Here is a 114,441-nt window from a genome sequence, read left to right on the forward strand (position 1 = left end):
CGCTCGTCGATGACGACACCTTCAATAACTGGATCCTCGGGCGCACGCCTGCTGGTCGTTGGGGCACTCCCGCCGACCTCGGTGGCCCCGCCGTCTGGCTCGCCTCCAGCGGGTCGGACTACGTCAACGGCCAAGTCATCTTTATCGATGGCGGCATGACGGTCGTCGTCTAACAACCTTTCGAAACACGGGAGCGTCGTGCAGCATTGCGGCGCTCCCGTTTTCTTTTCAACACCGAATAGAAACGAAGCTCATGACTCTCGAACTCCCCACCGACACCCTCGCTGTTGTTGTCCACGCAGTAGATGATTTGCGGGTCGACACGATTCCGCTCGCTGCGGCGTCGGCTGATGAGGCTGTCGTTCAGGTCGCGTTCGGCGGTGTGTGTGGGTCTGACCTTCACTACTGGACTCACGGTGCCGCGGGGGAGTCGATTCTCAAGGCCCCGATGATTTTGGGCCACGAAGTCGTTGGCACTGTTATTCAGCAGGCTGCCGACGGAACCGGCCCCGCTGCCGGAACCACGGTGGCCGTGCATCCGGCAACCCCCGGTGGCACTGAGCCGCGCTGGCCAGAAGACCGCCCCAACCTTTCCCCAGGCTGCACCTACCTCGGCAGTGCGGCGCGATTCCCTCACACCGAGGGCGCGTTCGCTGAATTTGTGACTTTGCCGAGCCGGATGCTGCGAGCACTGCCCGCCTCGCTCAGCCTGCGTGACGCGGCTCTCGTGGAACCCGCCAGTGTTGCATGGCACGCGGTATCTCGCGCCGGAGACGTTCGCGGAAAACGTGCTCTCGTTATCGGCGCTGGCCCGATTGGTGCTCTCATCGTTGCGGTGCTCAAGCGCGCCGGTGCCAGCGAGATTGTGGCCGTCGATATGTTCGCTGGGCCGCTCGCGATCGCGCAAGAGGTCGGGGCGACAGAAATTCTCCACGCCACGGATGTGGATGCCATCGCCGCAGTCGACGCCGACATCGTCTTTGAATCCTCGGGCAGCTACCGCGGGCTCGAGTCTGCCGTGCGAGGGGCAACTCGTGGTGGTCGCGTCGTCATGGTCGGGCTCTTGCCTTCAGGACAGCAGCCGGCGCTCATCTCGCTCGCGATTACGCGTGAACTTGAGCTCGTCGGTTCGTTCCGCTTCAACGACGAAATCGATGAGGTTATTGCGGCGCTCGCCGACGGCAGCCTCTTCGTTGAGCCCGTCGTAACGCACGAGTTTGCGGCATCCGAGGCTCTCGAAGCGTTCGCTATGGCGAAAGACTCCGAGCACAGCGGCAAAGTTCTGCTGCGCTTCTAGCAGCAACGCCGCACGCGAGTCGCTCGGTGACTTGCCCCTCAGCGCTAGTCGAGGAAGATGCGTGCTTCGCCGGCCCAGATCGGCTCGACTTCTTCACTCGTGCGCGTCATGATGCGTTCCATGGACGCGAAGGCGTCGGCGGGACGTTTGCCCTGAATGGCATCGGCAACATCTACATGCAGTTGTAGTGCCTCTTCGTGCGGTGTTGCCGGCATGAGACCGCGGTGCGTGCGACCGGTCAGCACTTCGGCGATTACGCGGTCGAGGCGGGCGAACATTTCGTTACCGCTCGCCGCAAGAACCAGCGAGTGAAAGCGGATGTCGAGCTCAAGAAAGAGTTCGAGGTCGCCCGACCGCCCGACAGAACGCATTCGCGCGGCCAACGCCAGCAGCTCGGCGCTCGTCTCTTCAGAAGCAAAAGTTGCGGCAAGTTGGGCTGCCTGCGGCTCGATCGCAGCACGCAATTCAGTAAGAGAGCGCAACTGCTTACCGTTTTCGGCCTGCTCCAAACGCCAGCGGATGACGAGCGGATCGTAAAGACTCCACTGCGCCATTGGTTGCACGCGCATGCCGACCCGTTTCACCGAGGCGACCATTCCGAGTGACTGAAGCACCCGCACAGCTTCACGAACTACCGAACGGGAGACGCCGTAACGCTCCTCAAGCTGTTCCGCGAGAATTGTGGATTCGGGGCTGATCTCGCCCGAAACGATGTGGAGCCCGAGCTCATTGAGCACGCGTGCGTGAAGACTTCCGGGCATGCTTCTAGAGTACTGGTCGTGTCGTCGTGGGCACGTTAGCTACGCAGGCAAGCGGAACGTGTCAATGGGCCGCGTCGATACAAGCGCGACCGCGATCTCGAGGGCGGATTCTTCGGTGATCTGGTGCTGCGCCACGAGTGAAGCAAGATAGGCAGCGTCGACCCGTCGAGACATATCGTGGCGGGCAGGGATAGAGCAGAATGCCCGCGTGTCGTCAATGAAGCCAGATGTCTTCGTGAAACCAGCGGTCTCGGTGACGGCTTCGCGGTACCGACGCATCGCTGCCGGACTGTCCAGGAACCACCACGGAGCTCCTGCGAAAACAGCAGGGTAGAAGCCTGCTAACGGCGCGATTTCTCGGGAGAAAGCGGACTCATCCACGGTGAAGAGCACGAGATGAAAGCCCGGCGCCGTGCCGAAGTCGCGCAGCAGCGGCTCAAGGGGGCGAGTGAACGAGACGCGATCAGGAAGGTCATGCCCCGTATCCGGGCCGTAGGAATCAAAGGTGGGCTTGTGGTGATTGCGTATGACGCCGGCATGGAGTTGCATCACGAGACCGTCATCCACTGACATAGCCGCGAATTGATAGAGCATGTTGTGGCGGTAGGCGACGGCATCGCCTGCGGTGAGCGTTCCGGCGAGGCCAGCGGCGTGCAATCGTTCGGCAGCCTCGGGACTCAGGGGCTCTGCCCCGGCATCGACTACTCCGGTGTCCGTGGCGGTCGCGCCGTGCGCGATGAAGTACTCGCGCCGGGAACGCAGCGCTGACAGCAAGCCGGCATAGCTGCCGCAGTCGATGTTCGCTGCGGCCGATAGCGAGGCGAGTTTCGCTGCCCACTGCGGCCCTAGCGGATTCATATAGACATCGGCGCGCAGGGTGGGCAACACATGCCCGGCGAAAGTGGGGTCAGCGGCTAAGGCTGCGTGAGCCGCGAGGTCATCGGCGGGGTCGTCGGTGGTCGCAAGAACGCGGATGCCAAAGCGGTCAAAGAGCGCGCGGGGCCGCATCGCGGGGGTTGCTATTGCCGCAGAAAGTTGGTCGTAGATCGCATCTGAATTCTCAGAAGAGGGAGTTTCGGCGACCCCGAAAACATCGCTGAGTTCGGTTTCGAACCAGGCCATCACAGGCGTTCCTTGAAAAAGGTTCCAGTTTTCGCTGAACCGGCGCCAGATTTCGCGACCGCTGTGGTCCGAGGGGATGCCGTGCTGCGCAAGGCCTAGCTTGTTCAGCGAAACGCCGTTGGCGTGAAGCAACCGGGTGACGTAGTGGTCGGGTGTTATCAGTAAGGCCGCAGGATCGGCAAAGGGCTCGTCCGCGAGCAGCATTGCAGCTTCGACGTGACCATGAGGTGAGTAAATCGGTGCATGCTGCACCTCGCTGTAGAGCCGCCGGGCAATGTCGCGTTCCTCGGGATTGCTGGAGAAAAGTCGATCGGGGTGAGGAAGCAGGATCGTCATCATTCCTTCTTGTGGGAGGGGGAGGGGCCAGTGGAGTCGCGCACGGTGAGATGAGTAGGGAGGACTACCGAGCGCCGCGGGTTGTGTTGAGGCTCATTGGAAAGATTTGCCAACAGCATCGAGACGGCAACACGTCCTGCCTTTTCGATTGGAGCGGTCAGTGTGGTGAGCGGTGGGTTGCAGAAGTCGGCACCAAAAATATCGTCACAGCCCACGATGCTCACATCGTGGGGCACTTGTACCCCTCGGTCGTGGAGCCGTGCGAGCATGCCGATTGCGAGCAAGTCGTTGAAGGCGACACACGCTGATGCCCCGCTATTGATGACCGCGTCCGCGGCGGCTGCCCCGCCGACCTGTTTCGGCGAGAAGGGGCCTAACCGTCGCGCGGTAAGCCCGTGCCGCCCCATTGCTTTAGCGAACGCACGCCAACGCCCTTCGTTGGACCACGAGGTCTCTGGCCCAGAGGCGTACACGATGTCTCGATGGCCAAGTGAGATGAGGTGCTCTACTGCCTGATCGATCCCGAAGGGGGAATCGATAAACACGCTCGGTACGCCGGCCGTTTGCCGGTTGATCGCGACGAGGGGCATGGCTGTCGACATTTCGGTCAGCTCACGATCAGTGAGTCGAGAGGCGGCGATAATTGCCCCGTCGAAGGAGCCGCGAAGGCTCTGAAGCATTGATTGCTCGAGTTCAGGAGATTCTTCGGTGTCGATAAGAAGCTGAGAGTAACCCGCCGCGCGTGCTTGCAGTTGAGTACCCCGGATGATGTCGAAATAGAACGGATTGCTAATATCGGCAACGAGTAACGCCACCGACTTTCCGCGCGTGCCGACGACCTCGTTGTTGCCGCCTTTGCGGGCGCTCGACGGAGCAACGTAACCGAGCTCACGGGCCGCTTGCTCGATGCGACTGCGCGTGCTGGCGTTCACGCGACTTGGAGTCGAGAGGGCGCGGGACGCGGTCGAGGTCGCGACACCGCTGCGCTCGGCGACATCTTTGAGTGTCGCGGGCCGATCTGAGCTCCGCGACGATGTGGTGTTCATAGGTCGAGATAATCAGACCTTCCATATTTTGGCAATATTTGGCAAATTATTGCGCCCAAATTGCCACATTGCTTAGAGTTCGAGGCACGCCGTTGGAAATCTCCCGTTATGGGGCCGGTTGCCCGGTGTCCCGTCGCACCACTCAAAGAGGAGTCTCGATGAATAACAAGAAAATGCTCGCAACGATGGCTGGCTTTGCCGTCGTCGCCCTTAGCCTTCAGGCCTGCTCCGCCACAGGCGGTGAGAATAATGGCGATGCTGTCGACGGCAGCGGTAAGTCCCTCAACGTGTTGATCGCCGCAAACACGCTTTACCCGACAGAGCAGCAATCGTGGTTCGACGATGTCTCTGCAAAGTTCGAGGAAGAGACCGGCGCGACCGTAGAGTTCGAGACGTTCGCCTCCGCGAACGATGAGCTCACTCGCATCCAAACGTCGGTACTGTCTGGGCAGGGACCGGATGTTTATTCATTGGGGACCACGTTCACGCCCACGGCGTATTCAACGGGCGCATTCGTGACACTCGGTGACGAGGAGTGGGAGAAAGTGGGCGGCCGCGACAAGTTCGTTCCCGCTTCACTCGGCATCTCCGGCCCCGACGAGGCGAACGAAATCGGCGTGCCATTGGCAAGCCGACCGTTTGCTCTCGCCTACAACACTGAATTGCTTGCTGAAGCAGGGTTCGATGCCCCCGCCGACAGTTGGGACGGACTCCTCGAGCAAGCTAAAGCAATGACCCATGACGACCAGTACGGCATGGCGGTTGCCTACGCCGACAACTTCAACCCGTGGAAGTTCATTTGGACTATGTCGCTCCAGGCTGGCAACCCGCTCGTCGTAGACGGCGAAGCTACTCTTGACGACCCCACCACCGTGGAGGCGTACCGCACCTATTTCGAGTGGATGACCGTCGATAAGGTCGTCGACCCGTCGTCTGTTGGATGGCAAACAGCGCAGGCCGTTGCCGCATTCGCTGATGGCAATGCCGCGTTCCTGCCCATGACCTCGGCAACTTCTGCCGTCACTTTCGATAAGTCCGCTGTGGCAGGAAAGTATGCCTACGCCACGATGCCGCTGATCGCGCCGGGGGAAACATCCGCTCCTCAAGGGGCGATCGAAGCAGCAACGATCATCTCAGGTGACAACATCGTGGTCGCGAACTACTCGCCCAATCAGGATCTTGCATTTGCATTCATCAAAATGTTGACCGATCCAGAACAGCAGGAGATTTACTTCAATACTTTCGGCGAAATGCCGACAAACGCCGAGGCCGCGGAGACGATCCAGAGTGAGAACGAGTTGCTCGCACCGCTTCTCGACGCTGGCGCTCAGTCAGTCGGCACACCCTTCAGTGGCGCGTGGGGAGACGTGCAGCTCGCGCTGGGCAACGTGGTTGTTCAGCTGATCCCCGCTATCGCATCCGGAGCTGTCTCCGACGCTCAAATCGAAGATCAGCTCAAGTCAGCTCAAGAATCGGCCCAGTCAGCTCTGGACCGCGCAAAGTAATCGGAAGTACACCCACTCATGACAGTGACTACTGCTCAATCCGACCGTCGCATCGATCCGGAAACGGACGATGCGGCGGGCGGAGGCACACAGCTTCGCCGGAAGAAGACACGGGGCTTAGACAAGCGCAACCGGCCGCTCTGGATGCTCGCGCCAGGCGGAGTGCTCATGGTGCTCGTGATCGTGATCCCCGTGCTGCTCGCGGTTTTCATATCGCTTCTCGACCTCGACCAATACTCACTGCGAGAGTGGATTCGGGCGCCGTTTATTGGCGTTCAGAACTACGTAGAAGCGGCAACGCGGTCGTCAATGTTCCATGCGGTCTGGCTGAGCGTTTCATACTCGGTTCTCGTCGCAATCATCACGTTGCCGGTTGGTGTGGCTGCAGCGCTCGCTGCTCAAAATCGCTTCCGGGGGCGCGGGTTTGTTCGCTCAGTTTTCCTTATCCCGTACATTCTTCCCGCCTTTGTCGTTGGCACTGTCTGGCGCACGATGTTGCAGCCAGGCGGGGTGGTCAACAGTCTGCTTGAAACGGTCGGAATCGATGGCGGTCTTTGGCTCAACGGCCCTCAGAGCTATTGGGCTCTTGTGCTCGTGCAGGCCTGGTCGTCGTGGCCGTTCTTCTACCTATTGGTGCTGTCTGGGTTGCAAGCGGTAGAAGCTGAAGTTCACGAAGCAGCAGCACTCGACGGCGCGGAATGGTGGACCAAGCTGCGCTACGTTGTGTTCCCGTATCTCAAGGGTCCTGTTGCGTTGGCGGCAATCATCTCGTTCCTTCACAACATCAACAGCTTTACGTTGCCTTTTGTTTTGTTTGGGGTTCCGACGCCGTACGACGTTGAAGTGCTGCCCCTCCTTACGTACCTCTCCAGCTTCCAGAGCTTCCGATTTGGGTTAAGCGCGGCTATGGCCGTGTTCTCGCTCGCACTCATCGCAATCCCTCTGGCCATCTATCTCCGTGCCGTCAAACTCGACACGGGGGATGAAGGGCATAAGAAATGAGTCTCGCCATCCGTTCGACAAGAGCTCGAACACGCCGGTCTCGCGAAGATGTAGTGATGCGGTTGCTGCCGCGACCGCTCATGGTGTCGATCGTGGTTTTTCTGCTGCTCGTTGTGCTCATCCCGATCCTGTATATCTTTATGGCGTCGATCAACTCAGACGTCAGTATCGTTCGTGGTGACTTTTGGCCGAGAGACATCTCATTCACGAACTATGTCGACATCTGGAGCACCGTTCAATTAGGTAAGGGCCTGATTAACAGTGTTCTGGTGGCGGGCTCGGTTGCCATCGTCAGCGCCTTCCTCGCGGTAGCGATGGCGTACGTCCTTGTGCGCTATCAATTCTTCGGGCGCCTCACGATTCTCCGCGCGCTATTGGCGTTGCAGTCCATTCCGGGAACTCTCATCCTGCTGCCTGTCTTCGTACTGTTCTCCAGTATTTCCACCATTATCGGTGTGCAAATCATTGGTACCCGCGGAGCACTCTTCGTGACTTACCTGACGTTCGCGCTTCCGTTCTCGACCTGGGTGATGGTGACCTATCTGCGAGGACTGCCACGCGAGCTGGAAGAAGCGGCCCGCATCGACGGAGCGTCGTCGTGGACAATTCTTACCCGGATCATCGTTCCTTTGAGCTGGCCAGGCATCGTCGTCTCCGGAATATTCGCATTCTTGCTTGGCTGGAATGACGTGCTTTTCGCTTCCGTCATTACCAACCCGAGCACTCGAACGGTGGCGGTGTCGCTCCAAATTTTCGGGGCAACCGCAGAAGGCGGCGCCGTTCCTATCTACGGGCAAATGATGGCGGCTTCCCTCGTCTGTGCGGTCCCCGTTGTCGTTTTGTATCTCGTATTCCAGCGCTACCTCGTCGGTGGCCTCACTGCAGGAGGAGTCAAATGAGTAATGGTGAATGGCTGCTCTCAGGGTTCGGCGATGAAATAGCGGAGGATCCGCACGTTCAGATTTCAGTTCTTCAAGCACTGGGGGCGAATTTCATTGAGGTGCGAAGCGCTTGGGGAATCAACATCGTCGATCTCGACACAGCTGACCTCGCGCGACTGAGGGCGATCCTTGGCGAACGTCACATGAAAGTTTCGGCGATCGCGAGCCCTGTGGGCAAGGTCGACGTCACTGTTCCGGTCGAAGCAGAAGTTGCACGCCTCAAGCGTGCCATCGCGGCGGCTCACCTTCTCGAGAGCCGCTACATCCGCATATTTTCATTCTTTCGTTCGCCCGATGTCACTGTTGAGAGCACCCGTGATGCCGTGCTCGAACGCATGAGCGCCCTCGCTGCTGAGGCAGAGCGCGAGGGGGTGGTTCTCGTTCACGAGAACGAGAAAGACATTTACGGAGACACCCCAGACCGGGTGCTGGACATCATTGAATCTGTCGGTTCAGCGTCGTTAAAAGTCGCTTGGGATAACGCGAACTTTGTGCAGGTCGGAGTGAAGCCGTTCACCGATGGATACGCGCAACTCCGGCCACACCTCGAGTATCTGCAAGTGAAAGATGCGATTGCGACGACCGGCGAGGTTGTCCCTGCCGGCGAAGGCGATGGTCAGCTTCACGAAACAATCGCCGCCCTGCACGACGACGGCTACGCGGGCTTCGCGTCGCTCGAGCCGCATCTCGGCTCCCAACACGTCCTGGGCGGATTCTCCGGTCCTCACGAATTTGGACGCGCAGCCCGCGCCTTCGCTCAACTGACCTCAACCATTGGAGTAAAGATCGTATGACCGCGCTCAACGTTGCCATCGTCGGAAACGGCATCATCGGTTACAACCACGCCAAAGCGATAGTCGCGCACGGCGGCCTCGACATCACCGTCCTTATCGATGCCGCGCCGAAAGCCAGCGCTGCGCTTGCCGATTTCATCGAAAACGATCTTCATCGGGAGCGGCCAACAATCGCATCCTCGATCGCTGAAGCGCCGCGGGTCGATATCGTCGTCATCTGCACACCGAGCGGGCTTCACGTGGCTCTCGCAGAGGAAGCTATCGCTGCAGGGAGCAATGTCGTCATCGAGAAGCCGCTCGACAGCAACCTGCCCCGAGCGCGGCGTATTGCTGAGCTAGCGCTCGCGGCAGAATCCAGTGGCCTCGTTGTCTCAGTGATTAGCCAGCATCGATTCGACCCCGCGAGCGTTGTGGTCCGCGAAGCGGTAGAGGGAGGGCTTTTCGGGCGCATCACCTCTGCTGTTGCATCTGTGCCGTGGTGGCGGTCGCAGGAATATTACGACTCCGGAACATGGCGTGGCACGTGGGAACTCGACGGTGGGGGCGCGGTGATGAATCAGGGCGTGCACACGGTTGACTTGCTTCGCTGGTTTTTAGGGACCCCTGTCACTGTGAGCGCCGAGACTGCGTGCCTTGCTCATGACAGCATCGAGGTCGAAGACACCGCTGTCGCGACAATTCGCTTCGAGTCCGGTGCGCTTGCGGTCGTTCACGCAACGACGGCGGCGTTCCCCGGGATGAGCGTCAGCCTGCATGTTCACGGATCTCGTGGCTCCGCGATCATCCAAGACGACCAACTCGCATATTTTCATGTTGCCGATGCGGGCGACGATAGCGAGGTTCTCAATCAGGCTGCGTCCGTGGTTGATCCCGAAGAGATTTTCGGGGCGCCCAAGGATGAAGAGTGGTTCATGATCGGTCACCGTCGACAATACGAAGACATCGTGCACGCTATCGAAACGAGGTCAATGCCCAGTGTGCGCGTTGACGATGCGTTGCTTTCGCTCGCCCTTGTCGACGCGATTTACATCTCGGCGACCCGCCATTCCCCCGTGCTCTTTGCCGACGTACTCGCGGGAAAATACGACAACTCAACTCGCGTAACAGGTGGTGCTCTGTGAAATTCTCGGTGTTCACCGCCTCGACACCGGACTGGGAACCCGAAGAAGCTGCACGAGTTCTCGCTAAACAGGGCTGGGATGGTGTGGAATGGCGCATCACTGACCAGAAACCGGCCGCTGAGCCGGGCTTTTGGCAAGGCAATCGCGCGACCTGGCCACTCACCGGCTTAGAGGCGTCGCTGCCCCATATCGCCGCGGTCACCCGTGAGGCGGGGCTCGAATTCTCGGGAATCGGTGGCTACGCGCGCTGTGACAACCAGGTTGATGTCGAACGCATGCTCGCGGCCACGGCCGAGCTCGGCGCTCGGCAGGTGCGGGTAACTGTTCCCAAGCGAGGCGACGGCGATTACCGCGATGCTTTTGCTCAGGCCCGCACTGACTTCGAGTGGGTAGCGTCGCGTGCTGAAGCGCATGGCGTTAAAGCGCTCGTGGAACTGCATCATGAAACGCTGACGGCGTCAGCATCCGCTGCTTTGCGTCTCGTTGACGGTCTCGACCCCGCCCACGTCGGGATCATTCACGACCTGGGGAATTTGCTGATCGAGGGTTACGAAGAGCACCTGTCGGCCTTTCAGATGCTGGGGGACTACCTCGCGCACATTCATGTAAAGAACTTGGCATGGCACGCTGAACCGGAAGCCGACGGCGTAACGGGGTGGGCCCACAAGTGGGCTCCGTTGGCGACCGGTCAGGCAGATGTTCGCGCATATTTTAGGGACCTCGCCACTATCGGCTATGACGGTTGGGTTACCCTCGAAGACTTTTCGACCGAGGTTCCTCTTGAGCAGCGAACGCAGGAGAATCTGAACTTCGTGCGTGACGCCGCCTATCGAGCTGCCCACACCGTGGAGAAATCGCCGGGCGATGAGTGACGTACGAGCGCCTGTGAGAATGGCGCACTTGGGCTTGGGGGCGTTTCATCGCGCCCACCAGGCGTGGTACACCCAGCGCGCGAACGACCTCAGCGACCTAGCGTGGGGCATCGAAGCCTTCAGCGGCCAACGTCGAGAGCTCGTTGATGCGCTGAACGCCCAGGGCAATAGGTACACCCTCATCATTCGCAACTCCGCGCGCGACGTGCCGCTCACGATCTCCAGCGTGGTCCGTGCTTCTGCGGGCACAGACGGCGAGCGGTGGCGGACGGTGCTTGCGGATCCGGCGGTCAGCGTTCTCACCCTCACCATCACGGAATCGGGGTACTCTCTCGACGCTGCCATCGACGCGGACGAACTGGCTCTAAGCTCCGATAACGATGCGGCCATGTCCAGCGCTCCGGGGCGAATCGTCGACGGCCTCCGCGCTCGCCGCCGGGCTGGCTCCGGTGCGCTTGCGATCATCAGTTGCGACAACCTCCCTCGCAACGGAGAGGTTACTCGCTCTTCGGTGCTTGGGCTCGCTGCGCGCTGTGATCCGCAGCTCGCTAAGTGGATCGATGAGAACGTCTCGTTCGTCTCGAGCATGGTCGATCGGATCACGCCAGCAACAACCGAGGACGATCTGGCTGCCGTGCTTTCCCTCACCGGGCGCCACGACCGTGTTCCTGTCATCACTGAGCCGTTCACTGAGTGGATTCTCAGTGGGGAATTCCCGGCCGGCCGGCCGGCGTGGGAGAAGGGAGGAGCCCGATTCGTCGATGATCTCGCCCCTTTCGAAAACCGCAAACTTTGGCTCCTTAACGCTGCCCACTCGCTGTTGGCCTATGTGGGCATCTTTCGAGGGCACGAGACGATCGATGAAGCTATGGCCGACTCGTGGTGCGCCGCTCATGTTGAAGTGCTATGGGGCGAAGCGCGAGCAATTCTTGACCTTCCGGATGTCGAGATCGACGCCACACTCTCCGCGCTCCGATCGCGCTTCAGTAACGTCCGCATCCGGCACCGCCTCGCACAGGTTGCCGTCGATGGCTCCCACAAGCTGCCGCAGCGCGTCGTCGATGTTCAGCGTCGTCGTATTGAGTCGCAATTACCTGTCGGCTCGGCCGGTGCCCTTGTGATCGCCGGATGGCTGGTGCACTTGCGCGACTACCCGTCGATGGTGTCAGACGCGAGAGTTGGTGAACTGTCCGAGAGTCTTCCGGGGCTGACAGCATCCGAACAGATCGACGCGGTGCTGCACCTCGTCGCGCCCGACCTCGTCGGTGAGCTTGCGCCGCCCGTTGCTGAAGCATTGCAATCTCTCGAACTATCTCGAAAGGACCAACCGTGATTATCCACTCTGCCGAGGTCATTGTTACAAGCCCGGATCGAAATTTTGTCACTCTCAGACTGACGACCGATGATGGGCTCGTCGGGCTGGGCGACGCAACGCTTAACGGCAGAGAGCTCGCGGTGGTGTCCTATCTTCGCGATCATGTCGTTCCACTTCTTATCGGCCGAGACGCCCACACGATCGAAGACACGTGGCAGTTTCTCTATCGAAGCGCGTACTGGCGTCGTGGTCCGGTCACGATGGCAGCGATTGCGGCCGTTGACGTCGCGCTCTGGGACATTAAGGCCCAGGCGGCAGGTATGCCTCTTTACCAGCTCCTCGGAGGAGCATCCCGAACCGGGCTGTTGGCGTATGGGCATGCGTCGGGCAAGACAACGAGTGAATTATTCGACAGCGTGCGAGAGCACCAAGAAGCCGGGTACCAGGCGATTCGCATCCAAACGGGAGTGCCTGGCCTTCGGTCGATTTATGGAATTGCTTCGAACGAGACCTTCGACGGAAATAGTGGTGTGCGCTACGACCATGAGCCGGCTCAACGCGGCGCATTCCCCGCCGAAGAAGACTGGGACACTCGCAGCTACTTGCGTCACGTTCCGACAGTCTTTGAAGCAGTGCGCAATGAGTTTGGCCCCGAGCTTCCCTTGCTGCACGATGGCCACCACCGGATGACGCCCATACAGGCTGCACAGCTGGGCAAGTCGCTCGAACCCTATGACCTCTTCTGGCTCGAGGACTGCACTCCTGCCGAGAACCAGGAGGCGCTGCGACTTGTGCGTCAGCACACCACGACGCCGCTGGCTATCGGCGAGATCTTCAATAGTGTCTGGGACTACCAGCAGATCATTCGGGAACAGCTCATCGACTATGTACGGAGTGCTGTTACTCACACCGGCGGAATCTCTCACTTGAAGAAGATTCTTGACTATGCCGGCCAATACCAGATCAAGTCCGGGATGCATGGGCCTACCGACATCTCACCGGTGGGCATGGCTGCTGCAATGCACCTCGGTATGGCTATTCACAACTTTGGCATTCAGGAGTACATGAAGCACGGAGAGAAGACGAATGCTGTCTTCAATCAGTCGTTCACTTGGAACAACGGAATGCTTCACCCGGGCAACAAGCCAGGGCTCGGAGTCACGCTCGACGTCGACGAGGCCGGCAAGTACCCCTACGAACAGGCTTACCTTCCTTACAATCGACTTGCCGACGGCACCGTCCACGATTGGTAGAGCAGACTGCGACTTCCGAACGGATGCTAGTTAGGTAACGTGTATCATTGGCCGTTGAACTTCGGCGAGGGAACCATCCGGTTCCGTTATCGACGCGGCGGGCAAGTCACAGGGCTTTTCCTCACGTGGCAGATCACCGATCTGCCGGCGTTCGAGTTGAACAACAGACACTGATCTGGGCACTACTCCACAGGACACAATTGCACTGGGGACGACTGCCCATTACGGACCACTGGTCCTCTAGGAGATAACAATGGCTAAGCCAGGCGTTAACCACGTAGTCACGGATGCCCGTGAATCCTTCGGCAAGGGTGCTGCTCGCAAGCTCCGTGCCCTGGGCAAGATCCCCGCCGTCATCTACGGTCACGGCACCGACCCCATCCACGTTGCCCTCCCGGGTCACGAAATCGGACTCATCCTGCGCAAGTCGAACCAGATCTTGGACCTCGACATCAACGGCAAGAGCCAGCTCGCGCTGGTCAAGGATGTTCAGAAAGACCCCGTTCGCCAGATCATCGAGCACATCGACCTCGTCGTCATCCGCAAGGGTGAGAAGGTCATCGTTGATGTACCGATCCACGTCACTGGTGAGCCCGCGCCCGGTACCATCTACAACCTCGACGCACCGACCATCTCGGTTGAGGCTGAAGCAACTCACATTCCTGAGTACTTCACCGTTGACATCGATGGCAACGAAGAGGGCGACCACGTCTACGCCAAGGACGTCACCCTCATCGAGGGCTCGAACCTGCTTTCCGACCCCGACCTTCTCGTGGTCCTCGTGAGCATGCCTCGTTCGTCGGTTGAAGCTGAAGCTGCTGAAGAAGTAGCCGCAGCCGTTGCTGCCGACGCCGCTGCAGAGGCTGCTGAATAATTCGTTTCTTTCGTAAGCGAGAAATCGTGGATGACCAATGGTTAGTAGTCGGGCTCGGTAACCCCGGGCCCGGCTACGCCGGTAATCGCCACAACGTGGGCCACATGGTGCTGGCCCATTTGGCAGACGAGTCGTCTGCCACTTTCAAGAACCACAAATCCAATGCTGCGGTCGCTGAAGGCCGCAGCTTTGGTGCTGGCCCCAAGCTGATTCTGGCTAAGCCCAATTCATTCATGAATCTTTCGGGTGGCCCCGTTGCTGCCCTCATGCGGTTCTACAAGATTCCCGTTGAACGCCTCATCGTCGTGCACGATGAGCTCGACATCGACTTCGACACTGTGAAGCTCAAGACTGGTGGCGGTCACGGCGGTCACAACGGCATCCGTGATATCGCTGCTGCCGCTGGCTCGCCAGATTTCACCCGTGTTCGAGTGGGCATCGGTCGCCCGCCCGGTCGCCAACCCGCCGCCGACTTTGTGCTGCGTGACTTTTCGGGCGAAGAACGCAAAGCCTTGCCCAATCTTCTGAGTGATGCTGCGGATGCGGTCACCATGGTCGCGAGCGAAGGCCTCGAAGCCGCGCAACAGCGTTTCCATAGCCCGCGCTAGCTGCCTCTGGTGCCCTAGCGACGCCGCTTGACCGCTGCGCTGTGGGTGAACTCGCACTGTGCTGTCGGTAGCCGCGAGTAGACTCCTCCGGTGACTCTTGACGGACTTATCTCAGCACTTTCGCGCGCCAAAACTGTGCAGAACGCGCTGCGATTTTCGCAGCACAGCGCAGACTTCTCCCTCGTCGAAGGTCTGAGAGCCCCTTTATTGGGCGGGCTATTAACGCAGTCGAAGGCGCCGCGCTCGCTGCTTGCGATCACAGCGACTGGCCGCGAATCAGAATCTTTGCGTCGTTCGCTGACCAGCTATCTTCCTGATGCGCAGGTTGTCGAGTTTCCGGCGTGGGAGACGCTTCCCCATGAACGGTTGAGCCCCAGTGCCGAAACTGTCGGCAAGCGCATGCAGGCGCTGCGCGATCTTGCGCGCTGGCAAGAGAACCCTGTCGGCCAATTTGTGTTGGTGGCTTCGGTGCGGGCAGCGCTGCAGCCCATCGCCGACAATCTCACAGCGATTGAGCCCATCGAGCTGAAGGCTGGCGGCCGCAACTACGATCTTTCGGCGCTGTCCGAGCGCCTTGTTGCATTGGCATATTCTCGCGTCGACATGGTGACCCGGCGCGGCGAGTTCGCGGTGCGCGGCGGAATTCTCGACGTGTTTGCGCCCAACCACGAGCATCCATTGCGGCTTGAATTCTTTGGCGACGAGCTTGAGCAGTTGCGCGAATTCTCGGTTGCCGATCAGCGGTCCATCGATGGAGACATTCTGACCGCCGAGCTGGTGCCGAGCCGCGAGGTGCTGCTGAGTGATTCTGTCCGCCAACGTGCGCGCGAAATGCAGCACGAGTTTCCGAGCCTCTCGACGATGCTCGCAAAAATCGCCGAGGGCATCCCCGTTGATGGAATGGAGTCGCTCGCGCCGGCGCTCGTCGACAAGCTCGTGCCCCTCACTCATTACTTGCCTGCGGATGCCGCAATCGCGGTGTTGTCGCCAGAAAAGGTGTCCTCCCGGGCCGTGAACCTCGCCGAAACGAACCGTGAATTTCTGAGCGCTGCGTGGAATGCGGCAACGGCGGGAGCCGAAGCCCCCATTGATTTGGATGCCGGAGACTTTCTCACCCTTAATTCACTTCGAGAGTCTGCGGGTTCGCGCCCGTGGTGGACTCTCAGCACGTTCGACTCGGGGGAGGCGGATGCCGAAAGCTTGCTCGATTCAGCGGAGGAAGCATCCGAATATGTGCGCATTGATGCCGCAGCAATGCCGACCTTTGCGGGAACCGTCGATGGCGCTCTCGATCATGTCGCACAGCTGCTGAACGACGGGTGGACGGTCGGAATCATTGCCGAGGGCGCTGGGCTTGTGGAGCGCACCGCCAACCTGCTCGCTGAGCGTGAGCTCGCGGGGCGTGCTGTTGAGACGTTCCCGGCCGAGACTGAGCCGGGCGTTGCCTACCTGCTGCGGGCATCCGTGGATCATGGTTTTGCCGTTGAGAGCCTCAAGCTTGCGGTGCTCAGTGAAGGCGAGTTCTTTGGGCGTTCGGTGGGCTACGGCGCGCGCCCCACGCGCAAGTTGGCGACACGACGCAAGAACGTTGTTGACCCGATTCAGCTCAAGAGTGGCGACTTTGTGGTGCATCACACGCACGGCATCGGCAAATTCCTCGAGCTGGTGACGCGTGAAGTGAGCACTGGTGGCCGCAATGCGGTCAAGACTCAGCGCGAATTTTTGGTGCTCGAGTATGCGCCAAACAAGCGCGGTTACCCCGGCGACAAACTGTATGTGCCCACCGATCAGCTCGACTTGCTGTCGCGCTATGTTGGCGGCGAAGCGCCAACCCTCAACAAGATGGGCGGCAGCGACTGGTCGGCCGCTAAGACCAAAGCGCGCAAGGCTGTGCGCGACATTGCTGTTGAGCTTGTGAAGCTCTACAGCGCCCGCATGGCCAGCAGAGGACATGCTTTTGGGGCCGATACCCCCTGGCAGCGCGAGCTCGAAGAAGCGTTTGCCTTTGCCGAAACCCCCGATCAGCTCACCACGATCGATGAGGTCAAGGCCGACATGCAGAGCCCGGTCCCCATGGACCGGCTGCTGAGCGGTGACGTGGGATACGGCAAGACTGAGGTTGCGGTTCGGGCCGCCTTCAAGGCTGTTCAGGATGGCAAGCAAGTCGCCATGATCGTGCCAACTACTCTGCTCGTGCGTCAGCACATCGAGACCTTCGCTGATCGTTTTGCCGGATTCCCGGTGCATTTGCGAGCCCTCAGTCGCTTCCAGACCGACAAAGAATCGCGCGAAACCATCGCCGGCCTCGCCGACGGAACCGTGGATGTCGTTATCGGCACCCACCGTTTGCTGTCGAAAAATATTGCTTTCAAAGATCTCGGGCTCGTCATCATCGACGAAGAGCAACGCTTCGGTGTTGAGCACAAAGACGCTCTCAAGAAGCTCAAAACCAACGTTGATATTTTGGCGATGACGGCAACCCCCATTCCCCGAACTCTTGAAATGGCGGTGACGGGCATCCGCGAAATGTCGACACTGGCCACCCCGCCAGAAGACCGGCACCCCATCCTCAGCTTCGTTGGCCCTTACTCGGAGCGCCAAGTTTCGGCAGCAATTCGCCGGGAATTGCTTCGCGAAGGGCAAATCTTCTACGTACACAACCGGGTTAGTTCCATCAACCGGGTGGCAGCGAAGCTTGCCGAGCTGGTTCCGGATGCTCGAATCGCTGTTGCGCACGGCCAACTACCCGAAGCCGTACTCGAGCAAGTGATGGTCGACTTCTGGGAGCGAAAATTTGATGTGCTCGTCTCGACCACGATCATTGAAACCGGGCTCGACATTGCTAACGCCAACACTCTGATCATCGACCGTGCCGACAAGTATGGGCTCAGTCAGCTTCATCAGCTGCGTGGCCGCGTCGGTCGTGGTCGCGAACGGGCCTACGCCTACTTCCTCTATGACGAAGAAAAGCCGCTCAGCGAAACGGCTCACGAACGCCTCGACACCATAGCTGCCAACAACGAGCTGGGTGCTGGAATGCAGATCGCGCTCAAAGACCTAGAGATTCGTGGTGCCGGAAATTTGCTCGGTGGCGAACAGTCGGGACATATCGCTGGCGTCGGATTCGACCTCTATTTGCGGATGATCGGCGAAGCAGTCTCAACATTCCGCGGCGACGTAGCCGAAGGGCAAACCGAGCTGCGTCTTGAGCTGCCGATTGATGCCAACATTCCCGAAGACTATGTCGAAAGCGAACGACTGCGGCTCGAGGCATACCAAAAGCTCTCGACGGCCAGCGCGCCCGCGGCATCCGCCGACAGCATTGATCGCGTGCTCGAAGAACTCACCGACCGCTACGGCGAGCCGCCCGAGCAGGTTCAACACCTTATTGCCGTCTCACGGCTTCGCCGCATGGCGCAGAAGATTGGTTTGAGCGAAGTCGTCGTCATGGGCGACAAGCTGCGGGTGGCCCCCGCCGACTTGCTCGACTCGAAACAGGTTCGGCTGCAGCGCATGTATCCGGGATCGAAATATCACTCAGCGGCGGCCGCAGCGATTATTCCGCTGCCAACGGGGGCAAGCGACGGCCGACTCGTCGAGTGGACCAACGACCTCCTGATCTCCGTGTTTGGAGCAAAAGACACCGTGACCGAACTTGCCGAACTGGCTGAAGCCGAGAAAGTTGCCGCAGCCGAGGCTGCGACGGTAGCGCCCGCAGCGGCGAAGGCGGCGGGCACGAAGAAGGCTTAGCTCTCGGGCACCGTTACCTCGGGAACAACGGGGGTGCGTTTGGGCGGAAACGCGAGTGGATTGAGCCGCCCGTCGATGCGGTGCACGTGACCAATCGCCATCGGGATGACGACGAGCGACCGCAGGTCGAGCACGGCATGCGCGATGATGGCGACCAGGATGCTGCCGCTCAGCACGTAGAGCGCCATGAAGATCATCCCGATCACCGTCGTCACGACAATTCCCGCAACGCCCTGATACGAATGCATAAGCCCGAAGAGCAGCAAACTGCCCACGACAGCAACAATGGCGTTGCCGGTGGTAGCAAAAAGCAGTGCGGGCAAGGCGAGTCTGAACAGCAGTTCTTCGACAACACCGGCGTTGATCGAAAGTAGCCCGCCGAGAACCAACTCTTGACGGTTACGGGGCAGGATGGCCTGAATATCGCCGACGGCAATGATCTCGTCGCCCTCTTTACGCACCGCGATGACGCCGGCAATCGTGAGACCCACAATCCCGATGATGATGCCGACAATGATGCCGACCGTTACCGAAGGTCGCGCAGCGAGTACAGACAGCAGCCAGGACACCCACGACCAGCCCTGCACCTCGGTGAGCAGGTCAGGGGCAAACTGCCCGCTGGCGAGCAGGGTGACCAATGACATTCCGCCGAAGAGGGTGAACGAAATGATGAGCCACCGGCGCAACATGAGTTGGCGACGTTTTGTGGTGCGAAACCGCTTGAAGCGTCGGTACTCCCGCTGATCCCGACGGAAGGTGCGCAGCGCGAGTGCAGTCAGCACCCCGACGAGGGTGAGCCACAAAAGCGCGAGCATGACGGGATTGGTGGGGTCGAGCATCCACCAATCGTGCCATGCGTTCGCTGGGAAGCTCGGGAACCCATACCGGGCTCGTTGACCAGCGGCGCCGCGCAAGAACTCTAACCCCACCAGTGTGGACGCTTTGGGTAATGCGCGTTCTAGCAGCGGCCCCACATGCCGAGTTTGGCCGTGGCAGCGTCATCTTCGGCGCTACGCAGCTCAGTCCAATAGCGGTCGTTGAGGCCAACTTTGAGCGCTTCGGCAGCACCGAGTTCGATCATGGCGAGGTTCACAAAAGTTCCATCGTCGAGGTGCACATAAAGCAGTGAACGACCGTAGTGATCTTCTGGTTCGCGATCCTCAGAGGCCCACACGTGGGTGCCTTCGGGCAGAAAGTCTCGCAACAGTTCCCGAGCCTCTTCGCCGTAGCATTCGCCGGCATCGGGGCGCTGGGTGCTATCGAGTTCTGGAGTATCAATTCCGATCAATCGCACCTTCAGTTCGGTGCTTCCATCGTCGAGATAAAGCGTGTCTCCGTCGTGCACATAGTTGACGGTCGCCCCGAAAGCGTCAGCCGGGATGCCCGCAGCGCCAGCACCCGCAGTCGAGGCTGGCTCCTCGCTGCCACTTTCTGCCGCCACAGTCGAGTCTGCCGGTGTCGCTGGGGCACTCGATGAATCACTACTCGCCGACTCAAAGCCGGGTAACGAGGCTCCTGCGTACACGGCGACGGCGACAGCGCCAACGACCGCAACAGTAATGGCGGTGCCGAGAATGCGGGGGCGTCTGTTCTGGTCGACCACCCGACAATCTTTGCATGACGCTTAGTTAGTCAACGTTTCTGGGCGAATGGCATTGGCGATTGTCGCACCGAGTTGTCGCCCCCATGCCGAATGGATGGTTCGCCACGTGTGCACCTCTGGAATGAAACTGCCGAACGCATCCAATCGAGGAAATGGCGAATAACTCACAGTGGGGTGAGCCGCCGCAAGCTCAATGGTCGTCTGGTTGAGGCGAAGAATCTGCAGCGCCAAAATTCGTTTCACAAACGTGGGCATGCTCCTAAACCGATACATCGGCGGAACAGCGGCGAAAACTATCGCACAATCTGGGCGCGGGCCCTGGCGAACGAGCTCCACGATGCGTTCGAGGCTAGCCGACCACTCGTTGACAGTGGTTCCCGTCAGCACGTCAGGGGGGCCGACGATGACGACAATCGCGTCCACGTCAAGGGAAGTTTTAGTGAGTTGCGTCGCGGCGCGAGTGACGGTGAGTTCTGGGCCCGTCATGGTCGTCCACGAGCATCCGATGCTGTGCTCTCGGGCGGTATAGCGGGCGCTTTGCGACACAACGCCGAGCCCATGGTTGAGCACTCCGTAGCCGGATGCTGCAGAGTCTCCGAGAAAAAGGAGTCGTGCGGGGGTGGGCCCGGCAACTTCACCATCGGCGACGCCGGTCGGAAAGAGAGCGTTCGCGACATCGAGGCGATAGGCCACCATGTTTACTCTCAGGAGCGGGCGAAAGGCGCGGACGACAGTGCCGGTGAGACGACGTCGAAATCGAGTGCCGAGGTGGAGGGCTGTGGCAGTTAATGGACGCGTGTTCGTCTCTGTCACAAGCTACATAGTGGACGACGGTGAGCCAGACTTCAGGCTAGACATACCCAAACTTCATTCGTGATCTTCACTTAGTTTTGGTAGTGGGAGGATGGGGATATGACCGAGCCTGCTGCGCCCCATCCTGAACTCGACAAATTGATCGACACTCTCGAGCGGCTGCGTGCGCCGGGTGGTTGTGCGTGGGATCGTGACCAAACCCACGAGTCGCTGGTGCAACACCTCGTCGAAGAGACGTACGAACTCATCGAGGCGATCGAAGCGGGTGAACCGGCAGACATGGTCGAAGAGTTGGGCGATGTGCTCTATCAGGTGCTCTTTCACTCCGACATTGCTGCCGAAGCTGGCCGGTTCACTCTCGAAGATGTTGCCGCAAATATGACAGCCAAAATGATTGGCCGTCACCCTCACGTGTTTGGGGACGCGACGGCGGAGACGGCGGATGACGTCATTGCGGTGTGGGATGACCTCAAGAAAACTGAGAAGCCGCATCGCACCAGCGTGGTTGACGGTATTCCCCAGGGGATGCCAGCGCTGGCGCTCGCCGACAAACTATTGGGGCGTGCGCACAAAATTGGGCTTCTTGATGCCACAGTGCCCGGCGCGATCAATGTCACTCAGGAAGACGAACTCGGTCCGTTGTTGCTGGCCATTGTGGCGTCTGCCAAAGCGAATGGCCTCGACTCCGAGCGGGCATTGCGCACCGCGCTGCGCAGCTTGACCGCCGAAATACAGGCGCACGAAGCACAGTCAGCCGCAACTGAAGAGTCAGTTGCCGCCGAGACAATGGGCTCAGAGACCAACGGCAACTAGCGGCCGTGGGGAGAAATGGGTGGTGCCCTCTCTAACCCGAATAGAGAGGGCACCGGCGTAATGTCAGTAGATGAGACATGTGATCGCACGTCGATCATCTAGTAGAAGACATCACGCGTTTAAGGATCGGTGGGATTACCCGGCCGACCGATCCAGCGTAGGAGAAGCCCCTGGTGAGGGGGATTCACGTTGAGTTGGTGCCATTAACAGGGTTAAGGCACAAGGAGAAATCATAACCCTTGCTGACGCCATTAGCAAACAACCGTTATGTTAATCAACATGGCTCGCACACCTGACCCGACCCGCAAGCCGGCACTGATCCAACAGGCACTCTATTTTCTTGTTGATAAGCCGCTGTCTAGTCTCACTTTTCGCTCTCTAGCGAAAGCGCTCGACGTGAGCACTTTCACGCTCGTTTACCATTTCGGCACCCGTGCAGAACTGATCCGGGAGATTGTTCATGCCAACGCGCGTGGTGTTAGCCCCGAAGCAGCTGCCGCCATGCCCGCCGGTACTTTAGAAGAGTACTTTTCGAGCCTGTATCTTTCTTGGCAATGGGCACAATCGCCCGAGAATCTTCATCGGGTTCGCCTCGAGTTTGAAGCGGGTTTGCTCGAAGCTGTGGCGCGCGATCAACTAACCGTGACTCGCAACTTTTTTGAGCAGTGGATCATTCTGGGAACAGCGGCGCTCGTTTCGCTCGGCGTCGAACAAAAACAAGCCGAAATCGAATCCCGACTCCTCATCAACACCTTCCACGGTGTGCAATTCGATCTCGTTCTTAACCAGAACCTCGAAGTATCAACAGCCGTCTTCGAAACTGCGGTACGGCACCATCGCAGTCGAATCGAGGCTCTCGTCGGCGACGCAGCGCACTAAGCGCACCTGGCAGTATCCGTGACGAAGCGCCCCGAAGTTCCATTGCGTGCCAGAGACGCCGGTTGCGTGCGAGAGAATAGGAATTATGGCGTCAACTGTTAATCCTCCCCGCGGAATGCGCGACTTTCTTCCGACTGACAAGGCTCGGCGCGAACGCGTGCTCGGCGTGATTCGCGACAGCTACCGGGCTCATGGTTTCGATGAGATCGAAACCCCCGTAATGGAAGACAGTGCACGCCTGCATGCCGGTTTGGGCGGCGACAACGAGAAGCTCGCGTTCGCTGTCATGAAGCGGGGGCTCACTACAGAGAAGCTGCAGGCTGCATCCGAAGTTCTTGATCTCGCCGATTTGGGATTGCGGTTCGACCTCACCGTTCCTCTGGCGCGGTTTTATGCCACCCACCGCGCGGAGCTTCCCAAGGTTTTTCGGGCGATTCAGATGGCGCCTGTGTGGCGCGCCGAGCGTCCGCAGAAGGGACGCTACCGCCAGTTCGTCCAGTGCGACATCGACATCATTGGCGAGGCCGGTGCCAGCGCAGAGATCGAATTGATCACCGCTACCGCCGCCACGCTTGACGCTCTTGGCATTGAGGGCTGCACAATTCGGGTGAACGACCGGCGCCTTCTTACGAGTGCGCTGACGGTGCTCGGGTTTCCGGCCAAAGAACACGAATCGGTGCTCATTACCGTCGACAAGCTCGACAAGCTCGGGGCCGACGGCGTGATTGCCGAACTCCGCGAGCGTGCCTTCCCCGATGCTCCCGTTGCTGCGCTCGCCCAATTTCTACAACGCCCCCAGGCTGAGTCAAAGTCCGAGTTCACGGCGGACACCATTCGCGCCGCACTTCCCGCTGGTGTCAATGACGACGTAGTTGCTGAACTGGCAGCCATTGGTCAGGCAGTTGAAGCCGGTCGCGGCACTTCTGGCGCGCTCATCGAGTTCGACCCGTGGTTGGTGCGCGGAATGGGGTACTACACCGGAGCAATTTTTGAGGTCGCTCACCCCGCTCTCGGCTATTCCTTGGGTGGCGGCGGCCGTTACGACGGCATGATTGGGCGTTTCCTGGGCAGCGATGTGCCCGCTGTCGGTTTCTCTCTTGGCTTTGAGCGACTCGTTGATCTTGTTCAGGTGGATGACGCAGCGAATGACGATCAACTAGCTCTCGTCTATGACGCTGATGTTGACCCGTCTCAACTCGTGCGTTTGCAAGCGGAGCTCATCCGGTCGGGCAAGCGAGTGCGCCTAGAGCTGCGTCCCCGCAAATTGCCCCAGTTGCTTGATCAGTTGGCTCAGAGCGGCTTCACGAGTTTTGCGACAGTCCGTGCAGATTCGACCAGTGTTGCTAGCCTAGATTTCAAGCCGCTCAGCGGAGAGTAGCTCGGCAGCGAATCCTCCGTGCGACGATGCATCCGGATGGGCGCTCGCGTCGTCGGGCGCTGGGTCTTGGCTCGGTTCGCCCTCTCGGGCGATTTTTTCGCTATTTAGCCTTGGCGCTTGTGGTGCCGCCGGCGCTCATCCTCGCGGCTCTGGTCGTTGGCGCTGCCTTCGGTGTCTACCCGGCCGACTTCATTAACTTTTCGGGCTTTCAGGAGACGCTGGATGCTCAGCTCGCCGCTCTCGACCAAGACCCGCTGCCGGTACCGATCGCGGTTCTTGTTGCAGCGCAGTTCGTGAATGTGCTCATTGGCTCCATCATCAACGTGATTCCGGCGTTGGGCGAAGAGCTGGGATGGCGTGGCTGGCTGCTGCCTAAACTTCTGCCGCTGGGGGTTGTGCCCGCAATTCTGATCTCGGGTGTCATCTGGGGGCTCTGGCATGCGCCCCTCATTTTGCTCGGCTATAACTATGGCGACGCGCCAGGGTGGCTCGCGCTCGCGGCGATGGTGGGGATGACGATTGTGATCGGCGGGGTGTTTGCGTGGCTGCGCATCCGGTCGGAGTCGGTGTGGCCGGCGGCTCTCGCCCACGGCGCGTTCAATGCGGCGGCCGGGTTTTCGCTTGTGTTTGTTATGGCTGGCGAAATATTTAGTCCTCTTGAGGCAACGATTCTGGGCTGGACCGGTTGGTTGGTTCCTCTCGTGCTCGTCGTCATCTTGGTGGCTACGGGCCAGTTTCGCGCCCCGGCACCGCGAGACTCCGAGTTAGCTGCGGAGTCGGCATCGCTCGCTGGCTCGGAGTAGGCTTTCCCTCGGACATCCACCACTAATAGTCCAAACAATCTTTCTTAAAGGAGATCCCCTGTGGCCTTGATCGAAGCAGTTGGCGCCCGTGAAATTCTTGACTCTCGGGGCAACCCGACCGTTGAGGTTGAAGTTTTGCTCGACGACGGTGTGGTTTCCCGCGCCGCAGTTCCTTCGGGAGCATCCACCGGTGCGTTTGAGGCTTACGAGCTTCGCGACGGTGACAAGAGCCGTTACCTCGGCAAGGGCGTGCAGAAGGCCGTCGACGCGGTAATCGACGATCTCGGCCCTGCGATCGAAGGCCTTGACGCCTCCGACCAGCGTCTCGTTGATGCCGAACTTATCGCGGTCGATGGCACCGAAAACAAGAAGACTTTGGGCGCTAACGCGATCCTCGGTGTTTCTCTTGCGGTTGCTAAGGCTGCAGCCGACTCGGCAGACCTTCCCCTGTTCCGCTACCTCGGTGGCCCAAACGCTCACGTGCTGCCGGTGCCGATGATGAACGTCATCAACGGTGGCTCGCACGCCGACAGCAATGTCGACATCCAAGAATTCATGATTCTTCCCCACGGTGCCGAAACCTTCAGCGAGGGTCTCCGTTGGGGCGTTGAGACGTACCACACGCTCAAAGACTTGCTCAAGAGCAAGGGCCTCAGTACTGGCCTCGGCGACGAGGGTGGTTTCGCCCCCGACCTCTCCAGCAACCGTGCTGCGCTCGACCTGCTCATGGAAGCGATCGAAAAGGCTGGCTTCACGCCGGGCAAGGACATCGCTGTTGGCCTCGACGTTGCCGCAACAGAGTTCTACAAAGACGGTTCGTACACGTTCGAAGGCACCTCGAAGTCGGCCGGCGAAATGAGTGCGTACTACGCCGAGCTCGTTTCGGCTTACCCGCTCGTCTCGATCGAAGACCCGCTAGACGAAGACGACTGGGAGGGCTGGGCTCAGCTCACCGCCGAAATCGGTTCGAAGACTCAGATCGTCGGAGATGACCTGTTCGTCACCAACCCGAAGCGTCTCGCCAAGGGAATCGAACTCGCCACGGCAAACTCGATCCTCGTGAAGGTGAACCAGATCGGTTCGCTCACCGAGACCCTCGACGCTGTCGCAATGGCTCAGCGCGCTGGCTACACGGCCGTCATTTCGCACCGTTCCGGTGAGACCGAAGACACCACCATTGCTGACCTTGCGGTTGCACTCAACACTGGCCAGATCAAGACTGGTGCACCGGCTCGCTCGGAGCGTGTAGCGAAGTACAACCAGCTGCTACGCATCGAAGAAGAGCTCGGCGATGCCGCTGTTTACGCCGGTCGCACCGCCTTCCCGCGGTTCAACGGCTAGCACTCACTAGCGTCGTCTAGCATCGAACGCATGGCTAGGCGAGTACGAGCACAAAAGGTAGCGGTGTCGCTGCCCGAAGAGAGCGCGCCCGAACATTGGTTGCGCACGATCCGCTTTTCGGGCTTCACCGTGCTCATGCTTGGTTTGCTCATACTCGCCGTCATCGTTCTTGCGCCCAACCTGCGCATTCTGATTGACCAACAGCAGACCATCGCCCAGTTGCAGTCAGAGGTAGATGAGGCCCAAGAGTCGGTCGACAGCCTCAATGAGAATGTCGCTCGTTGGGACGATCGTGCCTACATCGAGTCTCAAGCTCGCGACCGCCTGTACTACGTGTACCCGGGCGAAGTGAGCTACTTGGTGACCGGCGAGGCTGCCGATGTCACGACCAACGATGGCGTGCCGGTGAGCACGAGCATCCAGACCACCAAAATTGATTGGGTGCAGACTCTCGTGTCGTCCATCTACACTGCTGGACTCACCGAAAATGTGCCCGATGAGTTGATCGCCCCCGTAATTGAAGGACCAACGCAATGACCACCCCACCGTTTGACGCTGTCAGCGATGAAGATGTGCGCATTGTGTCGCTTCAACTTGGTCGCCCCGCTCGTGACGTAATCGGCATCGCTGCGCGCTGTGTTTGTGGCGCGCCCACTGTCGTTTCAACCAAGCCACGCTTGAGCGATGGAACGCCGTTTCCCACTATCTATTACCTGTGCCACCCGGCGGCTACGGCATCCGTGTCGACGCTCGAGGCAGAGGGCCACATGCCTGAGCTGGCCGCAATGCTTGAGGGCGACATCGCTGAGCAGTATCAGGCCGCGCATGACGCTTACATCGCTGATCGGGATGGCATCGAGGTTGTTCCTGAACTCGCGGGTGTTTCTGCCGGTGGCATGCCCACTCGCGTGAAGTGCTTGCACGCGCTCGTTGGCCACACGTTGGCCGCTGGCCCTGGGGTAAACCCGATCGGCGACATTGCTCTTGAACGTGCCTCGTGGAACCCCAACGTGTGTCAGTGCCCTGATTATTCGGATGCCGCTGCCGACGAGGTTCCTGGGGAGACTTCTCGATGAAGCGGTGGGCAGTTGGCGCAGTACTGATGGCGAGCGTTGCTTCGCTATTAGTGGCGACGCCTGCCCATGCGGATGCGGTGCGCGATCAGCAGTACTGGCTTCAGGAGTACGGCATTGAGGCAGCGTGGACGACTACTAAGGGCGCCGGAGTCACCATTGCGGTAATCGATACCGGCGTTGATGGCACCGTGCCTGAACTTGTCGGCGCTGTCACCGGCGGCACCGACTTTTCTGGCAAGGGAGCACCAAACGGGCAGCAGCCTGTGGGATCGGACAATCCGGCTCACGGCACGCTCGTGGCGTCGCTAGCTGCTGGGCGTGGCACAGGCCCCGACGCTGGGGTGCTCGGTGCAGCCCCCGAGGCCAACATCATGGCCATCTCGATAGGTTTCACCGGCGGTCCCATTAGTTCCGATGATCAGATTGCTAAAGCAGTTCGCTACGCGGTTGATCAGGGGGCGGATGTCATTAACCTGTCGCTCACTCGCGAAACTTTGGATTGGCCCCTCAGCTGGGATAGCGCTTTCCTCTACGCCATGCAGAACGATGTTGTGGTTGTAGCAGCTGCGGGCAACCGTGGCAGCGGAACCACTTCGGTGGGTGCGCCAGCGACAATGCCCGGCGTTCTGACAGTTGCGGGTGTCGACGTGAATGGGTCGGCCAGTTTCAACGCTTCAACTCAGGGAATCACTATTGGTGTTTCGGCGCCCAGTGAGGACCTCGTCGGCGTCGCCCCCGGTGGCTCGCACGTGCTCTGGAACGGAACCAGTGGTGCAACCCCGATTGTGGCCGGCATTGTGGCGCTCGTGCGTGCCGCGCATCCAGAACTTGATGCTGCCAACGTGATCAACCGCATTGTGAAGACTGCGCACGACACCGGTTCACCTGGTGCCGACGCGATTTACGGTTTCGGGCTTGTGGATGCCGAGGCTGCCGTTGTGGACCGCGTGCCACTAGTGACCAGCAACCCGATGGGCAGTCTTGCCGATTGGATCACGATCTATCGTCGCGCAGAGTCGACCCCGGCACCGCTGCCAACCACTAGCTCGTCTCCCTCACCGGCGCCTGCTCCGGTAGCGCAACCGGATGCTGCTGGCCCAGCGAGCCCGCTCGGAACGCTGCTGCCGACAGTGAGCATGTTGCGCAATGTGGGCGTACCACTTGCTGTTTATGGCATATTTTTGCTTATTTTCGCCGGTTGGGGGCTTGTAGTTTGGCGTCGGTTTAGGAGTATGCGCGAGACAGAGTAAGTTTGGTGGCGAACTTGCCCCTTTTAGGAGACTCTTACTCGTGCCAAAAATCTTGATTGTCGGCGGCGGTTACGCCGGTTTTTACACTGCCCGTAAGCTCGAAAAGTGGCTGCGTCGCGGCGAAGCAGAGGTCACCATGGTTGACCCTCTTCCCTACATGACATACCAGCCGTTCCTGCCGGAGGTTGCTGCAGGAACTATTGAGCCTCGCCACGCTGTGGTCCCTCACCGTCGCCACCTGAAGACCACCAAGGTCATCACGGCGAAGGTCACGGGAGTGAACCACGCGACGAAGACCGCCACGATTCAGCCTGAAGTGGGCGACTCGTGGGAGATGGACTACGACCTCGTGGTTGTCACCGCTGGTGCTGTGTCGCGCACGTTCCCGATTCCGGGCGTTGCTGACGAGGCCATCGGCATGAAGACGATCGAAGAGGCTGTCGCCGTTCGCGACCGTCTCCTCACCAACTTCGACAAGGCAGCTACGTTGCCTGCTGGCCCCGAGCGCGACCGTCTCCTGACGTTCGTTGTTGTTGGTGGCGGCTTTGCCGGTATTGAAGCGTTCGGTGAAATGCGCAGCCTGGCGTCATCACTGCTGCCGCTCTACCCGAGCTTGAACTTCGAAGACACCCACTTCCACCTCATCGAGGCAATGGGCCGCATCATGCCCGAAGTTTCGTTGAAAACGAGCCTGTGGGTTATCAAGAACCTCGCCGAGCGTGGTGCCCAAATTCACCTCGACACCCAGCTGAAGTCTGCTGTGGGTGGCGTTGTTGAGTTGTCGACCGGCGAAAGCTTCGAGTCAGACACCATCGTGTGGACTGCTGGCGTTATGGCCAACCCGGTTGTGCGCAGCACCGACCTTCCGATCGAAGAGCGCGGCCGCATCCGCGTGCAGGCTGACCTTCGTGTCATCAACGACGACGGTGTTGTCGAGGGTGCTTGGGGCGCTGGCGACGTCTGTGCTGTTCCTGACCTCACCGGTGGTGGCGTTGGCGGCTTCTGTGTACCCAACGCCCAGCACGCTGTTCGCCAGGCCAAAACTATGGCCAAGAACATCGTTGCCGACCTTCGTGGCGAAGGCACCAAGGACTACTTCCACAAGAACGCCGGTGCGGTTGCCGGCCTTGGTCTTTACCACGGCGTCTTCCAGTCCGGCAAGATCGCGATCAAGGGCCTCCCGGCCTGGTTCATGCACCGTGGCTACCACGGTATGGCAATGCCGATGTTCGAGCGCAAGGCTCGAGTATTCAGCAACTGGATCACGAGCTTCTTCTGGGGCCGCGACACCATCTCCATCGAGGCACGCGTAGAACCACGCCGCGCCTTCGAAGAGTTCGCATCACGCCCCAAGTAGTGTGATCGCATGCTCCACGCAGAAGCGTGGGGCGTGCCCCGATAGCCCAATTGGCAGAGGCAGATGACTTAAAATCATCACAGTCAGGGTTCGAGTCCCTGTCGGGGCACTGTTTTTAAGATGGGCTAAATTCTCATAACCTACAGAAATATTTGACGATTTCAATCCCCGCCGAGCCGTTCCGTGCCCGCGCTTTGGTCGCGCTTGAAGCAGCTCTATCGTTACTTAGAGCGTTCACCAAGGTGTCCAAGTCATCCGTCGATTAGGGACATGCGCTTTCGCGCGGCAGGCGGCCACATCGAACCATCCGTCGCCGTAATTGGACTGCTTTATGTGGTGGGTTTCCGTTCCCGAGGTGCAGTCCTTCCTCAGCCTTACATCCCGCACACAGGGCGATGTCGAGCACGAGAAAACCCGAGAATGGGACAACTCGGAACGAGTAGCTCTTCGAGGTGCCGACGACGATCCTGCTCTTGACCAGCATCGCATTCTCTCAGACGCTGATTCGTCGGCGCAGAACGTCCACGATGCGAACACTTAGAGGGATTGCTCGCCTCAGTGGAGGCTGGTGTAAGACAAGTTCCTGTTCCGAACGCTTCGCGACCAGTTCTCCGTTCTCGTCGGTCGAGCAAAACAGGTCGGAGACGAAGGCGCGCTTAGGCAAATGCTGACGCCCCAAGGTCGACACACTAGCGTGCTGTGCGCGGGTGTGGTCGAATGAAGCATGAATGCTCAACTTCCGCTGCTCTTCGATCGCCAGTCAAGCAATTCGGCCCCAGATACTCTCGCGCTCCAATCGTGGGGTGCGGCACAACGAGTGTTCGTCAGCAGTTTGATCAGTTCGATGCCCGAGGAACGTGCTGCAGCTCGTGAGGCAATCCAAGCCGTAGGTGCTTTGCCGGTGATGTTCGAGCACGAACTTGGTGCCCAGGACATTACTGCCGAAGCGGCCTACTTAGACGGCGTGAGGCAATCCGGTATCTACGTCGGCGTTTTCGGCCCGCGTTACGGCGTGCGAACCCCGACAGGCAGATCGGCGACCCACGACGAGCTCAAGGAGGCGGAGCGGCTTGGCTTGCGGCTCTGCCTGTTTACGGTGGGTTATGGAACACCATCGATGGACGGAGATCAGCGCGACCTTGTCGACGGTCTTCGAAATCTCTATACGACCAGTGCCTTTAGCGACGCTTCAGGCCTGAAGGAGAAGCTGCACCGCAGACTTAGCGACCTCGCAGCTGAAGAATTATTGCCATGGGTGCGCATCGGCAGGGTGCTGATTCGCGCTTCGAACGTCACCGAGGCGGCGGGCACCTACGGGATCACCGCCATTGTGTACGACCGAACTATCCTCGCGGAGCTCAAACGCATGGGCGAGGAAAGGTCTCAGGTCCCCTACGCAAATCACCTCGAAGCAGGTGACGCGCAAATCGAACAAGTGGCGACGTCCGTGACCAATTCCGCCTTTACAGAAGTGACTATTAAACTCCAACTCCGAAAGCCCCAGCAATCTGGTCTGGGGCGTATGGCAATCAACGGCATCAAGCCCGATGAGATCATCGTTGCTTCACTCTCAGACGGGCTATTCGGAACTTCCCACCTGCCAAGAGGGACCCTCGGGATGGTGCGCCCAGCTAATCCCCTGGAAGAGCTATCGAGCGCTGGGGTACCGGATCGCGCACTTCGCTCAATCGGCAGACTCCTTTTCGGGGAGTTCTTGATGCGCGGTGAGCACGCCACAACGATCGAGCGCTTTGACCTTGGACCGGTACAGGAAGGGGTGCGGCGACTGGTGGCAACCTGGACCCCGCCGCGCCGACACTCTAATGCGCCCGATTTATCACCAGTTACGCTTGACGGGAGCGTTCGGCTGGGTTAGTTGAGCCCGTACTTGGCCTCGACCGCGGTGCCGGACGCAGCAACAGCGCCCACTTCTTTCAGCTATGACCGTTCTTGTATACGACGTCAAAAATGAGTTCCTCACGAAGTATGTAATCCGGCGCAGAGGCGGCCAACTGTCGAGTCAGCACCCGAGATTTGCGGCTCCGCCCAGACGAAGTTGCCAATTAGACTGAGAGAACTTCAATGGAGATAGGAAACTAATGGCACGCAAGCGCGGGTTCTTTGCGGAGATACAGCACCAGAATCAGGTAGCGGCTAGACAAGCGGAGCAGCGACAGCGAGCCGCTGCCGCAGCGCAGCGTCGGGTGGTAGCCGCTCAGCGCGCCGAACAACTCCTTATCGCTGCATCGATTAAGGCATCCGAAGCAGATCGCAAGCGTATGGAGCGGGAAGTTGCCGCGGCCCATGTCGCTTCTATGCTGGCGCAGGTCGAGGAGCAGAACACGGAGCTAGCAGCGATATACGATGAACTCGACACGTTGCTTCAGTCGACTCTTAGCGTCGATGACTACGTTGAGTTAGCTTCCCTGAAGCGGGATTTCGAACAACCGAAATTCGAGCATTCCGACCTTGAAGCACCCGTACCACGGCCCATTGCAATTGTGCCGTCTCAGGAGCCAACCCCTCAACCTCCGGCAAAAGCAACCGGCCTCTTCGGGCGGAAGAAGAAGACTGAAGACGCCCAAGCACTCGCTGATGCGGAGTTCCAGACAGCTCACGCCCGCTGGAGGAGTGAGATGGAGACGCTTCCGGGTCGGCAAGCCAAACTAGACGCCGACTACCAGAAATTGGAGGCGAGCAGGGTCGCCCAATTAGAGAAGGAGCGTGAGCGTTACGTCCAAGAGTCGGCCGAACAAGAGTCCGAAGTCGCCGAGCACAACGCCTCGGTGGACAAGTTCATTGCGGACCTTGGCTATGGAGCAGAAGGAGCCGTGCAGGAATACGTCGGAATCGTCCTCGCTAATTCGCTATATCCAGAGCATTTCGAAGTTGAACACGAGGCAGATTTCGAGCCGAGCACTGCAGAACTAAAAGTGCGAGCGCTCGTGCCGGGCCCCGGTAAAATTCCAGCAATAAAATCTTTCAAGTACACAAAGGCGACCGACCAAATATCGACAGTTGCCCTGGCCCAGAAGGATGCCAAGGGGCGGTACGCGAACGTCGTGAACCAGATCGCTCTTCGCACTCTTCACGAAATATTTGAGGCGGACCGACGCGGGATCATCCAGTCCATTTCACTCGAGGTGGGAACGGAAACAATCAGCCCGGCAACGGGCAAGTCCGTCTACATTCCATTCGTTTTGGTGGGAGCATCTCGGGATTCGTTTATGACAATCGATCTTGGCAACGTGGTTCCGGCTGCGACATTAGGCCATCTCGGAGCGTCCGTCTCGAAGAGCCCCTTTGATCTAACTCCGGTCGCAACCACGGGCATCCGACGATCGTGACGGTCAGGTTCAATCCACCGCCTGGATGGCCTCAGCCTCCGTCGGCTTGGCGCCCACCCGCCGGTTGGTCCCCAGATCCGACATGGCCGGAGGCCCCAGCTGGTTGGCAGCTGTGGCTTGACGATGAATCAAGCGAGATAGCGCCGGCTGGCGAGATCGAGACGCCTGCTCCGAATCTCGAGGTTCGAGACACTACGGATGATCGCGCGAGGCGCCTTGTTTTCCTGGAAGCCGAGAATGCGGCTCTTCGAAGCCGCCTCGACGCCTCCTCGCCCGCGGAACATATCGACCTCGACGATCAGCGCGTGCTTCAGGACGTTGGTATCTACCGCTACCACCATCCTCTTGAATCAGCCGTGCTCTATTTGGATGACCTAACTGCGATCGAGGCGTCCATCGCTGAGACCGTGAAGTCAGGTCGAGCCATCGTGAAGTCCAACATGTTCACGTTCGACGGTTCGCTCGCCAAGGGGCGCAAAATGGCAGACGACTTGGGAAAGCTAATGCTTCGCGCCTACAACAGTGAGGCGGATAACAGTATTCGCACCCTGAAGCTCGGAAATGTGGTCACCGCCAAACGCCGGATCGAGGCGTCCCGGACGGCCATTGCACGCCTAGGCGGAATGATGGATATGAAGATAAGTGATGAGTTTCACGAACTTCGCATCCGTGAAGTAGAACTCACCGCTGACTGGCTAATGAAGAAGCAAGAAGAGCGCGAGCTGCAGCGGGAGCAACGCGCCGAGCTGCGCGAGCAACGTCGAGTTGAACAAGAACTTTCGGCCGAGCGGGAGCGCCTCGATAAGGAACGCACACATCTTGTGAACGCGCTGAATGTGATTCACGCAGGCGGGCGGGCCGACCCAAGCCTTGAGAGCAAACTGGCAGCGATTGACGACGCCATCGCGCAGAACGATTATCGAATCGCCAATATTCGTGCTGGCTACGTCTATGTGATCTCGAATCGCGGCGCGTTCGGCGCGAACGTCGTCAAAATCGGGCTCACTCGTCGGTTAGATCCCATCGACCGTGTGAATGAGCTTGGGGGCGCCTCCGTGCCATTTCGTTTCGATGTGCACACCTTGTTCTTTTCGGAAGATGCAGTATCGCTTGAAAGCGAGTTGCATAAACATTTCGCTGAGCGAGCGTTGAACCGCGCCAACTCTCGAAAGGAGTTCTTTTTCGCCACTCCGGCAGAGGTCCGCGAGGTGCTTCGGGACAAGGTCGGAAGCCTTCTCGAATTCAACGAGCAGGCTGATGCTGCGGAGTACCTTCAATCAGTGGGGCTCTGGCCAGAGGCTTTCTCGAAAGCGTAGAAAGGGTTCCGGCGGCCCTCGTCTAAATTTCTTTCTACTCGGAAAACTTGGCGTTCGCGGCCGGGCCCGACCCACTTTCGAAGCACGCGTAGAACCACGCCGCGCCTTCGAAGAGTTCGCATCACGCCCCTAAGTAGTGTGATCGCATGCTCCACGCATTGCGTCGGGCGTGCCCCGATTAACCAATTGGCAGATGCAGATGACTTAAAATCATCACAGTCGGGCTCGAGTCCCGGTCGGGGCAATATTAGTCGGGAAGGCTTTCCGCGAGCAGGTTCTGGATGCGCGCCTTGATGTCATCGCCGATCGGGCGGACGTCATTGATTCCTTTGCCCTTCGGGGCAACGAGTTCCCGGTCCAGGTTGCCCGTGTTATCTAGGACAGCCGTTTTGCGTGGCGCTCGAATCCTTCTACGGCGGTTTTGAGAGCGTGGACTGCAACGGTAAGAGCCACTGTTGTCAATCCCCAACTAGAAGTCATGAAATATGTGTGCTTGGGGAGACCGGCTACCAGCCGACGCTCTAAGAGCATTAGCGAGGTCGCCTTGTTGCCATGAGCCATTCCGCTGCACAATCGCCACGTAGTCAACAGAGTCATTGTTGTCACATCACAATTTTGTGATTTGTCCGCAGCTATCAGCATGTCGGTCGTCGTTATGGGGGCTAGGTCCAACTTGCGCTGGCGGTTTGCGGGTCGAAGGTCACGCAGCTCGGTGAGTCGCGAAAATAGACGCTCCGTCACCGCCGTGTGTTCCATGCCGAAAGCGAGGGCAAGCTGACTGGCATCCTGGTGCGACCACCAGATGAGGCGCAGGGCCTGAATGATTCGTTTGTCACTCTTATTTGGCGCGAGGAGCCAAATCGCCGTGGATGCTGTTTCAATCGCAGTCCGCATCAGGGTGTATCCAGAGGAAGTCGGTAAACCGTGGCTCTGACAGTGCCTCGAAAAAGTCTCTAAATGATCAATTGAAATAGGCGAGCTGATGGTGGATCTGGTTTGAGAGCGGGTCATAAGCTGTGTTCGCATCTTCCCGCGCGAGCACACCACCGGGGACTGCTGTTATTGCGTCGAGTCTCTGTTGAAGGCCCACTAGAACTCCGAATAGCTTTTCCGCGCGGGCGAGATCTCTCAACTCATCGGCATCGTTCTCGAAACTCTCTTGAGGCATCTGCTATTAGTAGCATCCGAACGCGGACAAGGCGCAGCATTCTGGCGCCGTTGTGCTCTCGGGTCGGATCGACAAGATGTGCGGGCATAAATCCTCCGGGATGAAAGGGCAATATTTCACTCGCACCAAGCACCGGGTCCGCGACTACGAAAAGGGTTCTGATGGTGCCTTGCCTTTGTGCAGCGCACCTAGGCGGGAAGAATTTCCGCCAGCAGGCTCTGGATGCGCGCCTTGATGTCATCGCGAATCGGGCGCACCTCTTCGAGACCTTTGCCGCGGGGGTCTACGAGCTCCCAGTCCTCGTAGCGTTTGCCGGGGAAGATGGGGCAGACGTCGCCGCAGCCCATCGTGATGACAACATCCGAGGCTTGCACCTGGTCAGTTGTCATCAGCTGGGGGACTGCCTGCGAGATGTCGATGCCTTCTTCGGCCATGGCCAAGATCGCGGTGGGATTGATTTCGTTGCCGGGCTCAGAGCCGCCCGAACGCACCTCGACCGCGCCATTCGAGAGCGCTGTCATGTAGCCGGCTGCCATTTGTGAGCGGCCAGCGTTGTGGATGCACACGAAGAGAACGACAGGCTTGCGGGCGCCGGGAGTGGGAGCAGAGGGGGCAGTTGCGGTGGTCATGGCTAAAGCATAGATGAATATCTATGTATTGCGCGAGGGGTGAGCGGGCAGGGCGCGATTAGTTCACGCAGCGTTCACCGGAGGCAGCGAGCGAAGCAGCTCGCGCACCCGACGATCGATGTCATCGCGCACGGCACGCACGCCATCCATCGCCAGATCGGCAGGGTCGGGAAGCTCCCAGTCGAGGTAGCGGCGGCCAGGATAAATGGGGCAGGCGTCGCCGCAACCCATCGTGATCACGACATCCGCACCGCGCACGACCTCATCGGTGAGCGGCTTTGGGTATTCGCCATCGACGGAAACGCCGATCTCGTCCAGAGCCGCCACAATCTTGGGATTGATGGTTTCGGTCGGCTGCGACCCGGCAGTCAGCACACGCACGCGGTCTCCGGCAAGAGAGCGCAAAATAGCGGAGGCCAATTGCGAGCGACCCGCATTCTGCACACACACGAACAGCACGCTCGTGGGGGAGCCGGATGCCGCGGCCTCCGTCCCTGCTGCGGCATCCGCATCGGCAAGGGAACCCAGTCGATCAGCCGCGAAGCGTGAGGTGTGCGACGACAAATGGCGATCGCGCGGCGAGCCTTGACGCAAGAGTTCGTAGCTGCTCGACACGTATTCGGCGATGGTTTCGCGCGAGAAGACACCGGCAAACCGTAGGGCGAGGTCGTCGGCAATTCGGGCGAGCACAGCGGGGTCCACCGTCGCTGCGGTCGCGCCGCTGGGGGAGCGCTGCACAAAATCAAAGACGTCACTCAGGCGAGACTGCACGAGCGAATACCAGACGTGGCGACCCTCTTGAACGCTTTGCACGATGCCGTCATTGGCCATGATGCGAACGTGGTGGCTCACGGTGGGCTGCGTAAGACCGAGGCGCGCGGCAAGGTCGGTGACTCCACGACGACCATCCGGGGCGTCCATCAGCAGGCGCAAAATTTGTACTCGTGTTGGGTCGGCGATCGCCCGCATGCTCTGGGCGATCCGTTCGGCGATTGCGCGCTCGGTGCTGGGGGATCCGGTCGCTGGCATAGACAGCAGTCTAAGGGCCAAGGGGCAATTCATAGACAGTTATCAATGTTTCGGTATGATCGCCGAATGACCGCGCCCCGCAGCCTTACCCTTGCCCGCCGCCTGACCGCAGAATTCGTGGGCAGTGCTGGTCTTGCCGCCGTGGTGATCGGCTCCGGCATTGCAGCGCAGCAGCTATCTCCCAGCGATGTCGGCCTTCAGCTTCTTGAGAATGCCCTAGCCACTGCGTTCGGCCTTGGCGTGCTCATCCTCGTCTTCATGACCGTCAGCGGGGCTCACTTCAACCCGGTCGTCTCGATCGTCGACTCGCTCAGCGGGCTTCGCTCGTGGCGTGACACCGCCTTCTACATTCCTGTTCAGATCTTCGGATGCATCGTCGGCGCGATCTTCGCCAACCTCATGTTCGGGCAGGCTGCCGTCACGGTCAGCACCACTGTGCGCCTCACTCCGGGCCACTTCCTCAGCGAAGTCGTGGCTACCGCTGGACTCATCGTCGTGATCTTCGCCCTCGTGCGCACTGGGCGCGCCACCCTCGCCCCTATCGCCGTCGGGGCGTACATCGGTGGCGCCTATTTCTTCACGAGCTCAACAAGCTTCGCTAATCCCGCCATCACCGTCGGCCGGATGTTCAGCGACACCTTTGCGGGAATCGCCCCAACCTCAGCTCCCGGCTTCATCGCGGCGCAACTCATTGGTGCTGCCATCGGGTATTTGCTGGTGCGGTTCATCTTCCCTGAGCGTCGCGTGGCATAGTCAGCGCGGCGGGAGTAACCTCAGGGCAAAGCCAGTATCAGGGTTTCTCCAAGGAGGAAACATCATGGTTGAGTTAACCGCTCTAAATCTCGTCATAGTGCTGGGCATTATCGCCTTTTACATCGTCACAGTTTGGGCGATTGTTGTCACCGTGCGAGATCCCACAACTTTTCCGTGGATGACCGCGCTGTGGATCGCCGCCCTCATCCTGTTCCCGGGCATCGGTTTGCTTGCCTGGCTGCTCTGGCGCGTCATGCGTAAGAACGCTGGCCTTCCGGGTTTCACGCGAGAGAGCCACCGCAAACACTAGGAACGCAACGGCGACCCGACTACCTCGAAACGGTTGCCGCCCATCTCTCCGCTCAGCAACGGCATCGCTTCCTTGATGGCGGTCTGAACACTTGCGAGTTGTAGCGACAGCTGGTGGGCTTCCGCCGAAACCCAGAGCTCAGAAACAAACACGGTGTCGGGATGCTCGTCACTGACGCCAACCTCATAGCTGAGACATCCGGCCCCATCGAGGTCGGTGCTGCGACGGGTGAGAATGGCCACAACCTCATCGCGGTGGCCGGGCTTCACTCCAAGGGTGCCTACGTTTGCGAAAGTCATTGCTCCACTTAAGAGCACCCTGCGGCGCAGGTCAAGCGGTGGGTAGCAGCGAGGCTCGTTGTGCTTGTCTCCGCGTTCTGGGAAAGTTGAGCAACCAAGGCGCTGAAGCCGCACCCGGGCTCACCAGCGTTGACAATGCTCACCGCCGTGCACCCGAAGGAACTTTGTGAAGCTGCTCAGCACCCCCGCAAGCCTGTGGCACGATCCCGAGCACTACTGGCAGCAACTCAGCGAAGCCACCGCAGCCCTCGATACGCCCTACGGTGTGTTGTCGCTCGACGCGCTCTCGCACAACGCTGCCGACATGGTGCGCCGCGCCTCCGGGGTGCCGATTCGGGTGGCCAGTAAATCAATTCGTGTGCGCGCCGTAATGGATGCCGTACTCGCCCTCGATGACTACCGCGGTGTTCTCGCCTACACGCTCACTGAGGCGCTCTGGCTCGCCGACACCATTGACGATGTGGTGGTCGGCTATCCCTCGGTGGATCGCGCTGCAATCGCCGCGCTCGGAACCAGCCCGGCGCTCGCCGAACGTGTGACGATCATGATCGATTCGGTCGAGCACCTCGACTTTGTCGATTCGGTGCTTTCGCCCCAGCATCGCGAGACGATCCGCGTCTGCATCGATGTGGATGCCTCGTGGCATTCACCTGTTCTTGGGCACGTTGGGGCGCACCGGTCGCCAGTACACTCGGCAGCGCAAGCGCGAACACTGGCGAGCACGGTTGTCGATCGTGATGGTTTCACTCTGGTGGGCGTCATGGCTTATGAAGCGCAGATAGCGGGGGTGGGCAATCGTCCGCCGGGCAAGCCGCTGTACGGGCGTGTGCTCGATGCCGTGCAGCGCTCTTCTGCCGCGGAACTGCGCGAACGCCGCGGCGAAATCGTGGCCTCGGTGCGCGAGATCGCCGAGCTCGAGTTTGTCAACGGCGGAGGCACCGGATCGCTCGAGTCCACCGCCGACGATCCCGCAGTCACAGAAATCGCGGCGGGCAGTGGACTGTTTGGCCCGCACCTTTTCGACCAGTACAGCCATTTCACTCCGGCTCCGGCTGCCGCGTTCGCGCTCTCGGTCGATCGCAAATTTTCTCCCCAGATCGCCACCGTCCATGGCGGCGGGTGGATTGCCTCCGGTGATCCCAGTGCCGATCGGATGCCCCAGCCAACGTGGCCAACAGACCTCAAGTATTTGCCGCGTGAGGGCGCCGGTGAAGTGCAGTCACCGCTCACGGGCCCTGGCGCTGAAGCGCTGAACGTCGGAGACCGTGTCTGGTTCAGGCACACCAAAGCGGGCGAGCTGTCGGAGCATCTCAACGAGTTTGCTGTGGTCGAAAACGGTCGCATCATTGAGACAGTGCCGACGTATCGTGGCGAAGGCAAGGCGTTTTTGTGAGCGCACCCGAGTGGATGCCGGAACGGATGCCGCAGCAGCAGTCACAGCCAGAGTCGCCCGCTTCGCCGACCGCCCCAACGGCGATCCGCCCCGGCACACAGTGGCGAAACTGGGGTCGTTCAGAACGGGCACGTCCCGAGTTTCTGGCGCAGCCAACCCGCGTCGCCGAGGTTGTGGAGACCATCAATTTCGCGCGCGACCATGGCCTCACTGTCAAGGCGTGGGGTGCTGGCCACAGCTTCACCTCCATCGCGGCGACCGATGGCGTGCACCTCGATGTTGGAGCCCTCGAGGGTGTGATCGCGGTCGACGGCACCCACGTCACGCTCGGGGCCGGAACCAACCTGCACCAATTGCCCGCCCTGCTCGAACCGCTCGGACTCGCCCTGACCAACATGGGTGATATCGACCGCCAAACGATCGCCGGCGCAATCTCTACCGGAACCCACGGCACCGGCGCCCGGTTCGGTGGCATTGCCGCTCAAGTGCGCGGCGTCACCCTCGTCACTGCTGCGGGTGAGGTGCTGCGCATCAACGCGATCGAGAACGCCGAACTGCTCCCAGCAGCAGCCCTTGGGCTTGGCGCTCTCGGCGTCCTCGTCGACGTCACGATCGAATGCGTGCCGAACTTTCTGCTGCACGCGGTGGAGCGACCAGAACCGGCTGACACCGTCCTGAACGAGTGGCTGCAGCGCAGCGCCGAAACCGATCACTTCGAGTTCTACGTGTGGCCGCACACCACGACGGCCCTCACCAAGAGCAACACGCGTCTGCCTGGCGATGCGCCGCGGCATCCGCTCACGAAGTTTTCGCGGTGGTTCGATGACGAGTTCATGGCCAACGGGGTTTATCGCGCCATCTGCGCCGCGGGCAAGGCCGCGCCCGCGATCATCCCACCCATTAACCGTCTTGCGGTGAAGCTCTCGGGCAATCGCGAATTCACCGATGTGTCGAGCAGCGTCTTCGTCACCGATCGCACCGTGCGCTTTCGCGAAATGGAATACGCCCTGCCCATCGACGCCGTTCCGGATGCCGTACGCGCCATCCAAAAATTGATTGCTGACAGGCGCTGGAAAGTTTCATTCCCGATCGAGGTGCGCTCGGCGGCTGCGGACTCTCTGCTGCTCTCAACCGCGTCAGGGCGGGCCACCGGATACGTCGCAGTGCACCGGTATTGGCGCGAAGACCCGAGTGAATATTTCCGCGAGGTTGAAGCGATCATGATGGCCCACGATGGTCGACCTCACTGGGGAAAACTGCATAATCGGCATGCCGATTCGCTTGCGGCGGCGTATCCGGGTTTCAATGAGTTCCTGGCGATACGTGACCGGCTCGATCCCGGTCGGGTATTTGCAAACGAGTATTTGCGTCAGGTTTTAGGGCAGTAATGAGAGGGCGCGATTATCAAAGCCATTGTGTGTGGAGCAGGAATTGCGGGGCTCACGGTCGCCGGCCAGTTGGCGACACAGGGCTGGGAGGTGACTCTCCTCGAGGCTGCGCCTGAACGTCGCACGCAGGGCTACATGATTGATTTCTTTGGCCCCGGTTATGACGCGGCAGAAAAAATCGGCATCATCGAGCGGTTGCGGGAACTGCACTACCCGATCAGCGAGGCACGATTCGTGCGGCCAAATGGGCGCAGTCAATCGATCGACTACGGAATTGTGGCGGCGAATGAGGGCGGCAAACTCATGAGCTTGATGCGTCAAGATCTTGAGCAGGTACTCTTCGACGCCATGCCCGCCAGCGTTGATGCTCGCTTCGGCAGCGCTGTCGTGTCAGTTGAAGATCGCACAGACTACGTGACGGCGGTGCTGGCCGACGGATCTCGGATCTCGGGCGACATTGTGGTGGCGGCTGACGGCATCCATTCGGTTGTTCGTCATAATCTCTTTGGCGATTCGGCGGCGTTCGACCGGCAGCTGGGCATGCACACGTGCGCTTATACCTTCGACTCTCCGCGGCTGCACAAAAAATTGGGTGACGCCTTGGTGTCGAGCGATGAACTGGATCGCATGGTTGGTCTCTACGGTCTGCGCAACGGCAAGGTGGCTCTGTTCGCCGCGCACCGGGTTGCCGATACGGTTCTGCCTGCCGACCCGCAGCAGGCCATTCTCGACGCGTACCAAGGTATGGGCGACGATATCGATGAGGCTATCGAGAAGTGCCCCGACGCTGCTCACGTGTACTACGACCAGGTAGCCCAGGTGGAGTTGCCGGTGTGGAGTCGCGGCCGCGTTGTCTTTGCTGGCGATGCCTGCCAAGCGGTCTCGCTGCTTGCCGGGCAGGGGGCTTCGCTGGCGATTGCTGGGGGAGTGCTACTCGTCGAGAAGATCACGAGCGGTGTTGAACTCAGCGCTGCTTTCGCTGAGTATGAAGAAGAATGGATGCCGGTCGTTCTAGAGAAGCAGGCGGCCGGCCGTCGTGCCGCTAGCGGCTTTCTGCCGCACACCCCGTTGCAGCTGTGGGCGCGTCGCGCATCGCTCGCGCTGTTACGTTCTCGATTCTTCGGAAAGTTCGTCACGTCGAGGATCACCGGCACAAAACCGAGCAAATAACCGTTTTGCCCGTGATTGGGGGCCAGCTGACTCCTTTTTTCTCGGTACAGGCACAGCGGGGGCGCTCTATAGTTGAACCATGGAATTCCTGATCGTACTTGGCGTCATTGTCCTGCTTGTCGTCATCGTGGGTATCTACCTCTGGTCGACGTATAACGCGTTGGTGACTCTCAACGTTCGCGTTGATGAGGCGTGGAGCGACATCACGGTGCAGCTCAAGCGTCGTGCCGACCTGCTGCCTAACCTCATCGAGGCGGTCAAGGGTTATGCCGCTCACGAGAAGGGCGTTTTTGAAGCCGTAACGAAGGCTCGTGCCGAGACCCTGAACGCTCAAGGTCCGGTGGATGCTGCTGAGGCTGAGAACCACATGCAGTCTGCCCTCAAGAGCATCTTTGCTGTTGCCGAGGCGTACCCGCAGCTGCAGGCCAGCCAAAACTTCCTCCAGCTTCAGGGTGAACTGGTTGACACTGAAGACAAGATTCAGGCCAGCCGTCGCTTCTACAACGGTGGTGTGCGCGAGCTCAACACCAAGATCAAGATCTTCCCGAACACCTTGTTCGCTCGCAACCTTGGCTTCCACGAGCGCGACTTCTTCGAGGTCGCGGATGCTGCCTCCATTGCTGAGCCTCCCCGCGTTCAGTTCTAATTCGGTTCTCACAACCTTGCGTGACCAGGAAGTTTAGATGTATCGCGCCATAGCGAAAAACAAGCGCAACACCGTTCTGATCATCATCCTGTTCGTCATCCTTATTGGGTTTCTTGGCTTTGCGTTGAGCTTCCTGATGGGTGGCGATCCCTTGACAGTCACGATCGGCACGATCATTGGTGCCGGTGCTTTCACGCTGATTCAGTACTACGCGGCGTCAAAGCAAGCGTTGGCGATGAGCGGTGCGGTGGAGATTCAGAAAGCCGACAACCCCCGTTTGTATCGCATTGTCGAAAACCTGTCGATCACGACGGGTACGCCGATGCCGAAGGTTTACATCGTCAACGACCCGGCGCCGAACGCGTTCGCCACTGGGCGCGACCCGGAGCACGCTGCGGTTGCCGCAACAACGGGCATCCTCGATCTGCTTGACGATTCTGAGCTTGAGGGTGTGATGGCCCATGAGATGGGTCACGTGCAGAACTACGACATTCGGGTTTCGATGATCGTCTTCGGCCTCGTTGTCGCTGTTGGTTTCATCTCAGACATTGCGTTGCGCTTCACCCTCTTTGGTGGTCGCGGTAATAACAACAACTCGAACCCGATCATGATTGTCGTCGGTTTGGCGGCTCTCGTGATTTCGCCTCTCGTCGCCGCGGCGGTGCAGGCGTCCATTTCGCGTCAGCGTGAATATCTTGCGGATGCCACCGGTGCGTTGACGACGCGGCACCCGGATGCTCTGGCGAGTGCTTTGCAGAAGCTGTCGGATTACAGCCGTCCGATGCAAAAGCAGAACTCGACGATGGCCCACATGTGGATTTCAGATCCGACGAAGCCGGGCATCATGGATCGTCTCTTCAGCACGCACCCGCCGCTCGCTGAGCGCGTTGCGCGTCTCAGCAAGATCGGCGGCGGCTTCTAGCCGACGGAGCTGATTCTGGCTGCCGCAGTCGCGGCGTTCAGATGGTGCTAGCTAGCGCTGCAGCTCTGCCTCGATAGCGGGGGAGAGGGTGCCGCGGCCGGTCACGGCAATCTCGCCCATGCCTTGCCAGTGTGCGATCTCGCGCAGGGTCGGCACGATGCGTTCGGCGAGGGCTCCCGTGCCGCCGGGCAGAGCGTCGAGCCCAGCCTCGTGCCACGCCGATTGCACGCGCAGCACACCCGCGTGCCGATCGGTCTTGAGATCGATGCGACCGACGAGGGCATCATCCACGAGCACGGGCAGCGAGTAGTAGCCGAACTGACGTTTCGGTTCCGGCGTGTAAATCTCGATGCGGTAGTGGAAGCCAAACATGCGCTCGGCACGCTTGCGGTCCCACACCACGGGGTCGAAGGGCGAGAGCAGTGCTACGTGGTCAATGCGGCGGGGGATGCGAGCCTCCCGGTGTAGCCAAGCGGGCTGGTCCCAGCCGCGTACGGTCACGGGAACGAGCTCGCCGGCATCCACGAGTTCGTCGATGGCCGGGCGCACGTCGACGTTCTTCAGACGGAAATAGTCGGCGAAGTCGTATGCCGTGCCGATTCCCAGCGCCCGTGCCGACTCAGCAATCAAGGCTCGATGCGCGTCGGCGCGGCTCACCTCGCGCTCGCGCAGCTCGGTCGGAACCACGTGCTCGGTGAGCGCGTAAGTGCGTTCAAAGCGGGTGCGGCCAGCGGTGACCACGTCGCCCCAGCGGAACAGCATCTCAAGGCCCTGCTTCACGTCAGACCAGCCCCACCAGGGGCCGGTGCGGCGATTGGCGTCGTGTTCGATCTCGCGGGCGGTGACGGGACCGGTGGTGGCAAGTTCTTCACGCAGCCACTGCAGCATGGGCTGGTTGTCGCGCACCCATTCGTAGCGCCCGGCATCGCGTTCGCGCAGCGAGTCCATTTTCCAGCGCCACAGCGGCCACGATTCGAGCGGAATGAGCGCGGCCTCGTGGGTCCAGTATTCGACGTAGCGGCCGGGGCTGCGCGGCGTTGGCTTACGGAACGTCAGCGCATCGAGCGCTGCTTTGTCATAGTGCCCCAGACGGGCGAACACGGGCTGATAATGGCTGCGCTCGAACACATTCACCGAGTCGAGTTGCAGCAGCCGGATGCGGTCAAACAGCAGGTTGAGTTGGCGCGTTGCCGCAGGGCTGGCCGCACTCGCGGTGCCGCGCCCGAAGCCCTGGGCGGCGAGCAGCACTCGGCGCGCTTGCGCTGCAGAGAGGGAATCGGCCACGGCTCGACTCTACCGAGCGACGGCGACATTCACTGCGGACAGACTGAGGGAAACTCGAGACCCACTGTGTTTGTGTCGTTCATCGTTCGTTTACCCGGATTACAGGAGCCGACGCATCCTGCTGCGTACCGTCAACTCCAGATCGTTTCGGTACCCTCTGCCCGCTCACAGCGCGGGCGGCCGTGACGGTCGTTGGAGGAAGTCTTGTTCACTAAGCGCACTCTCGCCGCAGTTGCCCTCGTTGCAGCTTCGGCGATCTCACTCAGTGGTTGCAGCACCACCGAGGCAGCAGCGGGCGATGTTGACGCATCGACCGCAACCACCGTTGAAGATTTCGGTGGAATGGACGCTCTTATCGCAGCCGCGCAGGCTGAGGGCGAGCTCAACGTCATCGCCTTGCCCGACAACTGGGCAAACTATGGCGAAATCAAGGCTCTCTTCGAAGAGAAGTACGACATCGTCGTCAACTCGGCTGATCCCGATGTTTCCAGCGCCGAAGAAATCGCCGCTGCTGACAACCTCAAGGGCCAAGACACCGCGCCCGACGTCTTCGACCTCGGTACCGCTGTTGCCCTTGACAGCCTCGACTACTTCGCTCCCTACATGGTCGCCAACTGGGATGAGATTCCCGAGGACAACAAGGAAGCGACCGGCCTCTGGGTCAACGACTACACCGGCAGCATGTCGATTGGGTATGACTCCAACTCGGTTCCCGAGCCCACGAGCCTCGACGACCTGCTCAAGGCCGACTACCGCGGTGCTGTTGCCATCAACGGTGACCCGACGCAGGCTGGCGCAGCCTTCGCTGCTGTAGGACTCGCCTCGGTTCAGAGTGGCGGAACGCTCGACGACTTCACTGCCGGAATCGAATTCTTCGAGAAGCTCAATGACGCGGGTAACTTCATCCCCGTCAACGTCACCGAGGCAACCATCGCCGCCGGCGAGACCAAGGTCGCTTTCGACTGGAGCTACACGAACCTCGCGGTTGCCCAGAAGGTTGATGGCTGGAAGGTCACGACGCTACCCGGCGCGGTCTACACGAGCTTCTACAACCAGGCCATCAGCGTGGATGCTCCGCACCCGGCGGCTGCTCGTCTCTGGCAGGAATTCCTCTACAGCCCCGAAGCGCAGAACCTCTTCATCGTCGGTGGCGCTTACCCGGTCACGATTCAGGCGCTGCAGGATGCCGGAACCGTCGACACCGCAGCGCTCGATGCTCTCGGCACTCTCGAGGGCGAACTCGTGACGCCGACCGCAGAACAGGCCGAGAAGAACGCCGGAGTCTTGGCTGAGAAGTGGACTGCGGCGATCAGCTAACGCTGACTCCCTCGCGCACTCATAGCTAATACATCGTGTCGCTAGCCACCGCGCCAGCGCCCGCTCAGGATGGTGTCGAGCTCACCGCTCGGCACCATCCTCGCGTGGCCCCGGTCAAGAAGCCGTCGAATCGGCGTCGTCGCCTCGCCTATGCGGGGCTCACGCCGTTTGCGGCCTACGTTCTGATCTTCCTGGCCTTGCCCACGGTGCTCGCCGTGGTGACGGGCTTCTTCTCCGACGACGGTTCGCTGACGTTTGGGAACATCACGGGGCTCTTCACCCCGACCATCCTCGCGACCTTCGGTAGTTCGTTCTGGCTCTCGGGCGTCACCGCCGTGATCGGTGCCGTGGTTGGCGCCCTCATTTGTTACGCGATGCTCGGCACCAAGGTCGGCGGTCTGCTGCGCACGATCATCGAATCGGCCGCCAGCGTACTCGCCCAGTTCGGTGGCGTGATGCTCGCTTTCGCGTTCATTGCGACGATCGGCGTGCAGGGGCTCGTGACCGTCATCCTGCGCGACACCTTCGGCGTCGACATTTTTGCGGATGGTGTGTGGCTCTATCAAGTGCCCGGCCTTATCCTTCCCTACGTCTACTTTCAGGTTCCCCTCATGGTGATCACCTTCTTGCCGGCCCTCACGGCGCTGCGCCCACAATGGGCAGAAGCCAGTGCCACGCTCGGCGGCACCCGCTTCGCGTACTGGCGCTACATCGCCGCTCCCGTACTCGCCCCGGCCTTCCTCGGTTCGCTACTGTTGCTCTTCGCCAACGCCTTCTCGTCGTTCGCCACCGCCGCTGCGCTCATCAGCCAGGGCTCGCAGATCGTGCCCCTCCAGATCCGTGCCGCGCTCGTGAGTGAAACTGTGCTCGGCCGCGAAAACATGGCGGGCGCACTCGCGCTCGGGATGATCGTGGTCATGGTCGTCGTTATGTGGGCATACTCGGTGCTGCAGTCCCGCACCTCGCGGTGGCAAAAGTGACCGCCGACGTCGCCGCGCCGCTGAGCCCGGTTGAGCCAGCCCCCGCACCCGCATCGCCGAGCCCGCGCGCAAAACCCGCGAACCAGGCCGTGCGCATCGGGGCCGAACCAAGCACTCTCGCTCGCCGCCTCATCCTCGGCATCATCGGGGCGATCTTCCTGATCCCGGTGATCGCGATGATCGAGTTCACTTTCCGCGACGGCCTCGCCGGCAGCTATACGACCAGCCACTGGACGGGCCTCTTCGGCGAAGATAGTGCCCGCACCTACCGGGGTCTCTACCAAGCGATCGAGAACTCACTCGTGCTCGCCGCCGTCACCGTGGGCATCGTGCTCGTGCTGTTGTTGCCCACGATGGTGCTCGTGCATCTGCAGTTTCCGCGCCTCAAGCGCACGCTCGAGTTCATCTGCATCATCCCGATTACGGTGCCCGCCATCGTGCTCGTGGTCGGTCTCGCCCCGGTCTACTCGGTGGTCGTGAAGGTGCTCGGCGGCTCCACTTGGACTCTCGCCTTCGCCTACGGCATCACCGTGCTGCCGTATGCCTATCGCGCCATCCAGGGCAACCTCGACGCGATCCCGGTGAAGACCCTCAGCGAAGCGGCGAGCACTCTCGGCGCCGGCTGGCTCACCGTGCTGTGGACAATCTTGCTGCCGAACCTGCGCCGCGGAGTGCTCGCGGCATCCTTCATCTCGATTGCCGTCGTGCTTGGCGAGTTCACCATCGCGAGCCTGCTCAACCGCCGCAACCTGCAAACCGCGCTGCTTCAGGTCTCGCAATCCGACCCGTGGGTTGCCGTGATCTTCGCGCTCGCCGCCCTCGCTCTCGCTTTCGTCTTGCTGCTGATCATCGGCCGCCTCGGCGCAGCTTCGCCCTCTAGGAGAAAATCATGACCGCCACGTTTAGCCTGACCGGCCCGACGCCGACTGCAGACTCCGCCAGCACCGCGCCGCCCACGGGCGCGACCGTACAGCTCAGCGCTGTCGTCAAGGCCTTCGCCGGGCACACCGCCCTCAACAGCATCGACCTCGACGTCGCCCCCGGCGAACTCGTGGCCCTGCTCGGCCCCTCGGGCTGCGGCAAGACCACCGCGCTCCGCACGATCTCGGGGCTCGAGAGCATCGACAGCGGCCGCATCCTGATCGACGGTGTGGATGTCGCCGACACTCCCACGAACAAGCGCGACATCGGAATGGTCTTTCAGGCCTACTCGCTGTTCCCGCACATGACGGTGCTCGAGAACGTGGAGTTCGGGCTCAAGATGCGCAAGGTCGCCGCCGCTCGTCGTCGCGAACGCGCCCTCGAAACCTTGGAGATGGTCGGCCTCACGAAGCACAGCGAACGCTTCGCCCACCAACTCTCGGGCGGCCAGCAGCAGCGTGTGGCTCTTGCCCGCGCCCTCGTTACGCGCCCGCGCGTGCTGCTCCTCGATGAGCCGCTCAGCGCCCTCGACGCCAAGGTGCGCGTGCAACTGCGCGAAGAGATCCGTCGCCTGCAAACCGAGCTCGGCATTACGACCGTCTTCGTCACCCACGATCAAGAAGAAGCGCTCGCGGTTGCCGATCGTGTCGCCGTCATGCGCGACGGACGTATCGAACAAATCGGTACGCCCGAAGAGCTGTACGCCACCCCCGCCAACGCCTTCGTCGCCGACTTCGTGGGCCTCAGCAACCGGATGACCGCCGAGCTGATCGACGGTCAAGTGCACCTCCACGGCTGCACTCTCAACCTCCTCGGCGACCCGATGCCCGATGGCCCCGTTGTGGCGCTCGTTCGCCCGGAGGACATCGCCCTCTCCACCGAGGGCATCGCCGGCACCGTCATTTCGTCGAGCTTCTTGGGCTCCCTGCGCCGCACGCGCGTGCGGCTCGACGACGGCACGGTCGTTGCTATCCAGCATGAAGTGGAACGGCATCCGCAACCGGGTGAGGCGGTGAGCGTGCGGTTGAAGGGAGCGCCCGTCAGCGCGTTGCCGCCCAAGCTCACGAAGTAGCTCTGAGCGAGTGCGCTACAGCGCGCAGCAAGAGCGTCCCCAACCACAACTAAGATGGGCACGTGCTATTCGGACGACGGACTAAACCAACCAGTCAGGTACAGTCCCGCGCCGCCACCGCAGAGACAGCGGGGGTGCCGGCGGGGCTCTCCATTGCGGCTGCATTCTCGTGGCGGATGCTTGTTGTTTTAGGGCTCATCGCCGTACTTATCTATCTGATAATCACGTTCAAGTACATCGTGATTCCGTTCCTCGTTGCGATTCTTATCGGCGCGCTTCTCGTGCCGGTTGTGCAGTTTCTTGAACGACACCGGTGGCCCAAGTGGCTGGCCGTCACAGTCACCCTGGTTGGCTTCTTTGCTGTTGTCTCGGGACTTGTGGTTGTCGTCGTGGGTCAGGTTCGCTTGGGGCTGCCTTCGTTGCAGCAGCAGTCGGTTGAGGCATTCCAAGCCTTCCGAAGCTATCTCAGCGACTCAGCTCTGCAGTTGAGTGACCAAGACATTGACGGCTATCTCGCGCAGCTGACCGACGTGATTCAGCGTGACAGTGAAGCGCTCGTGTCGGGTGTTCTCTCGGTGGGTTCCACCGCCGGCCACGTATTGACGGGTGCACTGCTCACGGTCTTTGCGACGATCTTTGTTCTGATCGATGGCAAACGTATTTGGCAGTGGGCCGTGCGCCTATTCCCGCGCAAGGCACGCGCCGCCGTTGACGGCTCTGGTCACGCTGGTTGGATTACGTTGACCACATTCGTCAAGGTGCAGATATTTGTTGCCGCAGTGGATGCCGTCGGTATCGGTGCCGGTGCCTGGATCCTCGGTTTGTTCTATGGCGGTTTCCCGCTCGTCATCCCGATCGCTGTCGCCGTCTTCTTGGGTTCCTTTATCCCCGTTGTTGGTGCGCTGATCACCGGAACCCTAGCGATCTTCATTGCTCTCGTGTTCTTGGGCCCGATCCCGGCAGTGATCATGCTCGGTATTGTGTTGCTGGTGCAGCAGCTTGAGGGGCACATTCTTCAGCCGCTCATCATGGGCACGGCGGTGAAGGTTCACCCCCTCGCGGTGGTCTTTGCTGTTGCTGCTGGGTCCTTTGTCGCCGGCATTCCTGGTGCACTTTTCGCCGTTCCCCTCGTCGCCGTCGTGAACGTTATGACAAAGTACATCGCCAGTGGCGACTGGCGCACTAACCCTCGTCCAACGCGGAATGATGTTCTCGGTAATGGTAAATAACGGCATGCCCGGCCCCACACTCGCTGACTATCGCACAGCGCGCGAACGGGTCTCAGAAGTTATCGATGTCACACCGATGCAAACGTCGCGTTTTCTTGCCGAAATTCTGGGGTCGCCCGTCTTCTTGAAATGCGAAAACCTTCAACGCACGGGGTCGTTCAAAATCCGCGGAGCCTACAACCGGCTCGCGGGATTGACCGCTGAGGAGAAGGCGCGCGGAGTCGTCGCAGCGTCGGCCGGAAACCACGCTCAGGGCGTCGCATTCGCCGCACGTGAGCTCGGCATCAAGTCCACCATCTTCATGCCCGTAGGCGTGCCGCTGCCCAAGCTGCAAGCCACTCGTGACTATGGAGCCGAAGTCATTCTGCGCGGTCACACCGTCGATGAACCTTTGCGCGCTGCCGCACGGTTTGCCGAGGAGACCGGTGCCGTACTGATTCATCCGTTCGACCATTTTGATGTCGTCGCTGGCCAAGGCACTCTGGCGTTAGAAGTCTTCGATCAGGTGCCCCAGGTCGACACGGTCATCGTGCCGATCGGCGGCGGTGGCCTCATCTCGGGTGTTGCGGGTGCCATAAAGCAACGCGCCCGTGAAGAAGGTCGCAACGTTCGAGTGATTGGAGTGCAAGCCGCAAACGCTGCTGCCTACCCGGTCTCCCTCGAGAAGGGCGAAATCGTCGCAATCAAGACGACGCCCACTATCGCCGACGGTATTGCCGTGAGCAAGCCCGGCGAAATTAACTTTCCCATGGTGCGCGATCTGGTGGATGAAGTCATCACCGTCAGCGACGACCAGACCGCCTACGCTCTACTCGTTCTACTTGAACCGCCAAGCTCGTGGTGGAGCCCGCTGGTGCTGTCGGCGTCGCGGCTATCCTCGCGGGCAAGATTGCACCAAGCGGCAACACTGTGGTGCTGCTGAGCGGTGGCAACATCGACCCGATGATGATGGAACGCATCATCAGTCACGGGCTGTCGGCATCCGAACGTTATTTGCGTTTGCGTATTCCGTTGCCTGACCGCCCCGGCCAGCTTGCGCGCATTTCTGGCATCGTTGCCGAAGCGAGCGCCAACGTGGTCGAGGTGCTGCACAGCCGGCACAACAACAAAGTGCAGTTCAGCCAGGTTCAGCTCGAACTGCACATTGAAACTCGTGGCCCCGAGCACGCGGAGTCTGTGCTCGCGCGGCTCAGGGACGAAGGCTTTGACCCTCAGGTCGACTTTTAGTCGAAGGGGTTACCGCCGAGACGGGTTTAGCCGGAGTAGGTCGCGATCTTCAGGATTTTTACGGTGATCTCTTTGCCGTTGGGGGCCGTGTACTTTTTGGACTGCCCCACCTTGAGCCCGTTGATTGCGAGGCCGAGCGGGCTTTTCTCGCTGTAAACATCGAGGTCGCTATCTTCGGCGACGATCTCGCGGCTTCCCAACAGGAAGACGCTCTCTTCGCCCATGATTTCGGCGGTTACAAGAATTCCGGGTTCAACAAGGCCGTCGTCGTCGGTAACATCACCGACGACAGCGTGCCGTAGCAGTTGCGTGAGAACGCGGATGCGGGCTTCGATTTTGCCCTGCTCTTCTTTGGCAGCGTGGTAGCCGCCGTTCTCTTTGAGGTCGCCTTCTTCGCGGGCGGCTTCAATCTTTTTAGCGATTTCGTATCGTGCTTCGCCGGTGAGTTGTTCCAGTTCGGCGGTGCGACGATCGAACGCCTCCTGGGTCAACCATGTGACGTTGTTTTCTGCAGCCACTGTGTGTCTCCCTATGCAAAAGAGAAACCGGCCGCAAACGACCGGTTTCGAGATGATTTGCTACAGCCTAGGTGAGCCAGCACCGGTAGATCAAGCCTGACACTGCTTGCTCCGTTGTGCGAATAGTTTCGCTGAGCTCGCGGTTGCGCAAATCGCTGGCGGGAACATCAACAACTTTCCAGCCGATGATCGCGAAAGTGGAGTTGAGGGCTTGAACCGCGCATCGAGCATCCGTATTTTCTGGCACATTAAATTGCCAATGTACGGTCACGGAGGAGTCGTCGATTATTTCGTAGCCGGTGTCTTTTGCTTCGAACTGTGCCGGCGCTTCGAGAAGGCCACCCCAGACAAGCCAGGCGGTGAAGACCGCGACGAACCCGATCGCCACGGTGACGACGATGACCCGGTTGTTGCGTTTAGCCTTCGGGCTGCGGCCATAACGGGCGTCGAGATCGGTGCCAGTGGCGTTACTGGATGCTGCGGGCACTCGGTACTCCTTCGGGCGACGGTATTCTTGTCACTGCAAGGTTATTCGCAAACTCGCATGATGGAATCATCGAGTGAACATTCCAGAGGACAACTGTTGATTTCTTTCACTTCGCTCGCCATTAGCGCGATTCTCTGGACCGCGACGCCGAGCCCAGAACCTAGCGTCTATCCCGAGTACAACGGTGACGTCAACCTGGTCACGCCCGGCGTTATCGGCTTTCTGGCTACGCTTTTCATTGCTGTGGCGACGTTGCTCATCATTACGGATATGAATCGCCGCGTTCGTCGTGTTCGGTACCGCGAGCTCGCTCAAGAGACAATTCGCAGCGAGCAGGCTGCTGGCGCTATCGATGACGCAACAACCGACCCGAGCGACGACAGCACCACCGGCACCGCCACTGAGACAGAGTCGACCGGCGGCACCGACACAGACCCCGACGTTCCGCCTACACAACGGGCGGATTAGTCGCCACGAGGAAGATGCCGACCCAGTGGCAGAGGAACGCCAGTAGCGTCAGCGTGTGAAAGATCTCGTGGAATCCGAAGACTCCGGGGATTGGGTTAGGTCGCTTGAGGCCGTAGATCACAGCGCCGACGGTGTAGAACAACCCGCCAACCATGATGAGCGTCATCATGATCCAGTTGGCTTGGAAGAAGTCGACGATGAACATCATCGCGCCCCAGCCGAGCAGGATGTACAGCGGCACGTAGAGCCAGCGCGGCGCGCCAACCCAGAAAATTCTAAAGCCGATGCCCAGGGCGGCGCCGGTCCAGACGATCCAGAGCAGAAGGGTGGCCTTTTCGGGCGGCAGTGCCAGAACGGTGATTGGCGTGTACGAGCCGGCGATCAGCAAAAAAATGTTGGAGTGGTCGAAGCGCTTCAACAGCATCCGCGTTTTTTCGCTCCAGTTGAAGCGGTGGTAAAGCGCTGAGATGCCGAACAGCATGAGCGACGACGCAAAAAACACGGCCGAACTAATTTTGGCAGCCGCACCATCGGCCATCACGAGCAGCACAATGCCGAGCACAATCGCCACAGGGAATGTGCCGGCGTGAATCCAGCCGCGCCAGGTGGGCTTCTGGTCAGCGGGGTCGCTCGTCATCACATCATCGACAAAAGGAAGCTCGGGAAGTCGGGATGCGTCTTCCTTTTCAACGGCCTCTGCTGCGGCGATGTCGGCGGCGTCTTGGTTCATGCCTTCAGCTTACGCCCGGCTCGGATTCACTTGCTGCGTGCCGCAGTGGTCTAACGTAGTCCCGTGAGTCAGCGACAGTTTCCATACGGTCGCGGTTTTCTTTACGGTCTCTACCAGAAGAAACTGCGGCGTCAATTAGAGGGCCAGCAGTTGCCGCGCCACGTTGCCATGATCATTGATGGCAACCGGCGTTGGGCGAAGTTGAAGGACCTCGATACTGTTGCGCACGGTCATCGTGCTGGCGCCGCCAAATATCGAGAGTTTCTGGTGTGGTGCGACGATCTCGATATTTCGGTCGCAACGCTGTACCTTCTTTCGACAGACAACCTCACTGGTCGTTCTCCCGAAGAGCTCGGTGAATTGTTCACCATCATTGGTGATCTCGCCGAAGATCTTTCTCACTTTCGCGACTGGCGCGTTCAACACGTGGGGTCGGATGCCGGGCTGCCCGAAACTCTCAAAGCTCAGCTCGCTGGTGCGCGGGATCGCACCGCCAACAACACCGGACTTCATGTCAATCTGGCGATCGGCTACGGCGGGCGTCACGAAATCGCTGAAGCAATGCGCAACATCGTTCGCAACCACAGCGACGAGGGGCACAGTCTCGACGCGCTTGCTGAACTTTTGACTCCCGAACTTATTAGCGAGCACCTCTACACGAAGGGTCAGCCTGACCCAGATCTGGTCATCCGCACGTCGGGTGAGCAGCGCATTAGTGACTTCATGTTGTGGCAGACCGCTCACAGTGAGCTGTACTTCGTTGAGGCTCTCGGCCCCGATCTTCGCGAGGTGGACTTCTTGCGGGCACTGCGAGACTTTGCGCGCCGCCACCGCCGTTTCGGCGTCTAACTGCGCACGATGAATTTTGTCCCCAGTTTGTGACGCAATGGTGTCTCTTGGCGTGTCGTTGCGCCGAGAATGCGCGACAGGTTTAGCGTTCCAATATCAGGTATGGCGCCTGATCGAGACGGCCACGTAAGTTCGTTTTCGTAAAGTACTGGCCGTCTTCGCAGACTGGATCCGAGTGCTCGCGCACTCGGGGATGGAGTGCACGTTGGCCGACCTAGCAACCCCCAAGTCCACGATCGCCACGTCGAAGGCGGGAGGGCGGGCCCAACGACAAGCCGAGCGCACGTACGTGCTCGATACTTCCGTTTTGCTCTCCGATCCGAGTTCGATCAGACGGTTCGCCGAACACAACGTTGTTCTGCCCGTTGTCGTGATCACCGAACTCGAAGCCAAACGAAACGACCCCGAGATTGGGTACTTCGCCAGGCAAGCGCTGCGCAGTCTTGATGAGATGCGCATCAAGCATGAGCGACTCGATTTTCCGATTTCGGTCGGCGATGACGGTGGCACGTTACGCGTAGAACTCAACCACTCCAACATGTCTGTGCTTCCTTCTGGTTTGCAGCTCGGCGACAACGATTCCCGAATCCTTGCCGTTGCGCTGAACCTCGCCAACGAGGGGCTGGATGTCACGGTCGTCTCGAAAGATCTTCCCTTGCGAGTCAAGGCGGCATCCATCGGTCTCGCGGCCGAGGAGTATCGTGCCGAGCTTGCGGTTGATTCTGGATGGACGGGGCAGGCAGAGATTGAGTTGAGTGGCGAGCAAGTCGCGGAGCTGTATGACAAAGAAGAGCTGCACTCGCGCACGGTCGGAGATTTGCCTATCAACACGGGGCTTATCGTTCATTCGGAGCGGGGATCGGCGCTGGCTCGGGTCACGGCCAGAGGCAAAATGTCGCTCGTCCGCGGCGATCGCGACATTTTCGGTCTCCATGGCCGCAGTGCCGAACAGCGACTGGCGATCGAGATGCTGCTCGATCAAGAGTTGGGCATCGTTTCGCTTGGTGGGCGTGCAGGCACCGGCAAGTCGGCTCTGGCACTGTGTGCTGGGCTAGAGGCCGTGCTCGAGAAGCAACAGCACCGCAAGATCATGGTGTTCCGACCGCTCTATGCGGTTGGTGGCCAAGAGCTTGGGTATTTGCCGGGGGATGCTTCCGAAAAGATGAACCCGTGGGCTCAGGCAGTCTTCGACACTTTGGGTTCCGTCGTTTCAGAGAATGTGCTTGAGGAAGTCCTTGAGCGAGGTCTGCTCGAGGTGCTTCCGTTGACGCACATCCGCGGTCGCTCGTTGCACGATGCTTTCGTGATCGTGGATGAAGCTCAGTCTCTAGAACGCAATGTTCTGTTGACGGTGCTCAGCCGTATCGGTCAGAACTCTCGGGTGGTGCTTACCCACGATGTGGCGCAGCGCGACAACCTGCGCGTTGGTCGTCACGACGGTGTCGCTTCAGTGATCGAAACCCTGAAAGGCCATTCGCTTTTCGGTCACATCACGTTGACTCGCTCTGAGCGTTCAGCGATTGCCGCCCTCGTTACCGAGCTCTTGGAAGGCAACGAGCTCGCCTGACAATTCCCTTTCGATGTCTGAGCGCGCCGCGCAAGGGTTAGCACGGCGCGCTTAGGCAACGTAAGGTTTTCTCGTGGGCTCGTTCTGGTGGTTTCTCGCGGTTCCCTTAGGGATCGCAGCGGTGTGGGCGATTCTTGCTCCCCGAAATCAGTGGCGGAGCCTTTTCTCCTCTTCGGTGGCGAATGCCCACAGTTCAGAGCCCGGCGGTGCCGCGTTCGCCTACCGTCAAGTGATTGCCGCGATTGCCCTCGGCGGCGCACTATTGATGATCGTGCTCACCATGGTGTGGGGTGCTGCGCGCGAGCCGGTCGCGCCCCCAGAGACCAGTGGCATCGAGCAGACGTGGGGCGCTCCCCAGCCGCTCTTGGTCTACCGCACGTTCCAGCTGAGCACTGCCGGTGATGCGACCCTCGTCAACGTGCCGATCGATAGCTATTTGCCGGTGAATGACGAAGAACGAGCGCCACTCTATTTGCTCGACCTTGAACCTTTTTCTCGGCTGGGAACGACAAACATTCCCGGTTATATCGGCAGCCAGCCGAGCGAGACTGACTCCACGATCAGCCGGGCGGATGTTGTCGTGAAGGTGCGCGGGCCGCTGCTGTGCGTGCCGCGTCGTGTTGTGGCGATTGAGACACCGGAACGCGTTCAGATTGCGGTCCTTTATGGCCTGCCAACGCCGAGCGATGGTTCAGTGCCCGACAACATTGCGGGCTGCCCTCTTGACGAAGATCTCACTGCCTCGGTGCTCATCCCGATCAATTTGAGTGACCCCATAGGAAAACGCACCGTCGAAACTCTCGACGGTGCGCCCCTAATGATGGTGAATCCCGGCAGCTAGCCCGGCGTTGTCATCGACAGAACGTCGAGGGCGGCATCCAGCTGTTCGATGGTGACTTCGCCACGCTCAACGAAGCCGAGGTCGATGACGGCTTCGCGCACCGTGATCGATTGCGCTACGGCGTGCTTAGCAATCTTGGACGCCGCTTCGTAACCGATGATCTTGTTGAGCGGTGTCACGATCGACGGCGACGATTCTGCGAGAGCGAGGGCGCGCTCGAGGTTAGCTTCGAGACCGTCGACGGTCTTGTCGGCAAGAGCTCGCAGCGAGTTCGACAGCAGGCGGCTCGACTCGAGCAGCGACGTGCCCATGACGGGAATCGCCACGTTGAGTTCGAAGGCTCCGGATGCTCCACCCCAGGCGATCGTCGCATCGTTGCCGATGACGCGGGCACAGACCATGAGAACGGCTTCGGGGATGACGGGGTTGACCTTGCCGGGCATGATCGATGATCCTGGCTGCAGGTCGGGGATCTGCAGTTCGCCAAGACCTGTGTTAGGGCCCGAGCCCATCCAGCGCAGGTCGTTGCAAATCTTGGTGACTGAAACGGCGATAACGCGTAGGGCGCCGGATGCTTCGACGAGTGAGTCGCGGGCGCCCTGAGCTTCGAAGTGATCTTCGGCTTCGGTGATGGGCAGACCTGAGTTCTCGGCCAGAATCTCAATCACGCGCTGGGGGAAGCCCAGAGGAGTGTTGATTCCGGTGCCGACAGCGGTGCCACCGAGGGGAACTTCTGCGACGCGCGGGATGGTGGACTGCACTCGAGCGATACCGAGACGGATCTGGCGTGCGTAACCCGCAAATTCTTGACCGAGGGTGACGGGAGTGGCATCCATGAGGTGGGTGCGGCCAGCCTTGACGGCGCCCTTCCAGAGTTCTGCCTTGACGTCTAACGCTGCGGCGAGGTGCTCAAGCGAGGGGATGAGGTCACCGATCAGCGCACCGGTCACAGCGAGGTGCACCGAGGTGGGAAACACGTCGTTCGACGACTGTGACGCATTCACGTGGTCGTTGGGGTGAACGGGGCTGCCGAGGGAATCACTCGCGAGGCGGGCAAGCACTTCGTTCATGTTCATGTTCGAGGAGGTGCCACTGCCGGTCTGGTAGGTGTCAACCGGGAATTGGTTGTGGTGCTGGCCATCAATAATTTGGTCGGCAGCGCCAACGATGGCGTCGGCGATGGCTGCGTCAAGCTTGCCGAGCTCGCTATTGGTGATCGCTGCTGCGCGCTTGACTCGGGCGAGAGCTACGATCTGGGCGGGCTCAAGGCCTGTGCCCGAGATGGGAAAGTTCTCCACTGCGCGCTGCGTTTGAGCGCCGTAGAGGGCATCCTTGGGCACGCGTACTTCGCCCATGGTGTCGTGTTCAATGCGGTATTCGGTGGAACTCGTCACAGCGTTGTAATCCTTTGTTTGCGAGCGAATTGGGGTGAGAACGTGGTGGAGGGCGCTAGACCGTGCCGACGACGACGTCGGGCACAGCTCTACCTTCGAGCAAGCGGTAATTCGCGCCCACTACGGCAAGCGTACCCGCGGCAATTGCGTCGCTGATGAGCTCAGACGAACTCACCAATTCGGCGATGGTTTCGCGCAAGTGTTCGCGTCCAACATCGGTGGAGCTAATGGACTGGATGTCGACGGCTCCGGTCTCGCTGCCCGCAACGCGGCGCACGGCGGGCACGATCTTCGAGATGAGCGACTGGATGTGCGGGGGGAGCGCGGGGGCATCGGCCGCTTGGGATTCGATGGCTGCGGCGACCGCGCCACATTCGTCATGGCCGAGAACGAGAATGAGGGGAACATTGAGTACACCAACGGCGTATTCAAGGGAGCCGATTACGGAGTCAGAGATAATCTGGCCGGCGTTGCGCACCACAAAGAGATCACCGAGGCCTTTGTCGAAAATGATTTCGGCAGCGAGTCGCGAATCGCTGCAGCCGAAGAGCGCAGCGTGAGGTGCTTGAGCCATGGCAAGTTCGGTGCGCCGCTCAACGTCTTGGCGCGGGTGGTTGGGCTCGCCAGCGACGAATCGCTCGTTGCCGCGTGCCATCTCATTCCAGACCTGTGCGGGTGTTCTGGTGGGATTCGTCATTGCGCCTCTGCCTTTGCCTCGGCCGCGATTGCCGCTGCCAATAGGTCGAACTGGTCATTTGCGGCTGTGCCGTGTAACACCACGGTGCTGCCGGCAATCGTCGCCGACATTGAGTATGCGTAATTTCCGGTGTCTGAGGAAGAGCGACGGTCAAAAATTGTCCAGTCGAGTCCGTCGATCGTTGTCGTGTCGTTGGCTAGAGCGCCATCGGTGGCGAGCGAGAGCCACGTGTCATTTGCGTCGATTCCCTGCTCCAAGGCGATGAACTGTGCCGAGCTGGAGGATGAGGCCGGGGTAACGAAGCCGATGTACCAGGTTTGCACCGAAGAGCTGGTGCCCAGCCGGGCCGAATTCGCGTACCAGTCCGCGGGCAGGGTGGGGGCAATCAGCGGCTCGCTTGCACCGGTTTGAGCATCAGCGGCAATTGTTTGGTAGTCAGCGGTGACCGCGGTTTCATCGCCGGGGCGAACGACCACCAAGACAAGAAACAGAACAATGCCGAGAGAAGCGACCGTGGCAATAACAAGATTAAACAGGGTCTGATTCGCGCGATGCTTGCGAGAGTTTTCTGCCTTGCGCGCGAAAGTTTCTTCGGGAGTTTCGGGCCGCCCCAACTCGGCGACGATGCGTGGCTCGGTGCTCTTGGCCATTACTGGTCAGCGCTCGCGTCGCCCGCGTTGTCATCATCGTCAGACGCCGATGCTGGCGCAGCACTTCGAGCAGCATCGAGGCGAGCCCGTGCACCGATCAGCCACTCCTCGCAGCGCTGGGCTAGCGTCTCACCGCGCTCCCACAGAGCAAGCGACTGCTCGAGCGTCGCGGAGCCCTGCTCTAGTTCATTGACAACGGAAATGAGTTCGTCCCGAGCCTGTTCATAACTGAGGTCACTGACGGGGGTCTCGTTGGGGGTAGCCACGATGTAATTCTACTGTTCTCTAGGTGTCTGTCGGCTGGCCGGAGACAGTGGTGGAAATCTTGCCGTCGGCAACGGTGAGCAGGAGCTCAGTGCCGTCGGGGGCATCGGCGGTCGACCGCACAGCACTGCCATCAGGCAACTGAGCGATCGCATAGCCACGCTGAAGGGTGCGTTGCGGAGACAGGGCGCGCAACTGGCCAGTGAGCTCGGTCACACCAGCATGCGCTTTCTCGATCGCCCGTTCCACAAGCTCATTGCTGCGCGAAACGTAGCGCGACAGTTCATCGGCGTGCGCATCGACAAGTGACACCGGGTTCGCCAGCACCGGTCTGGTGCGCAACGATTCCAACCGGTCACCCTCATAGGTGAGCCGCTGAGTGACGCGCAGGCGCATCCCTGATCGCGCCTGCTGCACGCGGCTCAGCTCTTCAGCAACATCCGGAACAACCCGCTTAGCGGCATCAGTGGGAGTGGATGCTCGCAAGTCGGCAACCTCATCGAGCAACGGTCGGTCGTTCTCATGCCCAATCGCCGAGACCAGAGGAGTCACGCACTCAGCGGCAGTGCGCACGAGCGACTCATCGCTAAACACGAGCAGGTTCTGAAAATCTCCGCCACCTCGGGCAACGATGATGACATCGACCTCGGGGTCGGCATCCAACGCTCGAATCGCTTTCGTCACTTCGCCAACGGCGCGCTCGCCCTGAACCGCAGCATGCACGGTACGAAACTTCACGGCAGGCCACCGCAACTGGGCGTTACGCAGCACATCTTTCTCGGCGTCGCTGTCTTTGCCGGTTACGAGACCGATGCAATTGGGCAAGAAGGGGAGCGGCTTCTTGCCTTCGAAGAGGCCCTCAGCGCGCAGTTTTTGGCGCAGCAGTTCAAGCTTCTCGAGAAGATCGCCGAGGCCAACGTGGCGCATCTCCAACACCTGCATGGTGAGTGTTCCGCCCTTGACCCAATAGTTGGGTTTGACGAGCGCAACGACCCGGTCGCCCTGCTTGAGATCGGTGGGAAGCTTGGTGCGAACCGACGACCAGACGGTGAAGGAAATTGTGGCATCCACTTCAAGGTCTTTGAGCTTGCCGTAAATGTTGCCGCCCGAACCGCCCCACTGGGTGATCTCGCCTTCAACCCACGCGGTGCCGAGTCGTTCAATCCAGCCGCGAACCTTTTGCGACAGCACTGATACTGGCCACGGAGTATCAACGGTGGGCGGGCCCTCTGTGAACGTCACCTAGCCTCCTCAAGCTTGTGATTACAGGGTAGAGGATGCCGCTGATACCGCAGTGCGCTCGGCGTTTGTGCAGCGGTGTTCGGTAGAATGAATTAGGTGAGCACCATTTCTAACGGAAGCGCCCAAGCGCTAGCAATGCCGGCGATGCCTGCACGCCGCGAACAGCTGAAAGATCTGCCCGTTGCTGGCGGCAAACGTGTGCTGTTGGCTGCTCCTCGTGGGTACTGTGCAGGAGTAGATCGAGCTGTCATTGCTGTCGAGAAAGCGCTCGCCAACTACGGCGCCCCTATCTACGTACGCAAGCAGATTGTGCACAACATCCACGTTGTGACAACCCTTGAGGCTCAAGGCGCAATTTTTGTGGATGAAGTAGAAGAAGTTCCCGAAGGTTCAACCGTGGTGTTCTCCGCCCACGGCGTCTCGCCAGCAGTCGTCAAGGGTGCTGCCGACCGTGAACTGCACGCCATCGATGCAACCTGCCCGCTCGTCACCAAGGTGCACCGCGAAGCCACCCGTTTCGCCCGCGACAACTACCAAATCTTGCTCATCGGCCACCACGGTCACGAAGAAGTTGAAGGCACGATGGGCCACGCTCCCGAGCGCACCATCCTCGTGAACAGTCCCGCCGATGTTCCCCACATTGTGGTCGAGAACACCGACAACCTCGTGTGGCTTTCGCAAACCACGCTGAGCGTCGACGAAACCATGGAGACCGTTCGCCTGCTGCGCGAACGCTTTCCCACCCTGCAAGACCCGCCGAGCGACGACATTTGTTACGCCACTCAAAACCGTCAAGTGGCCATCAAGAAGGTTGCCGAAGAGGCAGAACTCGTAATCGTGGTCGGCAGCGCAAACAGCTCAAATACGGTGCGACTGGTGGATGTCGCCCTCGAGTACGGCGCCAAGGCCGCCTACCGCGTTGACTACGCCAGCGAAATCAAACAGGAGTGGCTCGACGGCATCTCGACCGTCGGTGTCACCAGCGGAGCATCCGTTCCTGAAGTACTTGTTCAAGAAGTTCTCGCCGACCTTGCTGACGCAGGCTACGGCGATGTGTCCAGCGTGGTGACCGCCGAGGAAGATCTCATGTTCTCGCTACCCAAAGAACTGCGCACCGATGCTGCAGGCAACCCCGACGAGCGTGGCCTAGGCGGGCGCAATCGCAAACTTGATTGGCAATAACGGATGACTGACCCGAGACCCCGCCCCCAATACGGCGAATACGCTCCACTACCCGCCGACGTTCCCGAGGGTGAAAGCTCTAACGTTATTGAGCAACCCAGTTCGCCAGCGGGCGCGCAGTACCCTGCCCCGCAGACCGCCCAGCTAACGAATGCGTCAGTGGCTGGCCCGACCACCACGGCCGAGCGCCCCCGTCGTCGGTGGGATGTCATGATCACCTCGATGTTGCTCTTTATCGGCGTTTTCGACATCTTCGCCTACTTCTCCACCTTCGCAAATCTCGGACCATTCCTGGCCGAAGGGCTCGCGACTCAGGGCCTCGAAGGCTTTGCTTCCGAAGACTCAGCGACCCAAGCGGGCAGCATCCTCAACATTGTTCGCATCAGCATTCTGGTGATCGCCATCATCATGGCGCTGCGGCAAGTGCAACGCAATCGAATTGCATTCTGGATTCCGCTCGCAGGCGCAGCGCTTTCAGGCATCGTCGTTGTCAGCGTGCTCACCGCAGTGCTCATCGGCGATCCAGCATTTCTGGAGTACGCAAACAATCAGCGCTAGTGCTCGCAGCGCGAGGCTGAGCTTGGCAGCGCATGGCTTCGCACGCTAGTGCCCTGTTCGGTACCCTGTTAACGCACGACGGGGCCAGCCCGAAGGCTGACCCCGTCGTGTAAAACGAGTTACTTGCCGGAGTGTCCAGCCGAACCGAGCTGCTTCGTTGCTTCAACAACACGCAGCGCGAGAGCGGACTCTGCGGTCTTGCCCCAGGCGCGGGGGTCGTAGATCTTCTTGTTGCCAACTTCGCCGTCAATCTTGAAGAAGCCGTCGTAATTCTTCAGAACGCTGTCCGCGATCGAGCGGCTGTAGGCGTACTGGGTGTCGGTGTCGATGTTCATCTTGATGACACCGTTGGCGACAGCGGTCGCGATTTCGGCATCCGTCGAACCTGATCCGCCGTGGAAGACGAGGTCGAGCGGGTTGGCACCGGTGCCGTACTTGGCGGCGATGCCGGCCTGAATTTCGCCAAGCAGTTCTGGACGAAGCTTCACGTTGCCCGGCTTGTAGACGCCGTGCACGTTGCCGAACGTGAGGGCGGCAATGTAGCGGCCCTGGTCGCCGAGGCCGAGCGCTTCGACGGTAGCGATGACATCATCCAGCGTCGTGTAGAGGCTGTCGTTGATGTCGTGGCTCACACCGTCTTCTTCTCCACCGACAACACCGATCTCAACTTCGAGAATCGAGTTGATGGCCTTCATGCGCGGCAGGATGTCTTTCGCGATCTCGAGGTTTTCCGCGAGAGGAACAGCCGAGCCATCCCACATGTGTGACTGGAAGATCGGGTTACGGCCGGCCTTGACCTCAGCTTCGGATGCCGCAATCAGCGGGTAAACGAAGTCGTCAAGGGCGTTCTTGGGGCAGTGGTCGGTGTGCAGCGCAACGGTGACCGGGTAGTTCTTGGCAACCTCGGTGACGAACGCGGCGAAAGCGAGGGCACCGGAGGCGCGTGCCTTGACGGACTGGCCAGCGAAGTAGTCTGCGCCACCAGTGGTGACTTGGATGATGCCGTCGGAACCAGCGTCGCTGAGTCCCTGCAGTACACCATTGATGGTGGACGACGACGATACGTTGATGGCGGGGTAGGCGAAACCGTTCTTCTTCGCCTTGTCGAGCATTTCTGCGTACTGATCTGGGGTTGCGACGGGCATTGTTGTCTCTCCTCGTACGGTACCGATTACCGCTCTGGCACGGCTCGCCTCGATTCTAGCGACCCCTCCTTGGCGGCGCGAACTGTTTCACTTCCTACTGTCGTACGAGGTAACCAATAGGGTGCGACCAGAATCTAGTTCCGTTCACTCCGGTAGACTGGGCTAGCGCTGTCCACCACCGGCGCGTCCCCAGTCGACCACTTTCAACGAAGGATGCCTCTAGGTGAATACAGAAACCGGCACGCTATTCCTCCACCCCGACCGCAACCTCGCTCTTGAGCTTGTGCGGGCCACCGAGGCCGCTGCGATTCGCGCGGTCCCCTTCATCGGTAAGGGAGACAAGCTCGGTGCCGATGGCGCCGCGGTTGATGCCATGCGCAAGTTTTTGGGCACTGTCGACTTCGATGGCCTTGTTGTTATCGGTGAGGGCGAAAAAGACAACGCCCCCATGCTCTTCAACGGTGAGTTCGTCGGCACCGGTCGCGGCCCGGCCTGCGACATCGCTGTCGACCCGATCGATGGCACCTCGCTGACTGCTGCCGGGCGACAGAACGCGATCTCGATGATCGCGGTTTCTGACCGTGGCACGATGCTCGACGCCTCCACCGTTTTCTACATGGACAAGATCGTCACGGGTGCTGAAGGTGTTGGCGTCGTCGACATCCATAAGCCCATTGGTGAAAACATCCGTGCGCTCGCTAAGGCTAAGGGCAAGCTCCCTGAAGATATCGTGGTGGCGGTTCTCGACCGTCCGCGTCACGCGCAACTAATTGAGGACATTCGTGAAGCTGGTGCGGGTACGCGCCTCATGCTCGACGGCGATGTTGCTGGCGGAATCAACGCTGCTCTCTATGGCACTCGCATTGATATGTGTGTCGGCGTCGGCGGCAGCCCTGAGGGTGTTGCGACGGCCTGTGCCATCAAGGCGCTCGGCGGCGAAATTCAGACGATCCTGTACCCGCAGACTGACGACGAACGTCAGCGCGGAATGGATGCCGGGCTCAAGTTTGATCACGTCTACACCGCGGATGAGATGGTCGCCAGCGACAACACGTTCTTCGTCGCGACCGGTGTGACCGATGGTGGACTGGTGAAGGGTGTGCGGCGCTATGGACCCATCATCCGCACAGAGTCGATTGTGTTGCGCTCGCACTCGGGCACGATCCGCCGTATTTCAGCCGATCACCTCGCAGAGAAGTGGCTCGACCACTAGCCGCTAGTCGTTGTCGTCGGGCACATCGAGCTCCATCTCGGCAGCGGTGATGTGTTTCGGTGTGCCTTCAACAGTGTTGGTGGCACCGATTACTTTTGATTCGTCAAGAGCGTTGAGCTTGCGGGCGGTGACAAGCACGCGGGTTTCGAGCGAGTTCGCGAACTGGTTGTAGCTGTTAACGGTGCCGTCGATCGAGCGGCGCAACTTGTCAGCGTGCTCGGCGAGCGTTGCGAGGCGTTGGTAGAGCTCCTTACTCAGGTCGAACAGTGTTTTGGCTTGGTCGGTCAGCACGTCCTGTTGCCACGAGAATGCGACCGTTTTCAGTACAGACCAGAGGGTGACGGGAGAGGCGAGCGCGACTCGTTTGTTGAAGGCGTAATCCATGATTGACGGGTCAGCTTCCATCGCTGACGACACGAGCGATTCACTCGGGATGAATGCAATCACGAGTTCGGGGGAGGCATCGAGCCCCGCCCAGTACGCCTTGCTGGCGAGGGTATCGATGTGGCCGCGCATCACCTTCACATGCTGCTTGATGAGAGCTTCGCGCCGAGCGCCTTCTTCTCCGGTGGCGGTGACCGAAATCTGGCTCGCCTCGAGGAATGCGGTGAAGGGCACCTTGGCGTCGACAGCGATGTTCTTGCCGCCGGGAAGGTGAACGACCATGTCGGGGCGGCCGGCACCGGCATCCGAGGTAATGCTTGATTGCACATCAAAATCAACACGCTCGATAAGGCCAGCGGCCTGCACAACGTTGCGCAACTGAGTTTCTCCCCACACACCACGGGTGGAGTTGTTGCGCAGGGCAGATGCCAGTGATTCGGCCGTGCTGCGCAAGCGCTCTTCGGATTCCGTGGCCGACTTCAGCTGCTGACTCAGCTCACCGTGTTGAAGGCTGCGCTGCGATTCGAGCTCGGTGACTTTGTTCTGCATCGTGCGCAGCGTCTCTTGCACCGGGGTGAGGGCCTGCAGCACTTTCGATTCGCGGCGTTCTCGTTCGGCGAGTGCCAACGCTTCATCCCGCTGACGGTCAATGGTTTCGCGGTACTGATTCTGCAGCGCGCTACCTGCTCGCCGAGCGCTCCGGCGCGGGCGGTGGTGGATGCCAGCTCTGCAGAAAGCCGTGACTGTTGCTCCCGCTCGACAGCCGTGACCTGCGCAATCGCTGCCTGGTGGCGTGCCTCCAGCACTTCGGGGTCGACCCGACCGGTCGGAGCGGTCGCGCGCAGTCGGGCGATGAGCACACCAATGACAACGCCAAGAATGGCGCCGATAAGAAGGCCGACAATGAGGGTGACGAGAGGATCCATCCCGTCAGTGTGTCAGCCGGCGGGGACATTTCGAGGAGCACCGCGGGGCACCCTGCGGAGAGTGACGCCGGGCGCAATGGGGAAGGGCGACGGCCAGCCGGCTCTAGGCTGGGTTAATGGCCAGCGATTCCGTGCATCCGCTCGATGTGAGCACCGACGACTTGCGGTACCTGATCGCTGTCGCCCGCGCCGGCCGAATGGTGTCAGCAGCGACACTGCTCGGCGTCGACCACACCACCGTGCGCCGCCGTATTGACCGGCTCGAAGCCGCCCTCGGAGTACGCCTTCTCGACCGTGGCGCTGACGGCTGGGAGCTCACCGCCATCGGCCGCGAAGTCGCCACCCGTGCTGCTGGCCTCGAAAATATCGTCGAGAACGTGGTCGGAGCGACTAGCGGCGGCGCCGACGAAGTGCGCGGCACCGTGCGAATCGTCGCGCCCGATGGATTCGGGGCCACCTTTGTTACTGCAGCGCTCGCCGCAGTGCAGGCGGAGCATCCGGCCATCACGGTCGAACTGGTCACCTCCACCCGTCCGCTGAGTTTGCGTGGCGCCGGCTTCGACCTGGCAATCACGATCGGCTCGGCGGCGACCTCACGTCTCGCTTCCGAGCCACTCGCGGCCTACGCGCTCCGCTTGTATGCCTCGCCTGACTATGTGGCAACGCATCCGCCGATCCATTCGGTTGCCGATCTCGACACCCATCCGCTCGTCTTCTACGTGGATGCGCTGCTCACGGTTCGCGAACTCGACCTGGCCCCGGTGCTCGGCGGCATGCGCGTCGGTTTTGGTTCGACGAGTGTGTTTGCGCAGCTCGAGGCCACCCGTCGCGGAGCCGGCATCGGGCTGCTGCACGCGTTCATGGCTGAGCCTGAGTTGGGCCTTGTCGCGGTGCTGCCCGACGAGGTGAGTTTTCGCTTGGAGTTCGCCCTGTCGGTGCGCAAAGAGGCTGCGGATGTCGAGGCTGTTCAATTAGTGCGGGCGGCTTTGCATCGTGAAGTTGCACGGCGCGCGTCGGAGTTGCTGCCGCTCGAATAGCCCTGCACGGTGTCGTGTGCGTTTTCGCAGATTGTCCGTGCATGAATAGGTCTTGATTGCAGATCGCTTCGGCAGCAGACTGGGCACACCTCCGATCGAAAGTAGGCCCATGTACTCCACGATTCCGCACTGGATCAACGGCTCCGCTACCGAGGGCGACTCGCCCAACCGTGGCGATGTCTTCAACCCCGCAACCGGCGCTGTCGCTCGCACTGTACCTCTCGCATCCGTTGCTGATGTCAACACTGGTGTTGCCGCAGCTAAGGCTGCCTTCCCCGCCTGGGGCAACACGTCGATCGCCAAGCGCACTGCGGTCATGTTTGCTTTCCGCGAGCTGTTCAACGCTCGCAAGGATGAGCTTGCCGCGATCATCACGGCTGAGCACGGCAAGGTGCTGTCGGATGCTGCTGGCGAGATCGCTCGTGGCCTCGAAGTTCTCGACTACGCCTGTGGCATCGCCCAGCTCAGCAAGGGCGAGTACAGCGAAAACGTGTCGACGGGTGTTGACGTCTATTCGTTGCAGCAGCCCCTCGGCGTTACCGCGATCATTAGCCCGTTCAACTTCCCGGCCATGGTGCCGATGTGGTTCTTCCCGATGGCTGTCGCCGCGGGTAACACTGTTGTGTTGAAGCCCAGCGAGAAAGACCCATCGTCGTCGCTCTGGATGGCTGAACTCTTCACCGAAGCCGGCCTTCCGGATGGCGTCTTCAACGTTGTGCACGGTGACAAGGTTGCCGTCGACACTCTGCTCGAGCATCCCGATGTTGCCAGCATTTCCTTTGTTGGCTCCACCCCGATTGCTAAGTACATCTACGAAACTGCTGCTCACCATGGCAAGCGCGTTCAGGCTCTTGGTGGAGCCAAGAACCACATGCTGGTGCTTCCCGATGCTGACCTCGATCTCGTTGCTGACTCTGCCGTCAACGCCGGTTTCGGTTCTGCCGGCGAGCGTTGCATGGCGATCTCCGTCATCGTTGCTGTTGAGCCCGTCACCGACGAGCTCATCGCCAAGATCAGCGAGCGGATGGCCGGCCTCACTGTTGGCGACGGAACCCGCAATTGCGACATGGGCCCGCTCATCACGAAGCAGCACCGCGACAAGGTCGAGAGCTACATCGGCCTCGCTGAGACCGACGGCGCAACGATCGCGGTTGACGGACGCGGCATCGAGATTGATGGTGATGCGAACGGTTTCTGGCTTGGCCCGACGCTGATCGACAATGTTTCGACCGACTCAGATGTCTACAAAGACGAGATCTTCGGACCAGTGCTCAGCGTGATTCGCGTCGCGAGCTACGAAGAGGGCCTCGCGCTCATCAACTCCTCGCAGTACGGAAACGGCACCGCCATCTTCACCAATGACGGGGGAGCGGCTCGTCGCTTCCAGCGTGAAGTTGAGGTCGGCATGGTCGGCATCAACGTGCCGATCCCCGTTCCGGTTGCTTACTTCTCGTTCGGCGGTTGGAAGAACTCGGCATTCGGTGACACGAAGGCGTATGGCCCCGACGCCATCCGTTTCTTCACGCGTCAGAAGGCTGTCACCAGCCGCTGGCTCGACCCCAGCCACGGTGGAATCAACCTCGGCTTCCCGCAGAACAACGGCTAACAACTAGCCTGCTTTACCCTCGCGATGGCGGTCCCGTTCCTCGGGGCCGCCATCGCCGGTAGGATTGACTCCCGTGGCTCTCACTATTGCAATCGTTGGACTCCCGAATGTCGGCAAGTCCACCCTCTTTAACGCTCTGACCAAGAATTCGGTGCTCGCCGCGAACTATCCGTTCGCGACCATCGAACCCAACGTGGGCATCGTTAACCTGCCCGACCCGCGCCTCAAGGTGCTGGCCGGCATCTTCAGCAGTGAGCGCATTCTGCCTGCTCCCGTCTCCTTTGTTGATATCGCCGGCATTGTGCAGGGCGCCAGCGAGGGCGAAGGCCTGGGCAACAAGTTCTTGGCGAACATCCGCGAGGCTGACGCCATCGCTCAGGTCGTGCGCGGCTTTAGCGACCCGGATGTTATTCACGTCGACGGCAAGGTTGATGCGGCATCCGACATGGAGACCATCAACACCGAGCTGATCCTCGCCGACCTGCAGACGCTCGAAAAGGCTGTTGCTCGGTATGAGAAGGAACTCAAGACCAAGCGCGTTGAGCCCGCCGTTCTCGAGGCCGCGCTCGCGGCGCAGGCGTTCCTCAATGAGGGCAAGCCGTTGTCGGCAGCGACGAAGATTGAGCTCGAACTGATCAGCGAACTGGGGCTGCTCACGTCCAAGCCGTTCATTTACGTTTTCAACGTGGATGAAGCGGTGCTGGGTAGCACCGACAAGCTTGCCGAATTGGCAGCCTTGGTTGCCCCCGCGAAGGCCATCTTCCTCGACGCAAAGTTGGAGGCCGAACTCATCGACCTCGACGACGAGGATGCCGCCGAGCTTCTCGCGAGCACCGGTCAAGAAGAGAGCGGTCTCGACCAGCTCGCCCGCATCGGCTTCGACACTCTCGGTCTGCAGACGTACCTCACGGCTGGTCCGAAAGAGACTCGCGCCTGGACGATCCCGAAGGGTGCCAAGGCTCCTCAGGCTGCCGGCGTTATTCACACTGACTTCGAAAAGGGTTTTATCAAGGCTGAGGTCATCGGCTTCGACGACCTCGTCGAGACCGGCTCCATCGCGGAGGCTCGCTCCAAGGGCAAGGCTCGCGTTGAGGGCAAGGAATACGTCATGCAGGATGGCGACGTCGTGGAGTTCCGCTTCAACAACTAAGGGCTTTCTGATCCGGGCGTAGTGTGTTCGTCTTCCGGCACACCGGGCTGATCAGAACCTTCGTGAGAAGAACACCTAGCGCGCTCAGACCTTCAGCGTGTTGATGGTTTTGGTGATGCGCTCACCGTCTTTTTCGAGAAAGACGATCTCGCCGAACTTGAGCTGCGACCAGTCGTCACCCTCGGTTAAGGGCTCGGAGGCGAAGATGACACCGGTCGCGTCATCCTCGCTGCACTCTTCAAAGTCGTAGGTCGTTGCGTCGTCGTCGAAGTTGCGCCCCATCAACAGGTGCATCGGTTCGAGGAGCATCGAGAGCGCGAAGTCATCGCTGTCGGGGGCTGACTTTCGCAGCTCCTTCCAGTCGCCAGCGGGGTTGGTCTCACCGTGGTGGCCGAGGCCGACGTTGATACCGATGATGCGGCCGTCCGCCACGAGGGCCATCTTCAGCTTGGTCAGAGCGCCGAGGTCGAGCTTCTTCATCGCTTGGGCGATCAGCTCGATGAGCTTCTCGATCGCTCGTTGGACGTCCTCGTTGCTGTCACCCTCGAGCAGCGAGAGGAGTAGCACGTAGATGAACTCGGTGTCCGTGTTCCCGCGCATCTGTGTGAGATACCGATCCTCGCAGTGCTGCAGCAGCTCGCGCTGCAGAAGCTGCCAGTTGGGCAGGTAGCCGTTTTGGGCGACGATCCACGGGGTCTCCTCGAAGGAGAATGGGTGGCAGTTCTCGTCGACCATCACAACCTTCGAGTCGTACGCCGCGGCTCGCACATGCGCCAACATCGTGCTGGCCTGGAGGCTGGGGATCATCCGGGTGGCGTTGTCGTCGTAAAAGGCCGCCATGGGGCGGCGGTAGATGAAGGGCTCTTCGGGCTTCAATAGGTGCTCGCCCCAGATCCCGAATCCCCATCCGGCCAACTGCAGCTCGGGGTGTCGTTCGGGGTCGAGTGCCTGGTTGATCAGGCTGTTCTCTGGCTTGAGTAGCAGGTTCTCCAGTGGTGTCTCAGGACCGAGGTAGGCGAGCACGCGGCACATAAGTCTCCTTCGTTGGGCTCCGGCAATCCTATCGTCGTTGCACGGAGCCGGTGCTGGTCGCGGTGGCGATTCCGCGCCGGTGGAGGTTGCGCTGAGATCGCCTTTTCGGTGCGCTCAGAAGAGGAGGGGCGGATGGACTTCAATGTGCCGCTCGCTCCGGTTCTTTACCGGGCTAATGTTATTTTTTTCGCACATCTCATGGATGTTGTCTTTATTTAACGTTTCGCCGATGGTAGATTTATGGAACATCATCCAAATGTACGAAATATGTGACACAACGAGGAGGCGCCCATGAAGATCAGTAAGCCCGCGGATCTTGCCCGCCTCGTCAAGAGACGTCGTCAAGCTCAGGGGCACACCCAGCAGACCGTGGCCGATGCCGCCGGAATCACGAGGCAGTCTCTTGCGCGTATCGAGCGAGGGCACGGTGGTGTCTCGTTCGACACTCTCATCCTCATTCTTGACCACCTCGGCATTCGCCTCGACGGAACACCGGTCGAGGAAGCTGGCTCCGGCGCTCGACCAGCCAACGACGGCATCGACTTCACCGAGAACGCGATCGATGCCTTCACCCAAGATAACGACGCCACCGCTTTCACTCGGGCAGCGCTTCGCCAGCTTCAGCCATCGCCCGAAGCGGTAACAGCATTGGCGAGAGACTCCCTTGTGAAAACTCTCGCCACCGCCAACTTGACCGCTCCACTGCAGAAATCACTCGGCCACATCAGTGACGAAGCGAGTCGTGCTTTGCTGCGCTCAACGATCGAAGCTGGTCGCCCGGCAAGTCACGCGACCCGCGACAAGCCTGCCGCGGCGCTCCCCGAGATCGACTACCGCGGCGAACGATGAGCAACTCACTGGACGTCTATCTCTACGACGAGCACGTCGCGACGATCACACGACAGGGAGACAACCTCACTCTGAGGTATCTGCCCGGCTACATCGCCAGCGATCAGCCGGTTCCGATCTCTGTTCAACTTCCGGTGGTGGCCGGCGCCGCGTCGGGTACCACCACCCGGCGATTCCTCGAGAACCTGCTTCCCGACCGCCCAGACGTCCGCACAAAGTGGGCACGGGATGCGAAGCTCTCCAGCGACAGCGCGTTCGACCTCCTCGCGGTCTACGGCGCCGATGTGGCCGGGGCGCTGGAGTTCTACCCGACCGGCACCGCGCGGCGCACCGGCTCTGATCTGATTCCGATTACTGACGAAGCGATTGCTGCACGCATCCGTCAGATCCGGGCAGATGACTCAGACTGGCTCCAGCAGCGAAGCGTCGAAGAGGGGTTCTCCCTCGGCGGAGCACAAGGCAAGTTCGCACTCGCGCACCGCGATGGTCAGTGGTACGAGCCCACCGGACAGCACCCCTCCACGCACATATTCAAGCCGGGCGTGCACGCCCTTCCCGGATCAGACGTGACTGAACACATCACTCTGCAGGTAGCTCGCCAGTACGGTCTGACCGTGGCAACTGCGGAGGTCGGAGTGTTTGAGAGTGAACATGTTCTCATCGTGGAACGTTTCGACCGACTCCAGGAAGGCGACCGGTACCGCCGCATCCATCAAGAGGACCTCGCCCAAGCCACAGGCACCTCCTTCTTGAACAAGTACGAACGGGATGGCGGCCCCAGCTACCGAGACCTCTTCACCCTCTTCGACCGCGAGCTGGCTTCTGGAGATGCACGGGCTGCCAAACGGCGCTTCGCTGAATGCCTCGTATTCTCCTGGATGATCGGTCACAACGATGGGCACACCAAGAACTACTCCCTCAGCCACCTGCCGGGCGCCACGGTTCTGTCACCGTTTTACGACCTCAACTCGTCGCTCCCCTTTGAGCTTCCTTCGACGGTTCGTGCAGGCGACTACCGGGCGTTCGACGAGGTCAAGCTCGCATTCAGCATCAACAACGCGGCCACTATCGGCAGCATCGGGCCCGACAGCCTTGGTGTGCTCGAACGTGATGCCCAACTCGACACCGGTCATCTCGCAGATTTTGCCGTCGTTGTCGCAGCAACTCTCCAAGGTGTCGTCGCCGACGTTATCGAGGCGCTTCCCGCTGAACTCCAGCAGATTGACGCTGTTATTCTCTATCCGTTCGCGACGTACTCGCAGACGCTTCGAGTGAGAGACCTGTTCCTCGCTTGACCAAAGGGCTAGTCCGCGCCAAAACTTCATGGAGTCGCCCGAACGACTCGCCAGCCGCTACCGGTGACGATCTCGATCGACGGGTTCGGATCAGTCTCCAAAAACGCCGCTAGGCTTTTCACGCAGCACGGCCCGCCGAACACTTCGATCGAAGGAACCTCATGCCCGTCATCACCGTCATCGGAGCAGGCCCCGGACTCGGCGCGGCAGTCGCCCGCAGGTTCGGACGCGAAGGCTTCGCCGTCGCCCTCATCTCGCGGGATCAGTCGAAGCTCGATGCGCTCGCCGCTGAGCTCGAAGCGGATGGCGTGACTGCCCGCGGTTTTGCCGCCGACGTGCGCGAGCCCGCTCACCTGGAGGCCGCTCTCACCAATGCCGCGACAGAGCTCGGGCCGATCACCGCCGTGCAATACAGCCCGCTTCCCTCGCGCGATTACCTGAAGCCGGTGCTCGACCTGACTCCCGAACTGGCACTCGAAGCGCTGCAGTTCTCAGCGCTCGGGCTCATCCACACCGTGCGTGCAGTGCTGCCCGCGATGCGTGAGACTGGCCACGGCAGCATCATCCTGATCAACGGCGGCACCTCGGTGAAGTCGCGCGCCGGCTTCGCCGGAACGTCACTCGCGTTCCCCGCCGAGAGTGCCTACGGCGAGATGCTGTACGAAGCGCTCGAAGGGGAGGGGATCCGCATCCGTCAGCTCGTCATCCCGGGCGGCATTCCCAAGCTTCAGCTGCCCAATGGCATCGACGACGTTGCTTCTCGCATCTGGGACATTCATGCCGCAGCAGGCGAATTCCGCACGATGCTCATCCCGCTCGAAGACGGCCGCGAGTAGCGCGCTGGACGTTAGGCGTTGACGAGCACCGATTCGGCAGCGGCGCGTCGTGCACGGGGTGCGGTTTCGCGCTCGCGGATGGCATCCGTCATTTCGGCGGGGTCGCCCAGTGCGCCAACGGCCATGACCGTGGTGGGCGTGAAGCGGCCGTCGATCTCGAGGGCTGCGGCCGCGGCATCCGGGGCGAATCCTGACATTTGGTGGCTGAAAAGTCCGTGGCTTTGCGCCTGGATGGTGAAGTAGGCAACGGCCTGGCCGGTGTCGTACGCGGCGGTCGGCTGCGCTTTGCCTTCGGCGTTGTGGTGTTCCGTGAGGAAGACGAGGAGCGCTGACGCGGATCCGGCCCACGACTGGTTGAAGCCGCTGAGGGTGGAAACGATGGCGTCGTGCTGAGCGGTGCCACGACGGGCGACGACTACACGCCAAGGCTGGCTGTTGTAAGCCGAGGGCGCCCAGCGAGCAGCTTCGAGAGCGTTCTGCAGCGCCACCTCATCAAGAGGTGCGGTGGCGTCGAAGTGGCGGGGGCTCCACCGCTCGGCGAGCACATCAAGGATGGGGGAGTCGGTAGCGGCGAGACGATCGCGAAGCATGGTCACAGGGTGAGCCTTTCGGTTGCTGAGGACAAGAGATTTCACAGCCTCACACTGCAACGTGAGCCCCGCTGGAGGTATTCCGCTACGTCCCTTCTGGTTTTTCTCGGCATGAGCTGCTTAGTGGGTTTTTCGTGGTGAGTTCATCGTCGGCGAGCAGCGTCGATACACTCCAGACCACGCGGGAGACGTGCGAAAGTGAATAACACTAACTTTTTCGATATATATTGCTTGGGCAACGAAAATTACGGTCGCCGTACGAGAGGCCCTCATGACCAACGATGAACCCATCGCCCCACATTCTGAGGAAACTCTTTTGACGCAGGAGCGAAGTGCTCGGCGTTTTCGGGCGGCCGCGATGTGGGTGTCAATCGTGTCTCTGGCGCTTTGTGGCTTCCTCACGCTGGTCTACCGCGGGGTGTCCACGTTCAACCCTGTGCCAATTTTCGTCCTCGGAATCGCGGCAGGAATTGTCGGCATCGTCTTAGCCGTAGTCTCCCGGCGGTCCGTTGACGGTCGCCGGCGGCGGTTCGCGGTCGGTGCATTCTTGTCGTCCGGCGTCGCGCTCGTGGTCAACGGTGTACTAATAGGGATCGTCGTCGTCGGGGTGATCGCCGTATCCAGCCTGAACTCGGTCGAACTGCGTGGACAAGGACCAGAGGGTCTCACAGCGACATTTGAGGATGGCGTGGGGGCGAATACGAATGTGGAGTGGGAGGCGGACGGTCGGGCGCGATTCGACACGAAAAAGTCCTTCACGGAGATCACGTTGAATGCGCCGGTCGGCAGCGAAAAGAAAACGGTGAGCTGTCAGATCGTGTGGAACGACGAGCTCGTCGTTGAAGAGACCTCCGACACCGGAACGGTGACGTGCCGCTATCCGAACTGAGATACAGGGCCGGATTAGAGACAGGTTGCGCTATCGGTAGACGTCACATGACACTCGCACTTGGCCTAATCGCCATGATGCTCTGAGGTTCACCGAATCAGGCGGCCAGACGCAGGCAAAATTGAAATCGAAGCTAAAAGGATATCCCTGTCGTCGCGTTCACGAACGCCGCCGGCTCCACGCCAAATGCGAGGAGCAACACGGGCGATGTCTTTGATATCGACCCTGACCCCGACTGCGAGATTGTCGATGCTTCGACCCTCGTCACCTAGCTCGAGACGTCGGCCTCTTTGGTGCGTGATGAATACAGGTCGAACAGCGAAGTGTGGATTGATCTTCATGCAGGCCCGCTCCCGAGCGACAACGTAAATATTGTTGCGGCCGCGGAAGTCGCTAGGGGCCGCAGTTGAACCACCGGCAGGCATGGTTGCGCCCCGAGCCAGTCGATGACCTGTGCAGCCGCGTGTGATCGCGGCTGACGTCTGAATCGGAGGCGACGCGAAGTGCAGTACCCGCCGAGGAGTAGATTGGGTGCCGCCGCAGTTCGCGCGCATCAACCGAAAGCTTCCCATGCCTGACGCTCTACCCCTGTGCCCGAACTGCTCAAGCGACCTCGCCTATGAGATGGGCTCGCTGCTGGTCTGCCCGATGTGTGCGCACGAATGGTCGCCGAGCGAAGCGGATGCCGCTGCCGAAGCCGAGCAGAACGCTTCAGTGATCAAGGATGCGTTCGGCACGCCCCTCGCCGATGGCGACACAGTGAGCATCGTCAAGGACCTCAAGGTCAAGGGCAGCCCCACGTCGATCAAGGTCGGAACGAAGGTGCGCAACATCCGCCTCGTTGATGGTGTTGGCGACCACGACATCGACTGCAAGGTTGATGGTTTTGGCCAGATGCAGCTCAAGTCGAGCGTCGTCAAGAAGGTCTAAGGAGGCCGCGGTTTCGCCACTAGCAGTCCGAGAACTCTCGGGCTCGCTCAAGGTCCGCAAGCGTAGGGTGACGGCATGACCGAAAAGCAGCCGTACACCCTCATTTCTGAGCATGATGGTTACGAAGTGCGGCTCTATCCGGCGCACATTCTGGCCCAGGTCGATGCCGATGGTTCGTTCTTTGAGGCGGGCAATCAGGGCTTTCGTCCGCTCATCCGCTACATCAGTGCATCGAACATTTCGATGACGGCACCGGTTATTCAGGCTCCGGGCCAGACGAAGAAGTACACCGTGAGTTTCGTGATGCCGGCCGGAGCGACGAGCGTTCCTGCCCCTCGCGACGCCACTGTTCGCACCACCGACGTGCCCGAGCAGCGCGTGGCAGCGCGGCGCTTCAGCGGCGGTTCGAGCGAAGAGAAATACCAACAGAACGCGGATGCCCTGCTTGCCGCCCTCAAACGTGACTGCGTTGCCCCCTTGGGCGCGGTGTACTTCGCCCGCTTTGACCCTCCGTGGAAGCCAGGCTTCTTGAAGCACAACGAAGCCCTCGTCGTCGTTCGTTAGCCACACCCCACAGCACCCAGGAGCACTCAATGACCCGTGTCGCCGCCATCGATTGCGGAACCAACTCGATCCGCCTGCTCATCGCGGACCTCGACGGGCACGGCGGTCTGACCGATGTCGTGCGCACGCTCGAAGTTGTGCGGCTGGGGGAGGGCGTCGACCGCACCGGTCGGTTCAGCCAGGCTGCGCTCGATCGCACCCTCGCTGCCGTGCGCGCCTACGCCGACCTATGCCGAGAGAACGGTGCCGAACGCATCCGCTTCGTGGCGACGTCTGCCACTCGGGATGCCGCCAACCGCGCCGAGTTCACCGACGCGGTGCACGCGATTTTGGGGGTTCCGGTCGAAGTGATTCCCGGAACTGAAGAGGCCGAGTTGTCGTTCCGCGGCGCACTCACGGCGCTCGTCGCATCCGATCCTGCAGCGCCAGCCGACGGCTCAGGTTCCGCGGCACAAGCCGTCGACCTCGACGCCAGCACCGCGCTGCGCACGAGGTCTGCACCCAAGCACCTCGTCGTCGACCTCGGCGGCGGCTCAACCGAGCTCGTACTCGGCGGCAACATCCCCGAAGCGGCATATTCAATGGATGTCGGCTGCGTGCGCTTGGCCGAACGCACCATTGTTAGCGACCCGCCATCCGATGCTGAGCTCGCCGCCATCCGTAGCGACGTCTCCGCAGCGCTCGACGTTGCTACTGCCACCGTCGATCTCTCGCAGGCAACCGAAGTAATCGGAGTCGCCGGCACCGTTACGACGATCACCGCGCACGCTCTCGGCCTCACGAGCTACGACCCGGTCGCGATCAGCGGAAGCCGTTTGCCCCTGGCCGAGGTTTTTCGTTCGTGCGAAGCCCTCACCCGACTGCCTCGCGCTGAACGCGCCGCCCTGCCCTATATGCACCCCGGCCGCGTCGACGTGATCGCCGCCGGTGCTGTCATCTGGGCCACCGTGCTGCACCGAGTGGCGGATGCTGCGGCCACAGCCGGTCACTCGTTCGAGTGGGTCACGACCAGCGAGCACGACATCCTCGACGGCGTTGCGCTCTCGCTGGGGAATAGCGCACACGATTCACCGGTTTTGCCGGTATGACAAAAATTGGGTTCCTCTCCTTCGGGCACTGGCAAGACGTTGAGGGGTCGCGCACGCGCACCGGGGCTGACGCGCTGCTGCAGGCAGTGGAGCTCGCCGTTGCCGCCGAGGAGATCGGCGTCGACGGCGCTTACTTTCGTGTGCACCATTTCGCGCGCCAGCACGCATCGCCGTGGCCGTTGCTCTCCGCTGCCGCTGCCCGCACCAGCACAATTGAGCTCGGCACCGGTGTCATCGACATGCGCTACGAGCACCCTCTGGCGATGGCAGAACTCGCGGCGCAAGCAGATCTCATTGCCGCGGGGCGACTGCAGTTGGGTATTAGTCGAGGCTCACCCGAGACCGTGATCGATGGATGGCGCGCTTTCGGTTATGAACCGGCAGCGGGCGAGAGTGACGCCGACCTGGCTCGCTCCCACACTGACAAGTTTCGTCGTGCGATCGCCGGCGAAGGGTTCGCCTCCGGCAACGCGCGGATGATTGGCACGAGCGCTCTGCAGCCAATCCAGCCGCAGGCGCCCGGGCTCAGCGAACGTATCTGGTGGGGCGCCGGCACCCGCGCCACCGCCATCTGGACCGCCGAGCAGGGCATGAACCTTATGAGCTCAACGCTCCTCATCGAAGACACGGGAGTTCCTTTCGATGAGCTGCAAGCGGAGCAGATTTCGATGTTCCGTGAGGCGTGGGCGAATGCCGGACACGACCGTGCACCACGCGTCTCCGTCAGCCGGAGCATCCTGCCCATCATTGATGACGAGACCGAGTACTACTTTGGCGTGCAAGGGCAAGTCGAGCAGCGCGATCAAGTAGGAATGCTCGACGGTTCGCGCTCCCGTTTCGGGCGTTCCTATATCGGGGCCCCCGACGTGATCGCCGCCGAACTCGCGCGCGATGCAGCGGTTCAGGCCGCCGACACTCTGCTGGTTACCGTGCCCAACCAACTCGGGGTCGAGTTCAACACCCGTATTCTGGAGGCGCTCGTGAAGCACGTGATGCCCGTGGTCGACGCCAAGATTGCGCCCTCGATCGCGTAGATCTGCCGTCGGACGTGAGTGAACTGTGAAGGTAAATTATGCGTAAATACACATTTGTCAGCGTGCCCGTGAGCCGACGCCGAGAGGGTCTCTCGCTGCCCGAGGACTATCAGGAGATCATCCGCACTCACGCAGCGGACGGTTGGAAGTTCGTCCAGGCGATCTCGTTCGAACAACACGTCGATCCTCGCATCGACCTCGTCTTTACACGGAAAGACTAAATTTCATGAAGCACCCTCTTCGCCTTCTTCAAGCCCTTACCCTGTTCTTAGCAGGCACCTTCGGGCTGTTCGTTTTTGCGGGCAACCTGATGGACTATGACTCCAACTTTCAGTTCGTTCGCCACGTGCTCTCGATGGACACCACCTTCGAAGGCAACGCGCTCATGTGGCGGGCTATTGAAAGCCCAGTTATCCACCACATCGCCTACATCGGTATCATCATCGCTGAGGGTGTCTTTGCGACCCTCGGCCTCATTGGTGGGGTGAAGTTGTTCCGCCTCCGCGACGCATCCGTGGCTGCGTACGACAAGGCGAGAGTCTGGGGTTATGCCGCGTACGGCCTCGGGTTCCTCATCTGGTTCGTTGGTTTCATCATCGTCGGTTCCGAGTGGTTCGCCATGTGGCAGTCGTCAATCTGGAACGGCAAAGACACCGCGATGGGTATCAGCACGCTGTGGGCTGGCTTCGCTGTGCTCCTCGCTATGAACGAGCCCGCTCCGGCTGCCGAGAGCAGCAAGTAACCGTAACTAACTCTGGACCGTCCGGATGCCGGTCGCGCGAGTATTACTCCTCGCACGACCAGCGTCGGGGCGGTCTTTGCTTATTTCCGCACTGCGCCGGGCGAAGGTCTAGGCGAGCTCCGAGTCGCCGGCGTCGAGATCAACCCGCGTCGTCTCGGGCCCGAGGAACGCACCCGCTGCAATCAGCACTCCGCCAAGCGCGAGCAGCGCGGCCACTGCACCCTGCTGGCCGAGCACGCTCTGCAGCGCGGGCAGGTAGTACGGGTAGAGCGCCGGAATCACGATCGACAGGCTGTATCCGACCCCATACCCGCTCGCGCGCACGGCCGTCGGAAACCGCTCCACAAGGTACGCGCCGACAGGGCCGTACGCCGACACCGTCACTACCTGCAGCACAACGACACCCAGCACAAGTTGCCCCAGATTCGGTGCCGCGAAAACGGCAAGGAACGCAAGTGGTCCGGTAACCGCCGTCAGCACCCCGAACCCCAGAAAGAACCGCCGCCGCCCCGTGAACGTCGACAGATGACCGCACGCCGCCATAGTGAGAGCGGATGCCGCGGTGCCGATCATCATCGCGAAGGACAGGGTTCGACCATCCAGAGTCCCGGTCGCGCCTAACGCCCCGGCGCCGGAGCCAAGCTGCCCGGCCAGCACCGGTATCGCCATATTCGTGAGCAACCAGAGCCCGCTCATCATGATGAACACCTGCCAGAGCGCACGACGGTGGCGCCCCACCAGAATCTCTTTCAGCGGGTTCGCACGCTGCACTGGTCGTTGCCACTGCGGCGATTCCTCGACGCGCGTGCGGTAGTAGAACAGCATCGTGAACGCGAGCAGCGAGCCCAGAACGAAGAGCGTGCGCCAGCCCCACTGGGTATAGGCGGCGGCATCGAGCACGCTCTGCAACACAAACACCAGGCCCGCGATCGAGGCGTTGGCCCACGGCGACATCCACATGATGAGCCCGCTGACGAGCCCGCGCCGTTCGGGCCGCGACCACTCCATAGCGAGCGGGATGGCGGAGGTGTACTCGCCGCCCAGAAAAATACCGCCCACAAACCGCAACAGCAAAATCGCCGCCAAAGTGCCGCCGCCGAGCACCGTGTGGTCGGGGACGAGCGCGATGAGCAGCGTCGTCAGCGCAACGCCCAGCAGCGCAACCTTGGTGGTGGCCGTTCGCCCGATACGGTCGGAGATCGACCCGAAGATTGCCGCCCCGATCGGTCGCCCGAGCAGTGTCGCGACGAAGATCAGCCCCGCGTTGCCGACAAGGTTGTCGGAGCCAAAGAGTTGAGCGGATGCGGGAGCCAACGCGATGACCGGCAAGAAGATATCGAACTGGTCGACATAGTTGCCGAAGATGCCGCCGCGCACCGCACGTCGGGTTGGGAGGGGCGGTTTCGAGCCGCGGGGTGCCGCCGAGTTGATGGTGTCGCTCGCAGCGGACAGCGATTGAGGTGAAGCCATAGACCGTTCTTCCTTCGCCGGCATTACCCGGTAGGTTCAACGGTCGAAGCTGCGTCAGCTTCCTCTCAGCCCTTGCTTGTGGGCTCCCGTGGGGACGAGCAACAAACTAGCACTTCGCGAAGAGGCGCGTGGATTCGTCGTAAAGGAGCGGGTCACAATACAACGGGGGATGCCCCTATAAATGCCTAATTTGAGCGTCTTCAGTGAACTTTCTGAGAAGTAATCGAGAGCGCGGCAATTGCGTTGACGCCCCCGAAACAGCTTGGCACCATTAGTTCACTAACGAAGCTGACCGGGCAATTCGGGTGCTCGGTTCGACTACTTCGCCATGATCGGAGAGGTCATAATGAACCCCACGGAGAGCTCTCCCGTGCAGAACCAGGCCACAAGCCTGGACGAAAACTGGCACGACGAAGACATTGAGGCACGCGGCCCTATCAGCTCGCTGCTTCTCGACGCCTTCCTGAACCACACCGATCCCCAGCCGATTGACGGCCTCGGGGCGGCAGTAGCGGCAGCGGTCGCGAGCGGTCGCGACTTGGTCCGGGATGATGACGTGCAGCTTGCCCTTTACCTCCTCTACGGCCTCTCTTATGGCCGAGTGATCGACAACGGTGACCGGTGGGAATGGCAGCTCGACACGATCGCGGCTCGACTTGAACTGGAGCGCGCCTTCGAAGCGCAACTTCGTCATCTGGTTCCTGCGACTGAGCTTCCCAATGCGGCGGCAGAAGACGTCGCGCGCGCGCTCTTCGCGCTCACTGCCCCTAATCCGGAGGCGGGGCCCAGCCTCTCGCGTCACGTCGCGAGAAGCCTCACTCCTGAACAGGCCATTGAGTTCATGGTGCAGCGCTCCATCTACACGCTGAAAGAAGCCGACGCGCATTCGTGGGCGATTCCTCGAATCACCGGGCGTGCAAAGGCTGCGCTTGTCGAGATTCAGGCCGACGAATACGGCAACGGCCGACGGGAGCGGATGCACTCCGAACTGTTCGCGCGTTCGATGCGCGGCATCGGCCTCGACTCTCGCTACGGCGCTTACGTCAATTTCGTTCCGGCCATCACGCTGGCATCGTTTAACATGATCTCGTTGTTCGGGATGAACCGCCGTCTGCGCGGAGCTATCGCGGGCCATTTGGCCGCGTTCGAAATGACATCGTCAATCCCCAACGGGCTCTACGCTCGCGGCTTCCGCCGGCTCGGTTTCGATGAGACCGTCACCGAATACTTTGACGAGCATGTTGAAGCGGATGCCGTGCACGAACAAATCGCGGCCCGAGACCTTGCGGGCGGGCTTGCCGAAAGCGAGCCGGCGTTGTTGAGCGAGATCTTCTTCGGGGCGCGCGCGTGCTTGCTCGTCGACGACTGGGCGGGCGAGCACATCCTCGCTGCCTGGACCGCCGGAGAGTCGTCGCTCCGCAAACCGTTCCCGTTCGAGGCGGTGTTGGCCCAGCGCAGCGGGGCCGAAGCGACCGAAGCAACCGAGACGACCGAAGCAAACCAAGCGGACGCAAGCGTGGGAGCGCAGCGATGACCGCATCCGATAGCAAAGACGACGTTGAGGTTGTGGCCTGCACCAATGGGCCGCTCCTCGTGCGCGGCAAGATTGACCTTCGCGCCTCAAACGGGGAGCCCATCGAGCAGTCGCGCAATACGGTTGCGCTCTGCCGTTGCGGAGTTTCGGCGATCAAGCCGTTCTGCGACGGTACCCACAAGCTCATCAATTTCACCGCCTAGTGCTCCGAGGATAATGGGGTCATGACTTCCTCTGCTGTATCCGCGCTTGCTGCCGAGACCTATGTCTCCGTCACGACCTTTCGCAAGTCGGGGGAGCCGGTGTCAACGCCGGTGTGGGTTGTAGTCGACGGCGATCGGCTGCTGGTCACCACCGCACCGTCCTCGGGCAAAGTGAAGCGCATCCGCCACACTCCGCGCGTTCACGTGACGCCGTGCGATATGCGCGGCACCATAGCCGAAGGTGCCATCGCGGTGCCCGCCACCGCCGCTATCCGTGACGACCCTGCGACGCGGGATGCCATGGATGCTGCTCTCAAGAAAAAGTACGGTGCGAAGTACACGGCGATCCGTCTCGCGCAGAAGGTCCGGGGCACTGCTGGCCAATCCGTGGCTGTCGAAATTCGACTCTAGAGTCTGGCGCCAGGCCGCCAGGGCCCCTGCGCCTTCGCAGCATCAGGAGCCTGCCCAAATGGCTCCGCGAAGCGGGGAATGATTATTGCGCACGCTGCCGATCGTGAGCGGATTTTTGGCGATATCGACAAATTTTCATCGCAAAAGTGAGAAGTAGCTGTGCACAACCGTTTCATTGACGCGAAATTGTGTCACTATTGTGTAGGCCCCCGAAAGGGGGCCGACTCTTGGTTCCCCCGACGCCAAGAGAACCCGTGATCGATGGAGTTCCCGTGTCCCGACCTCGCCACCGTTCCAGAACGCTCAAATCCTGGCTCACCCGTGCAAGTACCCCCGCCCTCGCAACCCTGCTCACCCTGTCTCTTGCTGGAGGCGGTGCGCTCGTGGCGCTCGCGGCACAGAACAAGCTTGACGATTTCGTCGCTCAAACTTTTGGGTGCCCGAACGCGACAGAGTTGACCGTGGTGGCTGATCCGACCATCTCGTCAACTGTCCAGATCGTCGCGAACGCTTTCAACGAAGAGCACATCGGTCAGTGCCTGTCCGCGAAGATTGTGACCCAACGCTCCGCCGACACGGCAGCCCTTTTAGCGTCCGGGACATCCACGGGCGCAGATGCCTGGATTCCCGATTCCCCGGTGTGGCTCAACCGCGTGGAGAGCACCGCAACGGCGCTCGGGCGCGAAGTACCGACAATTCTCGAGTGGGATTCGATTGCGTCGAGCCCTCTCGTCCTGGCGACCCCCGCAGTGAAGGTTGCGGATTTCGAAGCGGCAGAAGTGGGCTGGGGCGCGATCCTCGCGGGTCGTTATCGCACTCTGCTGCCCGATCCCGAGTCGTCCGCATCGAGCATGATCGCGCTGGCGACCCTCAATGATCTTTCTGGGCAGAGCGACCCCTCCGATTTCGATCAAGTTCTTACCGACCTCGGTCGATCCATCCCTGACTCCACGAAGGCAGCCTTCGCGGAGCTCCAAATTTCCGATTCCCGGATCGTCGCGCTCGCCACCGAGCGAGAAATTGTCGAGCACAATGCGTCGAACCCTGACGAGCCGCTGGTCGCGCTCTATCCCGCTGAGGGCACTGTTGCGCTGACGTATCCGTTCGTCGTCGTCGAGAACTCGAAGGCGACGGAGGTTGAACTGTCGCGCATGACCGAAGAAGAGCAGGTCGCCATAACCGAAAGCGAAACTGCGCGTACGGGACTGCTCGAAGAATTTGCTGACCTCGTTCGCGGTTCTTCGCAGGTGCTCAACGCCGAGGGCTTTCGTGACAACGCTGGTGGAGGCGAGATCCTCGCTTCCGGTGTGATCGCTGCCCCTACTGAGACCAAGAGCGTCGGGGATACCGCCGAGCTCGTCGGCATCCTGCGCAATTGGAACGCCCTCAACCTGCGATCGCGCATCCTTACGGTCGTCGATGTTTCGGGTTCGATGCTCGAAAGAGCCTGGGATGGTCAGCGGCGCATCGAAATGTTCCAAAACTCCGCACAGGATGCTTTCAGTACCCTTTCGGAAGATGATGAGCTTGGCATGTGGCTTTTCTCCAAAGAGCGGGTGGGGGAAGCTGACTGGGAAGACGTGGCGGGCATCCGTTCCATGAACGACCCCGAGCACGTGCAGAACTTGCAAGCCATCATCGACACATTGCCTTCGCGCATCAACGGCTACACGGGACTCAACGACTCGGTCTTGGCCGCGGTCACGCACGTTCGCGAAGACTTCAACCCTGACAAGGTCAACTCAGTAATCCTGATCACTGATGGTCGCAACGAAGACGACAACGGCATTTCTCTCGAGCAACTCGTGGTCGAACTCAACGCGATGATCGACGCGAGCCGAGACGAGCCCGTTCCCGTCGTTCTCGTCGGGATTGGCCCCGACACCGATGTGGAAGCGATGCGTAAAATCGCCCAAGTCACCGGCGGAACGGCCTACCAAGCAAACAACCCCACTGAGCTCAGTAACGTGATGCTCGAGGCGTTGTCCCAGCGCGACTGCCGCCCGAACTGCAGCTAGCGAAACCCAAAGCGCCGCGATGCCCTAGCATCGCGGCGCTTTGTGTTGTCTCAACCATCGGGCAGAGTCGACGGCAATAGGCGTTAGGTTAGATGCCCGCTATCGGCGCGATGGGTGCGGTCGGTGCAGTTTCAGCAGAGCCGGCCGCTGGCACGCCAGCAGCAACATCCGCCGCCATGCGTGAACGACGATCTAAGTGGACGCCCGCGACCATGCAGCGCACCGACCCACCCGCCAACTCGATCGTGGGAATGTTGAGCGGCACAATCTCACAACTCGCTTCGATGACTGAACGCTGAGCAGTCGTCAGACTGTTCAGGGCCCGGGTCGACAGCGCCAAGATGCGGCCGTTTGCGCCCTTCAGTTCCAACGCGTTCCCGGCGAAGTTCGCGATCTGGTCTGCGGTGAGGTCGATCAGAGTGCGACCGGGTGCCGTCAGGCGCTCCGCCATCTCCATGCGACGATCACCAGAGGCAATCAGGTCGAGCCCGATCATCGCAAAGTCAGTCGCAATACACATCATGACGTTGGTGTGATAAATCGGCACCCCGTGGCTGTCGCGTGCTTCAAACATCATCGGCTCGTAGCCAAAGGATGCACAGAAGCGTTCGAGAGCTAAGGGATTCGCGCGGTGTGATTCTGCCGCATAGGCCACCCGGTTGGTGTGGTCAATGACCATCGCCCCGGTGCCCTCAAGGTAAATTCCGTCGTGTTCAAGCCCCGAATAGTCCACGACATCCTGCACGCGAAAGTCGTGCTTCAGCATCTCGATTACATCGGTGCGACGCTCCGTGCGCCGATTCGGCGCATACATCGGATACACCGCGACACGGCCACCGCTGTGGGTTGAGAACCAGTTATTGGGGAACACGCTGTCAGGGCGCGTGCTCTCCGTGTCCTCAAACACGTGGATGTTGACGCCAGCGTCTCGCAACGTCTCAGCGACCTGAGTCGATTCGGCGTACGCAGCGCGAGCGATCTCATCCGGGGTCCGGGTGGGATCGGTCGACTGGAACGCATTATCGCCAGCGGTTTGGCTGTTCGGTGTGAAGAGGTGCGGGCGGATGAGTACGGCGGCCGACGGGGCCTGAACACTCACTGTCGGCTACGCGGTCAGCGCAGGAGCGCGCGATACGAGCGAGAACAGGTCCTTGGGGTCGGCCGGGTCGGCAATGAGGTCAAGGTCGGTGGCGTAGTCGGTGCCGCGAACAGCATCGAAGACGTAGCGCAGGGCGGAGAAGTCTTCGATAGCGAAACCTACTGAGTCAAAGAGGGTGACCTCGTCGTTGGCGGTGCGACCGGCGGCACGCCCGGCGAGCACTTCCCACAGTTCAGTGATGGGGGAGTCAGCTTCGAGCTGCTGAATCTCTCCCTCGATGCGGGTCTGTTCGGGGAACTCAACGAACACTGTCGCATCGCGAACGATCGCCGCTTCGAGCTCGGTCTTGCCGGGGCAATCGCCGCCGATCGCGTTGAGGTGCATTCCTGGCTCGATCATGTCGGCCGTAAGGATGGTCGCGTTCGTCTTGTCTGCGGTGCAGGTGGTGACGATGTCAGCGCCTGCGACAGCATCCGCTGCTGAGGTGGCACGCACTACATGGAAACCGAGAGGTTCAACGTTGCGAATGAACTTGTCGAGCGCGGCGGGATCGGTGTCCCACACCCGCAAGCTTGTGATGCCGAGACCGGCGCGAAAGCCGAGGGCCTGAAACTCAGACTGAGTTCCGGTGCCGATGAGGGCCAGAACGCTGGAGTCGGGGCGAGCCAGTGCGCGAGCTGCGAGCACAGATGTTGCGGATGTTCGCAGCGCTGTTAGCAACGTCATCTCTGACAGGAAGGTGGGGTAGCCGTTGTCGACGCGGGCAAGCATGCCGAGCGCGGTGACAGTCTGGAACCCGAGAGCGGGGTTCGAGGGGTGGCCATTGACGTACTTGAAGGCGTACGTTTCGCCATCGCTCGTGGGCATGAGTTCGATGACTCCCTCGGCGGAATGTGCCGCGACACGAGGGGACTTGTCGAACTGTTGCCACTTGGCGTAATCCTGCTCAAGGTAGCTCACGATACCCATGATGATTGGCTCGATACCGGTGTCGGCGATCCATCGCCCCATGTTTTTGACGTCTACGTAGTTGACCACGGTCACTCCTTTCGTTGCAGTATTGCTAGTTCCCACGTTACGAATGTGCACTATGTAGTGACAACACCCATTAGACACGATTATCGGCTAGTGAATGAACATAATTGGGGGCCGAGTTATACACTTTGTACATGCCTCAACTGGATGATCTCGATCGCCGACTTCTCGCCGCGCTTCGTGCTGATGGGCGCGAGTCAATCGCGAGTCTTGCTCGTCGTCTCGACGTCACGCGCGCGACCGTAAACAGCCGCATTTATCGTCTCGTTAGCGAGGGAACAGTGTTGGGCTTTTCCGTGCGTATTCGAGAAGATCGCGACCCCTCCTTTATCCGAGCGATCTCATTCATTGAGGTAGAGGGGCGTTCAACGGATGCTGTCATTGCCAAACTGCGGGGGTTGCCCGAGATTCACGAACTCCACACCACCAACGGTGCGTGGGATCTCGTTGCCGACATCCGCACCGACAGTCTGAGCAACTTCGACCGGGTGCTCGCCAGGATGCGCAATGTCGATGGCGTCGTCAACAGTGAGACCAGTTTGTTGCTCAGTTCGGCGCTGCTGTAGTCGGATACGCGCGCTTCGGCGAATTCCGCGCGGCCGGAGGCACGAGCATCCGCCGAGCATTGCTATGCTGAGCTAACAACTGAACATCGGGCCGCAACACGATGCGGGAGAGCCGGGCACCCAGCGCTAGTCAACGAAAGTTGGCAGGCGCCAGACCGGCACCGAAGGAGCAAGCCTCCCCGCCAATCTCTCAGGTTCATGTACCGCATCGCACTGGCCACTCTGGAAAGAGAACCTCGCATTGCCATGAGGTTCCGCCGTCGGTGAAAGCGCACTAGTTTGTAGGTGCGTGAAGCTCTCAGGCTCATCACAGAGGGGGAGTTCTATTCACTAGCCACGCGCCGGGAGAACTCCGTGACCGATGTATCAAACTCTGAAGCTTCATCCGCTGACTCTTCGCCTGCTGCGGTGAGGTATTCGCCTCTTCACAGCATCCACGAGCAACTCGGTGCTGCCTTTACCGACTTCGCTGGCTGGATGATGCCGGTGCGGTACAGCTCTGACTTGGCCGAGCACCACGCGGTGCGTACGGCTGCCGGCATCTTCGACATCTCGCACATGGCAGAAATTCATGTGCGCGGTGCTGAAGCCGGTGCCTTTCTTGACTTTGCGCTCGCGGGCAAGCTTTCGGGCATCGCTCTCGCGCAGGCTAAGTACAGCCTGTTGCTCAACGAGGCTGGCGGCATCATCGATGACTTGGTGACTTACCGGCTAGCCGATGATCACTTCTTGGTTGTCGCCAATGCGGGTAACCGTTTCGCCGCTGCTGCCGCTCTCTTGGAGCGTGCCGAAGGCTTTGATGTTGCCGTCACTGACGACAGCGACGAGTACGCCCTCATCGCGGTGCAGGGCCCGGTATCGCGCGCCATCCTCGAGGTGACAGCCGGCCTCACTGGTTTCGCTACTCCGCTTGATGAGCTCAAGTACTACCGCGAAACCGCCGCCATATTCAACGGCACCGACCTCATTATCGGTCGCACCGGCTACACGGGCGAAGACGGTTTCGAGCTGTACATTCACGTGGATGCCGCCGCCCCCCTGTGGGCAGCGCTCACGGTTGCTGGCGAACCACTCGGTCTCGTTCCTGCCGGTCTCGCGTGCCGCGACACTCTGCGGCTCGAAGCGGGCATGCCGCTGTACGGTCACGAATTGAACCTCAACACCTTCCCGGTGCAAGCCGGTCTCGGTCGCGTCGTTGCCCTGAGTAAGGAGGGCGACTTCGTTGGTCGTGCGGCAATTGAAGAGGGCCCGGATGCTGGTGCTCGCGTTCTCGTCGGTCTCGCCGCCGAGGGCCGCCGTGCTGGTCGCGCCGACTATCTCCTCTTCAGCGGCGACACCGAGGTCGGAGTCATTACCTCCGGCGCGCTGTCGCCGACACTGGGCCACCCGATCGCGATGGCTTACGTCGACCCCGCGGTGAGCGAGATCGGCACCGAGCTTCACATTGATGTGCGGGGCAGTCGCATTGCTGCTTCCGTTGTTTCCCTACCCTTCTATAAGAGAGAGGCCTGATCATGGCTGAGAAGAGCGAATTGCAGTACACCGCCGAGCACGAATGGGTTCTTGTTGACGGAAACGTCGCGACGATCGGCATCACCGACTTTGCCGCGGGCAAGCTGGGGGACATCGTCTTCGTAGATCTGCCCAAGGTGGGTTCTTCGGTTGCCGAGGGCAAGATCGTCGGCGAGATCGAGTCGACTAAGTCGGTCGGTGAACTCTTCGCGCCCGTGAGCGGAACCGTTGTTGAAGCTAACGACGCTGTCTCGAACAGCCCCGAACTCGTCAACAGCGACCCCTTCGGTGAAGGTTGGCTCGTGAAGATCGAATTTTCCGAACTCCCGTCGATGCTCAGCCTTGACGAGTACACCGCATTGACAGGCGAATAATGCCCAACCCTTACCTCAGCGGCACTTTCGCCGATCGTCACATCGGCACGGATGCTGCCGCTCAGGCGAGCATGCTCGCCGCTGTCGGCTACGACAGTCTTGAGTCGCTCGTGGATGCCGCGGTTCCGCCTGCCATTCACCAGACTCCGGTCGTGAATTCCACCATCCCGGCTCCCGCCTCTGAGCGGGAGGCGCTCGCCGAACTACGTGCTTTGGCCGGAGCGAACAAGGTTCGCCGCAGCATGATCGGTCTCGGCTACTACGACACCATCACGCCTGCTGTGATCAAGCGCAATGTGTTGGAGAACCCCAGCTGGTACACGGCCTACACGCCGTACCAGCCGGAAATCTCGCAGGGTCGCCTTGAGGCACTTATCAACTTCCAGACAATGGTGGCTGACCTTGCCGGAATGACCACAACGAACGCGTCGATGCTCGATGAGGGCACTGCTGCTGTTGAGGGAATGCTGCTCGCTCGCCGCGCTGCTCGGGTCGAATCGTCTGTGTTCATCGTCGACGCCGAAACTCTTCCTCAGACGAAGGCTCTGCTGGAGAACCGTGCTGAGGCTCTCGGAATCGAGCTTGTCGAGCTCGACCTGGCAACGCTGGGGGCGAACCCAGAACTGCCCGAATGCTTCGGCGCGCTCATCCAGTACCCCGGTGCCGCCGGTCGGGTCTGGGATTCTAGTGAAGTCATCGCTGCGGTGAAGGCGCACGGCGGCCTTGCCGTTGTCGCGGCCGACTTGCTCGCCCTCACGATCCTCAAGTCGCCGGGCGAACTCGGCGCAGACGTTGCTGTCGGAACCACGCAGCGTTTCGGAGTTCCGATGGGCTTCGGGGGGCCGCACGCGGGCTACATGTCCGTGCGCAAGGGCCTCGAACGTCAACTTCCTGGCCGTCTCGTTGGCGTATCGGTGGATGCCGCTGGCAACCCCGCCTACCGCCTTTCGTTGCAGGCTCGTGAGCAGCACATTCGCCGCGAGAAGGCGACCTCCAACATCTGTACTGCGCAGGTTTTGCTCGCGGTCATGGCATCCATGTATGCCGTGTATCACGGACCGCAGGGCCTTAAGCGGATCGCTCAGCGCATCCATCACGACACCGTCAACTTCGCCGCTCGTCTGACTGCTGCGGGTTACACGATCGAGAACGACACCTTCTTCGACACCCTTTCGGTGACGAAAAAGGGTCAAGCTCAGGCGATTGCTGCCAAGGCGCTCGAGAGCGACATCCTTCTTTATGTAGTGGATGCTGACACCGTTCGTTTGAGCTTCGATGAAGTTTCGACGCAGCCGTACGAAGGTATTCTCGCGAACCAGAAGAACGAGCTCGCGGCCGCCTTCGGGCTGGAAGGTGGCTTCTTTAGCTACGCTGGCGAAGATGCGAGCATCCCCGAGGATCTCAATCGCACGAGCGAATACCTCACGCATCCGGTGTTCAACACGCACCGCTCGGAGACGAGCATGATGCGGTACCTCAAGTACCTCGCCGACAAGGACTACGCGCTCGACCGCGGCATGATCCCGCTGGGTTCGTGCACGATGAAGTTGAACGCAGCGACCGAGATGGAAGCGGTGAGCTGGCCGGAATTTGCGGGCATCCACCCCTTCGCCCCCGCGGATGATGTCGCCGGCTATTTGGTGATGATTTCGCACCTCGAATCGTGGCTCACCGAGGTCACCGGTTACGACACTGCGTCGCTGCAACCCAACGCGGGTAGCCAGGGCGAGCTGGCGGGATTGCTCGCGATTCGTGGCTATCACCGCGCAAATGGCAACCCGGAACGTACCATCTGTCTCATTCCTTCGAGCGCCCACGGCACGAACGCCGCCAGCGCAATGCTCGCCGGAATGCGCGTCGTTGTTGTCGCCTGCGATGACCTCGGCAACGTTGACCTCGATGACTTGCGCGCCAAGATCGCCGAGCACGCGAGCGAAATCTCCGCCCTCATGATCACGTACCCCTCCACCCACGGAGTGTACGAACACGAAGTGCGTGAAATCACGCAGGCGGTGCACGATGCTGGCGGACAGGTTTACGTTGACGGCGCCAACCTCAACGCCCTCCTCGGTTATGCACGGTTCGGTGACTTTGGCGGCGACGTCAGTCACCTCAACCTGCACAAAACCTTCTGCATCCCCCACGGTGGCGGTGGGCCAGGAGTCGGCCCCGTGGTCGCGAAAGCACACCTGGCGGAGTTCTTGCCCGGTCACCCCATGGCGCAGAGCCAGCAGCATCCAGCCTTCGACATGCAGACCGGTGCCGCCGGTCCCTATGTTCACGCCGGGGGAGCGATTAGCGCTGCACCGTACGGAAGTCCGAGCATTTTGCCGATTACGTGGGCCTATGTGCGAATGATGGGGTCGGAAGGCCTCAAGGCTGCTACCGGTGCCGCCGTGCTCTCCGCCAACTACATTGCGGTGCGCTTGCGCGACCACTTCCCGGTGCTTTATGCGGGGGACAACGGTCTCGTTGCTCACGAGTGCATTCTCGATCTGCGACCCCTCAAGGAGGCGACCGGCATCGACAATAACGATGTCGCCAAGCGCCTCATTGACTACGGTTTCCACGCTCCGACGATGTCGTTCCCGGTATCGGGCACGCTCATGGTTGAACCGACCGAGAGTGAAGACCTCGCTGAGCTCGACCGCTTCATCGACGCGATGATCGCGATCAAGGAAGAAGCGGATGCTGTAGCGGCCGGAGCCTGGCCAATCAGTGACAACCCCCTTGTCAATGCGCCGCATACGGCACATTCGGTGATCGCCGGCGAGTGGGATCACTCCTACTCGCGGGAGCAGGCTGTCTACCCGTTGAACTCGCTCATTTCGGGCAAGTACTGGCCTCCGGTTCGTCGCGTGGATAACGCTTACGGTGACCGCAATCTGGTCTGCTCGTGCCCGCCTATTGAGGCCTTTGCGGAATAAAGTTGCGGCACTGAGTTAGCTAGTTCGCTAACGAAGGATGGCGCGTGTTGAACCAGTCCAGTCTGGTTCGACACGCGTTATTTCTTTGTCCCCCTTATGCGGGACACCAGTGTTCTATTGGGCGGTCTCTCGGTGCGCAAAAAGAATCTCCACATTTACTGGATTTAGCCTCACCTGATGTTGTAGTCTCCGTTTGGTGTATGGCGGGGGCCGACCCGACGATCTCTTTTAGCCAATCCACCGACTGGAGATTTTCGTGACGACGCGCCGGCACCGACACCGCAAGTCTTTTTGGCAGCGGTGGAAGAAGCGCTGGTGGCTGGTGCCCATCGCGCTCGTGTCTGTAGCAGCGATGGTTGTTGCTGGCATCCAATTCGGTGCCGTCGGATTGCTGACGAATGCTTTCGGGTCGATCACCGAGAAATGCGCGGAGCTTCGCCCGATCGTTATCGCGGCCGACCCGTCGATCGCCCCCGCGCTGACGACCATCGCCGCAGAGTTCGATGACGCCGAAGGGAATTGCACCGCTACCGAAATTCGTTCGATGGTCTCTGCCGATGCTGCAGCGCTCTTTGCCTCCGGCGTTGCCGGGGAGCTGGATGCTTGGGTCCCCGATTCGAGTGCTTGGCTTGACCGTTCGTCGGCAATTGCCACTTCGCTGGGGCTCGCGACTCCGGAGTTCGAGATTGGTGAGTACGTGGCGAGTACTCCCGTTGTGCTCGCCACAACAGCGTCACAAGTGTCTGCTCTCTCCGCAACCCCATTGACGTGGACGGCGCTGCTCGCCGGCACAGCCAGCACTCTGCTGCCCGATCCAGAATCGTCCGCGGCAAGCCTGGCCGGTCTAGCGCAGCTGCAGTCGGTGTCGTCTGCTGAAGATCCTCGTCAATTCGCGGGGGCGATGATCGCCATGGGTAAGACGATCCCGAAGTCGGCCGAAGAAGCGTTTGAGTTGGTCGCGGCAGCGGCAATGCCAACGGTGGTGGTGACGACCGAGCGGGAAGTGGCGGCCTACAACAAGACCTCCCCGGCCTCGCCGATGATCGCGCTCTATCCGTCTGACGGAACTGTCGAGCTGACCTACCCCTTCGTGCACCTTATTGGTGATGCCCAAGATTCCGAATCCTCAGAATCCGCGTCAGCAGTGGGCGGTAATTCTGCCGCTGCCGCTGCTACCGACGTAACTATCGCAGCGGACGCGCCTCAGGCGCTCCTCGCCGAGCTCGCCACGGCATCTGGCTCCGCTGCCGCCGTGTTGGCTAGCGAGGGGTTCCGCAACGCTGAGGGTGGCGGCGACCTTAGGTTGGCCGGGGTGCCTGAGGCTGCAACAGCAGCACAACCCACCGCGGATGCTGCCGTTCAGATCGCAATTCTGCGCTCGTGGAGCGTTCTCACGCTACGGTCGCGACTGTTGGTCGTTATCGATGTCTCGGGTTCGATGCTCGAACCGGCGAACAATGGCTTACGTCGAATCGACGTATTCCAGCTTGCGGCAAGCGAAGCGTTGTCGAAGTTTTCGGGCGAGGCCGAGCTCGGAGTGTGGGCATTTTCCCAAAACCGTGTCGGCACCCAAGACTGGGAAGACCTTTCGCCGATCGCGCCACTCTCTGATCCTGCTCACGTGCAGCAGATCAATGGCGTTGTCGCGTCGCTGCCCGACCGAATCTATGGGTACACAGGTTTGTACGACACGATCTTGGCTGCAGTGACCCGGGTCAAGGAAAACTACGACCCGACCAAGATCAACTCTGTGCTTCTGATCACCGACGGCTTCAACGAAGACGACAATGGAATCGACCTGCAGACGCTCCTCGACAGCTTGAAAGCGATCGAAGATCCGAAGCAACCGGTTCCGGTACTGCTCATTGGGTTCGGCCCCGATACTGACCTCGCGTCGATGACGACCATCGCACAGTCGACGGGGGGAGCGGCGTACTCCGCCGCCGTGCCCGAAGACCTCGGCAAGGTGCTGGTTGACGCGCTCACTCAGCGAGCGTGCCGTCCGAACTGTTCATAGCGGCCGGGACTACCGAGTTTCGTTGTCGTCACTGATACTCACGATCCAATTGACCGCGTACCGATCCGTGACCATCCCGAAAATACCGCCCCACACTGCGGGTTCGAGGGGCATATCGATTGTGCCGCCGTCGCAGAGTTTCTCCCAGTAGCTCTCAACGGCTGCCTTCTCGCTGAGGAAGCCACCGATGGAAATCGATATCGATCCACCGGGAGTGTGCTCCATGGTCTTGGGGGTGTCTGCCATCATGAGGGTGATGCCGGCCGGAGATTCAAGCTGCCCGTGCATGACCCACTCTTGTTCTTCGGGATCCTCGCTTGCCTGAAAATCGGCAAAGGTGTGGATTTCAGTGGTGCCGCCGAAGACCGACTGGTAATAGGCCAAGGCTTCGCGAGCGTTATCTCTGAAGCTCAGATAGGGATTGGACTTCATTGTCATTCCTTCCATAGGGGAGCGGCGTACGGGAGGGGTGGCTGCTAGGCGCTTGCCAGCACAACCGGAAACTCGAGGCGGGTAAGTAATTTCTCTTCGGTCACTTCATCCGGACCATTGAGGTAAATTTCACGGGGTGCCCCGGCATAGGTGTGGCCATGCTGCGAGAACCAGTCGAACATCGTGTTGTAGGTGGCTTTGAGGCCGTCATAAGAGCCGACGTGGGTAATCGTCGCGACAACGCCACCCGGCAGTTCGTGCGAACGGAGCGTCGGATGCTCGCCAAACGCTTGTGCGACGGGAACACACACTTCGCACTTCCACGAGCGATTCGGGTGCATCTCTTCGCCATAGACCGCAATTATCGGACCAGCTGCTGCCATCTGGGACTCGGCCGTGTGCCTGATGAGGTCGCCGATCGCGGCAGTCATGTCAGTGGGCAGCGTTTCCATCGTGGTGTCGAACTCGAGGCCCGCAACCAGCTTTGAGGCCACGGTTTCAACAGTGATTTCCGGTGACATGCGAGACACTTTACGCTCCGCCAGCCCTCGGCGATACTCAAAGTTTTACGTCACCGCTGTTTTTGTGCGGTCGACCTCCTGTCAATACCCGGGGATCAAGGCCGTGACTATAGCCCCAGAATGATTAGCGTTTGCGACCCCGGTGGCTTGGCGGAGCATCCATCGACAAGGTTTCTCCACGGAAGAACTTGGGATGTTTGATCGCCTGCCAGACCATGATGACGATGCCAACAATGATGACGGTGAGGCCGAGGACGAAGACCAAACCGACTCCGCCGACGCTGGAACCACTGCCGTAATTCGGATCCATGCTGTCGATCAGCGTGATGAAGAACAACGCGGCCAGAATCATCCCGCCGACCAGCGGAAAGAGCAGCGTGAAGAACATGTTGCGAATGGAGTCGAACCACTGGTGCCGAAAATACCAGACACACGCGAACGCGGTGATGCCGTAGTAGAAGGAAATCATCATGCCGAGTGCGGTGATGGTGTCCCACAGCACGTTCTCGCTGATGAACCGCATCACGGCGTAGAACGTTGATGCAACTATCGACGAGACGATTACTGCATAGCCGGGCGTGAGAAAGCGCGGGCTGACGGCAGCAAACTTCTTCGGCAGTGCCCCGTAGTGGCCCATGGCGAGCAACGTGCGTGCGGGAGAAACAAACGTCGATTGCAATGACGATGCTGAACTGGTGAGCACAGCCAGGGAGACCATGAAGGCCAGCGGGCCGAGGATAGGCGCGGCAAGGGCAAAGAACACGTTGTCTTGAATGTCGGGGTTGCCGAGCCCGAACTCTCCGGTGCCCGTTCCGGCGAACATCAGGAGCGAGATCGCGAGCAGTAGGTACAGGGTGACGATGAGAACGACCGTAAGCGTTGCTGCTCGCCCCGGCGTGCGGTCGGGATCCTTTGTCTCCTCATTCATGGTGAGGGTGACGTCCCATCCCCAAAAGATGAAGATCGATAGCGAGAGGCCGGCGGCTACAGCACTGAACGATGTCACAGCGAACGGGTTGAACCATTCCCAGCTCAGTGCTGATGGATCGAAGCCGTTGCCGTTTGCCACGGCGACGATTGCTGTGCCGGCAAAGAATAAAAGAACGAGCAGCTGAAAGCTAACGAGAAAATACTGCAGTCGCTGCGTGGTTTGCATGTCGCGGTACGAAATGAGGGTCGCGCCGAGCATGAAGAGCAGGCAGACCACCACGTTGATGAACGGATTCGCCGCCAGCTCTGCGATCCCGGGATCATTCGAGAGTTGCGCGATGAGGAGAAAGAGAAAATCGACGGCTATTCCGGCGAGGTTCGATAGAACCAAGATGGTGGCAGCGATTAGTCCCCACCCTGCCATCCAACCGACCCAGGGGCCGAACGCACGGGTGGCCCATGTGAACGAGGTTCCGGAGTCCGGCATGCGATTGTTGAGCTCGCGATACCCGAAAGCGACGAGAAGCATCGGAATAAAGCCGATCAGGATGATCGCGGGTACTTGAAACCCGACCGCCGACACTGTCGGCCCGAGTGCTGCCGTCAAAGTGTAGGCGGGGGCGATGCACGAGATGCCGATAACGACGGCGCCGATCAGGCCCACTGTTCCCTGAGACAGACCCTTCGAACTGATGCCACGGTCGTTTTCTGCACCATCGGAGGTGACAGGCGTGGCGCTCTTATCTACTGCACTCATCGCTGTGATTCTTTCGCTAGGGGAGTTCGGGGAACGACGATCATGGGAATAGTAAGTTCGTGAAGCATTTTGGCCGCCGTGGAACCGAGAAAGAGGTGCCGTGGGCGAGCGAGGCGACTAGAGCCGACCATCGCAATTTCACCAGGCTCCCAGCTCAGATGCTGCACAGCGTCTTCGATGCTGGTGCCGCGCGCTATAACGGCTTCGGCGGTGATGTGAGAAGGAAGCGCTGCGCGGGCGGTGGCCAGTACGTCGTCGGCGTGGGCGGCTCCAGCGATTCGGATAACACCCGTATCTACCGAAGGCGGGAGATCGACGGTGACCAACGACAACAACCGAAGGGTGGCGCCCGTTGCAGATACCAGAGCCAAGGCTTCGTTCATCAACGCTCCGGCGCCGGGACGAGTTCCCACGGCCGCAGTAATCCGTGTGATGCCTGCGGAGTTCTCGGTGTTTCGTGCACCTTCCGGCGCGAGCACGACCGGAATCTCTGCAGAGTGAAGAAGCGTTGTCGCGACGGTGCCTAGGCGGTGCCGACCGAGTCTGCCGCCGCCCGCCGTGCCAATCACGATGAAGGTTGCTTTCAGTTCGTTCGCTGCCGTCATCAGGCCTTCGGCGAATGATTCTCCGAAACGGATATGAGCGTTGTTGGCAATCGAAGGATCGATTGTGGCCGCGGCATCGCGCAGCCACTTCTCTGCGGTGTCGAGGAGGTAACGGTCATAGCCGGCGTCAGACGGATCGGCTACATTCCTGCCGCTGCCCGGCAGGATGACGACGACATCCAATTGCGCTCCGGATGCGGAGGCGAGTCGGGCTCCGAGAGCAACAGCATCTAAGCCGGCGTTTGTCGCGGTGTAGCCAACAACGATGCGGCCACTCATGTGCTGACCTGCACGGCGAATAGTCTGGCAATGCTTGCGCTAATTGCCACAGCGTTTCGGCTGGTTCCTACCATTTCGACTCCTCTGTCTACCCTGACAATACAGGCAGATTTTGCTCGCCAGCGCCAACGGCAGAGTCGCAATTTTGGTCACGCTCTAAATCTCAAGAATGAGCTGTTTCGCGGCACTCATTTGCGCGAGAAAATGGCGCGTCATCCCGGTTACTCGCTGGAGCTAAGTTCGAAAACTTCTGGGAAGGTTACTGCCGCCCAGCCGTAGCCCACGAAGATGGCGGCGTCGATGAGTGTGTGGGCAATGACGAGGGGGAGTACGCGGCGATAGCGCGTGTAAAGCCAGCCGAAGAGTAGGCCCATTGCCACATTGCCGATGAAGGCTCCGATGCCTTGGTACAGGTGGTAGGTGCCTCGGAGCAGTGAAGTGGAGATGATGATCTTCCAGCGGCCCCAACCCAGGTCTGCGAGCCGGGCATAGAGGTAACCGATCACGATGAGCTCTTCAGTGAGGCCGGCGCGCAGTGCGGAAAGCAACAGCACGGGCACTGTCCACCAATATTGGTCGAGCGCGGCGGGCACTACATTGACGGTCACTCCCAGCGCGCGGCCGCCGAGATAGACAGCGATCCCGGGGATTCCGATAGCCAGCGCGAGAGCGATGCCGCTCAGGCTGTCGTGCAGGGGACGAGTGAAGTCGACTCCGAGCCGGGACAGTCGGGGTTTAGTCGTGCTCCAGAGGAGAAACGCTACGAGTGCCACTGGGGCAAGGTCGAAAGTGATCCCCAGTACCTGATAAATCAGATCGAACGTCGGGCGGGCACTGAGCGATGAGTTCAGCGTTGCTGTCTGCTGCGACAGTGATTCGACGCGCGTGAGTCTGTTCGTAATTGACACGATCGAATAAATCGCGGATGCGCCAAGCGACAGAGCGAGGACGATCGAGACTTCCGTCCACAGTCGCGCCCGCGACTGAGGAAGTGGTGGCGCAGAGCTCACTCGGGTCTGCGAACGGCGCAGGCGGGAGTTCCCCCTGGCAGACGGTGACGGTAGCGGGAGACGAAGCGGTACCCGCGTGAGGCGATCGAGCTGAACGGCTCAGTGGCGATGAGGTGGCCGAGGAAGCGCCAACCGAATGTTGGTTGGCTTCTGAGCAGCAGCGAAAATGCCATGTGTCCAGCGAATTGTCGAGTGGGAGTCACGAACCACGCGGCCTTGTCAACGTCTTCTTGTGTGAGGGCATAGTCATCGAGATCGATCCACTGCCACGGAGTGCTCGGGGGAAAGCTCGGAAGTGCTGATTGCAAACGATTGACCCAGAGCGTGCAGAAAGCGCAGTCTCCGTCGAAGATCAAGAGGGTCTTGGGCGGGTGCGAAGTCGGGTTTGGAGCGACATGCACCGATGTTAACTCATGATGCTGTGCGCAGGTCGTGGCGCTCGGGCGCAGTATTTCTGTGAAACTCCTGCATCTTGCGCGAAATAACTGCAAACTCCGCACATATTCTTCACGAGCGTTACCAGTGTGTAACGTTTGGCCGTAGGGTTTTGCGTGGGGCATCCCCCCGTTTAGGGTGTGAACTATCAAGCGCGGTGCGGCGCCATAAATTCCGTGCCGTTTGCAAAATTCTGCACAGGAGGAAACTTTGAAAAGATCACGCATAGGCTTCAGCGCCGTCGCGCTGTTGTCAGCCTCAGCACTCGTTCTTGCGGGTTGCGCGGCGAGCGATGAGCCCGCCGAGGGCGACAACGCTGCGATTATCACGACAAACGGTAGTGAGCCACAGCAATCGCTCATTCCGACAAACACCACCGAAACTGGTGGCGGCAAGGTCATCACGTCGATCTTCGCTGGGCTCGTTTCGTACACTGCCGACGGAGATGTCGAGAACGAAGTAGCCAAGTCGATCGAATCAGAAGATGGCCAGAACTGGACCGTCACACTGAACGAGGGCTGGACCTTCACCAACGGTGAGGCTGTCACCTCAGACTCCTTCGTCAAGGCTTGGTCGTACGGCGCACTGCTCGACAACGCGCAGAGCTCGTCCTACTTCTTCGATAACATCGAGGGCTTTAGCTACGACGAGAACTCAGAACTGACGGGACTTGACGTTGTCAGCGACACCGAGTTCACCGTTGCGTTGATCAACCCTGAGGCTGACTTCCCGCTGCGTCTCGGCTACTCGGCATTCATGCCGTTGCCTGAGTCCGCTTGGGAAGACCTCGACGCCTTCGGTGAGAACCCCGTAGGTAACGGTCCGTACATGATCGCCGAAGATGGATGGCAGCACGACGTCCAGATCGACCTCGTTGTGAACCCTGACTACGACGGTGTTCGCAAGGCTGTCAACGGCGGCGTGTCGATCATCTTCTACACGAGCCAAGACGCGGCCTATGCTGACGCTCTCGGTGGCAACCTCGACATTCTCGATGCTGTTCCTGACTCCGCATTTGCTACCTACGAGTCGGACTTCCCGGGTCGTTCGGTAAACCAGCCTGCTGCGATCTTCCAGGCATTCAACATGCCTTACTACCTCGAGCACTGGTCGGGCGATGAGGGCAAGTTGCGTCGTGCAGCTATCTCCATGTCGATCGACCGCGCTGAGATCACGGATGTCATCTTCCAGGGCACTCGTACCCCCGCTACCGACTTCACTTCGCCGGTAATCGCTGGTCACTCTGACGCCCTTGCTGGTTCTGAAGTTCTTGACTTCAACCCGGATGAGGCTAAGAAGCTGTGGGCAGAAGCTGACGCCATTGCGCCTTACGGTGACAGTGTCTTCGACCTCGCTTACAACGCTGATGGTGGACACCAGGCATGGGTTGACGCTGTTGCAAACAGCATCAGCAACACGCTCGGTATCCAGGCTGTAGGCAAGGCATACCCCACCTTCAAGGACGCGCTGAACGACCGTGACGCTAACTTGCTCACCGGTGGTACTCGTGCTGGATGGCAAGCGGACTACCCGTCGCTGTACAACTTCCTCGGCCCGCTCTACGTTGATGGTGCTGGCTCGAACAAGGAAGGCTACTCGAGCCCCGAGTTCGAGAAGGTCCTCGCAGAGGGCGCAAGCGCGTCGTCGGTAGAAGAAGCAACGGCGAAGTACCAGGAAGCTCAGGAAATCCTCCTGGTCGACCTTCCTTCGATCCCGCTGTGGTACTCGAACGTCACTGGCGTCTACTCTGACACCGTTGACAATGTTGTATTCGGTTGGGACTCTGTCCCGCTGTACAACGAGGTAACCAAGGGCTAATAAGCTCTTAGTTTTACCCAGTTTCCACTCTCAATGTGTAGTGCCCGGGACTTTCCCTAGTCCCGGGCATTACACTGAGTACCCTCATTCAGCGATTGTGAATCCTATGTTTATCCGTTCCATCGAGGGAACTATCTGATGCTTTGGTACGCAGGCAAGCGTTTCCTCCAGATGATTCCGGTGTTTTTCGGCGCGACCTTCTTGATCTACTTCATGGTGTTCGCCGTTCCCGGCGACCCCATCGCCGCGCTGTACGGGGACCACCCGCCAGCTCCCGGCGTTATCGAAACCATCCGGGCCGAGTACAACCTCGACAAGCCATTCATCATTCAGTACCTCCTCTACATCGGTGGACTGTTCCAAGGTGACCTCGGAACAACGTTCTCCGGCCGGTCGGTCACCGATGTCATGGCTCAGGCCTTCCCCATCACTGCACGCCTCGCGATGCTCGCCCTCGCCATTGAAGCCTTCTTCGGCATCATCGTCGGCCTCGTTGCTGGCCTTCGCAAGGGAAAACTGTTCGACGCTTCAGCGCTCGTCATCAGCTTGCTGCTGATCTCGGTGCCGACGTTCGTCGTTGGTTTCGTATTGCAATTCATCTTTGGAATCCAACTTGGTTGGGCGCGAACAACGGTGAGCGGTGCCGCTCCTTGGGGCGAACTGATTCTGCCGGCCATCGTGTTGGCCTCCGTCTCCTTTGCGTACATCGTGCGACTTACTCGCGCGAGCGTCGCCGACAACCTCGGTGCTGACTTCGTTCGCACTGCTACCGCAAAGGGACTATCTCGACGTCGAGTAGTCACCGTGCACGTGCTGCGTAACTCGCTCGTTCCGGTTGTCACCTATCTGGGAGTCGACATCGGCTCGCTCATGGTCGGTGCGATCGTCACAGAGGGAATCTTCAACATCAACGGTGTCGGTGGAACTGTTTACCGAGCGATCACGTTGGGAGAGGGCCCCACGGTCGTCTCGTTTGTCGCGGTGATGGTCATCATCTTCGTGCTTGCCAACCTGCTCGTAGACCTGCTCTACGCCGCGCTCGACCCAAGGATCCGTTATGCCAACTAATAACACTGGCCATCACCGGCCCGGTCAAAAACACTTCATTGCCTCGCTCGCGGAGACTCCGGTCGCCGAAATCGATCAGGTCGACGAAACGGGAAAGGCCCGCAGCACTTGGACAGACGCTTGGGAGTCCATGCGGCGTCGTCCGATGTTCTGGATTTCCTCAGTGCTCATTCTCCTTATCGTGGTTGTTGCAGCGTTCCCGAGTCTCTTCGTGACGTACAGCCCCACTGAGTGCTACTTGAAGTTCAGCAATGGCGATCCGCAAGCCGGGCACCCGCTCGGTTTCACCCGTCAAGGTTGTGACGTCTACTCCCGGATCATTTTCGGAACCCAGGCATCAGTGACCATCGGACTCCTCACCACAATCATGGTGACGTTGTTTGGTGGAATCATTGGAGCCCTTGCCGGTTTCTACGGTGGAATCCTTGACTCGTTCGTTTCGCGTATCGGTGATATTTTCTTCGCCATCCCCACCGTTCTCGGTGCGATCGTAGTTATCTCCGTTATCCCCGTCCGCGATGCTATGAGTGTCTCGTTCGTTCTCGCGCTCTTCGCGTGGCCCCAAATCGCGCGCATCATGCGTGGTTCGGTTCTTTCGGCTCGAAACTCTGATTATGTGACGGCATCCGCTGCACTTGGTGTCTCGCGTTTCAAGACGCTCATTCGCCACGTGATCCCCAACGCCATCGCGCCGGTCATCGTTATTGCAACGGTGTCGCTCGGTATCTTCATCGTGGCGGAAGCGACTCTGGGGTTCCTTGGTATCGGTCTCCCCGGCACGGTTATGTCCTGGGGTAACGACATCAACCAGGCACGTGTCACGGTTCGTACCCACCCGCAGACACTGCTGCTGCCTTCAGCTGCGCTGTCTGTCACGGTGCTGGCCTTCTTGATGTTCGGCGACGTAGTTCGCGATGCCCTTGACCCGGAAGCGAGAGCACGCCGATGACCAATCCACAAACAGTTCCCGTTACGCCTAACTCGGCAAACGAAGAGACTCCACTGCTCAAGATTCGTGGGCTCGAAGTCGGTTTCGAAACTCAACGTGGTGTTGTGCAAGCGGTGCGCGGTATCGACCTCACGCTGTACCAAGGCCAATCCCTCGCGATCGTTGGCGAATCTGGCTCGGGTAAGTCCACCACTGCGCAAGCAGTGATTGGTCTTCTTCCGGGCACCGGAAAGGTGCTCGGCGGCTCCATCGAGTTCGAAGGCAACGACCTGACAAAGTTCTCGGATGCTCAGTTTTCTGAGGTTCGCGGAAGTCAGATCGGCTACGTACCTCAAGACCCGATGTCGAACCTGAACCCGGTGTGGAGCATCGGTTTCCAGGTGCAAGAGGCGATTGAGGCCAACGGCATCGCTCAGGGTAAAGAGGCGCGTCAGCGCACCATCGAGGTTCTGAACGAAGCGGGACTTAGCGATGCTAGCGAACGCCTCAAGCAGTTTCCCCACCAGTTCTCTGGTGGAATGCGTCAACGCGTGCTCATCGGTATCGGACTTTCGGCTCGCCCGAAGCTTCTGATTGCCGATGAACCGACTTCGGCGCTCGATGTGACTGTTCAGCGTCAAATTCTCGACCACTTGCAGACGCTCACCCGCGACTACGGAACCTCGGTGCTGTTCATCACCCACGACCTCGGTCTTGCCGCGGAGCGTGCCGAGCAGCTCGTCGTGATGTACAAGGGCAAGGTAGTTGAGTCAGGCCCGTCGCGCGAGATCCTCGAGAACCCGCAGCACCCGTACACACAGCGTCTGGTCGCTGCGGCTCCGAGCCTTGCCTCGCGCCGCATCCAATCGATCAAATCGAATACGAGCTCAGAAAACGACCTGAAGATCTTTGGTCAGGGTTCTCTCGATGACGCCCTCATCGCGCGGGCGGCAAGTCGTGAAGCCGGAGCAAAGACAGACCTCATCAAGGTGAACAACATCACTAAGGTCTACGAGATTCGCAAACAGGGGTTCCGTAAAGACAAGTTGTTGGCTGTCAACGACATCTCGTTTGGTGTCAAGAAGGGCACAACAACGGCCCTCGTAGGCGAATCAGGATCCGGCAAGTCAACCGTGGCGAAGCTGATCCTGCAGTTGGAGCCGCTCACCGGCGGAAGCATCGAGTTCGATGGTGTTGACCTGGCGGGAATCAAGGGCGATGAACTCTTGAAGTTCCGCCGCCGAGTTCAGCCAGTGTTCCAGGACCCTTACGGCTCCCTTGACCCGCAATACAGCGTTGGCAACACGATTGCCGAGCCGCTGCTCGCGCACCGTATTGGCACCCCGAAAGAACGATTCAACCGCGTAAGCGAATTGCTCGATCAGGTGTCGCTGCCTCAGGCAACTCGTCACCGCTATCCCGGTGAGCTTTCCGGTGGACAGCGTCAGCGCGTCGCAATCGCGCGTGCGCTAGCGCTCAAGCCAGATGTGCTCATACTTGACGAAGCAGTGTCGGCACTCGATGTGCTGGTTCAAGGTCAAGTGCTCAACCTGCTCACAGAGTTGCAGACAGAGCTTGACCTCACCTACCTGTTCATCACGCACGACCTTGCGGTCGTGCGGCTGGTGGCAGACAACGTCTGCGTCATGCAGGGTGGCCGCATCGTCGAAGCAGCAACAACCGACGAGGTATTCGAGAACTCGAAAAACCCGTACACGCAGGAGCTGCTCGAAGCAATTCCCGGCGCGAACATTAAACTAGGCGCCTAGTTTCTTAGCGGAGAAGGGCCGTTCCCCGAGGGGCGGCCCTTCTCGTTTAGAATCGTCACCAGCGTGCCATCGTGCATTGCGTGATCGTATGCAGGAGGTTCAGTGAGCGCCAAGAGAATAATGGCGACCATTGCGGTTGCTACTACCGCAGCGCTAACGCTGACCGGTTGCATCGCCCAGAAATCCACAACGATTGACGGCTCCGAACTCACCGTCGCAGTCACACAGCCCTATACCTCGGGCAATCCGCACACCGCATACGGTGCGAGCGAAACCAACGCCAACATCGCCTATGCGACGGGCACCGGCTTCAACTACTACAACGACGACTCAGAGCTAGTGCGCGACGAGTCCTTCGGGCACTACGAGAAAGTGTCGGATGACCCACTGGCGGTGACCTACACGGTGTCAGACGGTGTGCGCTGGTCAGACGGCACCGCGGTAGATGCCGTCGATCTTCTCTTGGAGTGGGCAGCGACATCCACAGCGCTCAACGACCCTGATGGCGATGCTGCGAGCACCATCAATCCCGATACCGGCGCACCTCTCGATCGTGCAGACTCGCGGGTGTTGTTCGATTCCGGCGCGACGGGGAACACTGGCATTGAACTCGTCACCGAGATGCCTCAGATCAGCGACGACCGTATGTCGCTAACTCTCGTCTTCGATGAGCCTTCTGCCGATTGGGAGACCGCGCTGTTCGGCGCTGGATCTTCAGCAAAACCTGCCCACGTCGTGGGCATGATGTCGTTTACCGACAACGATGCTCTCACGGCAAAAGAGCGTGTGTATTCGGCCATCTCCGATGGCGATAAAGCCGACCTCAGTCTTATCGCGCGCACGTGGAATACCGTTTTCAATTTTGCGGGGATGCCAGCCAACGAGAGCCTCCTCGTCTCAAACGGTCCGTACGTTGTCTCGAATTTCATCGCAAATCAGTATCTGACGTTGCGGGCGAATGACAACTACAGCGGAGACCGTCAGGCAACTTTCCAAGAGATCACTGTTCGGTTTATCGCTGACCCGCTCGCGCAAGCGCAGGCGCTGCTTGTCGGGGCTGTGCAGATCGCAGAACCCACAATGAACACCGAAGTTCGAGACGCCCTAGAAACCATGGATGCCACCGTTATCGATGGCACGACGGATAGTTTCGAGCACCTCGACCTGCAGTTCGCCGAATCGATGAACGGCACCTTCGATAACCCGCTCGTACGCGAGGCGTTCCTCAAAACGGTGCCACGCCAAGAGCTGGCAGCTGCTGCCCTCGCCGATATCCAGCCGCGTGCAACTCTGCGGGAGTCTTTTCTCTTTGCGCCTAACGACCCCGGCTACCGAGGTGTGCGCTCAAGTAACGGTTCGAGTGATTTCGCTGAGGTAGATATCGCTCGCGCCCAAGAGCTCTTGGTTGAAGCCGGAGTGAGCGCCCCGGTGGTCTGCGTGCTCTATGCGGCCGGCGATGCGATGCGCACTACTGAGTTCGAGATTATTCAGGCATCGGCGGCTTCTGCTGGATTCGTTGTGAACGATTGCTCGGCAGAAGACTGGCGTTCAGTTCTGGGAACACCGGGTGCGTACGACGCAGCATTGTTCAGTTGGCAGGCAGCGCGACCGGGAGTAGGGGTCGCTCCCGGCGTCTTCGGCACCGACGGGTATGCCAATCTCAACTACTTCACAGACTCCGATGTTGACGAACTTTTGAGCGAAGCTGTTTCGCCTTCCACGAATGCCGACGATCAAGCCGAATTGTTGGCGGATATCGATGCTGCGCTCTGGGAAAACCGCTACGGAATGCCACTTTTTCAGCATCCAACAACCGCAGCATTCGACCAAGATCGAGTCTCAGAGGTGTCGCTTTCGTCCCTGGCTCCGGGCATTTGGTGGAACGTCTGGGAGTGGAAACCGTAGCTAATCTTGGGGTCTCAGAGGCTAGTCGGCGATAAATCTTGTCAAACAAGCTAAACTGTTGGAGCAGGATACTCTGAACGATCTTCTGCGCCCTCCCAAGATCTTTACCCGGTGGCATCAGGCCGCCGATCTGCTGCCGAAATTTTCTGCGCAGCGTCTGCGGTGAGAGACCGCACAGCCTCCAATGAATTAAGGAATATTGCTATGGCTATGGCCACTCGCAGCGACTTGCGCAACGTAGCGATCGTTGCCCACGTTGACCACGGAAAGACGACCCTCGTTGACGCGATGCTTCGCCAGACGAACTCTTTCGAAGCGCACGCGCACCTCGAAGAACGCGCAATGGACTCCAACGAGCTCGAGCGCGAAAAGGGCATCACGATCCTCGCGAAGAACACCGCGATTTCGTACAACGGCAAGTACGCCGGCGACACCCCCATCACTATCAACGTTATTGACACCCCCGGCCACGCCGACTTCGGTGGCGAGGTTGAGCGTGGACTCAGCATGGTTGACGGCGTTGTATTGCTCGTCGACGCCAGTGAGGGCCCGCTTCCGCAGACCCGCTTCGTGCTCCGCAAGGCTCTGGAAGCCAAGCTCCCCGTGATCCTGCTGGTCAACAAGACTGACCGTCCGGATGCGCGCATCGAGGAAGTTGTTGCCGAAAGCCAAGACCTGCTCTTGGGCCTTGCGAGCGACATGGCGGATGACGTTCCTGACCTCGATCTCGACGCGATCCTCGACGTGCCAGTTGTCTACGCTTCGGGCCGCAACGGTGCCGCTAGCTGGAACCAGCCAGAAAACGGCTCGCTGCCTGACAACGAAGATCTCGAGCCACTGTTCGATGCGATCCTCCGTCACGTTCCTGCCCCGAAGTATGACGACGAGCACCCCCTCCAGGCTTGGGTCACCAACCTTGACTCCTCGCCGTTCCTCGGTCGCCTCGCTCTGCTGCGAGTCTTCAACGGAACGATCAAAAAGGGTCAAACCGTCGCGTGGGTCAAGCACGACGGAAGCGTCGCCAATGTGCGCGTAACCGAGCTCATGATCACGAAGGCTCTCGACCGTTACCCCGCCGAAAGTGCTGGCCCCGGTGACATCGTTGCTGTTGCCGGCTTCGAAGACATCTTCATCGGTGAGACCCTCTGTGACCCCAACGATGTTCGCCCGTTGCCGACCATCACGGTTGACGACCCGGCTATCTCGATGACCATCGGAACCAACACTTCGCCGGTTATTGGCAAGGTCAAGGGCCACAAGCTCACCGCTCGTATGGTCAAGGACCGTCTCGACCGCGAACTCGTCGGTAACGTTTCCTTGAAGCTCGTTGACATCGGACGCCCGGATGCTTGGGAAGTTCAGGGTCGTGGAGAGCTCGCTCTCGCTATCCTCGTTGAACAGATGCGTCGCGAAGGCTTCGAACTGACTGTCGGCAAGCCTCAGGTTGTTACCAAGCGGGTTGACGGCAAGGTACACGAGCCTTTCGAGCACTTGACGATCGATGCGCCCGAAGAGTACCTCGGCGCTATCACGCAGCTTCTCGCGTCGCGCAAGGGCCGCATGGACGGCATGAGCAACCACGGCACCGGCTGGGTTCGCATGGAGTTCATCGTTCCTTCACGTGGCCTTATCGGATTCCGCACCGAGTTCATGACCATCACGCGTGGTGCTGGTATCGCCAACGCTGTCTCGCACGGCTATGACCAGTGGGCTGGCGAAATCCTCACCCGCGTCAACGGCTCCATTGTCGCTGACCGTGCCGGAGCAGCAACTCCGTTCGCGATGGTTGCGCTGCAGGAGCGCATGTCGTTCTTCGTTGAGCCAACTCAAGAGGTTTACGAAGGCATGGTTGTTGGCGAGAACTCGCGCGCTGACGACATGGACGTCAACATCACCAAGGAAAAGCAGCTCACCAACATGCGCCAGTCGACCTCGGACTCGTTCGAACGTATGACTCCGTCGCGCAAGCTCACGTTGGAAGAGTGCCTCGAATTCGCTCGCGAAGACGAGTGTGTTGAAGTAACTCCTGAGTTCGTGCGCATCCGCAAGGTTGAGCTCGATGCTAACGCTCGCGCACGCAGCACTTCGCGTCTGAAGAAGCAGAACGCCTAACTCAAACTCTCAGGGGTTAGCGAGGAATCGTTAGCCTTGCCGGAGTACGATGCAGCCACAGTCACTTTGACTGTGGCTGCATTCTTCGTTAACGACGCTGTGCTTCGTAGACCTAGAGTGCACTGACGCGGGCAACAGCAACGGTCCGACGCCAGAGTGAATCACGAGCATCAGGAGAGTTTTCATGGGTAGCCCGCAACGACGTATCAGCGCAACAATTGCCGTTGTCATCGCTTTGGGACTCTCCCCAGCACTCTCTGGCTGCTCGAGTAACCCCATCGAGAACCTCGTAGAGCAGGCAACTGGTGGCAAGGTCGAACTGGGCGGCAAAGAGATCCCGGAGGGCTTCCCGAGCGAGATTCCGCTTGTCGAGGGTGAGATGCAGTTTGGGATCGCGGCCGGCGAGGGCGAAAGCCGCGGCTACAACATTACGATCCTGGCCGGGGCAGAATCGCCCCTCAAAGCGATTGAGTCAGATTTTGCGGATGCCGGCTTTAAGATCCAATTGCAGGGGAGCGGCTCTGAAGGTTCAGGCACCGTTGTCTTCACTGGAGACGCGTGGATCGGTGCCGTTATCGTCGCGAATACCGACGAGGGGTACACCGCGAACTACACCGTGGCTCCCGCTGGAGACAGCGAGCCAAGCGCCGGCGAATAGAACGTGACCGGGGCGAACTAGGCCAGGTCGAACATCCCGGCACCGATGAAGCTTGCGGATGCTGCGCCGGGAGGTACCGCAAAAATTGCGGAGCCGACATAGCGCACGTATTCGTTCATGAGGTCGTTACGCGAGAGCGCCAGCTGGATCGGCACGAACTGGGTGCCAGGGTCGCGCTGAAAGCTAATGAAGAATAGCCCGGCGTTAAGGCGACCAAGATCGTCATTGCCGTCAACAAAGTTGTAGCCACGACGCAAGATTTGCACTCCCTCGTGAGTGTCGGGGTGGGCCAGCTTGACGTGCGAGTTCTCGTCGATGAGCGGGGCATCATCGCGCCCGGCCTTGGCGAAGTCAGGGTCGGTAAATTCACTGCCGCCACTCAGCGGTGCACCCTCGCCCTTGGTACGACCGAAGATCGTCTCTTGCTCCCGCAGTGAGGTGCGATCCCAGGTCTCGACGGTCATGCGAATCTTGCGACTGACGAGGTACGAGCCCCCGGTCATCCACGCAGCTCCATCGCTAGCAGCAGCCCAGACGTGCTCGGTGACGCCCGCAGTATCTTCGGCGCGGAGATTGGCGGTGCCATCTTTGAAGCCGAACAAGTTGCGCGGCGTCTTTTGAGCCCGCGTCGTTGACGACGTACGCCCGAAACCTAATTGCGACCAGCGCAGCGTAGCGCGCCCAAAAGCGATGCGTGAGAGGTTGCGGATGGCGTGTACGGCCACCTGAGGGTCGTCGCTGCACGCTTGGATACAGAGGTCGCCACCGACGAGTTCGGGCTGCAGGGCATCGCTGGGAAACTTTGGGAGGTCGATGAGCGCTGAGGGCCGCTTGTCGGCAAGGCCGAATCTGTCGTCGAAGAGACTTGGACCGAACCCAAACGTGATGGTGAGACCGCCGGGTGGTAGATCAAGGGCCTCGCCGGTGTCATCTGGCGGAGCGTCGTAGGGGCCGCCAGCGGGACCATAGTCGCCCGCGGCTTCACCAGTAGTCATGCGTGCCGCAGCGTAGCTCCAGTCTTGAAGGAGTTCGATGAGTTCATCACGCGAAATGTCGTTAACGTCGAACGCCGCAAAGTGCAACCGGTCTTGCGCCGGAGTAATGATGCCCGATTGGTGCTTGCCGAAAAATGGGTACGTTGACGCCACCGCATTGCTCGTGGCTGTCGAACCGGCGCCGACAGCAAAAGCTCCGCCCACGCCCAAACCGGCGCCAACAACACCGGCACCGGCCAGTCCGAGCAGGCCGCGCCGCGAGAGGCCGCTGGTTTCATCTTTCGACATGACAGAAACTTTCTGTAAGAGGAGTGATGCCTAGAGAACGAGCACCGCAGTGAGGCGCGAAAGGGGCTCAGCGAGAGCATTCACCTGATCGGAGAAGGCACGAATTTCCGCGGTGGAAAGCTCAGTGTAAAGGCGAAAACCATCGCCCTCTCTCTGGGCATCGAGCAGCGTTTGCAGCTCTTCAAATTCGGTATCGAGCGTAGTGGCGAGAGCCTCATCCTTCACGACAAGGATGTCGCGAACGCCGTCATAAAGAACGCGTGCGCCGTCAATGTTGGCTTGAAAATCCCACAGGTCGGTGTGCGACCAGAATTCTTCTTCACCCGTCACCTTGCCGCTGGCGACCTCATCGAGAAGACCAATCGCGCCATTGGTTTGTTGGTCGAGCGTGAACTCGAGGTCTTGCACGTTGCTGTACAGGGTGTTGGTGTCTTCGACGAGCTGCGAGGCTAAGGCTTCACGCTTCGACTGATCGTAGGCTTCGAAACCGGCTTCGGCATCCGCAGGCCACAAGTCCTTTTCAATTGCGTGCCAACCGGTCCACTCTTGGCCGTCTTCGAGGTCTGCTTCGCGAAGGTCCATGCGGGGGTCGAGGTCGCCGAAGGACTCGGCAACGGTCTCGACACGTTCCCAGAAGACGCGGGTGGGGGCGTAGAGCGCACGCGCGGTGTCGTCATCGCCCGCAATATAGGCATCGGCAAAGTCTTCGGTGCCAACAACCAGATTTTCGATCTGGTCTTTCACATAGCTCTTGTAGTTGGCATTTGCCGCATCGACCTGCTCAGCGATGTCGCCGCTGAACGACAAATCTTCCCCTGAATCGGTGACGGTGAACGCCGTCTTGCCGATTCCCTCGCCGATCATCCCCGGCTTGCACACGGTGAAGTAGTCACCGGGCTGAACGAGCACAACGAGATCGCGGCTGATGCCAGGCCCAATGTTCTCGACCTCACCAACAATGCGCAAGCCGTCATCCGCCAGAAGGTAGAACTCGGTGACTTGGTCGCCGGAGTTGGTTACCGAAAACACCAAGTTGCCGCTGGGTGCTTCGCTGGCGCTGATCGCACACTCGGTGGCACTGCTATCGACTGTCACGCTGTTGCCGGCAGCATCGCCGGTGTTATTGGCAACGCAGCCGGTGAGCGTAAGCGCAGCGACAGTTGCCGCTGCGGCGAATCCGAAGCGGGTGGGGCGGGTAGTCATCAGGCTCCTTGAGTGCTGAGAGGTGCGGCGGGAGCAATGGGCTGATCTGAGCGCCCATGTCCGCGAACGGTGCGAATAAAGATGGTCATAACAGTGCCCACATACCCGATCCAGACGGCAGCTTCGAGCCAGGTCGTTGCGGGGGAGAAGTTGAGAGTGCCCTTGAGGAGGGTGCCGTACCAGCTGTCGGGCGGGATGACCGCACTGACGTCAAACGCGAGAGCGTGCAGCCCCGGCAGCACGCCGGCCTCTTGCAGGTCGTGAACGCCGTAGGAGAGAACCCCGGCCGCCACAATGATGAGGATCGCGCCCGTCCACGTGAAGAAGCGAGTGAGGTTGATGCTCACGACACCGCGATAGATGAGGTAGCCGAGCACGATTGAGGTGGCGATGCCTAAGGCGGCGCCGGTAAGGGGGAGGGCTGTTGATCCGCTCGCTTGAACCGCGGCCCAAATGAACAGGGCAGTTTCGATACCCTCCCGACCGACCGCGAGG

The 114,441-nt window shown here is 60.2% G+C and carries 110 protein-coding genes, 2 tRNA genes, 1 pseudogene and 2 riboswitches (2 of these 115 only partly in view); of the genes and pseudogenes, 77 read left to right on the forward strand and 36 right to left on the reverse strand.

All coding sequences use genetic code 11. From position 1 onward, the window contains the following. Positions 1-173: the 3' end of an SDR family oxidoreductase gene (locus ON14_RS13670; RefSeq protein ID WP_010205925.1), read on the forward strand. The gene continues 601 nt to the left of window position 1, outside the view; only the last 173 of its 774 coding nucleotides appear in the window; the start codon falls outside the window, past its left edge; the stop codon is at positions 171-173. Positions 174-253: 80 nt separating this feature from the next. Further along, the gene (locus ON14_RS13675; protein ID WP_010205926.1) at positions 254-1,297 is read left to right on the forward strand and encodes an L-idonate 5-dehydrogenase; all 1,044 of its coding nucleotides are present in this window, start codon (positions 254-256) and stop codon (positions 1,295-1,297) included. A gap of 44 nt (positions 1,298-1,341) precedes the next feature. Here ON14_RS13675 and ON14_RS13680 read toward each other — a convergent pair whose 3' ends face one another. The 3 genes from ON14_RS13680 to ON14_RS13690 are packed head-to-tail and all read right to left on the reverse strand — an operon-like array spanning position 1,342 to position 4,562. Continuing rightward, positions 1,342-2,058 carry a FadR/GntR family transcriptional regulator gene (locus tag ON14_RS13680; RefSeq protein ID WP_010205928.1) on the reverse strand — a complete coding sequence of 239 codons (717 nt, stop codon included), beginning with the start codon at positions 2,056-2,058 and terminating at the stop codon, positions 1,342-1,344. A gap of 39 nt (positions 2,059-2,097) precedes the next feature. Continuing rightward, positions 2,098-3,516, reverse strand: a complete 1,419-nt coding sequence (gene uxaC, locus ON14_RS13685) for a glucuronate isomerase (RefSeq protein WP_010205929.1) — start codon at positions 3,514-3,516, stop codon at positions 2,098-2,100. Continuing rightward, positions 3,516-4,562: a LacI family DNA-binding transcriptional regulator gene (locus tag ON14_RS13690; RefSeq protein ID WP_010205930.1), complete on the reverse strand. Its 1,047-nt coding sequence runs from the start codon at positions 4,560-4,562 to the stop codon at positions 3,516-3,518. Before ON14_RS13690 ends, uxaC begins: the two co-directional genes overlap by 1 nt. Positions 4,563-4,720: 158 nt before the next feature. On the opposite strand from ON14_RS13690, the gene ON14_RS13695 reads away from it, so the two are divergent. The 11 genes from ON14_RS13695 (at position 4,721) to mfd (ending at position 18,597) form a co-directional block, all read left to right on the forward strand. Beyond that, positions 4,721-6,067 (forward strand): sugar ABC transporter substrate-binding protein, encoded by a 1,347-nt coding sequence (locus ON14_RS13695; protein ID WP_010205931.1) that lies wholly within the window; start codon positions 4,721-4,723, stop codon positions 6,065-6,067. A gap of 18 nt (positions 6,068-6,085) precedes the next feature. After that, positions 6,086-7,069 carry an ABC transporter permease subunit gene (locus ON14_RS13700; RefSeq protein ID WP_010205934.1) on the forward strand — a complete coding sequence of 328 codons (984 nt, stop codon included), beginning with the start codon at positions 6,086-6,088 and terminating at the stop codon, positions 7,067-7,069. Continuing rightward, positions 7,066-7,968, forward strand: coding sequence for a carbohydrate ABC transporter permease (locus tag ON14_RS13705; RefSeq protein ID WP_050993072.1), 903 nt, complete (start codon positions 7,066-7,068; stop codon positions 7,966-7,968). Before ON14_RS13700 ends, ON14_RS13705 begins: the two co-directional genes overlap by 4 nt. Then, complete coding sequence (locus tag ON14_RS13710) at positions 7,965-8,804, forward strand: sugar phosphate isomerase/epimerase family protein (RefSeq protein WP_010205942.1); 840 nt, start codon at positions 7,965-7,967, stop codon at positions 8,802-8,804. The genes ON14_RS13705 and ON14_RS13710 overlap by 4 nt, the downstream gene beginning before the upstream one ends. Then, positions 8,801-9,925: a Gfo/Idh/MocA family protein gene (locus ON14_RS13715; RefSeq protein ID WP_010205944.1), complete on the forward strand. Its 1,125-nt coding sequence runs from the start codon at positions 8,801-8,803 to the stop codon at positions 9,923-9,925. Before ON14_RS13710 ends, ON14_RS13715 begins: the two co-directional genes overlap by 4 nt. Continuing rightward, on the forward strand, positions 9,922-10,797 hold the full coding sequence (locus tag ON14_RS13720; RefSeq protein WP_010205945.1) for a sugar phosphate isomerase/epimerase family protein: 876 nt from the start codon (positions 9,922-9,924) through the stop codon (positions 10,795-10,797). The genes ON14_RS13715 and ON14_RS13720 overlap by 4 nt, the downstream gene beginning before the upstream one ends. Before the next feature lie 19 nt (positions 10,798-10,816). Beyond that, the gene (locus tag ON14_RS13725; RefSeq protein ID WP_010205946.1) at positions 10,817-12,130 is read left to right on the forward strand and encodes a mannitol dehydrogenase family protein; all 1,314 of its coding nucleotides are present in this window, start codon (positions 10,817-10,819) and stop codon (positions 12,128-12,130) included. Then, complete coding sequence (gene manD, locus ON14_RS13730) at positions 12,127-13,365, forward strand: D-mannonate dehydratase ManD (protein WP_010205947.1); 1,239 nt, start codon at positions 12,127-12,129, stop codon at positions 13,363-13,365. The genes ON14_RS13725 and manD overlap by 4 nt, the downstream gene beginning before the upstream one ends. 253 nt (positions 13,366-13,618) lie before the next feature. Then, on the forward strand, positions 13,619-14,239 hold the full coding sequence (locus ON14_RS13735; protein ID WP_010205948.1) for a 50S ribosomal protein L25/general stress protein Ctc: 621 nt from the start codon (positions 13,619-13,621) through the stop codon (positions 14,237-14,239). Between the two features lie 26 nt (positions 14,240-14,265). Beyond that, the gene (pth, locus tag ON14_RS13740) at positions 14,266-14,847 is read left to right on the forward strand and encodes an aminoacyl-tRNA hydrolase (RefSeq protein ID WP_026037749.1); all 582 of its coding nucleotides are present in this window, start codon (positions 14,266-14,268) and stop codon (positions 14,845-14,847) included. A gap of 90 nt (positions 14,848-14,937) precedes the next feature. Continuing rightward, positions 14,938-18,597, forward strand: coding sequence for a transcription-repair coupling factor (gene mfd, locus ON14_RS13745; RefSeq protein WP_010205951.1), 3,660 nt, complete (start codon positions 14,938-14,940; stop codon positions 18,595-18,597). Here the strand turns inward: mfd and ON14_RS15305 are convergent. The 3 genes from ON14_RS15305 to ON14_RS13760 all read right to left on the reverse strand — a co-directional run bounded on the left by ON14_RS15305 (position 18,594) and on the right by ON14_RS13760 (position 21,013). After that, positions 18,594-19,436: a CPBP family intramembrane glutamic endopeptidase gene (locus tag ON14_RS15305; RefSeq protein ID WP_010205953.1), complete on the reverse strand. Its 843-nt coding sequence runs from the start codon at positions 19,434-19,436 to the stop codon at positions 18,594-18,596. The genes mfd and ON14_RS15305 overlap by 4 nt on opposite strands. A 119-nt stretch (positions 19,437-19,555) precedes the next feature. Further along, positions 19,556-20,200 carry a thermonuclease family protein gene (locus ON14_RS13755; protein ID WP_010205954.1) on the reverse strand — a complete coding sequence of 215 codons (645 nt, stop codon included), beginning with the start codon at positions 20,198-20,200 and terminating at the stop codon, positions 19,556-19,558. Positions 20,201-20,221: 21 nt separating this feature from the next. Then, complete coding sequence (locus ON14_RS13760) at positions 20,222-21,013, reverse strand: SGNH/GDSL hydrolase family protein (RefSeq protein WP_141630077.1); 792 nt, start codon at positions 21,011-21,013, stop codon at positions 20,222-20,224. 99 nt (positions 21,014-21,112) lie between these two features. On the opposite strand from ON14_RS13760, the gene mazG reads away from it, so the two are divergent. The 15 genes from mazG (at position 21,113) to ON14_RS15895 (ending at position 34,817) form a co-directional block, all read left to right on the forward strand. Next, positions 21,113-21,826 carry a nucleoside triphosphate pyrophosphohydrolase gene (mazG, locus tag ON14_RS13765; RefSeq protein ID WP_010205956.1) on the forward strand — a complete coding sequence of 238 codons (714 nt, stop codon included), beginning with the start codon at positions 21,113-21,115 and terminating at the stop codon, positions 21,824-21,826. Positions 21,827-22,105: 279 nt separating this feature from the next. Next, positions 22,106-22,705, forward strand: a complete 600-nt coding sequence (locus ON14_RS15310) for a TetR/AcrR family transcriptional regulator (protein WP_202800969.1) — start codon at positions 22,106-22,108, stop codon at positions 22,703-22,705. An 85-nt stretch (positions 22,706-22,790) separates the two neighbouring features. Further along, complete coding sequence (gene hisS, locus ON14_RS13775) at positions 22,791-24,083, forward strand: histidine--tRNA ligase (protein WP_010205958.1); 1,293 nt, start codon at positions 22,791-22,793, stop codon at positions 24,081-24,083. A 26-nt stretch (positions 24,084-24,109) separates the two neighbouring features. Next, positions 24,110-24,886 (forward strand): CPBP family intramembrane glutamic endopeptidase, encoded by a 777-nt coding sequence (locus tag ON14_RS13780; RefSeq protein ID WP_010205960.1) that lies wholly within the window; start codon positions 24,110-24,112, stop codon positions 24,884-24,886. A gap of 60 nt (positions 24,887-24,946) precedes the next feature. Continuing rightward, positions 24,947-26,227, forward strand: a complete 1,281-nt coding sequence (eno, locus tag ON14_RS13785) for a phosphopyruvate hydratase (protein ID WP_010205961.1) — start codon at positions 24,947-24,949, stop codon at positions 26,225-26,227. Positions 26,228-26,257: 30 nt separating this feature from the next. Next, positions 26,258-26,764 carry an FtsB family cell division protein gene (locus ON14_RS13790; protein ID WP_026037750.1) on the forward strand — a complete coding sequence of 169 codons (507 nt, stop codon included), beginning with the start codon at positions 26,258-26,260 and terminating at the stop codon, positions 26,762-26,764. Continuing rightward, positions 26,761-27,303 (forward strand): DUF501 domain-containing protein, encoded by a 543-nt coding sequence (locus tag ON14_RS13795; protein ID WP_010205963.1) that lies wholly within the window; start codon positions 26,761-26,763, stop codon positions 27,301-27,303. The genes ON14_RS13790 and ON14_RS13795 overlap by 4 nt, the downstream gene beginning before the upstream one ends. After that, complete coding sequence (locus tag ON14_RS13800; protein ID WP_010205964.1) at positions 27,300-28,553, forward strand: S8 family serine peptidase; 1,254 nt, start codon at positions 27,300-27,302, stop codon at positions 28,551-28,553. Before ON14_RS13795 ends, ON14_RS13800 begins: the two co-directional genes overlap by 4 nt. A gap of 40 nt (positions 28,554-28,593) precedes the next feature. Continuing rightward, entirely contained in the window at positions 28,594-29,910 is a 1,317-nt protein-coding gene (locus ON14_RS13805; RefSeq protein ID WP_010205965.1) for an NAD(P)/FAD-dependent oxidoreductase, read from the forward strand. Positions 29,911-29,945: 35 nt separating this feature from the next. Next, a tRNA-Leu gene (locus tag ON14_RS13810) sits at positions 29,946-30,019 on the forward strand. Between the two features lie 222 nt (positions 30,020-30,241). After that, positions 30,242-30,451: a hypothetical protein gene (locus ON14_RS13815; protein WP_010205966.1), complete on the forward strand. Its 210-nt coding sequence runs from the start codon at positions 30,242-30,244 to the stop codon at positions 30,449-30,451. A 276-nt stretch (positions 30,452-30,727) separates the two neighbouring features. Next, entirely contained in the window at positions 30,728-31,786 is a 1,059-nt protein-coding gene (locus tag ON14_RS13820) for a DUF4062 domain-containing protein (RefSeq protein WP_158000098.1), read from the forward strand. Positions 31,787-32,009: 223 nt separating this feature from the next. After that, positions 32,010-33,257, forward strand: coding sequence for a hypothetical protein (locus tag ON14_RS13825; RefSeq protein WP_010205969.1), 1,248 nt, complete (start codon positions 32,010-32,012; stop codon positions 33,255-33,257). A gap of 305 nt (positions 33,258-33,562) precedes the next feature. After that, positions 33,563-34,573, forward strand: coding sequence for a DUF4041 domain-containing protein (locus ON14_RS13830; RefSeq protein WP_237719739.1), 1,011 nt, complete (start codon positions 33,563-33,565; stop codon positions 34,571-34,573). Positions 34,574-34,744: 171 nt separating this feature from the next. Then, a tRNA-OTHER gene (locus tag ON14_RS15895) sits at positions 34,745-34,817 on the forward strand. Between the two features lie 131 nt (positions 34,818-34,948). Here the strand turns inward: ON14_RS15895 and ON14_RS15900 are convergent. The 3 genes from ON14_RS15900 to ON14_RS13850 all read right to left on the reverse strand — a co-directional run bounded on the left by ON14_RS15900 (position 34,949) and on the right by ON14_RS13850 (position 37,399). Next, positions 34,949-35,467, reverse strand: coding sequence for a hypothetical protein (locus tag ON14_RS15900; RefSeq protein WP_010205972.1), 519 nt, complete (start codon positions 35,465-35,467; stop codon positions 34,949-34,951). 462 nt (positions 35,468-35,929) lie between these two features. Continuing rightward, complete coding sequence (locus tag ON14_RS13845) at positions 35,930-36,370, reverse strand: arsenate reductase ArsC (protein WP_010205974.1); 441 nt, start codon at positions 36,368-36,370, stop codon at positions 35,930-35,932. A gap of 63 nt (positions 36,371-36,433) precedes the next feature. Then, the gene (locus ON14_RS13850) at positions 36,434-37,399 is read right to left on the reverse strand and encodes a metalloregulator ArsR/SmtB family transcription factor (RefSeq protein ID WP_010205975.1); all 966 of its coding nucleotides are present in this window, start codon (positions 37,397-37,399) and stop codon (positions 36,434-36,436) included. A 66-nt stretch (positions 37,400-37,465) separates the two neighbouring features. Between ON14_RS13850 and ON14_RS13855 the strand changes: the two genes are divergently transcribed. Beyond that, the gene (locus ON14_RS13855; protein WP_039743077.1) at positions 37,466-38,152 is read left to right on the forward strand and encodes an aquaporin; all 687 of its coding nucleotides are present in this window, start codon (positions 37,466-37,468) and stop codon (positions 38,150-38,152) included. A gap of 64 nt (positions 38,153-38,216) precedes the next feature. After that, on the forward strand, positions 38,217-38,462 hold the full coding sequence (locus ON14_RS13860) for a PLDc N-terminal domain-containing protein (RefSeq protein WP_010205978.1): 246 nt from the start codon (positions 38,217-38,219) through the stop codon (positions 38,460-38,462). Here ON14_RS13860 and ON14_RS13865 read toward each other — a convergent pair. After that, on the reverse strand, positions 38,459-38,761 hold the full coding sequence (locus tag ON14_RS13865; protein ID WP_010205979.1) for a putative quinol monooxygenase: 303 nt from the start codon (positions 38,759-38,761) through the stop codon (positions 38,459-38,461). The two genes, ON14_RS13860 and ON14_RS13865, sit on opposite strands and share 4 nt — an antisense overlap. A gap of 166 nt (positions 38,762-38,927) precedes the next feature. Between ON14_RS13865 and ON14_RS13870 the strand changes: the two genes are divergently transcribed. From ON14_RS13870 to ON14_RS13890, 5 genes are all read left to right on the forward strand, one after another. Further along, on the forward strand, positions 38,928-40,154 hold the full coding sequence (locus ON14_RS13870; protein WP_010205980.1) for an amino acid deaminase/aldolase: 1,227 nt from the start codon (positions 38,928-38,930) through the stop codon (positions 40,152-40,154). 26 nt (positions 40,155-40,180) lie between these two features. Next, positions 40,181-41,542: a D-arabinono-1,4-lactone oxidase gene (locus ON14_RS13875; RefSeq protein WP_050993086.1), complete on the forward strand. Its 1,362-nt coding sequence runs from the start codon at positions 40,181-40,183 to the stop codon at positions 41,540-41,542. A gap of 27 nt (positions 41,543-41,569) precedes the next feature. Next, a complete protein-coding gene (locus ON14_RS13880; protein ID WP_010205983.1) occupies positions 41,570-42,712 on the forward strand; it encodes an FAD-dependent monooxygenase in 1,143 nt (380 codons plus the stop codon). 79 nt (positions 42,713-42,791) lie between these two features. After that, positions 42,792-43,358 carry a LemA family protein gene (locus ON14_RS13885; protein ID WP_010205984.1) on the forward strand — a complete coding sequence of 189 codons (567 nt, stop codon included), beginning with the start codon at positions 42,792-42,794 and terminating at the stop codon, positions 43,356-43,358. Between the two features lie 37 nt (positions 43,359-43,395). After that, a complete protein-coding gene (locus ON14_RS13890) occupies positions 43,396-44,280 on the forward strand; it encodes a M48 family metallopeptidase (protein ID WP_010205985.1) in 885 nt (294 codons plus the stop codon). A gap of 51 nt (positions 44,281-44,331) precedes the next feature. Here the strand turns inward: ON14_RS13890 and ON14_RS13895 are convergent, their stop codons facing one another. Further along, complete coding sequence (locus tag ON14_RS13895) at positions 44,332-45,564, reverse strand: winged helix-turn-helix domain-containing protein (protein ID WP_010205987.1); 1,233 nt, start codon at positions 45,562-45,564, stop codon at positions 44,332-44,334. Positions 45,565-45,768: 204 nt separating this feature from the next. On the opposite strand from ON14_RS13895, the gene ON14_RS13900 reads away from it, so the two are divergent. From ON14_RS13900 to ilvA, 6 genes and pseudogenes are all read left to right on the forward strand, one after another. Continuing rightward, positions 45,769-46,881, forward strand: a complete 1,113-nt coding sequence (locus ON14_RS13900) for an ABC transporter substrate-binding protein (protein ID WP_010205988.1) — start codon at positions 45,769-45,771, stop codon at positions 46,879-46,881. A 35-nt stretch (positions 46,882-46,916) separates the two neighbouring features. Further along, complete coding sequence (locus ON14_RS13905) at positions 46,917-47,861, forward strand: ABC transporter permease subunit (RefSeq protein WP_010205990.1); 945 nt, start codon at positions 46,917-46,919, stop codon at positions 47,859-47,861. Then, positions 47,858-48,754, forward strand: a complete 897-nt coding sequence (locus tag ON14_RS13910) for an ABC transporter permease subunit (RefSeq protein ID WP_010205991.1) — start codon at positions 47,858-47,860, stop codon at positions 48,752-48,754. The genes ON14_RS13905 and ON14_RS13910 overlap by 4 nt, the downstream gene beginning before the upstream one ends. Beyond that, on the forward strand, positions 48,751-49,854 hold the full coding sequence (locus tag ON14_RS13915) for an ABC transporter ATP-binding protein (RefSeq protein ID WP_010205992.1): 1,104 nt from the start codon (positions 48,751-48,753) through the stop codon (positions 49,852-49,854). Before ON14_RS13910 ends, ON14_RS13915 begins: the two co-directional genes overlap by 4 nt. Positions 49,855-49,988: 134 nt before the next feature. Then, on the forward strand, positions 49,989-51,083 hold the full coding sequence (locus tag ON14_RS13920; RefSeq protein ID WP_010205994.1) for an AI-2E family transporter: 1,095 nt from the start codon (positions 49,989-49,991) through the stop codon (positions 51,081-51,083). Positions 51,084-51,087: 4 nt separating this feature from the next. Continuing rightward, positions 51,088-52,310, forward strand: a pseudogene (ilvA, locus tag ON14_RS13925) (threonine ammonia-lyase). Between the two features lie 26 nt (positions 52,311-52,336). Here the strand turns inward: ilvA and greA are convergent. Together greA and ON14_RS13935 are read right to left on the reverse strand one after the other, a co-directional pair. Then, on the reverse strand, positions 52,337-52,828 hold the full coding sequence (greA, locus tag ON14_RS13930) for a transcription elongation factor GreA (RefSeq protein WP_010205996.1): 492 nt from the start codon (positions 52,826-52,828) through the stop codon (positions 52,337-52,339). A 67-nt stretch (positions 52,829-52,895) separates the two neighbouring features. Next, positions 52,896-53,315 (reverse strand): DUF4307 domain-containing protein, encoded by a 420-nt coding sequence (locus ON14_RS13935; RefSeq protein WP_010205998.1) that lies wholly within the window; start codon positions 53,313-53,315, stop codon positions 52,896-52,898. 96 nt (positions 53,316-53,411) lie between these two features. Between ON14_RS13935 and ON14_RS13940 the strand changes: the two genes are divergently transcribed. Beyond that, positions 53,412-53,783: a hypothetical protein gene (locus tag ON14_RS13940; protein ID WP_010205999.1), complete on the forward strand. Its 372-nt coding sequence runs from the start codon at positions 53,412-53,414 to the stop codon at positions 53,781-53,783. On the opposite strand, the gene trhA is transcribed toward ON14_RS13940, so the two are convergent. Next, complete coding sequence (gene trhA, locus ON14_RS13945; RefSeq protein WP_010206000.1) at positions 53,764-54,513, reverse strand: PAQR family membrane homeostasis protein TrhA; 750 nt, start codon at positions 54,511-54,513, stop codon at positions 53,764-53,766. The two genes, ON14_RS13940 and trhA, sit on opposite strands and share 20 nt — an antisense overlap. A gap of 63 nt (positions 54,514-54,576) precedes the next feature. Here trhA and ON14_RS13950 point away from each other — a divergent pair, with 63 nt between their 5' ends. The 3 genes from ON14_RS13950 to ON14_RS13960 all read left to right on the forward strand — a co-directional run bounded on the left by ON14_RS13950 (position 54,577) and on the right by ON14_RS13960 (position 57,770). Beyond that, a complete protein-coding gene (locus ON14_RS13950) occupies positions 54,577-55,362 on the forward strand; it encodes an isoprenyl transferase (protein ID WP_010206001.1) in 786 nt (261 codons plus the stop codon). A gap of 193 nt (positions 55,363-55,555) precedes the next feature. After that, on the forward strand, positions 55,556-56,929 hold the full coding sequence (locus ON14_RS13955; protein ID WP_237719747.1) for a PhoH family protein: 1,374 nt from the start codon (positions 55,556-55,558) through the stop codon (positions 56,927-56,929). 73 nt (positions 56,930-57,002) lie between these two features. After that, positions 57,003-57,770: a hypothetical protein gene (locus ON14_RS13960; protein WP_010206003.1), complete on the forward strand. Its 768-nt coding sequence runs from the start codon at positions 57,003-57,005 to the stop codon at positions 57,768-57,770. Here ON14_RS13960 and ON14_RS13965 read toward each other — a convergent pair. The 5 genes from ON14_RS13965 to xseA are packed head-to-tail and all read right to left on the reverse strand — an operon-like array spanning position 57,767 to position 62,017. Next, positions 57,767-59,164 carry a class II fumarate hydratase gene (locus ON14_RS13965; RefSeq protein WP_010206004.1) on the reverse strand — a complete coding sequence of 466 codons (1,398 nt, stop codon included), beginning with the start codon at positions 59,162-59,164 and terminating at the stop codon, positions 57,767-57,769. The genes ON14_RS13960 and ON14_RS13965 overlap by 4 nt on opposite strands. Before the next feature lie 55 nt (positions 59,165-59,219). Further along, positions 59,220-59,861, reverse strand: a complete 642-nt coding sequence (locus tag ON14_RS13970; protein ID WP_010206007.1) for a carbonic anhydrase — start codon at positions 59,859-59,861, stop codon at positions 59,220-59,222. Then, positions 59,858-60,511, reverse strand: coding sequence for a DUF4245 domain-containing protein (locus tag ON14_RS13975; protein ID WP_010206009.1), 654 nt, complete (start codon positions 60,509-60,511; stop codon positions 59,858-59,860). Before ON14_RS13975 ends, ON14_RS13970 begins: the two co-directional genes overlap by 4 nt. Continuing rightward, complete coding sequence (locus tag ON14_RS13980) at positions 60,511-60,777, reverse strand: exodeoxyribonuclease VII small subunit (RefSeq protein WP_010206010.1); 267 nt, start codon at positions 60,775-60,777, stop codon at positions 60,511-60,513. Before ON14_RS13980 ends, ON14_RS13975 begins: the two co-directional genes overlap by 1 nt. Positions 60,778-60,796: 19 nt before the next feature. Next, positions 60,797-62,017 (reverse strand): exodeoxyribonuclease VII large subunit, encoded by a 1,221-nt coding sequence (xseA, locus tag ON14_RS13985; protein ID WP_010206011.1) that lies wholly within the window; start codon positions 62,015-62,017, stop codon positions 60,797-60,799. Positions 62,018-62,152: 135 nt separating this feature from the next. On the opposite strand from xseA, the gene ON14_RS13990 reads away from it, so the two are divergent. Further along, positions 62,153-63,199: a 4-hydroxy-3-methylbut-2-enyl diphosphate reductase gene (locus ON14_RS13990; RefSeq protein WP_039743079.1), complete on the forward strand. Its 1,047-nt coding sequence runs from the start codon at positions 62,153-62,155 to the stop codon at positions 63,197-63,199. Between the two features lie 3 nt (positions 63,200-63,202). Then, on the forward strand, positions 63,203-63,757 hold the full coding sequence (locus ON14_RS13995) for a DUF6264 family protein (protein WP_141630079.1): 555 nt from the start codon (positions 63,203-63,205) through the stop codon (positions 63,755-63,757). Between the two features lie 119 nt (positions 63,758-63,876). Here the strand turns inward: ON14_RS13995 and fbaA are convergent, their stop codons facing one another. Then, positions 63,877-64,902 carry a class II fructose-bisphosphate aldolase gene (gene fbaA / locus ON14_RS14000; protein WP_010206015.1) on the reverse strand — a complete coding sequence of 342 codons (1,026 nt, stop codon included), beginning with the start codon at positions 64,900-64,902 and terminating at the stop codon, positions 63,877-63,879. 223 nt (positions 64,903-65,125) lie between these two features. On the opposite strand from fbaA, the gene glpX reads away from it, so the two are divergent. Then, positions 65,126-66,115, forward strand: coding sequence for a class II fructose-bisphosphatase (glpX, locus tag ON14_RS14005; protein ID WP_010206016.1), 990 nt, complete (start codon positions 65,126-65,128; stop codon positions 66,113-66,115). A 3-nt stretch (positions 66,116-66,118) separates the two neighbouring features. Here glpX and ON14_RS14010 read toward each other — a convergent pair whose 3' ends face one another. Further along, complete coding sequence (locus ON14_RS14010; protein ID WP_237719740.1) at positions 66,119-67,048, reverse strand: DNA recombination protein RmuC; 930 nt, start codon at positions 67,046-67,048, stop codon at positions 66,119-66,121. Further along, positions 66,991-67,425 (reverse strand): hypothetical protein, encoded by a 435-nt coding sequence (locus ON14_RS16240; protein ID WP_237719741.1) that lies wholly within the window; start codon positions 67,423-67,425, stop codon positions 66,991-66,993. Before ON14_RS16240 ends, ON14_RS14010 begins: the two co-directional genes overlap by 58 nt. Before the next feature lie 116 nt (positions 67,426-67,541). Here ON14_RS16240 and ON14_RS14015 point away from each other — a divergent pair, with 116 nt between their 5' ends. From ON14_RS14015 to ychF, 3 genes are all read left to right on the forward strand, one after another. After that, complete coding sequence (locus ON14_RS14015; protein WP_010206021.1) at positions 67,542-68,462, forward strand: LysR family transcriptional regulator; 921 nt, start codon at positions 67,542-67,544, stop codon at positions 68,460-68,462. A 109-nt stretch (positions 68,463-68,571) separates the two neighbouring features. Then, positions 68,572-70,068 (forward strand): CoA-acylating methylmalonate-semialdehyde dehydrogenase, encoded by a 1,497-nt coding sequence (locus ON14_RS14020; RefSeq protein ID WP_010206023.1) that lies wholly within the window; start codon positions 68,572-68,574, stop codon positions 70,066-70,068. Between the two features lie 73 nt (positions 70,069-70,141). Beyond that, positions 70,142-71,218: a redox-regulated ATPase YchF gene (gene ychF, locus ON14_RS14025; RefSeq protein WP_010206025.1), complete on the forward strand. Its 1,077-nt coding sequence runs from the start codon at positions 70,142-70,144 to the stop codon at positions 71,216-71,218. Positions 71,219-71,302: 84 nt separating this feature from the next. Here the strand turns inward: ychF and ON14_RS14030 are convergent, their stop codons facing one another. After that, positions 71,303-72,250 (reverse strand): class II glutamine amidotransferase, encoded by a 948-nt coding sequence (locus tag ON14_RS14030; RefSeq protein WP_010206032.1) that lies wholly within the window; start codon positions 72,248-72,250, stop codon positions 71,303-71,305. A gap of 291 nt (positions 72,251-72,541) precedes the next feature. On the opposite strand from ON14_RS14030, the gene ON14_RS15315 reads away from it, so the two are divergent. From ON14_RS15315 to ON14_RS14045, 3 genes are all read left to right on the forward strand, one after another. Continuing rightward, positions 72,542-73,099 (forward strand): helix-turn-helix domain-containing protein, encoded by a 558-nt coding sequence (locus tag ON14_RS15315; protein WP_010206033.1) that lies wholly within the window; start codon positions 72,542-72,544, stop codon positions 73,097-73,099. After that, on the forward strand, positions 73,096-74,394 hold the full coding sequence (locus ON14_RS14040; protein ID WP_010206034.1) for a HipA domain-containing protein: 1,299 nt from the start codon (positions 73,096-73,098) through the stop codon (positions 74,392-74,394). Before ON14_RS15315 ends, ON14_RS14040 begins: the two co-directional genes overlap by 4 nt. 161 nt (positions 74,395-74,555) lie before the next feature. Continuing rightward, positions 74,556-75,230 carry an SDR family NAD(P)-dependent oxidoreductase gene (locus ON14_RS14045; protein WP_010206037.1) on the forward strand — a complete coding sequence of 225 codons (675 nt, stop codon included), beginning with the start codon at positions 74,556-74,558 and terminating at the stop codon, positions 75,228-75,230. A gap of 11 nt (positions 75,231-75,241) precedes the next feature. Here ON14_RS14045 and ON14_RS14050 read toward each other — a convergent pair whose 3' ends face one another. Next, positions 75,242-75,820, reverse strand: coding sequence for a nitroreductase family protein (locus tag ON14_RS14050; protein WP_039743084.1), 579 nt, complete (start codon positions 75,818-75,820; stop codon positions 75,242-75,244). 271 nt (positions 75,821-76,091) lie between these two features. On the opposite strand from ON14_RS14050, the gene ON14_RS14055 reads away from it, so the two are divergent. From ON14_RS14055 to ON14_RS14090, 7 genes are all read left to right on the forward strand, one after another. Continuing rightward, positions 76,092-76,709: a hypothetical protein gene (locus ON14_RS14055; RefSeq protein WP_010206041.1), complete on the forward strand. Its 618-nt coding sequence runs from the start codon at positions 76,092-76,094 to the stop codon at positions 76,707-76,709. 570 nt (positions 76,710-77,279) lie between these two features. Further along, positions 77,280-77,639: a zinc ribbon domain-containing protein YjdM gene (locus ON14_RS14065; RefSeq protein WP_026037755.1), complete on the forward strand. Its 360-nt coding sequence runs from the start codon at positions 77,280-77,282 to the stop codon at positions 77,637-77,639. Positions 77,640-77,714: 75 nt separating this feature from the next. Continuing rightward, complete coding sequence (locus ON14_RS14070) at positions 77,715-78,203, forward strand: SOUL family heme-binding protein (RefSeq protein ID WP_010206045.1); 489 nt, start codon at positions 77,715-77,717, stop codon at positions 78,201-78,203. 29 nt (positions 78,204-78,232) lie between these two features. After that, complete coding sequence (locus ON14_RS14075; RefSeq protein WP_010206046.1) at positions 78,233-79,291, forward strand: Ppx/GppA phosphatase family protein; 1,059 nt, start codon at positions 78,233-78,235, stop codon at positions 79,289-79,291. After that, positions 79,288-80,325, forward strand: coding sequence for an LLM class flavin-dependent oxidoreductase (locus tag ON14_RS14080; RefSeq protein WP_010206048.1), 1,038 nt, complete (start codon positions 79,288-79,290; stop codon positions 80,323-80,325). The genes ON14_RS14075 and ON14_RS14080 overlap by 4 nt, the downstream gene beginning before the upstream one ends. 38 nt (positions 80,326-80,363) lie before the next feature. After that, positions 80,364-80,546 (forward strand): DUF4177 domain-containing protein, encoded by a 183-nt coding sequence (locus tag ON14_RS14085; protein ID WP_010206051.1) that lies wholly within the window; start codon positions 80,364-80,366, stop codon positions 80,544-80,546. 5 nt (positions 80,547-80,551) lie between these two features. Continuing rightward, entirely contained in the window at positions 80,552-81,067 is a 516-nt protein-coding gene (locus ON14_RS14090; RefSeq protein ID WP_010206052.1) for a DUF2165 family protein, read from the forward strand. Positions 81,068-81,175: 108 nt separating this feature from the next. Here the strand turns inward: ON14_RS14090 and ON14_RS14095 are convergent, their stop codons facing one another. Next, positions 81,176-82,537, reverse strand: coding sequence for an MFS transporter (locus ON14_RS14095; RefSeq protein ID WP_010206053.1), 1,362 nt, complete (start codon positions 82,535-82,537; stop codon positions 81,176-81,178). Between the two features lie 346 nt (positions 82,538-82,883). Between ON14_RS14095 and ON14_RS14100 the strand changes: the two genes are divergently transcribed. The 4 genes from ON14_RS14100 to ON14_RS14115 all read left to right on the forward strand — a co-directional run bounded on the left by ON14_RS14100 (position 82,884) and on the right by ON14_RS14115 (position 86,703). Beyond that, entirely contained in the window at positions 82,884-84,071 is a 1,188-nt protein-coding gene (locus ON14_RS14100; protein ID WP_010206054.1) for an iron-containing redox enzyme family protein, read from the forward strand. Then, complete coding sequence (locus ON14_RS14105) at positions 84,068-84,274, forward strand: CDGSH iron-sulfur domain-containing protein (protein ID WP_010206055.1); 207 nt, start codon at positions 84,068-84,070, stop codon at positions 84,272-84,274. The genes ON14_RS14100 and ON14_RS14105 overlap by 4 nt, the downstream gene beginning before the upstream one ends. 21 nt (positions 84,275-84,295) lie before the next feature. Further along, entirely contained in the window at positions 84,296-84,685 is a 390-nt protein-coding gene (locus tag ON14_RS14110) for a PPOX class F420-dependent oxidoreductase (RefSeq protein ID WP_010206056.1), read from the forward strand. A gap of 272 nt (positions 84,686-84,957) precedes the next feature. Next, positions 84,958-86,703: a VWA domain-containing protein gene (locus tag ON14_RS14115; protein WP_202800970.1), complete on the forward strand. Its 1,746-nt coding sequence runs from the start codon at positions 84,958-84,960 to the stop codon at positions 86,701-86,703. An 88-nt stretch (positions 86,704-86,791) separates the two neighbouring features. On the opposite strand, the gene ctlX is transcribed toward ON14_RS14115, so the two are convergent. Both ctlX and ON14_RS14125 read right to left on the reverse strand, forming a co-directional pair. Beyond that, entirely contained in the window at positions 86,792-87,802 is a 1,011-nt protein-coding gene (gene ctlX / locus ON14_RS14120) for a citrulline utilization hydrolase CtlX (protein ID WP_010206103.1), read from the reverse strand. Positions 87,803-87,808: 6 nt separating this feature from the next. After that, the gene (locus ON14_RS14125) at positions 87,809-88,840 is read right to left on the reverse strand and encodes an ornithine cyclodeaminase (protein WP_010206105.1); all 1,032 of its coding nucleotides are present in this window, start codon (positions 88,838-88,840) and stop codon (positions 87,809-87,811) included. Positions 88,841-88,971: 131 nt separating this feature from the next. Here ON14_RS14125 and ON14_RS14130 point away from each other — a divergent pair, with 131 nt between their 5' ends. The 5 genes from ON14_RS14130 to ON14_RS14150 all read left to right on the forward strand — a co-directional run bounded on the left by ON14_RS14130 (position 88,972) and on the right by ON14_RS14150 (position 96,233). Beyond that, complete coding sequence (locus ON14_RS14130) at positions 88,972-89,403, forward strand: Lrp/AsnC family transcriptional regulator (protein ID WP_010206107.1); 432 nt, start codon at positions 88,972-88,974, stop codon at positions 89,401-89,403. 94 nt (positions 89,404-89,497) lie between these two features. Then, positions 89,498-89,619, forward strand: a riboswitch (glycine riboswitch). Between the two features lies 1 nt (position 89,620). Beyond that, positions 89,621-89,723, forward strand: a riboswitch (glycine riboswitch). 34 nt (positions 89,724-89,757) lie between these two features. Beyond that, positions 89,758-90,915 (forward strand): glycine cleavage system aminomethyltransferase GcvT, encoded by a 1,158-nt coding sequence (gcvT, locus tag ON14_RS14135; RefSeq protein WP_010206109.1) that lies wholly within the window; start codon positions 89,758-89,760, stop codon positions 90,913-90,915. A 2-nt stretch (positions 90,916-90,917) separates the two neighbouring features. Further along, positions 90,918-91,289 carry a glycine cleavage system protein GcvH gene (gcvH, locus tag ON14_RS14140; protein ID WP_010206110.1) on the forward strand — a complete coding sequence of 124 codons (372 nt, stop codon included), beginning with the start codon at positions 90,918-90,920 and terminating at the stop codon, positions 91,287-91,289. Continuing rightward, entirely contained in the window at positions 91,289-94,216 is a 2,928-nt protein-coding gene (gcvP, locus tag ON14_RS14145; RefSeq protein WP_010206111.1) for an aminomethyl-transferring glycine dehydrogenase, read from the forward strand. The genes gcvH and gcvP overlap by 1 nt, the downstream gene beginning before the upstream one ends. Before the next feature lie 256 nt (positions 94,217-94,472). Beyond that, positions 94,473-96,233, forward strand: a complete 1,761-nt coding sequence (locus ON14_RS14150; RefSeq protein WP_141630080.1) for a VWA domain-containing protein — start codon at positions 94,473-94,475, stop codon at positions 96,231-96,233. Between the two features lie 9 nt (positions 96,234-96,242). Here the strand turns inward: ON14_RS14150 and ON14_RS14155 are convergent, their stop codons facing one another. The 6 genes from ON14_RS14155 to ON14_RS14180 all read right to left on the reverse strand — a co-directional run bounded on the left by ON14_RS14155 (position 96,243) and on the right by ON14_RS14180 (position 101,168). Beyond that, complete coding sequence (locus ON14_RS14155) at positions 96,243-96,665, reverse strand: VOC family protein (protein ID WP_010206113.1); 423 nt, start codon at positions 96,663-96,665, stop codon at positions 96,243-96,245. A gap of 44 nt (positions 96,666-96,709) precedes the next feature. Beyond that, positions 96,710-97,186, reverse strand: a complete 477-nt coding sequence (locus ON14_RS14160) for a GyrI-like domain-containing protein (protein ID WP_010206114.1) — start codon at positions 97,184-97,186, stop codon at positions 96,710-96,712. A gap of 124 nt (positions 97,187-97,310) precedes the next feature. Next, on the reverse strand, positions 97,311-98,873 hold the full coding sequence (locus ON14_RS14165; protein WP_010206116.1) for an APC family permease: 1,563 nt from the start codon (positions 98,871-98,873) through the stop codon (positions 97,311-97,313). Then, positions 98,870-99,757 (reverse strand): universal stress protein, encoded by an 888-nt coding sequence (locus ON14_RS14170; protein ID WP_010206118.1) that lies wholly within the window; start codon positions 99,755-99,757, stop codon positions 98,870-98,872. Before ON14_RS14170 ends, ON14_RS14165 begins: the two co-directional genes overlap by 4 nt. Positions 99,758-99,978: 221 nt before the next feature. Next, complete coding sequence (locus ON14_RS14175) at positions 99,979-100,767, reverse strand: CPBP family intramembrane glutamic endopeptidase (RefSeq protein WP_010206119.1); 789 nt, start codon at positions 100,765-100,767, stop codon at positions 99,979-99,981. Next, on the reverse strand, positions 100,764-101,168 hold the full coding sequence (locus ON14_RS14180) for a thiol-disulfide oxidoreductase DCC family protein (protein ID WP_010206120.1): 405 nt from the start codon (positions 101,166-101,168) through the stop codon (positions 100,764-100,766). Before ON14_RS14180 ends, ON14_RS14175 begins: the two co-directional genes overlap by 4 nt. Positions 101,169-101,412: 244 nt before the next feature. Here ON14_RS14180 and ON14_RS14185 point away from each other — a divergent pair, with 244 nt between their 5' ends. The 7 genes from ON14_RS14185 to ON14_RS14215 all read left to right on the forward strand — a co-directional run bounded on the left by ON14_RS14185 (position 101,413) and on the right by ON14_RS14215 (position 111,460). Continuing rightward, a complete protein-coding gene (locus tag ON14_RS14185) occupies positions 101,413-103,020 on the forward strand; it encodes a peptide ABC transporter substrate-binding protein (protein ID WP_010206121.1) in 1,608 nt (535 codons plus the stop codon). A 138-nt stretch (positions 103,021-103,158) separates the two neighbouring features. Further along, a complete protein-coding gene (locus ON14_RS14190) occupies positions 103,159-104,088 on the forward strand; it encodes an ABC transporter permease (protein ID WP_010206122.1) in 930 nt (309 codons plus the stop codon). Next, positions 104,078-105,037, forward strand: coding sequence for an ABC transporter permease (locus ON14_RS14195; RefSeq protein WP_010206123.1), 960 nt, complete (start codon positions 104,078-104,080; stop codon positions 105,035-105,037). Before ON14_RS14190 ends, ON14_RS14195 begins: the two co-directional genes overlap by 11 nt. Further along, positions 105,034-106,785, forward strand: coding sequence for a dipeptide ABC transporter ATP-binding protein (locus ON14_RS14200; RefSeq protein ID WP_010206124.1), 1,752 nt, complete (start codon positions 105,034-105,036; stop codon positions 106,783-106,785). The genes ON14_RS14195 and ON14_RS14200 overlap by 4 nt, the downstream gene beginning before the upstream one ends. 102 nt (positions 106,786-106,887) lie before the next feature. Then, the gene (locus ON14_RS14205) at positions 106,888-108,690 is read left to right on the forward strand and encodes an ABC transporter family substrate-binding protein (RefSeq protein WP_026037758.1); all 1,803 of its coding nucleotides are present in this window, start codon (positions 106,888-106,890) and stop codon (positions 108,688-108,690) included. Between the two features lie 204 nt (positions 108,691-108,894). Beyond that, the gene (gene typA, locus ON14_RS14210; RefSeq protein ID WP_026037759.1) at positions 108,895-110,802 is read left to right on the forward strand and encodes a translational GTPase TypA; all 1,908 of its coding nucleotides are present in this window, start codon (positions 108,895-108,897) and stop codon (positions 110,800-110,802) included. 184 nt (positions 110,803-110,986) lie between these two features. Beyond that, a complete protein-coding gene (locus ON14_RS14215) occupies positions 110,987-111,460 on the forward strand; it encodes a hypothetical protein (protein WP_010206128.1) in 474 nt (157 codons plus the stop codon). 17 nt (positions 111,461-111,477) lie between these two features. Here the strand turns inward: ON14_RS14215 and efeB are convergent, their stop codons facing one another. The 3 genes in view from efeB to efeU are tightly spaced (at most 30 nt apart) and all read right to left on the reverse strand, a layout consistent with a single transcriptional unit that may run on beyond the window. Continuing rightward, on the reverse strand, positions 111,478-112,743 hold the full coding sequence (gene efeB, locus ON14_RS14220) for an iron uptake transporter deferrochelatase/peroxidase subunit (protein ID WP_010206129.1): 1,266 nt from the start codon (positions 112,741-112,743) through the stop codon (positions 111,478-111,480). 30 nt (positions 112,744-112,773) lie between these two features. Then, entirely contained in the window at positions 112,774-113,946 is a 1,173-nt protein-coding gene (efeO, locus tag ON14_RS14225) for an iron uptake system protein EfeO (protein ID WP_010206130.1), read from the reverse strand. Beyond that, a protein-coding gene (efeU, locus tag ON14_RS14230) for an iron uptake transporter permease EfeU (RefSeq protein ID WP_010206131.1) crosses the window boundary here: on the reverse strand, positions 113,946-114,441 show its 3' portion. The gene runs 362 nt beyond the window's last position; the window shows 496 of its 858 coding nt (coding positions 363-858); its start codon lies beyond the right edge, outside the window — the gene reads right to left on this strand; it ends in the stop codon at positions 113,946-113,948. Before efeU ends, efeO begins: the two co-directional genes overlap by 1 nt.

The organism is Salinibacterium sp. PAMC 21357, assembly GCF_000247645.1.
GTDB lineage: Bacteria > Actinomycetota > Actinomycetes > Actinomycetales > Microbacteriaceae > Rhodoglobus.

Excerpts from the sequence above, each read along its gene's own strand:
- ON14_RS13675 (WP_010205926.1), top strand. The coding sequence starts at position 254 with ATGACTCTCGAACTCCCCACCGACACCCTCGCTGTTGTTGTCCACGCA.
- ON14_RS13680 (WP_010205928.1), bottom strand. The coding sequence starts at position 2,058 with ATGCCCGGAAGTCTTCACGCACGCGTGCTCAATGAGCTCGGGCTCCAC.
- uxaC (WP_010205929.1), bottom strand. The coding sequence starts at position 3,516 with ATGACGATCCTGCTTCCTCACCCCGATCGACTTTTCTCCAGCAATCCC.
- ON14_RS13690 (WP_010205930.1), bottom strand. The coding sequence starts at position 4,562 with ATGAACACCACATCGTCGCGGAGCTCAGATCGGCCCGCGACACTCAAA.
- ON14_RS13695 (WP_010205931.1), top strand. The coding sequence starts at position 4,721 with ATGAATAACAAGAAAATGCTCGCAACGATGGCTGGCTTTGCCGTCGTC.
- ON14_RS13700 (WP_010205934.1), top strand. The coding sequence starts at position 6,086 with ATGACAGTGACTACTGCTCAATCCGACCGTCGCATCGATCCGGAAACG.
- ON14_RS13705 (WP_050993072.1), top strand. The coding sequence starts at position 7,066 with ATGAGTCTCGCCATCCGTTCGACAAGAGCTCGAACACGCCGGTCTCGC.
- ON14_RS13710 (WP_010205942.1), top strand. The coding sequence starts at position 7,965 with ATGAGTAATGGTGAATGGCTGCTCTCAGGGTTCGGCGATGAAATAGCG.
- ON14_RS13715 (WP_010205944.1), top strand. The coding sequence starts at position 8,801 with ATGACCGCGCTCAACGTTGCCATCGTCGGAAACGGCATCATCGGTTAC.
- ON14_RS13725 (WP_010205946.1), top strand. The coding sequence starts at position 10,817 with ATGGCGCACTTGGGCTTGGGGGCGTTTCATCGCGCCCACCAGGCGTGG.
- ON14_RS13735 (WP_010205948.1), top strand. The coding sequence starts at position 13,619 with ATGGCTAAGCCAGGCGTTAACCACGTAGTCACGGATGCCCGTGAATCC.
- ON14_RS15305 (WP_010205953.1), bottom strand. The coding sequence starts at position 19,436 with ATGCTCGACCCCACCAATCCCGTCATGCTCGCGCTTTTGTGGCTCACC.
- mazG (WP_010205956.1), top strand. The coding sequence starts at position 21,113 with ATGACCGAGCCTGCTGCGCCCCATCCTGAACTCGACAAATTGATCGAC.
- ON14_RS15310 (WP_202800969.1), top strand. The coding sequence starts at position 22,106 with ATGGCTCGCACACCTGACCCGACCCGCAAGCCGGCACTGATCCAACAG.
- hisS (WP_010205958.1), top strand. The coding sequence starts at position 22,791 with ATGGCGTCAACTGTTAATCCTCCCCGCGGAATGCGCGACTTTCTTCCG.
- ON14_RS13780 (WP_010205960.1), top strand. The coding sequence starts at position 24,110 with ATGCATCCGGATGGGCGCTCGCGTCGTCGGGCGCTGGGTCTTGGCTCG.
- ON14_RS13790 (WP_026037750.1), top strand. The coding sequence starts at position 26,258 with ATGGCTAGGCGAGTACGAGCACAAAAGGTAGCGGTGTCGCTGCCCGAA.
- ON14_RS13795 (WP_010205963.1), top strand. The coding sequence starts at position 26,761 with ATGACCACCCCACCGTTTGACGCTGTCAGCGATGAAGATGTGCGCATT.
- ON14_RS13800 (WP_010205964.1), top strand. The coding sequence starts at position 27,300 with ATGAAGCGGTGGGCAGTTGGCGCAGTACTGATGGCGAGCGTTGCTTCG.
- ON14_RS13815 (WP_010205966.1), top strand. The coding sequence starts at position 30,242 with ATGTGGTGGGTTTCCGTTCCCGAGGTGCAGTCCTTCCTCAGCCTTACA.
- ON14_RS13825 (WP_010205969.1), top strand. The coding sequence starts at position 32,010 with ATGGCACGCAAGCGCGGGTTCTTTGCGGAGATACAGCACCAGAATCAG.
- ON14_RS15900 (WP_010205972.1), bottom strand. The coding sequence starts at position 35,467 with ATGCGGACTGCGATTGAAACAGCATCCACGGCGATTTGGCTCCTCGCG.
- ON14_RS13845 (WP_010205974.1), bottom strand. The coding sequence starts at position 36,370 with ATGACCACCGCAACTGCCCCCTCTGCTCCCACTCCCGGCGCCCGCAAG.
- ON14_RS13850 (WP_010205975.1), bottom strand. The coding sequence starts at position 37,399 with ATGCCAGCGACCGGATCCCCCAGCACCGAGCGCGCAATCGCCGAACGG.
- ON14_RS13855 (WP_039743077.1), top strand. The coding sequence starts at position 37,466 with ATGACCGCGCCCCGCAGCCTTACCCTTGCCCGCCGCCTGACCGCAGAA.
- ON14_RS13860 (WP_010205978.1), top strand. The coding sequence starts at position 38,217 with ATGGTTGAGTTAACCGCTCTAAATCTCGTCATAGTGCTGGGCATTATC.
- ON14_RS13865 (WP_010205979.1), bottom strand. The coding sequence starts at position 38,761 with ATGACTTTCGCAAACGTAGGCACCCTTGGAGTGAAGCCCGGCCACCGC.
- ON14_RS13875 (WP_050993086.1), top strand. The coding sequence starts at position 40,181 with ATGCCGCAGCAGCAGTCACAGCCAGAGTCGCCCGCTTCGCCGACCGCC.
- ON14_RS13885 (WP_010205984.1), top strand. The coding sequence starts at position 42,792 with ATGGAATTCCTGATCGTACTTGGCGTCATTGTCCTGCTTGTCGTCATC.
- ON14_RS13890 (WP_010205985.1), top strand. The coding sequence starts at position 43,396 with ATGTATCGCGCCATAGCGAAAAACAAGCGCAACACCGTTCTGATCATC.
- ON14_RS13915 (WP_010205992.1), top strand. The coding sequence starts at position 48,751 with ATGACCGCCACGTTTAGCCTGACCGGCCCGACGCCGACTGCAGACTCC.
- trhA (WP_010206000.1), bottom strand. The coding sequence starts at position 54,513 with ATGAACCAAGACGCCGCCGACATCGCCGCAGCAGAGGCCGTTGAAAAG.
- ON14_RS13955 (WP_237719747.1), top strand. The coding sequence starts at position 55,556 with ATGGAGTGCACGTTGGCCGACCTAGCAACCCCCAAGTCCACGATCGCC.
- ON14_RS13970 (WP_010206007.1), bottom strand. The coding sequence starts at position 59,861 with ATGACGAATCCCACCAGAACACCCGCACAGGTCTGGAATGAGATGGCA.
- ON14_RS13975 (WP_010206009.1), bottom strand. The coding sequence starts at position 60,511 with ATGGCCAAGAGCACCGAGCCACGCATCGTCGCCGAGTTGGGGCGGCCC.
- ON14_RS13990 (WP_039743079.1), top strand. The coding sequence starts at position 62,153 with ATGCCGGCGATGCCTGCACGCCGCGAACAGCTGAAAGATCTGCCCGTT.
- ON14_RS13995 (WP_141630079.1), top strand. The coding sequence starts at position 63,203 with ATGACTGACCCGAGACCCCGCCCCCAATACGGCGAATACGCTCCACTA.
- fbaA (WP_010206015.1), bottom strand. The coding sequence starts at position 64,902 with ATGCCCGTCGCAACCCCAGATCAGTACGCAGAAATGCTCGACAAGGCG.
- ON14_RS14010 (WP_237719740.1), bottom strand. The coding sequence starts at position 67,048 with ATGCAGAACAAAGTCACCGAGCTCGAATCGCAGCGCAGCCTTCAACAC.
- ON14_RS16240 (WP_237719741.1), bottom strand. The coding sequence starts at position 67,425 with ATGGATCCTCTCGTCACCCTCATTGTCGGCCTTCTTATCGGCGCCATT.
- ON14_RS14015 (WP_010206021.1), top strand. The coding sequence starts at position 67,542 with ATGGCCAGCGATTCCGTGCATCCGCTCGATGTGAGCACCGACGACTTG.
- ON14_RS14020 (WP_010206023.1), top strand. The coding sequence starts at position 68,572 with ATGTACTCCACGATTCCGCACTGGATCAACGGCTCCGCTACCGAGGGC.
- ON14_RS14030 (WP_010206032.1), bottom strand. The coding sequence starts at position 72,250 with ATGTGCCGCGTGCTCGCCTACCTCGGTCCTGAGACACCACTGGAGAAC.
- ON14_RS15315 (WP_010206033.1), top strand. The coding sequence starts at position 72,542 with ATGAAGATCAGTAAGCCCGCGGATCTTGCCCGCCTCGTCAAGAGACGT.
- ON14_RS14040 (WP_010206034.1), top strand. The coding sequence starts at position 73,096 with ATGAGCAACTCACTGGACGTCTATCTCTACGACGAGCACGTCGCGACG.
- ON14_RS14045 (WP_010206037.1), top strand. The coding sequence starts at position 74,556 with ATGCCCGTCATCACCGTCATCGGAGCAGGCCCCGGACTCGGCGCGGCA.
- ON14_RS14050 (WP_039743084.1), bottom strand. The coding sequence starts at position 75,820 with ATGCTTCGCGATCGTCTCGCCGCTACCGACTCCCCCATCCTTGATGTG.
- ON14_RS14055 (WP_010206041.1), top strand. The coding sequence starts at position 76,092 with ATGACCAACGATGAACCCATCGCCCCACATTCTGAGGAAACTCTTTTG.
- ON14_RS14065 (WP_026037755.1), top strand. The coding sequence starts at position 77,280 with ATGCCTGACGCTCTACCCCTGTGCCCGAACTGCTCAAGCGACCTCGCC.
- ON14_RS14070 (WP_010206045.1), top strand. The coding sequence starts at position 77,715 with ATGACCGAAAAGCAGCCGTACACCCTCATTTCTGAGCATGATGGTTAC.
- ON14_RS14075 (WP_010206046.1), top strand. The coding sequence starts at position 78,233 with ATGACCCGTGTCGCCGCCATCGATTGCGGAACCAACTCGATCCGCCTG.
- ON14_RS14080 (WP_010206048.1), top strand. The coding sequence starts at position 79,288 with ATGACAAAAATTGGGTTCCTCTCCTTCGGGCACTGGCAAGACGTTGAG.
- ON14_RS14085 (WP_010206051.1), top strand. The coding sequence starts at position 80,364 with ATGCGTAAATACACATTTGTCAGCGTGCCCGTGAGCCGACGCCGAGAG.
- ON14_RS14090 (WP_010206052.1), top strand. The coding sequence starts at position 80,552 with ATGAAGCACCCTCTTCGCCTTCTTCAAGCCCTTACCCTGTTCTTAGCA.
- ON14_RS14095 (WP_010206053.1), bottom strand. The coding sequence starts at position 82,537 with ATGGCTTCACCTCAATCGCTGTCCGCTGCGAGCGACACCATCAACTCG.
- ON14_RS14100 (WP_010206054.1), top strand. The coding sequence starts at position 82,884 with ATGAACCCCACGGAGAGCTCTCCCGTGCAGAACCAGGCCACAAGCCTG.
- ON14_RS14105 (WP_010206055.1), top strand. The coding sequence starts at position 84,068 with ATGACCGCATCCGATAGCAAAGACGACGTTGAGGTTGTGGCCTGCACC.
- ON14_RS14110 (WP_010206056.1), top strand. The coding sequence starts at position 84,296 with ATGACTTCCTCTGCTGTATCCGCGCTTGCTGCCGAGACCTATGTCTCC.
- ON14_RS14130 (WP_010206107.1), top strand. The coding sequence starts at position 88,972 with ATGCCTCAACTGGATGATCTCGATCGCCGACTTCTCGCCGCGCTTCGT.
- gcvH (WP_010206110.1), top strand. The coding sequence starts at position 90,918 with ATGGCTGAGAAGAGCGAATTGCAGTACACCGCCGAGCACGAATGGGTT.
- gcvP (WP_010206111.1), top strand. The coding sequence starts at position 91,289 with ATGCCCAACCCTTACCTCAGCGGCACTTTCGCCGATCGTCACATCGGC.
- ON14_RS14155 (WP_010206113.1), bottom strand. The coding sequence starts at position 96,665 with ATGAAGTCCAATCCCTATCTGAGCTTCAGAGATAACGCTCGCGAAGCC.
- ON14_RS14160 (WP_010206114.1), bottom strand. The coding sequence starts at position 97,186 with ATGTCACCGGAAATCACTGTTGAAACCGTGGCCTCAAAGCTGGTTGCG.
- ON14_RS14165 (WP_010206116.1), bottom strand. The coding sequence starts at position 98,873 with ATGAGTGCAGTAGATAAGAGCGCCACGCCTGTCACCTCCGATGGTGCA.
- ON14_RS14170 (WP_010206118.1), bottom strand. The coding sequence starts at position 99,757 with ATGAGTGGCCGCATCGTTGTTGGCTACACCGCGACAAACGCCGGCTTA.
- ON14_RS14190 (WP_010206122.1), top strand. The coding sequence starts at position 103,159 with ATGCTTTGGTACGCAGGCAAGCGTTTCCTCCAGATGATTCCGGTGTTT.
- ON14_RS14195 (WP_010206123.1), top strand. The coding sequence starts at position 104,078 with ATGCCAACTAATAACACTGGCCATCACCGGCCCGGTCAAAAACACTTC.
- ON14_RS14200 (WP_010206124.1), top strand. The coding sequence starts at position 105,034 with ATGACCAATCCACAAACAGTTCCCGTTACGCCTAACTCGGCAAACGAA.
- typA (WP_026037759.1), top strand. The coding sequence starts at position 108,895 with ATGGCTATGGCCACTCGCAGCGACTTGCGCAACGTAGCGATCGTTGCC.
- ON14_RS14215 (WP_010206128.1), top strand. The coding sequence starts at position 110,987 with ATGGGTAGCCCGCAACGACGTATCAGCGCAACAATTGCCGTTGTCATC.
- efeB (WP_010206129.1), bottom strand. The coding sequence starts at position 112,743 with ATGTCGAAAGATGAAACCAGCGGCCTCTCGCGGCGCGGCCTGCTCGGA.
- efeO (WP_010206130.1), bottom strand. The coding sequence starts at position 113,946 with ATGACTACCCGCCCCACCCGCTTCGGATTCGCCGCAGCGGCAACTGTC.